This is a genomic window from Pseudomonas fluorescens (assembly GCF_902497785.1).
Classification (GTDB): domain Bacteria; phylum Pseudomonadota; class Gammaproteobacteria; order Pseudomonadales; family Pseudomonadaceae; genus Aquipseudomonas; species Aquipseudomonas fluorescens_BO.
This window is the reverse complement of record NZ_CABVHK010000007.1, coordinates 1-115,343: the sequence shown is the minus strand read 5'-3', so window position 1 is coordinate 115,343 and position 115,343 is coordinate 1. Positions and strand designations below refer to the sequence as shown.

The 115,343-nt window shown below is 59.3% G+C and carries 101 protein-coding genes, 1 tRNA gene and 1 pseudogene (1 of these 103 running past the window's edge); 48 read left to right on the top strand and 55 right to left on the bottom strand.

Going from position 1 to position 115,343, the window contains the following annotated elements; all coding sequences use genetic code 11:
* Positions 1-52 carry the final stretch of a DUF2780 domain-containing protein gene (locus F8N62_RS12390; protein WP_150711188.1) on the top strand. 503 nt of this gene lie to the left of the window's left edge, so only the last 52 of its 555 coding nucleotides appear in the window; the start codon falls outside the window, past its left edge; the stop codon is at positions 50-52.
* Here F8N62_RS12390 and F8N62_RS12385 read toward each other — a convergent pair whose 3' ends face one another.
* The gene (locus F8N62_RS12385; protein WP_150711187.1) at positions 53-931 is read right to left on the bottom strand and encodes an acyltransferase; all 879 of its coding nucleotides are present in this window, start codon (positions 929-931) and stop codon (positions 53-55) included.
* Positions 932-1,152: 221 nt separating this feature from the next.
* On the opposite strand from F8N62_RS12385, the gene F8N62_RS12380 reads away from it, so the two are divergent.
* Positions 1,153-1,656 (top strand): ATP-dependent zinc protease, encoded by a 504-nt coding sequence (locus F8N62_RS12380; protein WP_150711186.1) that lies wholly within the window; start codon positions 1,153-1,155, stop codon positions 1,654-1,656.
* A 155-nt stretch (positions 1,657-1,811) separates the two neighbouring features.
* Here the strand turns inward: F8N62_RS12380 and F8N62_RS32150 are convergent, their stop codons facing one another.
* Positions 1,812-2,591 carry an RHS repeat-associated core domain-containing protein gene (locus F8N62_RS32150; RefSeq protein ID WP_318181498.1) on the bottom strand — a complete coding sequence of 260 codons (780 nt, stop codon included), beginning with the start codon at positions 2,589-2,591 and terminating at the stop codon, positions 1,812-1,814.
* A gap of 178 nt (positions 2,592-2,769) precedes the next feature.
* Between F8N62_RS32150 and creB the strand changes: the two genes are divergently transcribed.
* From creB to creD, 3 genes are all read left to right on the top strand, one after another.
* Positions 2,770-3,450, top strand: a complete 681-nt coding sequence (gene creB / locus F8N62_RS12370) for a two-component system response regulator CreB (protein WP_150711184.1) — start codon at positions 2,770-2,772, stop codon at positions 3,448-3,450.
* Entirely contained in the window at positions 3,450-4,877 is a 1,428-nt protein-coding gene (gene creC, locus F8N62_RS12365; RefSeq protein ID WP_150711183.1) for a two-component system sensor histidine kinase CreC, read from the top strand. The genes creB and creC overlap by 1 nt, the downstream gene beginning before the upstream one ends.
* A gap of 173 nt (positions 4,878-5,050) precedes the next feature.
* Positions 5,051-6,421: a cell envelope integrity protein CreD gene (gene creD / locus F8N62_RS12360; RefSeq protein WP_150711182.1), complete on the top strand. Its 1,371-nt coding sequence runs from the start codon at positions 5,051-5,053 to the stop codon at positions 6,419-6,421.
* A 210-nt stretch (positions 6,422-6,631) separates the two neighbouring features.
* Here the strand turns inward: creD and F8N62_RS12350 are convergent, their stop codons facing one another.
* The 8 genes from F8N62_RS12350 to F8N62_RS12310 all read right to left on the bottom strand — a co-directional run bounded on the left by F8N62_RS12350 (position 6,632) and on the right by F8N62_RS12310 (position 15,882).
* Positions 6,632-7,261, bottom strand: a complete 630-nt coding sequence (locus F8N62_RS12350) for a glutathione S-transferase (protein WP_150711181.1) — start codon at positions 7,259-7,261, stop codon at positions 6,632-6,634.
* A gap of 177 nt (positions 7,262-7,438) precedes the next feature.
* Positions 7,439-7,618, bottom strand: coding sequence for a hypothetical protein (locus tag F8N62_RS12345; RefSeq protein WP_150711180.1), 180 nt, complete (start codon positions 7,616-7,618; stop codon positions 7,439-7,441).
* The gene (locus F8N62_RS12340; protein WP_150711179.1) at positions 7,615-8,745 is read right to left on the bottom strand and encodes a PepSY-associated TM helix domain-containing protein; all 1,131 of its coding nucleotides are present in this window, start codon (positions 8,743-8,745) and stop codon (positions 7,615-7,617) included. Before F8N62_RS12340 ends, F8N62_RS12345 begins: the two co-directional genes overlap by 4 nt.
* 72 nt (positions 8,746-8,817) lie before the next feature.
* The gene (locus tag F8N62_RS12335) at positions 8,818-11,262 is read right to left on the bottom strand and encodes a TonB-dependent siderophore receptor (RefSeq protein ID WP_150711178.1); all 2,445 of its coding nucleotides are present in this window, start codon (positions 11,260-11,262) and stop codon (positions 8,818-8,820) included.
* Positions 11,263-11,531: 269 nt separating this feature from the next.
* Positions 11,532-12,503, bottom strand: a complete 972-nt coding sequence (locus F8N62_RS12325; RefSeq protein WP_150711177.1) for a FecR domain-containing protein — start codon at positions 12,501-12,503, stop codon at positions 11,532-11,534.
* The gene (locus F8N62_RS12320; protein ID WP_150711176.1) at positions 12,500-13,018 is read right to left on the bottom strand and encodes an RNA polymerase sigma factor; all 519 of its coding nucleotides are present in this window, start codon (positions 13,016-13,018) and stop codon (positions 12,500-12,502) included. Before F8N62_RS12320 ends, F8N62_RS12325 begins: the two co-directional genes overlap by 4 nt.
* Before the next feature lie 219 nt (positions 13,019-13,237).
* Positions 13,238-13,945: a PolC-type DNA polymerase III gene (locus F8N62_RS12315; protein WP_150711175.1), complete on the bottom strand. Its 708-nt coding sequence runs from the start codon at positions 13,943-13,945 to the stop codon at positions 13,238-13,240.
* Positions 13,942-15,882 (bottom strand): putative nucleotidyltransferase substrate binding domain-containing protein, encoded by a 1,941-nt coding sequence (locus F8N62_RS12310; protein ID WP_150711174.1) that lies wholly within the window; start codon positions 15,880-15,882, stop codon positions 13,942-13,944. Before F8N62_RS12310 ends, F8N62_RS12315 begins: the two co-directional genes overlap by 4 nt.
* 254 nt (positions 15,883-16,136) lie before the next feature.
* Here F8N62_RS12310 and F8N62_RS12305 point away from each other — a divergent pair, with 254 nt between their 5' ends.
* On the top strand, positions 16,137-16,583 hold the full coding sequence (locus tag F8N62_RS12305) for a response regulator (protein ID WP_150711173.1): 447 nt from the start codon (positions 16,137-16,139) through the stop codon (positions 16,581-16,583).
* A gap of 147 nt (positions 16,584-16,730) precedes the next feature.
* Here the strand turns inward: F8N62_RS12305 and F8N62_RS12300 are convergent, their stop codons facing one another.
* Positions 16,731-18,908 (bottom strand): malate synthase G, encoded by a 2,178-nt coding sequence (locus F8N62_RS12300; RefSeq protein ID WP_150711172.1) that lies wholly within the window; start codon positions 18,906-18,908, stop codon positions 16,731-16,733.
* 539 nt (positions 18,909-19,447) lie between these two features.
* Between F8N62_RS12300 and F8N62_RS12295 the strand changes: the two genes are divergently transcribed.
* On the top strand, positions 19,448-19,966 hold the full coding sequence (locus tag F8N62_RS12295) for a glycine cleavage system protein R (RefSeq protein WP_150711171.1): 519 nt from the start codon (positions 19,448-19,450) through the stop codon (positions 19,964-19,966).
* 230 nt (positions 19,967-20,196) lie between these two features.
* On the opposite strand, the gene rarD is transcribed toward F8N62_RS12295, so the two are convergent.
* From rarD to F8N62_RS12270, 5 genes are all read right to left on the bottom strand, one after another.
* Positions 20,197-21,084 (bottom strand): EamA family transporter RarD, encoded by an 888-nt coding sequence (rarD, locus tag F8N62_RS12290; protein WP_150711170.1) that lies wholly within the window; start codon positions 21,082-21,084, stop codon positions 20,197-20,199.
* A gap of 146 nt (positions 21,085-21,230) precedes the next feature.
* Complete coding sequence (locus tag F8N62_RS12285) at positions 21,231-22,205, bottom strand: serine/threonine protein kinase (RefSeq protein WP_150711169.1); 975 nt, start codon at positions 22,203-22,205, stop codon at positions 21,231-21,233.
* A 198-nt stretch (positions 22,206-22,403) separates the two neighbouring features.
* On the bottom strand, positions 22,404-24,305 hold the full coding sequence (locus F8N62_RS12280) for a PhoX family protein (RefSeq protein WP_150711168.1): 1,902 nt from the start codon (positions 24,303-24,305) through the stop codon (positions 22,404-22,406).
* Positions 24,306-24,363: 58 nt separating this feature from the next.
* Positions 24,364-25,128 (bottom strand): TOBE domain-containing protein, encoded by a 765-nt coding sequence (locus F8N62_RS12275; RefSeq protein ID WP_150711167.1) that lies wholly within the window; start codon positions 25,126-25,128, stop codon positions 24,364-24,366.
* 182 nt (positions 25,129-25,310) lie between these two features.
* Entirely contained in the window at positions 25,311-26,051 is a 741-nt protein-coding gene (locus tag F8N62_RS12270; RefSeq protein WP_150711349.1) for a ComF family protein, read from the bottom strand.
* A gap of 91 nt (positions 26,052-26,142) precedes the next feature.
* On the opposite strand from F8N62_RS12270, the gene bioB reads away from it, so the two are divergent.
* The 12 genes and pseudogenes from bioB to F8N62_RS12205 all read left to right on the top strand — a co-directional run bounded on the left by bioB (position 26,143) and on the right by F8N62_RS12205 (position 39,315).
* Entirely contained in the window at positions 26,143-27,198 is a 1,056-nt protein-coding gene (gene bioB / locus F8N62_RS12265) for a biotin synthase BioB (RefSeq protein ID WP_150711166.1), read from the top strand.
* A gap of 171 nt (positions 27,199-27,369) precedes the next feature.
* Positions 27,370-28,548 (top strand): 8-amino-7-oxononanoate synthase, encoded by a 1,179-nt coding sequence (gene bioF, locus F8N62_RS12255; protein ID WP_150711165.1) that lies wholly within the window; start codon positions 27,370-27,372, stop codon positions 28,546-28,548.
* Positions 28,541-29,272 (top strand): alpha/beta fold hydrolase, encoded by a 732-nt coding sequence (locus F8N62_RS12250; protein WP_150711164.1) that lies wholly within the window; start codon positions 28,541-28,543, stop codon positions 29,270-29,272. The genes bioF and F8N62_RS12250 overlap by 8 nt, the downstream gene beginning before the upstream one ends.
* Positions 29,265-30,077 carry a malonyl-ACP O-methyltransferase BioC gene (gene bioC, locus F8N62_RS12245; protein ID WP_150711163.1) on the top strand — a complete coding sequence of 271 codons (813 nt, stop codon included), beginning with the start codon at positions 29,265-29,267 and terminating at the stop codon, positions 30,075-30,077. The genes F8N62_RS12250 and bioC overlap by 8 nt, the downstream gene beginning before the upstream one ends.
* Positions 30,074-30,754, top strand: a complete 681-nt coding sequence (bioD, locus tag F8N62_RS12240) for a dethiobiotin synthase (protein ID WP_150711162.1) — start codon at positions 30,074-30,076, stop codon at positions 30,752-30,754. The genes bioC and bioD overlap by 4 nt, the downstream gene beginning before the upstream one ends.
* A gap of 122 nt (positions 30,755-30,876) precedes the next feature.
* The gene (locus F8N62_RS12235; protein ID WP_150711161.1) at positions 30,877-31,173 is read left to right on the top strand and encodes a pyrroloquinoline quinone biosynthesis protein PqqE; all 297 of its coding nucleotides are present in this window, start codon (positions 30,877-30,879) and stop codon (positions 31,171-31,173) included.
* A gap of 278 nt (positions 31,174-31,451) precedes the next feature.
* Positions 31,452-33,257, top strand: a complete 1,806-nt coding sequence (locus tag F8N62_RS12230; RefSeq protein ID WP_150711160.1) for a phenylacyl-CoA dehydrogenase — start codon at positions 31,452-31,454, stop codon at positions 33,255-33,257.
* Positions 33,258-33,477: 220 nt separating this feature from the next.
* Complete coding sequence (locus tag F8N62_RS12225) at positions 33,478-34,767, top strand: GGDEF domain-containing protein (RefSeq protein ID WP_150711159.1); 1,290 nt, start codon at positions 33,478-33,480, stop codon at positions 34,765-34,767.
* A gap of 90 nt (positions 34,768-34,857) precedes the next feature.
* On the top strand, positions 34,858-36,654 hold the full coding sequence (locus F8N62_RS12220) for an acyl-CoA dehydrogenase C-terminal domain-containing protein (protein ID WP_150711158.1): 1,797 nt from the start codon (positions 34,858-34,860) through the stop codon (positions 36,652-36,654).
* A gap of 209 nt (positions 36,655-36,863) precedes the next feature.
* Entirely contained in the window at positions 36,864-38,642 is a 1,779-nt protein-coding gene (locus F8N62_RS12215) for an acyl-CoA dehydrogenase C-terminal domain-containing protein (RefSeq protein ID WP_150711157.1), read from the top strand.
* A 319-nt stretch (positions 38,643-38,961) separates the two neighbouring features.
* A pseudogene (locus F8N62_RS31855) lies at positions 38,962-39,072 on the top strand (helix-turn-helix domain-containing protein); the annotation flags it as partial.
* A gap of 84 nt (positions 39,073-39,156) precedes the next feature.
* Entirely contained in the window at positions 39,157-39,315 is a 159-nt protein-coding gene (locus F8N62_RS12205; protein WP_129440621.1) for a YqaE/Pmp3 family membrane protein, read from the top strand.
* Positions 39,316-39,464: 149 nt separating this feature from the next.
* On the opposite strand, the gene F8N62_RS12200 is transcribed toward F8N62_RS12205, so the two are convergent.
* From F8N62_RS12200 to F8N62_RS12155, 10 genes are all read right to left on the bottom strand, one after another.
* Positions 39,465-41,282, bottom strand: coding sequence for an alpha/beta hydrolase family protein (locus F8N62_RS12200; RefSeq protein ID WP_150711156.1), 1,818 nt, complete (start codon positions 41,280-41,282; stop codon positions 39,465-39,467).
* The gene (pqqE, locus tag F8N62_RS12195) at positions 41,248-42,390 is read right to left on the bottom strand and encodes a pyrroloquinoline quinone biosynthesis protein PqqE (RefSeq protein ID WP_191632381.1); all 1,143 of its coding nucleotides are present in this window, start codon (positions 42,388-42,390) and stop codon (positions 41,248-41,250) included. The genes F8N62_RS12200 and pqqE overlap by 35 nt, the downstream gene beginning before the upstream one ends.
* 4 nt (positions 42,391-42,394) lie before the next feature.
* Complete coding sequence (pqqD, locus tag F8N62_RS12190; protein ID WP_008024193.1) at positions 42,395-42,670, bottom strand: pyrroloquinoline quinone biosynthesis peptide chaperone PqqD; 276 nt, start codon at positions 42,668-42,670, stop codon at positions 42,395-42,397.
* Positions 42,667-43,419 (bottom strand): pyrroloquinoline-quinone synthase PqqC, encoded by a 753-nt coding sequence (gene pqqC, locus F8N62_RS12185; protein ID WP_150711154.1) that lies wholly within the window; start codon positions 43,417-43,419, stop codon positions 42,667-42,669. Before pqqC ends, pqqD begins: the two co-directional genes overlap by 4 nt.
* A 136-nt stretch (positions 43,420-43,555) precedes the next feature.
* Positions 43,556-44,467: a pyrroloquinoline quinone biosynthesis protein PqqB gene (gene pqqB, locus F8N62_RS12180; protein WP_150711153.1), complete on the bottom strand. Its 912-nt coding sequence runs from the start codon at positions 44,465-44,467 to the stop codon at positions 43,556-43,558.
* A gap of 72 nt (positions 44,468-44,539) precedes the next feature.
* Positions 44,540-44,614, bottom strand: coding sequence for a pyrroloquinoline quinone precursor peptide PqqA (gene pqqA / locus F8N62_RS12175; RefSeq protein ID WP_080932521.1), 75 nt, complete (start codon positions 44,612-44,614; stop codon positions 44,540-44,542).
* A gap of 155 nt (positions 44,615-44,769) precedes the next feature.
* Positions 44,770-47,196, bottom strand: coding sequence for a pyrroloquinoline quinone biosynthesis protein PqqF (gene pqqF / locus F8N62_RS12170; RefSeq protein ID WP_150711152.1), 2,427 nt, complete (start codon positions 47,194-47,196; stop codon positions 44,770-44,772).
* Positions 47,197-47,238: 42 nt separating this feature from the next.
* On the bottom strand, positions 47,239-48,033 hold the full coding sequence (locus tag F8N62_RS12165; protein ID WP_150711151.1) for a carbon-nitrogen hydrolase family protein: 795 nt from the start codon (positions 48,031-48,033) through the stop codon (positions 47,239-47,241).
* A gap of 12 nt (positions 48,034-48,045) precedes the next feature.
* Positions 48,046-49,728 (bottom strand): flavin monoamine oxidase family protein, encoded by a 1,683-nt coding sequence (locus F8N62_RS12160; protein ID WP_150711150.1) that lies wholly within the window; start codon positions 49,726-49,728, stop codon positions 48,046-48,048.
* Between the two features lie 259 nt (positions 49,729-49,987).
* Positions 49,988-50,449 carry an Lrp/AsnC family transcriptional regulator gene (locus tag F8N62_RS12155; protein WP_150711149.1) on the bottom strand — a complete coding sequence of 154 codons (462 nt, stop codon included), beginning with the start codon at positions 50,447-50,449 and terminating at the stop codon, positions 49,988-49,990.
* Between the two features lie 175 nt (positions 50,450-50,624).
* Between F8N62_RS12155 and F8N62_RS12150 the strand changes: the two genes are divergently transcribed.
* The 4 genes from F8N62_RS12150 to F8N62_RS12135 all read left to right on the top strand — a co-directional run bounded on the left by F8N62_RS12150 (position 50,625) and on the right by F8N62_RS12135 (position 54,583).
* Positions 50,625-52,979, top strand: coding sequence for a glucose/quinate/shikimate family membrane-bound PQQ-dependent dehydrogenase (locus tag F8N62_RS12150; protein WP_150711148.1), 2,355 nt, complete (start codon positions 50,625-50,627; stop codon positions 52,977-52,979).
* Between the two features lie 107 nt (positions 52,980-53,086).
* Positions 53,087-53,740 (top strand): peptidase M41, encoded by a 654-nt coding sequence (locus tag F8N62_RS12145; protein ID WP_150711147.1) that lies wholly within the window; start codon positions 53,087-53,089, stop codon positions 53,738-53,740.
* Positions 53,741-53,919: 179 nt separating this feature from the next.
* A complete protein-coding gene (locus tag F8N62_RS12140) occupies positions 53,920-54,285 on the top strand; it encodes a type II toxin-antitoxin system RelE/ParE family toxin (RefSeq protein WP_150711146.1) in 366 nt (121 codons plus the stop codon).
* A complete protein-coding gene (locus F8N62_RS12135) occupies positions 54,278-54,583 on the top strand; it encodes a helix-turn-helix domain-containing protein (RefSeq protein WP_150711145.1) in 306 nt (101 codons plus the stop codon). Before F8N62_RS12140 ends, F8N62_RS12135 begins: the two co-directional genes overlap by 8 nt.
* Positions 54,584-54,666: 83 nt before the next feature.
* Here F8N62_RS12135 and F8N62_RS12130 read toward each other — a convergent pair.
* The 5 genes from F8N62_RS12130 to rpsU all read right to left on the bottom strand — a co-directional run bounded on the left by F8N62_RS12130 (position 54,667) and on the right by rpsU (position 63,217).
* Positions 54,667-54,743, bottom strand: a tRNA-Ile gene (locus F8N62_RS12130).
* A gap of 15 nt (positions 54,744-54,758) precedes the next feature.
* Positions 54,759-58,505, bottom strand: coding sequence for a bifunctional diguanylate cyclase/phosphodiesterase (locus tag F8N62_RS12125; RefSeq protein WP_150711144.1), 3,747 nt, complete (start codon positions 58,503-58,505; stop codon positions 54,759-54,761).
* 121 nt (positions 58,506-58,626) lie between these two features.
* Positions 58,627-60,474: an RNA polymerase sigma factor RpoD gene (gene rpoD / locus F8N62_RS12120; protein WP_150711143.1), complete on the bottom strand. Its 1,848-nt coding sequence runs from the start codon at positions 60,472-60,474 to the stop codon at positions 58,627-58,629.
* A 67-nt stretch (positions 60,475-60,541) separates the two neighbouring features.
* A complete protein-coding gene (gene dnaG, locus F8N62_RS12115) occupies positions 60,542-62,521 on the bottom strand; it encodes a DNA primase (RefSeq protein WP_150711142.1) in 1,980 nt (659 codons plus the stop codon).
* A gap of 480 nt (positions 62,522-63,001) precedes the next feature.
* Entirely contained in the window at positions 63,002-63,217 is a 216-nt protein-coding gene (gene rpsU, locus F8N62_RS12110) for a 30S ribosomal protein S21 (RefSeq protein ID WP_002551877.1), read from the bottom strand.
* Positions 63,218-63,416: 199 nt separating this feature from the next.
* On the opposite strand from rpsU, the gene tsaD reads away from it, so the two are divergent.
* Positions 63,417-64,442, top strand: a complete 1,026-nt coding sequence (gene tsaD, locus F8N62_RS12105; RefSeq protein ID WP_150711141.1) for a tRNA (adenosine(37)-N6)-threonylcarbamoyltransferase complex transferase subunit TsaD — start codon at positions 63,417-63,419, stop codon at positions 64,440-64,442.
* A gap of 23 nt (positions 64,443-64,465) precedes the next feature.
* On the opposite strand, the gene plsY is transcribed toward tsaD, so the two are convergent.
* The gene (gene plsY, locus F8N62_RS12100) at positions 64,466-65,035 is read right to left on the bottom strand and encodes a glycerol-3-phosphate 1-O-acyltransferase PlsY (RefSeq protein WP_150711140.1); all 570 of its coding nucleotides are present in this window, start codon (positions 65,033-65,035) and stop codon (positions 64,466-64,468) included.
* Between the two features lie 74 nt (positions 65,036-65,109).
* On the opposite strand from plsY, the gene folB reads away from it, so the two are divergent.
* Both folB and folK read left to right on the top strand, forming a co-directional pair.
* On the top strand, positions 65,110-65,466 hold the full coding sequence (gene folB / locus F8N62_RS12095) for a dihydroneopterin aldolase (protein ID WP_150711139.1): 357 nt from the start codon (positions 65,110-65,112) through the stop codon (positions 65,464-65,466).
* A complete protein-coding gene (gene folK / locus F8N62_RS12090; protein WP_150711138.1) occupies positions 65,457-65,975 on the top strand; it encodes a 2-amino-4-hydroxy-6-hydroxymethyldihydropteridine diphosphokinase in 519 nt (172 codons plus the stop codon). Before folB ends, folK begins: the two co-directional genes overlap by 10 nt.
* An 88-nt stretch (positions 65,976-66,063) precedes the next feature.
* Here the strand turns inward: folK and F8N62_RS12085 are convergent, their stop codons facing one another.
* The 11 genes from F8N62_RS12085 to F8N62_RS12035 form a co-directional block, all read right to left on the bottom strand.
* Complete coding sequence (locus tag F8N62_RS12085) at positions 66,064-67,287, bottom strand: multifunctional CCA addition/repair protein (protein WP_150711137.1); 1,224 nt, start codon at positions 67,285-67,287, stop codon at positions 66,064-66,066.
* Between the two features lie 63 nt (positions 67,288-67,350).
* A complete protein-coding gene (locus F8N62_RS12080; RefSeq protein WP_150711136.1) occupies positions 67,351-68,913 on the bottom strand; it encodes a SpoVR family protein in 1,563 nt (520 codons plus the stop codon).
* The gene (locus F8N62_RS12075) at positions 68,910-70,181 is read right to left on the bottom strand and encodes a YeaH/YhbH family protein (RefSeq protein WP_150711135.1); all 1,272 of its coding nucleotides are present in this window, start codon (positions 70,179-70,181) and stop codon (positions 68,910-68,912) included. The genes F8N62_RS12080 and F8N62_RS12075 overlap by 4 nt, the downstream gene beginning before the upstream one ends.
* A gap of 204 nt (positions 70,182-70,385) precedes the next feature.
* Entirely contained in the window at positions 70,386-72,308 is a 1,923-nt protein-coding gene (locus tag F8N62_RS12070; protein WP_008027052.1) for a PrkA family serine protein kinase, read from the bottom strand.
* A 296-nt stretch (positions 72,309-72,604) separates the two neighbouring features.
* Positions 72,605-72,934, bottom strand: a complete 330-nt coding sequence (gene glpE / locus F8N62_RS12065; protein WP_008027054.1) for a thiosulfate sulfurtransferase GlpE — start codon at positions 72,932-72,934, stop codon at positions 72,605-72,607.
* A gap of 33 nt (positions 72,935-72,967) precedes the next feature.
* The gene (locus F8N62_RS12060; protein ID WP_150711134.1) at positions 72,968-73,849 is read right to left on the bottom strand and encodes a symmetrical bis(5'-nucleosyl)-tetraphosphatase; all 882 of its coding nucleotides are present in this window, start codon (positions 73,847-73,849) and stop codon (positions 72,968-72,970) included.
* Positions 73,849-74,229: a Co2+/Mg2+ efflux protein ApaG gene (gene apaG, locus F8N62_RS12055; RefSeq protein WP_150711133.1), complete on the bottom strand. Its 381-nt coding sequence runs from the start codon at positions 74,227-74,229 to the stop codon at positions 73,849-73,851. The genes F8N62_RS12060 and apaG overlap by 1 nt, the downstream gene beginning before the upstream one ends.
* Before the next feature lie 122 nt (positions 74,230-74,351).
* Positions 74,352-75,170: a 16S rRNA (adenine(1518)-N(6)/adenine(1519)-N(6))-dimethyltransferase RsmA gene (gene rsmA / locus F8N62_RS12050; RefSeq protein ID WP_150711132.1), complete on the bottom strand. Its 819-nt coding sequence runs from the start codon at positions 75,168-75,170 to the stop codon at positions 74,352-74,354.
* Positions 75,167-76,156: a 4-hydroxythreonine-4-phosphate dehydrogenase PdxA gene (gene pdxA / locus F8N62_RS12045; RefSeq protein ID WP_150711131.1), complete on the bottom strand. Its 990-nt coding sequence runs from the start codon at positions 76,154-76,156 to the stop codon at positions 75,167-75,169. Before pdxA ends, rsmA begins: the two co-directional genes overlap by 4 nt.
* Positions 76,153-77,469, bottom strand: a complete 1,317-nt coding sequence (surA, locus tag F8N62_RS12040) for a peptidylprolyl isomerase SurA (protein WP_150711130.1) — start codon at positions 77,467-77,469, stop codon at positions 76,153-76,155. The genes pdxA and surA overlap by 4 nt, the downstream gene beginning before the upstream one ends.
* Entirely contained in the window at positions 77,450-80,248 is a 2,799-nt protein-coding gene (locus F8N62_RS12035; RefSeq protein WP_150711129.1) for an LPS-assembly protein LptD, read from the bottom strand. Before F8N62_RS12035 ends, surA begins: the two co-directional genes overlap by 20 nt.
* A gap of 130 nt (positions 80,249-80,378) precedes the next feature.
* Here F8N62_RS12035 and F8N62_RS12030 point away from each other — a divergent pair, with 130 nt between their 5' ends.
* The 3 genes from F8N62_RS12030 to F8N62_RS12020 are packed head-to-tail and all read left to right on the top strand — an operon-like array spanning position 80,379 to position 82,835.
* On the top strand, positions 80,379-81,398 hold the full coding sequence (locus F8N62_RS12030) for an aminoglycoside phosphotransferase family protein (protein ID WP_150711128.1): 1,020 nt from the start codon (positions 80,379-80,381) through the stop codon (positions 81,396-81,398).
* Positions 81,395-82,066 carry an N-acetylmuramate alpha-1-phosphate uridylyltransferase MurU gene (murU, locus tag F8N62_RS12025; RefSeq protein ID WP_150711127.1) on the top strand — a complete coding sequence of 224 codons (672 nt, stop codon included), beginning with the start codon at positions 81,395-81,397 and terminating at the stop codon, positions 82,064-82,066. Before F8N62_RS12030 ends, murU begins: the two co-directional genes overlap by 4 nt.
* Before the next feature lies 1 nt (position 82,067).
* Positions 82,068-82,835, top strand: coding sequence for a DnaJ domain-containing protein (locus F8N62_RS12020; protein ID WP_150711126.1), 768 nt, complete (start codon positions 82,068-82,070; stop codon positions 82,833-82,835).
* Positions 82,836-82,976: 141 nt separating this feature from the next.
* Here the strand turns inward: F8N62_RS12020 and F8N62_RS12015 are convergent, their stop codons facing one another.
* Positions 82,977-83,969, bottom strand: a complete 993-nt coding sequence (locus F8N62_RS12015) for an alpha/beta hydrolase family protein (protein ID WP_150711125.1) — start codon at positions 83,967-83,969, stop codon at positions 82,977-82,979.
* A gap of 73 nt (positions 83,970-84,042) precedes the next feature.
* Here F8N62_RS12015 and F8N62_RS12010 point away from each other — a divergent pair, with 73 nt between their 5' ends.
* The 10 genes from F8N62_RS12010 to trpE all read left to right on the top strand — a co-directional run bounded on the left by F8N62_RS12010 (position 84,043) and on the right by trpE (position 96,475).
* Positions 84,043-86,436, top strand: a complete 2,394-nt coding sequence (locus F8N62_RS12010) for a PAS domain S-box protein (protein WP_150711124.1) — start codon at positions 84,043-84,045, stop codon at positions 86,434-86,436.
* 104 nt (positions 86,437-86,540) lie between these two features.
* Positions 86,541-87,170 (top strand): response regulator transcription factor, encoded by a 630-nt coding sequence (locus F8N62_RS12005; RefSeq protein ID WP_003210977.1) that lies wholly within the window; start codon positions 86,541-86,543, stop codon positions 87,168-87,170.
* 342 nt (positions 87,171-87,512) lie between these two features.
* Positions 87,513-88,637 (top strand): ABC transporter ATP-binding protein, encoded by a 1,125-nt coding sequence (locus tag F8N62_RS12000; protein WP_150711123.1) that lies wholly within the window; start codon positions 87,513-87,515, stop codon positions 88,635-88,637.
* A 44-nt stretch (positions 88,638-88,681) separates the two neighbouring features.
* On the top strand, positions 88,682-89,725 hold the full coding sequence (locus F8N62_RS11995) for an ABC transporter substrate-binding protein (RefSeq protein WP_150711122.1): 1,044 nt from the start codon (positions 88,682-88,684) through the stop codon (positions 89,723-89,725).
* A 193-nt stretch (positions 89,726-89,918) separates the two neighbouring features.
* On the top strand, positions 89,919-91,166 hold the full coding sequence (locus F8N62_RS11990; RefSeq protein WP_150711121.1) for an ABC transporter permease: 1,248 nt from the start codon (positions 89,919-89,921) through the stop codon (positions 91,164-91,166).
* A 13-nt stretch (positions 91,167-91,179) separates the two neighbouring features.
* On the top strand, positions 91,180-92,004 hold the full coding sequence (locus F8N62_RS11985) for an ABC transporter permease (RefSeq protein ID WP_150711120.1): 825 nt from the start codon (positions 91,180-91,182) through the stop codon (positions 92,002-92,004).
* 199 nt (positions 92,005-92,203) lie between these two features.
* Positions 92,204-93,352, top strand: coding sequence for an iron-containing alcohol dehydrogenase (locus tag F8N62_RS11975; protein ID WP_150711119.1), 1,149 nt, complete (start codon positions 92,204-92,206; stop codon positions 93,350-93,352).
* An 80-nt stretch (positions 93,353-93,432) separates the two neighbouring features.
* Entirely contained in the window at positions 93,433-94,107 is a 675-nt protein-coding gene (gene rpe / locus F8N62_RS11970; protein WP_150711118.1) for a ribulose-phosphate 3-epimerase, read from the top strand.
* A complete protein-coding gene (locus F8N62_RS11965) occupies positions 94,104-94,922 on the top strand; it encodes a phosphoglycolate phosphatase (RefSeq protein ID WP_150711117.1) in 819 nt (272 codons plus the stop codon). Before rpe ends, F8N62_RS11965 begins: the two co-directional genes overlap by 4 nt.
* Before the next feature lie 71 nt (positions 94,923-94,993).
* On the top strand, positions 94,994-96,475 hold the full coding sequence (trpE, locus tag F8N62_RS11960; protein ID WP_150711116.1) for an anthranilate synthase component I: 1,482 nt from the start codon (positions 94,994-94,996) through the stop codon (positions 96,473-96,475).
* Positions 96,476-96,556: 81 nt separating this feature from the next.
* Here trpE and estP read toward each other — a convergent pair whose 3' ends face one another.
* Together estP and F8N62_RS31505 are read right to left on the bottom strand one after the other, a co-directional pair.
* Complete coding sequence (estP, locus tag F8N62_RS11955) at positions 96,557-98,464, bottom strand: esterase EstP (RefSeq protein WP_150711115.1); 1,908 nt, start codon at positions 98,462-98,464, stop codon at positions 96,557-96,559.
* Positions 98,465-98,487: 23 nt separating this feature from the next.
* Positions 98,488-98,823 (bottom strand): hypothetical protein, encoded by a 336-nt coding sequence (locus F8N62_RS31505; protein ID WP_191632378.1) that lies wholly within the window; start codon positions 98,821-98,823, stop codon positions 98,488-98,490.
* A gap of 47 nt (positions 98,824-98,870) precedes the next feature.
* Here F8N62_RS31505 and F8N62_RS11950 point away from each other — a divergent pair, with 47 nt between their 5' ends.
* From F8N62_RS11950 to F8N62_RS11935, 4 genes are all read left to right on the top strand, one after another.
* Positions 98,871-99,464 carry an aminodeoxychorismate/anthranilate synthase component II gene (locus F8N62_RS11950; RefSeq protein WP_150711114.1) on the top strand — a complete coding sequence of 198 codons (594 nt, stop codon included), beginning with the start codon at positions 98,871-98,873 and terminating at the stop codon, positions 99,462-99,464.
* 9 nt (positions 99,465-99,473) lie between these two features.
* Positions 99,474-100,523, top strand: coding sequence for an anthranilate phosphoribosyltransferase (gene trpD, locus F8N62_RS11945; protein WP_150711113.1), 1,050 nt, complete (start codon positions 99,474-99,476; stop codon positions 100,521-100,523).
* On the top strand, positions 100,520-101,356 hold the full coding sequence (gene trpC, locus F8N62_RS11940) for an indole-3-glycerol phosphate synthase TrpC (protein ID WP_150711112.1): 837 nt from the start codon (positions 100,520-100,522) through the stop codon (positions 101,354-101,356). Before trpD ends, trpC begins: the two co-directional genes overlap by 4 nt.
* A 139-nt stretch (positions 101,357-101,495) precedes the next feature.
* Positions 101,496-102,197 (top strand): biotin/lipoate A/B protein ligase family protein, encoded by a 702-nt coding sequence (locus tag F8N62_RS11935; RefSeq protein ID WP_150711111.1) that lies wholly within the window; start codon positions 101,496-101,498, stop codon positions 102,195-102,197.
* Positions 102,198-102,207: 10 nt separating this feature from the next.
* Here F8N62_RS11935 and crp read toward each other — a convergent pair whose 3' ends face one another.
* Positions 102,208-102,852 carry a cAMP-activated global transcriptional regulator CRP gene (gene crp / locus F8N62_RS11930; protein ID WP_150711110.1) on the bottom strand — a complete coding sequence of 215 codons (645 nt, stop codon included), beginning with the start codon at positions 102,850-102,852 and terminating at the stop codon, positions 102,208-102,210.
* Positions 102,853-103,102: 250 nt separating this feature from the next.
* Between crp and F8N62_RS11925 the strand changes: the two genes are divergently transcribed.
* Positions 103,103-103,525: an OsmC family protein gene (locus F8N62_RS11925; RefSeq protein ID WP_007941657.1), complete on the top strand. Its 423-nt coding sequence runs from the start codon at positions 103,103-103,105 to the stop codon at positions 103,523-103,525.
* Between the two features lie 239 nt (positions 103,526-103,764).
* On the top strand, positions 103,765-104,559 hold the full coding sequence (gene speD, locus F8N62_RS11920; protein WP_150711109.1) for an adenosylmethionine decarboxylase: 795 nt from the start codon (positions 103,765-103,767) through the stop codon (positions 104,557-104,559).
* 119 nt (positions 104,560-104,678) lie between these two features.
* On the opposite strand, the gene coq7 is transcribed toward speD, so the two are convergent.
* From coq7 to hemJ, 6 genes are all read right to left on the bottom strand, one after another.
* Positions 104,679-105,326 (bottom strand): 2-polyprenyl-3-methyl-6-methoxy-1,4-benzoquinone monooxygenase, encoded by a 648-nt coding sequence (gene coq7, locus F8N62_RS11915; RefSeq protein WP_150711108.1) that lies wholly within the window; start codon positions 105,324-105,326, stop codon positions 104,679-104,681.
* A gap of 185 nt (positions 105,327-105,511) precedes the next feature.
* Positions 105,512-105,850: a histidine triad nucleotide-binding protein gene (locus F8N62_RS11910; RefSeq protein WP_008027110.1), complete on the bottom strand. Its 339-nt coding sequence runs from the start codon at positions 105,848-105,850 to the stop codon at positions 105,512-105,514.
* A gap of 81 nt (positions 105,851-105,931) precedes the next feature.
* On the bottom strand, positions 105,932-106,720 hold the full coding sequence (locus F8N62_RS11905) for an SDR family NAD(P)-dependent oxidoreductase (RefSeq protein ID WP_150711107.1): 789 nt from the start codon (positions 106,718-106,720) through the stop codon (positions 105,932-105,934).
* Between the two features lie 61 nt (positions 106,721-106,781).
* Positions 106,782-107,759 carry a DUF805 domain-containing protein gene (locus F8N62_RS11900; RefSeq protein WP_150711106.1) on the bottom strand — a complete coding sequence of 326 codons (978 nt, stop codon included), beginning with the start codon at positions 107,757-107,759 and terminating at the stop codon, positions 106,782-106,784.
* A gap of 91 nt (positions 107,760-107,850) precedes the next feature.
* Positions 107,851-108,819 carry an NAD(P)H-dependent flavin oxidoreductase gene (locus tag F8N62_RS11895; protein ID WP_150711105.1) on the bottom strand — a complete coding sequence of 323 codons (969 nt, stop codon included), beginning with the start codon at positions 108,817-108,819 and terminating at the stop codon, positions 107,851-107,853.
* Between the two features lie 33 nt (positions 108,820-108,852).
* A complete protein-coding gene (gene hemJ / locus F8N62_RS11890) occupies positions 108,853-109,281 on the bottom strand; it encodes a protoporphyrinogen oxidase HemJ (RefSeq protein WP_150711104.1) in 429 nt (142 codons plus the stop codon).
* 135 nt (positions 109,282-109,416) lie between these two features.
* Here hemJ and argC point away from each other — a divergent pair, with 135 nt between their 5' ends.
* Positions 109,417-110,451 (top strand): N-acetyl-gamma-glutamyl-phosphate reductase, encoded by a 1,035-nt coding sequence (argC, locus tag F8N62_RS11885; RefSeq protein WP_150711103.1) that lies wholly within the window; start codon positions 109,417-109,419, stop codon positions 110,449-110,451.
* Positions 110,452-110,618: 167 nt separating this feature from the next.
* Entirely contained in the window at positions 110,619-110,969 is a 351-nt protein-coding gene (erpA, locus tag F8N62_RS11880; RefSeq protein WP_007947969.1) for an iron-sulfur cluster insertion protein ErpA, read from the top strand.
* A 73-nt stretch (positions 110,970-111,042) separates the two neighbouring features.
* Here the strand turns inward: erpA and F8N62_RS11875 are convergent, their stop codons facing one another.
* Positions 111,043-112,134 (bottom strand): anhydro-N-acetylmuramic acid kinase, encoded by a 1,092-nt coding sequence (locus F8N62_RS11875; RefSeq protein WP_150711102.1) that lies wholly within the window; start codon positions 112,132-112,134, stop codon positions 111,043-111,045.
* A gap of 3 nt (positions 112,135-112,137) precedes the next feature.
* Positions 112,138-113,565 (bottom strand): peptidoglycan DD-metalloendopeptidase family protein, encoded by a 1,428-nt coding sequence (locus F8N62_RS11870; RefSeq protein WP_150711101.1) that lies wholly within the window; start codon positions 113,563-113,565, stop codon positions 112,138-112,140.
* A gap of 211 nt (positions 113,566-113,776) precedes the next feature.
* Here F8N62_RS11870 and tyrS point away from each other — a divergent pair, with 211 nt between their 5' ends.
* Entirely contained in the window at positions 113,777-114,976 is a 1,200-nt protein-coding gene (tyrS, locus tag F8N62_RS11865; protein WP_150711348.1) for a tyrosine--tRNA ligase, read from the top strand.
* Positions 114,977-115,343: the final 367 nt, after the last annotated feature.

Sequence of the window (115,343 nt, the reverse complement as noted above, 5' to 3'; positions counted from 1 at the left end):
TTCGCTGCTGCAAAGCCTGGGCGGGATCTGGGGCGCCGGCACCGGCAGCTGATTAGTGGCGCAATGCCTCAATACGCTGGTCTTTCTCGATCCAGAGCTGGTTGACCCAGTTCTGGACGCTCTCACGAAACAGCGGATCGTTCTCGTAATCGCCCTGCCACAGCGCCGGGTCGAGTTCCCGGGTGTGGATGTCGATGATGATTCGCGGCACGTTGCCGCTGAGCAAGTCCCAAAACCCCGGAATTGTCTGCTGTGGATACACCACCGTTACATCGAGAATCGCGTCGAGCTGTTCGCCCATCGCCGCCAGCACAAACGCCACGCCGCCGGCTTTCGGTTTGAGCAGGTGGGTGAAGGGTGATTGCTGCTGAGTGCTTTTCGCTGAGGTGTAGCGAGTGCCTTCGAGGTAATTGACCACCGTCACCGGCTGGCGCTTGTACAACTCGCACGCCGCTTTGGTGATCTCCAGGTCCTTCCCCGCCAATTCCGGGTTCCTGGCCAGAAAAGCTTTGGTGTAGCGCTTCATGAACGGGTAATCCAGTGCCCACCACGCCAACCCCAGGAACGGCACCCAGATCAGCTCTTTCTTGAGGAAGAATTTGAAAAACGGCGTGCGCCGGTTCAGCGTCTGGATCAGCGCCGGAATATCCACCCAGGACTGGTGGTTGCTGATCACCAGATAGGACGTATCGACCCGCAGGTCGGCGTTGCCGCGAATATCCCATTGCGTGGGGATGCACAGGCGGAAAATCAGTTTGTCGATCTCGGCCCAGGTCTCGGCGATCCACATCACCGCCTTTGATGCGCAGTCGCGATAACGGCCGGGCAGGGCGAGTTTGAGCAGGGCGAACACCATCAGTGGCCCGAACAGGACCAGGGTGTTGAGCAGCAGCAGAAGGGTGACCAAACAGCCGGTGAGCAGGCGGCGCATAAGTAACTCTTGAAAGCATCTGGGCGCGCCATGATAAGCAGCTTCGGGCGGCAGGCCAAATCGGCGGTGACAGACTGAAAGATCGCAGCCTTCGGCAGCTCCTACACTGATCCCCGTAGGAGCTGCCGAAGGCTGCGATCTTTTGATCGTCTACTGCGCTGAACGAATTCAAAGGCAACGGTCTAAAATCCCGCTGCCCACTTTCCAAGGATGCCCACTACGTGAAATCCCTCCTCGCATTGCTATCCCTCGCGGCCCTGCCGGTCCTGGCCGCCGAGCCGACCCTCTACGGGCGCTACGAATACATCGCGCTGCCAGAGATCGGCGGCGAAGTCCTCAAGGCCAAAATGGACACCGGCGCCCTGACCGCGTCACTGTCGGCCAAGGACATCGAAACCTTCACCCGCGACGGCGATGAGTGGGTACGTTTCCGCCTCGCCACCAAAGACGCGAGCAACAAGGTCTACGAACACAAGATCGCGCGGATCAGCAAGATCAAGACCCGCTCCGAAGAGGACGAGGATGAGGACTCAGCCGCACCTTCCAAACGACCGGTGGTTGATCTGGAGTTGTGCCTGGGTAACGTCAAGCGCACGGTCGAGGTCAACCTGACTGACCGCAGCAGCTTTAACTATCCGTTGTTGATTGGAGCCAAGGCGTTGCGTGAGTTTGGGGCAGCGGTGAATCCGGCGCGGCGGTATACGGCGGATAAGCCGGATTGCTGATTGATACAACGGCTCTAAATGCGCACCAAGCGACCACACAGCGTTGGAACTGCAAATTTATTTTTTTGCGGGCTGATGAGGTCGACATCTAATGACGAATACGCATTAGATCGACACCAGCAAATTTTCTTATGTAGGCGGCTCTTAAGATTTGATTAATGTAAATCGGTCTGGTGTCTCTTGATGTGCTCGGATTTTTGCTGCGAATAGACATGTTTTTGAAATGAGATATTGTAATGTCGAAATGAGTAGTGTCCAGGATTGCAGTTCTGGGGGGGGGATTCTAGCCAGGTATGCTCTACATCGGGGTCAGGATATCTCGAAAATTTGTATTCGTATTTGGCTGTTTCGTATCCAAGTTTACTGTCGGCGATGTCGCTAATATGATTATTCCGGGTCCATGTGGTTTTTCCAGCTAGCGCTATTTCGTTTTCTTCAACTACATTTGCAAGTTCCCGTAGGTCAGCTCTATGCTTACGCATTTGCTCATATTTATTTAATATTTTGGCTGGCTTTTTTGAAATGACTTTTGAAGGTTTTGCCAGTGCCAGTTTCGAGCTTCTGAACTCACTTAAAAGCCTCATAATGTAACGAGGAGCATGCCCCGTAGAGTCTGTAAGGTTTCTCGGGTCACCTTTGCAATATGCATACGAATTGACCCCGCCCTTTCCGAATGGACTCCAGCTATCCGGACTGTTAAACCGCATCAGCACCGGATTGAACTGTCGATATCCCTTCCCTAAGTGATAATGACCTGTCAGTGGATCAGGCAGTTCACCGTTGAACCCGAGCGAACTGAGCAAGCCGTTTACCTTGGGTCGGTGCCCATAAGGTGTGTAGGCGAAGTGATGAAGCGGATTCAAATCAAGGACACTCAACACGGAGCGCTGTTGATCGGTCGCTACCAAAATTGTTCTGCTTAAATTCGTAGGCACTGGCCAGCTCCGTATCAGATCGCATGAGAAGAAATACCAGCATCGGAGTTTTTCCTCTGTTTGCCTACTATCAGAACTGCTAGTTCCTACAGACCACACCGCTAATTGCCGCTCCCGGATTGACGCCGATTCCCCCTTGGTTCACCGTTCGCTTCACCCAACGACCAGACCCGGACGCATGCCCCATATCCTGATTGTCGAAGACGAAGCCGCGATTGCCGACACGCTGATTTTTGCCTTGCAGGGCGAAGGCTTTACCACCACGTGGCTGAGTCTCGGTGCCGCCGCGCTGGAGCATCAGCGCCAGACGCCGGCTGACTTGATCATTCTCGACATCGGTTTGCCCGACATCAGCGGCTTTGAAACCTGCAAGCAACTGCGGCGTTTCAGCGAAGTGCCAGTGATGTTTCTCAGCGCTCGCGACGGGGAAATCGATCGCGTGGTGGGCCTGGAAATCGGCGCCGATGATTACGTGGTCAAACCGTTCAGCCCGCGTGAAGTGGCGGCGCGGGTCCGGGCGATTCTAAAACGCATGGCGCCTCGCGCTGTGATCGAAAAGGAATCGGCGCTGTTTCGCATCGACAGCGACCGAGTACAGATCAGCTATCGCGGCCAAATGCTGACCCTCACCCGCCACGAGTTCCGTCTGCTGCAATGCCTGCTCGAACAACCCGAACGCGTCTTCAGCCGCGAGCAGTTGCTTGATGCGCTGGGCGTCGCCGCCGATGCCGGTTACGAGCGCAGTATCGACAGCCACATCAAGAGCGTGCGCGCCAAATTGCGTCTGGTGAACGCCGATGCCGAGCCGATCCAGACCCATCGCGGCCTCGGTTACAGCTACAGCCCGGGGCACAGCTGATGCGATTGGGTATCCGGATTTTCCTGGTTTATGTGCTGTTCATCGGCCTGACCGGTTATTTCGTGCTCAGCACCGTGATGGAAGAAATCCGCCCCGGCGTGCGGCAATCCACCGAAGAAACCCTGGTCGACACCGCCAACCTGATGGCGGAAATCCTGCGGGATGATTTCAAGGCCGGCACCCTCAACCAGAACCGCTGGCCGGAACTGCTCAGGGCCTACGGTGAACGACAACCGAAGGCGAGCATCTGGGGGCTGCCGAAGAATCAGGTCAATCACCGCATCTACGTGACCGACGCCAAGGGCATTGTGGTGCTCGATTCCAGTGGCGTGGCGGTGGGCCAGGATTACTCGCGCTGGAACGACGTTCTGCTGACCCTGCGTGGCGAGTACGGCGCGCGGTCCAGTCGCAGCGATCCGGACGATGCGAGTTCTTCGGTGATGCACGTCGGCGCGCCTATTCGCGACAACGGCCAGATCATTGGCGTGGTCACCGTGGCCAAACCCAACAGTTCGTTGCAGCCCTACGTGGATCGCACCGAGCGTCGATTGCTCGCTTATGGCGCCGGCCTGATCGGTCTCGGCCTGTTGTTCGGCGCGCTGCTGTCGTGGTGGCTGGGCGCGGCGCTACGGCGCTTGACCGCTTACGCACAGGCGGTCAGTGAAGGGCGGCGGGTCGAGGTGCCGCACTATCGCGGTGGCGAACTGGAACAACTGGCGACCGCCGTGGAGCAGATGCGCACCCAGCTCGAAGGCAAGGCCTACGTCGAGCGCTATGTGCACACCCTGACCCATGAATTGAAAAGCCCGCTGGCGGCGATTCGTGGTGCGGCGGAATTGCTGCAAAGTGAAATGCCGGTGGCGCAGCGGCAGCGATTTGTCAGCAACATCGACAGCGAAAGCGTGCGGATGCAACAGTTGATCGAGCGGTTGCTGAACCTGGCTCAGGTTGAGCAGCGCCAGGGGCTGGAGGAACGAGTAGCGGTGCCGTTGGCGAATCTGGTGGATGAATTGCTGACGGCTCAGGCTGGGCGAATCGAAGGCAAACGGCTGCGGGTGGAGCAAGTGATTTCGCAGGATCTGGTGCTCAATGGCGAGCCGTTTCTGTTGCGCCAGGCGCTGGGCAATCTGCTGGAAAACGCGCTGGATTTCACACCGGTGGATGGCGTGCTGCGATTGAGCGCGGTGAAGGTCCATGATCAGGTCGAATTCACATTGTTCAACGAGGCCGAGGCCATTCCCGACTATGCGCTGCCGCGCTTGAGTGAGCGCTTCTATTCCTTGCCGCGTCCCGACAGTGGGCGCAAAAGCACGGGGCTGGGGTTGAACTTTGTCGAGGAAGTGGTGAAGTTGCATGGCGGGTCCTTGCGCATCGGCAACGTCGAGGGCGGGGTTGAAGTGAGTTTGCATTTCCCTTCAGACCGGTAAAGATCGCAGCCTTCGGCAGCTCCTACGGGGGGACACCAACCCATGTAGGAGCTGCCGAAGGCTCGGGCCGCGTTCGGACGATCTTTTCCCAACTCCACACAGTCTCCATAATCCCCACATAAAACCCCCACACACCCATCCCAGACTCTCCCCATCCAAACAGGGAGAGTCCCATGAACCGAAATCTGACCATTAAACTCGGGGCCATTGCCCTGCTGATTCTGTTGTTGCTGATCCCGTTGCTGATGATCAACGGTGTGATCCAGGACCGCCAGCAATTGCGCGACGGCGTGCTCGAAGACATCGCCCGCAGCTCCAGTTACAGCCAGCGACTTAGCGGTCCGCTGATGGTGGTGCCGTATCGCAAAGTCGTGCGCACCTGGAAGCTCAACGAAAAAACCAACGAGCGTTACCAGGACGTCGGCGAAGAACGCGGCCGTCTGTATTTTCTGCCGGAGCGTTTCGAACTCGACGGCCAGGTCCAGACCGAACTGCGCTCCCGGGGCATTTACGAGGCGCGGCTGTTCCATGCCGACAACCGCATCAGTGGCCACTTCTCGGTCCCGGCGCAGTTGGGCATCAAGGAAGACTTTGCCGATTACCAATTCGATCAGCCGTTCCTCGCGGTCGGGATCAGCGACATTCGCGGTATCGAGAATGCGTTGAAATTGGAGCTCAATGACCTGCGTCTGGATTTCATTCCCGGCAGTCAGGTGGGCTGGTTGGGCGAGGGCGTGCATGTGACGCTGCCGGCGCTCAACCCCCATCAAGCCACGGAACTGGCCTTCGGTTTCGACCTGCGCTTGCAGGGCACCGGCCAATTGCAGATTCTCCCGGTGGGCAAAACCAGCAAGGTTTCACTGGGCGCCAACTGGCCGCACCCGAGCTTCATCGGCAACTATCTGCCGGCCCAGCGTGCAGTCAGCGATCAGGGTTTTACAGCCAGCTGGCAGACCTCGTTTTTCTCCACCAACCTGCAAGAAGCCTTGAGCAGCTGCGTGTCCGGCAACGACTGTGACGCGTTCAACAGCCGCAGCTTCGGCGTCAGCTTCATCGATCCCGTGGATCAGTATTTGAAAACCGACCGGGCGATCAAATACGCGCTGTTATTCATCGTCCTGACGTTCGCCGGTTTCTTCCTCTTCGAAGTGCTGAAAAGCCTCGCGGTGCACCCGGTGCAATATGCGCTGGTGGGCGTGGCCCTGGCGTTCTTCTACCTGTTGTTGCTGTCGCTGTCCGAGCACATCGGTTTCGCCCTTGCGTATCTGTTGTCGGCGAGCGGCTGTGTGTTGCTGATCGGTTTTTATGTCTGCCACGTGCTGCACAGCGTGCGTCATGGTTTGAGTTTTTCGGCGGGATTGGCGGCGTTATATGGTCTGCTTTATGGATTGTTGAGTGCCGAGGATTACGCACTGCTGATGGGCTCGTTGTTGCTGTTCGGGTTGCTCGGTGTGTTTATGGTGCTGACCCGCAAGCTGGATTGGTACGGGATTGGGCAGAAAACGGCCAAGCCTCTGGAGTTTGATATCGGGGTGGTGGAATGAGCGGGCACTGGGGTTGCGCGAGGATCAGCGGGAGGGGGAGGTGTTGGCGACGCTGATATGCGGTTGGTTTTCTTCAGATTCGGTGTGGTGCATTCGCGAGCAGGCTCGCTCCCACACTAGATCTGCGACATTGCCCATATTTCGTGAGCAACCAAAATCAAATGTGGGAGCGAGCCTGCTCGCGAAGGGGCCCAGACAGTCAGCGAAAATCTAAACCCTGGGCATCGTCGCCAGCATCGAGGGCCGCTGACTTACCTCAAAATACCAAGCCGCCAATAGCGGATTCACCTCGCGCCAATCCAGGTCCGGATGGCGCAAATCGATGTAACCCAACGCACACGCCACGCTGATCGCAGCCACGTCAAAATGGCTGGTCAGTTCGGCAATCGCGTCTTTTTCCAGCAACGCCAATGCACGGCGAATCTTGTCGCGCTGGCCATCGAGCCATGCGTACCAGTGTTTTTCCACTGGGCGCAGGGCGACTTCGTATCGAACCAGCACCGCGGCGTCCATGATCCCGTCGGCCATCGAGGCCAGGGTCAGTCGGCGCCACCGGGCCGAGCCTTCGCGGGGGATCAGCGGGTTGCCGACGTGTTGGTGGTCGAGGTAATCGAGGATCACCCGGCTGTCGTGGATGACGTTGCCGTCGGCCAGGCGCAGCGCCGGGATTTTGCTCAGGGGGTTGTCGTCGATCAGGGCCAGGTCCGGGTCGACCGGGGTCAGCACGCAGTTTTGCAGGGCGACGCGGTCTTGCTGGCCGGTTTCGTGCAGCAGCACCATGACTTTGCGGACGAAGGGTGAGAGCGGGTTGTGGTAGAGGGTCATGCTGGGGGCGGACATGGCGGGCGTCTCGATCGGTGGCAGTGTGCGCAGCATAGCGCGTCGGTGAATCCACTCAATCGCCAATCCGGGCACAGACCCAAATGTGGGAGCGAGCCTGCTCGCGAAAGCGGTGTGTCAGCAACATCTATGTCAGCTGAAATACCGCTTTCGCGAGCGGGCTCGTTCCCACAGGGGTTAGCGGAGTTGCAGGAGGCCGCGCAGGGCGAGGAGGGCGGGGACGCCCAGGCCCAGCCAGCTCAATGCATCCCAGACGCCATCCCCGAGCAATGCGGCAAACAACCCCGCGGCGCTGAACAGAGCGATGACTGCCGGGGTGGCGAAGACTTTCCAGAAATTCGATTGCCGGGGTCTCATGCCACGCTCTCCGCTTTCTCCAGTACGGGTTTTGCCGCTTTGCGCCGCACCACCCACAGGTAAACCCCGCTGCCGAGCACAATGATGGTCAGCACATCCAGGGTCGCCCAGAGGATTTGCATGGGCATGCCGCCGTAATCGCCGAAATGCAGCGGCTGCGACATGCCCATGGCGTCCATGTACCACGGCCTTTCAGCCACGGCGGTGACTTGCAATGTGCTGGCGTCGATCAGTACCGGGGTCAGCAGGTGCGAAGTCAGATGCGTGCTGCCCTTCATGAACACCGCGTAATGGTGCTCGCTGGAAAAGCGCGTGCCGGGGAAGGCGATGAAGTCCGGCTGCATGCCGGGGGCGACCTCTTTGGCGATGTCGAGCAAACGGGTGGCCGGCGCCAGTTGCGTCAGCGGTGGCGCGTCGCGGTATGGCGCGACCATCGCGCTCAGGCTGTCGTTGCGCCACGCCGCGATCAACAGATCGGCGCAGGCACTGATCACGCCGGTGACTCCGACCACCAGCGCCCAGGTCAACGTCACCACGCCGATCAGGTTGTGCAAATCGAGCCAGCGCAGGCGGGTGGATTTGTCCTGGCGCACCGTGGCGAATTTCAATCGACGCATGAACGGCAGGTACAGCACCGTCCCGGAGACAATCGCCGCCACGAACAGGATTCCCATGAACGCCAGCAGCAGTTTGCCCGGCAGGCCGGCGAACATGTCCACGTGCAGGCGCAGCATGATCATCATGAAACCGCCATTGGCCGACGGCATCTCCAGCGCTTCGCCGGTACGGGCGTCGAGCATGAAGGTGTGCGAAGAATTCGGTTCGGTGCCGGCGGTGGCCGCCATGATCGCGATAGCGGCGTTGGGCTCGTCTTTTTCGAAGCCGAAATACTGCATGACTTCGCCGGGGCGATGTTTTTCTGCCGCCTGCACCAACTGCTGGAGATTCAGCTGCGGAGTGTCGGCGGGCATCTCCTTCAATTCAGCAGCATCGCCCAGCAATTGGTCGATCTCGTGATGGAAGATCAATGGCAAACCGGTCAGCGCCAGCATCAGCAGGAACACGGTGCAGATCAGGCTGGCCCAGGTGTGGACGAAGGACCAGCGGCGAATTGTTTTGCTTTTCATTTCAAGACCTTCAGAAATGCCAAAGCCGTCCAAGGAGGACGGCCTGGGTACAGCGTGTATCAAATCAAGCGTTTACCACTTGTAAGTGGCACTGGCGACGACACTGCGCAGGTCGCCGTAGTAGCAGTAAAAGCCGTCGCAGGTGGAAATGTAATCCTTGTTCAGCAGGTTGGTTGCATTCACCGCCAGCGAGGCACCTTTCAAGCTGTTGTCCAGACGCCCCAAGTCGTAATGAACCGCCGCATCGAAAACGGTATACGCGTCAGCCTTGCCCAGTGTCGTGTTGCCTTGATCGCCGTAAGTATTACCGGTGTAACGCGCACCTGCGCCGATGCCGAAGCCATCCAGCACGCCGTTGTGCCAGGTGTAGTCGGTCCACAAGGAAGCCTGCTGGTTGGGCATCAGTTGCAAGCGGTTGCCTTTGAAGTCGCCTTTCTGCACTTCGGATTTCGCCAAGGTGTAAGCCGCGATGATTTTCAGGTTGTCGGTGACGTCGGAAACCGCTTCCAGCTCCAGGCCTTTGACTTTCACTTCGCCGGTCTGGCTGGTGATTGGCACGTTACCCACGGTAGTGGTGACGGAGACGTTTTTCTGGGTCAGGTCGTAAACCGCTGCGCTCAGCAATGTATTGCTGCCCGGTGGTTGGTACTTGATGCCCAGTTCCCATTGCTGACCTTCCGTCGGCTTGAACGATTGGGTGGCCGAGGCGACGGCATTGCTGGTTGGCTGGAACGACTCGGCGTAAGACAGGTAAGGCACGATGCCGTTGTCGAACACGTAGCTGATTGCTGCGTTGCCGCTGAATTTTTTGTCGCGCTCGGTGTTGGTGGCATCGTCATCATTGAAAAACTTCGTGCCGGTGTGGACCCAATCCTCGCGGCCGCCCAAGGTCAGCCGCCACTGGTCGAGAGCCATTTGTTCCTGAACATACACGCCGGTCTGGTAGGTCTTCTGGTCGTAGTCATAGAAAGCATCGGCGCGCGGCGGGCGAGTGATCGGCAAGCCGTATTGCGGGGTGTTGACGTTGATGCCCGGCGCGAAACCGAAGATCGAGAGGTAGTTGGTGTTGTTGCGCTGATGGTCCAGTCCGATCAGCAGGGTATGGCTGATGTCACCGGTGGAAAAGTCGCCCTGGAAGTTGTTGTCCACCGCGAACTGGCTGATGTCTTCTTCCACATTGGTAGTGCCGCGTCCGGTATTGCCCTGATCATCGACAACAAATCCGAACGCGGCAAATGCCGGGTTGTAGGCATTGACGGTGATGGCCTGGAACGACAGGTCGGACTTGGTGTAGCGCAGGTTCTGCCGGAACTGCCATACGTCGTTAAAGCGATGTTCAAAGGCGTAGCCCAGCGCGTAGTAGGTGCGGTCGTAGTACTCGTAGTTCGGATCGCCCAGATTTTTGTGGTGGGAAATATCGCCAAACGGCATGTCGATCCTGGTGCCTTGAATCGAGTGAAACTGGCTGGTGATCCCGGTATCGTCACGGGTGAACTGCGTCAGCAGGGTGAATCTGGTGTCGTCGTCGATGTTCCAGGTCAGGCTCGGCGCGATGTTGTAGCGTTTGTTGTCGATGTGGTCGATCTGCGTCCCGCTGTCACGTACCACACCGCTCACGCCGTAGAGAAACTGGCCTTCGTCATCAATCTTGCCGGTGCTGGCGAAGTTGATCTGGCGGTGATTGTCACTGCCGTATTGCACCTGGATTTCGTTGCTCGACTCGGCGCTGGGGCGACGGCTGACCATGTCCAGCAAACCACCCGGCGGGGTTTGGCCGTAAACAGACGACGCCGGACCGCGCAGCAGAGCGACACGATCCAGGTTCCAGGTTTCCGGTTTCGGGTTGGCATACACGCCTTTTGGCAGCGGCAATCCGTCAAGGAACTGGGTCGGTTCAAAACCGCGGACCCGTAGCCAGTCGGTTCGGGTGTCGCTGCCGAAGCTGCTGGCGGTGATGCCCGGCATGTAGCGCACGGCGTCATCAAGGCTGTGTACACCACGATCTTCCATTTGCTGGCGAGTGGCGATGGAGATCGAACGCGGCGCTTCGACCAAAGCGGTATCGGTTTTGGTGCCGGCGGCGGTCCGGGTCGCCAGATAACCTTCCACCGGCCCCCAGGCGCTTTCGGTATTTTCCACGCCGATCACCGCAGTTTCCGGCAATGCCATCACGCCTTCCGGCACGGCCACCAGGCTGTAGGTGCCGGTGCTGCTTTGTTCCAGTTGCAGACCGGTGCCGCGCAAGGCTGCACGCAGGGCGCCGGCCCCATCGAACTGGCCATTGACCGGGGCGGAGGTCTTGCCCGCTGCCAGCGACGGGTTCAGTGACAGTGCCAAGCCGGACTGGCTGGCGATCTGGTTCAGTATGCTGGCGAGCGGCGCGGCCGGCAGGTTGTAGGCGCGAACGCTGGACGCCTGTTCAGCGGCGATCAGTTGGCTGCTGGCGAGCGGGGTGCTAAGCGCAATGGTGAGTGCCAGCAAACCGGGGCGCAACAAGGTGTCTAGCGAACGGGACATACGGCGGCTCCTGAAAGGGAATACTTCTCAATTGCCTAAGTGCCGGACGAAAATCCAAAAGTGATAGGGCTGGATGAAAATAATTTCGATTCAGTTAGTGAATCGGTACGCATCAGCCTTGAGGCACACGCTAAACCTGTGGCGAGGGAGCTTGCTCCCGCTGGCCTGCGGAGCAGGCCCAAAACCAACGAATGCGTTATCTTGAAAAAGCTGGGGCCGCTTCGCAGCCCAACGGGAGCAAGCTCCCTCGCCACAGGTTTGACGCGTGCTCAAGGCTTGGCTTCAGCCTTCGCCACCGTCACCCACCATTGCGTGTGCTGCTCGATCTGCACTGGCAGCGTTGGCAACAAGGCGCTCAACGCCAGATCAGTGTCGTGCAATGGAAAGCTGCCGGTAATCCGCAAATCAGCGATTTCTGGTGCAACGCCCAAATGCCCGCGCCGATAGCGCCCGAGTTCGCGGACCAAATCTTCCAGCCGCGCGTTATCCACCACCAGCATCCCGCGGGTCCAGGCATCGGCGCCGAGGTCGAGCGCGACGATCGGCCCCAGGCCGTTGTTGCGCATCAGCACCTGCTGGCCTTCGCGCAGAATCTGCTCTTCGGGGCTCGACTCGGGATGGGCGGCCACGGCGGATTTCAACACGCTCAGGCGCGTGCCTTGTTCCTCGCGTTTGACCAGGAATCGCGTGCCCAGCGCCCGCATGCTGCCTTCGCGGGTTTCGACGATAAATGGCCGGGCATCGCCATGGCCGGTTTCGACGAGGATTTCCCCGTCCTGGAGAATCACCCGTCTTTGCTTCTCGTCAAAACGCACGTCAACGGCACTGTGGGTGTTGAGGTTGATCACGGTGCCATCGCTCAAATGCAGGACGCGTTGCTCGCCGGTGGCGGTACGCTGATCCGCCAGCCAGTAATCAACCGGCAGATAACGCTCGCTGGCAAACAGCGCCAAGCCAATCACGGCGACGATGCTCGCCACTCCGCTGCCGAGTTTGCGCACGCGACGGCGAATGCTCTCACGCGATTGCAGCAACGCGGCGCGGGCCGGGCCGCTGGCCACGCTGAAACGCTGGTCAAGCATGCCCAGCTGGCGCCAGGCGCGGGCGTGTTCTTCGTGGGCGGCGTGCCATTTGGCGAACTCTTCGCGCTCCACCGGGTTGCCGGAATCCAGCGACAATTGCCAGGCAATCGCCGCGTCCAGCACCTGGGCCGAGACCGGTTTCGAACTGACCGGGTTCATACCGGCTCACCGTACAAGGCGATGTAGCACTGCCGAATGCCTTGGGCCAGGTATTGACGAACCCGCGGCACCGACACGCCGAGACGCTGGGCGATTTCGGCGTGGCCGAGGCCGTCGAGGCGGTTATACAGAAACGCCGCACGGGCCTTGCTCGATAGCTTGCCGAGTAGGCGGTCAATGTTTTTCAGGTCTTCGAGGATCAGTTGCTGTTCTTCCACCGACGGTTGTTCGCCTACGGGGATCAGCATCAGTTCGGTGAGATAGGCCTGTTCCAGCGCGGCGCGCCGGAAATAGTCGAACAGCAGGCCTTTGGCAATCGCCACCAGAAACGCGCGCGGTTCGCGAGGTTCGTTGAGTTCATCCCGGCCCAGCAGGCGCACGAAGGTGTCCTGACTCAGGTCTTCGGCGCGTTGCGGGCAGGCGACATTACGTCGAAGCCAGGCCAATAGCCAACTGCGATGGTCGCGATATAGCGCACCGACGAGCTCACTGTGGGGGCTTTGGACTGACGACACGCCGCATCACCGATTGGGAAATGTTAACTAACGAGAATTGTTCGCGATTGTGTCAGAGGTGGGGGAGGTAAGCAATTGGCCGCTGGTCAGGTGGATGCTAATCAGCGAAATGAACGCTCTAACCCCGTAGGAGCTGCCGAAGGCTGCGATCTTTTGATGTTGATTTTCAAGATCAAAAGATCGCAGCCTTCGGCAGCTCCTACGGGGGAAGCGTGTCTGTTAGAACGAAGGTGCTCGCTGCCGGCGCTTCCACTGACTCAAACGCTGTTGCAAATTCAACGGGCTGTGAATCTGCTGTTGCCGCGCGCGGCTGAACAGGATCAGCGCCAGCTCCGCCGTCGCCAGCGCATCGGCACTGGCATTGTGGCGCTCGAACACTTCGAGCTTGAACCAGTCGATCCACTCATCCAGCCCCGCTTCGCGAATCTGCGCCTGAGGGCACAGCAGCGGCGCGATGTCCGCCACGTCCAGAAACACATGCTGCAGCTTGTAGCCCAGATGATCCTTCAGCGCGCGACCGAGCATGTGCTGATCGAAGGGCGCATGAAACGCCAGCACCGGGCTGTCACCGACGAACTCCATGAACTCGACCAACGCCTGCGCCGGATCACTGCCGGCCGCGATCGCGCTTGGCCCCAAGCCGTGAATCAGCACGCTGGGCGCCACCTTCATATCGGCGCATTGCAGGGTGCGTTCGAATTGCTGACTGAAGTCGATCGCGCCGTCCTCGATCACCACCGCACCGATGGACAGCACCCGATCCTTGTTCAGGTTCAGCCCGGTGGTTTCCAGGTCCAGCACCACCCAGCGCTGCTCGCGCAAGCTGCACTCGCTCAGCTCGACAACGGCCGGCAAGGTGTTCAGGCGTTGCAGCAAATCCCCCGAGAGCATCGGGCCCGACGGGCGCAACCAGGAAAACAGGCTCATAACTGATACCGCAACGTCAGGCTGCTTTGCAGGCGTTGCGCCTGGCGCAGGGATTCACGCAGGATCCGTCGGTCCAGATGATTGAGGCTGTCGGGATCGACCCGATTGGAGTAGGGCAAATTCTCTCGGGTCTGTAGCTGATGTTGCTGCATGCGGGTTTGCTGAATGAAGTGATACGCCTCTTCGTACGCCGCACCGTCCAGGCGTTCGATGACCTCTTTGTCGACCAGTTGGCGAAAGCGCTCCAGCGTATTGTTCGCCTCGATGCCGTGGGCCAGCGCCAGCAAGCGGGCGCCGTCGACAAACGGGGTCAAACCCTGGACTTTCAAATCAAGGGTGGCTTTCTCGCCGTTCTTGCGCGCCAGCACGAACTCGCGGAAACGTCCTACGGGCGGACGGTTGCGCAGGGCATTGTCGGCCATCATGCGCTGGAACAGTCGATTGTCGGCGACTTGATCGAGAATCCCCCGGCGCAACTGCTCGCAGCTCTGCTCGTCGCCCCAGACCACGCGCAGGTCGAAGTAGATGCTTGAGCCCAGCAGATTCTCCGGTGTCGCTTCACGAATAAACGCCGCAAAACGCCGCGCCCATTCAGCACGGGACAAACACAGCTCCGGGTTGCCGGCCATGATGTTCCCCTTGCACAGGGTGAAGCCGCACAACGCCAGGCTCTGGTTGATCTGTTGCGCGATGGGCAGCAACTTGCCGCGGATCTCGGCGGCGTGCGCGGCGTCTCGGGCCTCGAACAGAATGCCGTTGTCCTGGTCGGTGTGCAGCGTCTGTTCGCGACGGCCTTCGCTGCCGAAGCACAGCCAACTGAACGGCACGCCGGGGTCGCCTTTTTCCGCCAGGGTCAGTTCGATCACCCGGCACACGGTATGGTCGTTAAGCAGGGTGATGATGTGGGTGATTTGCGTCGAAGAGGCGCCGTGGGCCAGCATGCGCTCCACCAATTGGCCAATTTCACCGCGCAGCACCACCAGGTTTTCCACGCGCTGGGCGCTGCGGATGGTGCGCGCCAGGTGCACCAGATCGACCCGTTGCAAGGAAAACAGATCTCGCTCGGAGACCACGCCGCACAGGCGCTGATCCTTGACCAGACACACGTGGGCGATGTGCCGCTCGGTCATCGCAATCGCCGCATCGAACGCGCTGTGATCCGGCGTCAGGAAAAACGGCGCCTGAGTCATGTGGCGTTCGATAACTTCATTAAAATCGTTGGTGCCTTCGGCCACCACGTGGCGCAGGTCGCGCAGGGTGAAAATGCCCAGCGGCGCCTTGTGTTCGTCCACCACCACAATGCTGCCGACCTGCTGTTCGTGCATCAGCGTCACCGCTTCACGCAGCGGCGTGCTCGGGCTGCACGTCACCGGGTGGCGCATGGCCAACTCGCCCAATCGGGTGTTGAGGGAGTACTGGGTGCCAAGGGTTTCCACGGCTTTTTGCTGGACTTGCTGATTGACCTGATCCAGCAGGCTGCTGACGCCGCGTAGGGCAAAGTCGCGAAACGCGTTGGAAAGTGCGAACAGTTTGATGAACGCCAGCTTGTTCAGCTGTAGGCAAAAGGTGTCTTCGGCCGCCAGATGTTCGGTGCGCGTCGCGCGTTCGCCCAGCAGTGCGGCGAGGGGAAAGCACTCGCCGGTGGTGATTTCAAAAGTGGTTTCGGTGCCGCCCTTGGCCGTGTGGGGGCGCTCACCCACCACCCGGCCCTGTTTGACGATGTAGAAATGCTCAACCGGGCCATCGGCAGGCTTGATGATGCTCTCGCCGGGCGCGTAAAAACGCAGCTGACATTGTTCGACCAGGTACGCCAGGTGGGCGTGTTCCATCTGATTGAAGGGCGGGAAGCGCTGAAGGAATTGCAAAGTGCCCTGGATGTTCTGCAACACCGCGGTTTTCCCTGCCTGTGTGAAGGCGTCCGCTTTACTCATAACCATTACCGCAGTCTTTTTTTGGAATTGTGGTGGTCGGATGACTCAGCCATGGTCGGCCCCTGAACGCGGGGTGCCCATTGGACGTAAGTCTAGGTCGGACTACGGATGATGAATTTTCGGAAATACCCTACGTAATCTTGGGAAGAACCTATCCTTTCCCCTATAGGAAATAAATCCGACGAAGTGCACATTGTTGCGCCACTTAGCGATGTCTGACGGATGTGCTAGGGAATTGAAATGAAAACATAGAGAAAGCCATGTCCGACCACGATATTTTGAGTGACGCCGAGCGCGAGGCGCTGAGTGCCGTCATGCTGGAACCCGACCTGCCGCCGCAACGCGTGCTGATCGTCGATGACGACAAAGATGCCCGCGAGCTGCTGTCGGAGATTCTCGCGCTGGATGGCATTCGCTGCATGACCGCGGCCAGTGGTGAAACCGCACTCAAAATGCTGAATGAGAAGCCCTCGATCGGGCTGGTGATCACCGATCTGCGGATGGGCCACATCGATGGACTGGACCTGATCCGCCAGGTGCGGGAATCGGTACGGGCGGCGATGCCGTTCATCATTGTGTCCGGCGACGCCGATGTGCAGGACGCGATTGCCGCAATGCACCTGAGCGTGGTGGATTTTCTGCTCAAGCCCATTGATACCGGCAAATTGCTGGGACTGGTCAAGCATGAGTTGGGGATGGATGTGTGAATTGTTGAAAGATCGCAGCCTTCGGCAGCTCCTACCCGATCCCACGTAGGAGCTGCCGAAGGCTGCGATCTTTTGACCTTGTTCCAAACAAAGAAGCCCTGATCTTTCGATCAGGGCTTCTTCATTTCCGGGCATCAACCCTCAGCTTTACAAGCCATTCGCAGCCTTGAACTCGCGACGACGACGGTGCAAAACCGGCTCGGTGTAACCGTTCGGTTGCTTGGTACCTTCAACCACCAGTTCGACTGCCGCCTGGAAGGCGATGTTGCTGTCGAAGTCCGGAGCCAGCGGACGGTACAGCGTGTCGTTGGCGTTTTGACGGTCAACCACCGGCGCCATGCGCTTGAGGCTTTCCATCACTTGCGCCTCGGTAACCACGCCATGGCGCAGCCAGTTGGCGATGTGCTGGCTGGAAATGCGCAACGTTGCACGGTCTTCCATCAGGCCGACGTCGTTGATGTCCGGCACTTTCGAGCAACCCACGCCCTGGTCGATCCAGCGCACCACGTAACCGAGAATGCCCTGGGAATTGTTGTCCAGTTCGTTCTTGATCTGCTCTGGCGTCCAGGCCGGATTGACGGCCAGCGGGATGGTCAGGATGTCGTCCACGGATGCGCGCGCACGTTTGGCCAGTTCGGCCTGACGCGCGAACACGTCAACCTTGTGATAGTGCAGCGCGTGCAGGGCAGCGGCAGTCGGCGACGGCACCCAGGCAGTGTTGGCGCCGGCCAGTGGGTGGGCGATTTTCTGTTCGAGCATCGCGGCCATCAGGTCGGGCATCGCCCACATGCCTTTACCAATCTGCGCGCGACCTTGCAGGCCGGTGCTCAAACCGATATCGACGTTCCAGTTCTCGTAGGCGCCGATCCACTTTTCAGCCTTCATGTCGGCCTTGCGCACCACCGGGCCGGCTTCCATGGAGGTGTGGATTTCATCACCGGTGCGGTCGAGGAAACCGGTGTTGATGAACACCACGCGCTCGCTGGCTGCCTGGATACAGGCCTTGAGGTTGACCGTGGTGCGGCGCTCCTCGTCCATGATCCCGACTTTCAACGTGTTGCGCGGCAGACCGAGGACTTCTTCGATGCGACCGAACAGCTCGTTGGTGAACGCGGCTTCTTCCGGACCGTGCATCTTCGGCTTGACGATGTAGACCGAACCGGTGCGGCTGTTCTTGCGCGAACTGTTGCCGTTGAGGCTGTGGATTGCCGCGAGGCTGGTCACCAGCCCATCGAGAATGCCTTCGGGCACTTCGTTGCCGTCTTTATCGAGGATCGCGTCGATGGTCATCAGGTGACCGACGTTACGCACGAACAACAGCGAACGACCGTGCAGGCTCAGTTCTTTACCGTCGACGCCGGTGTAGGTACGGTCGGCGTTCATGGTGCGGGTAAAGGTCTGACCGCCCTTGGAGACTTCTTCCGACAGGTCGCCCTTCATCAGGCCGAGCCAGTTGCGGTAGATCACCACTTTGTCATCGGCATCGACGGCGGCGACGGAGTCTTCGCAATCCATGATGGTGGTCAGCGCAGCTTCCATCAGGATGTCTTTGACGCCGGCGGCATCGGTCTGGCCGACGGGGGTGCTGGCGTCGATCTGGATTTCAAAGTGCAGGCCGTTGTTCTTCAGCAGGATCGCGGTCGGTGCAGCGGCATCGCCGTGGAAGCCGATCAACTGAGCGTCGTTGCGCAGGCCACTGTTGCTGCCGCCTTTAAGGGCGACCACCAGTTTGCCGTCGACGATTTTGTAAGCGGTGGAATCGACGTGAGAGCCAGCGGCCAAGGGCGCCGCTTCGTCGAGGAAGGCGCGGGCGAAGGCAATCACCTTGTCGCCGCGAACCTTGTTGTAGCCTTTGCCTTTTTCCGCGCCGTCAGCTTCGCTGATCGCGTCGGTGCCGTAGAGCGCGTCATACAGCGAACCCCAGCGGGCGTTCGAGGCGTTGAGCGCGAAGCGCGCATTCATCACCGGCACCACGAGCTGCGGGCCGGCCATGCGGGCGATTTCGTCATCGACGTTTTGCGTCGTGATCTGGAAATCGGCCGCTTCTGGCAGCAGATAACCGATGTCTTGCAAGAAGGCTTTATAAGCCACGGCATCGTGCGCCTGACCGGCACGGGATTGGTGCCAGCCATCGACACGAGCCTGGATATCATCGCGTTTGGCGAGTAGGGCTTTGTTCTTCGGCGCCAGGTCGTGAATGACCTTGTCGGCACCGGCCCAGAATTTATCGGCGGTGAGGCCGGTTCCGGGAATGGCTTCGTTGTTCACGAAGTCGAACAGGACTTTGGCGACCTGCAGGCCACCGACTTGAACGTGTTCAGTCATTGCTTGCCTCACTCTGCTCAGCTATTTCGCTTTTCAGCTCTTCAAATTAACAATGAAGCCTCGGGCTATTTAAACCACAAACCCCCTCCACCAGTACATGCCATTTCGGGCGGCTGGGATGGAACCGATCAACGGCGTTGAGGCCTTGCTGACTGGGCTTTCAGGGCTGCGACCGCGCCTGTAGGCAGACATCGATCCAACGTTATGTAGTGCGCGCTGCGGCATACTACATGATGAATTGCGCTTGTGAAAATCAGACTAATTACGTCGTTCTGCGACCCCATGACGCATTGAAGTCACGTCGGGGATTGGGATGTTCTCAAAAAAGCATGAGATTGTTCCAGTTAAATATATGAAGTTGTACACGATTTGTTTTTCGCAGGTTCATCGACGGTGCTTCATTCGCGAGCAGGCTCGCTCCCACAGGGGCTGCGCAAATCCTGTGGGAGCGAGCCTGCTCGCGAATGAAGCACCGCCGATTCAACGCCGAAACAACCCTTGCCTATACTTCCCATTCCATAACAAGAGAGGGCTGCGCCATGGACCACCTCGTACTCACTGTATTCGCACCGGACAAGCCCGGGCAGGTCGAGCGCATCGCCCAGTGCATTGCCGAGCACGGCGGCAATTGGCTGGAAAGCCGCATGTCGCGCATGGCCGGGCAGTTTGCCGGGATTCTTCGGGTGGGCGTGCCGGCCGAGGGTTACGGGGAATTGGTTAGCGCCTTACAAGCGCTGTCGGCCCATGGCATTCGCGTGCTCATCGCAGAAAGCGGCATCGAGCAATCCTGCACCTGGAAACCCATCGCGATGGAACTGGTGGGCAATGATCGCCCGGGAATCGTGCGCGACATCACGCGTTTGCTGAGCGAGCAGGGGGTGAATCTGGAGCGACTGGTGACTGAAGTGCGCCCGGCACCGATGAGTAGCGAGCCGTTGTTCCACGCCGAAGCGATTCTCGCTGTGCCGCTCACGCTGTCGCTGGATGTGTTGCAATCGCGCCTGGAAACTCTGGCAGACGATTTGATGGTGGAATTGGTTCTGCGCAGCGAACCCTGACAGGGTAATCCCAACGTCAGTTATCCAAGTTATACGTGCACCTGCCTGTGGATAACCTGTAGAGACAGCCCGCCAGCCCACGCCGGCCGGGCGTCTTCAACAACTGATCAAAAAACCAGCAGTTTCAATAAGTTGCGCACAATCGGCGGGGATCACGCTGTGGATAACCTTGGGAAGGATGCTTGCAAGCCACGAGGGACGTGGCCTGCAAAGGTTTGTACAATTTTTGATCAGCTGCGACGGCGCAGACTTATCCACGCATCGACGCTGTAAACCGCCAGGCCCGCCCAGATAAAGATGAACGCCACCAAAGTGCTGGACGACAGATGTTCGTCAAACAGCAAGACCGCTTGTAACAGCACCAGTGTGGGCGCCAGGTACTGGAGGAAGCCCAGCGTCGTGTAGGGCAGATGCCTTGCAGCGGCGTTGAAACATACCAACGGGATCAGCGTCACCGGTCCGGCAGCGACCAGCCACCAGGCTTCGGAAGTCGTCCAGAATTCGGCTTGAGCACTGGCTGCCGTCGGATTGAACAACAACCAGGCCACGGCAATCGGCACCAGCATCCAGGTTTCCACCACCAGGCCGGGCAACGCTTTGACCGGCGCTTGCTTGCGGATCAGCCCGTAGAACCCGAACGTCAGCGCCAGCACCAGCGACACCCACGGCAGACTGCCCACTTGCCACACCTGTTGCGCCACGCCGAGCGCGGCCAGCCCCACCGCGACCCACTGCATGCGCCGCAGCCGTTCGCCGAGGATCAACATGCCCAACAACACGTTTACCAAGGGGTTGATGTAGTAACCGAGGCTGGCTTCGAGCATGCGCCCGTTGTTCACCGACCATACGTACGTCAGCCAGTTGGCGGCGATCAACGTGCCGCTCAGCGCGAGGATCGCCAGTCGTTTCGGATTGTCACGCAGCTCGCGCCACCAGCCCGGATGCTTCCACACCATCAGCAGCAAGGCGCCAAACAGTGCCGACCAGAGCACGCGGTGGATGATGATCTCCACCGCGGGCACGCTGGCAATGGCCTTGAAGTAGAGCGGGAAAAGTCCCCAGATGATGTAGGCACTCAGGCCCAGAATGTACCCGCGACGGGGGTTGGCAGCTTGCATGCAGAGTCCTTGCTTAGGCAGCTAACAAAGAGGGGATTGTAAGGAGGTTGTATAGATGTGTCGTGTCAGAAAAGAAAAAGATCGCAGCCTTCGGCAGCTCCTACATGGCATTAGTAGGAGCTGCCGAAGGCTGCGATCTCTTGATCTTAAAAAAGCTTCAGAGGTTCTTCGTTAAGCGCAGACAACTGTTCACGCAACGCCAACACCTGGTCCCCCCAATACCGCTCGGTCCCAAACCACGGAAAACTGTGCGGGAACGCCGGGTCGTCCCAGCGGCGGGCGAGCCAGGCGCTGTAGTGCATCAGGCGCAGCGCGCGCAGCGGTTCGATCAGCGCGAGTTCACGTGGGTCGAAGTCGTGAAACTCGTTATAGCCGTCCATCAACTCCGACAACTGACCGAGACATTCCTGACGATCACCGGCGAGCATCATCCAGATGTCCTGCACTGCCGGACCCATGCGGCAGTCGTCGAGGTCGACGATGTGGAACATTTCGTCACGGCACATCATGTTGCCGGGGTGGCAGTCGCCGTGCATGCGGATGTTCTGGTGCGGCGTGACGCTGTACACGTCTTCCACTCGCTTGAGCAGGTCGCGGGCAACGGACTCGTAGGCCGGCAGCAGGCTTTTGGGGATGAAGTTGCCTTCCAGCAGCGTGGTTAGCGAATCATGACCGAAGTTCTTCACGCCCAACGCTTCGCGGTGTTCGAACGGCTTTGTCGAGCCCATGGCATGAAAGCGCCCCAGCAACTGGCCGAGGCGATACAACTGATCGAGATTGCCCGGCTCCGGCGCGCGGCCGCCACGGCGCGGGAACAGGGTGAAACGGAAACCGTTGTGTTCGTGCAGGCTGGCGCCGTTGTGAATCATCGGCGCCACCACCGGCACGTCGCACTCGGCGAGTTCGAAGGTGAACTGGTGCTCTTCGAGAATCGCTTCGTTGGTCCAGCGTTGCGGGCGGTAGAACTTGGCGATCAGTGGCTCGGAGTCTTCGATGCCGACCTGATAGACGCGGTTTTCGTAGCTGTTGAGCGCCAGAATGCGCGCGTCGCTGAGAAAGCCGATGCTTTCGACGGCATCGAGCACGAGGTCTGGGGTGAGGGTTGCAAACGGGTGGGCCATGCTGACTCCTGCGCGCAGCAGGCTGCCGCGTCCGGCCAAGCATGGTAGCGCAGACGGGGAGGCTTTAGGGGTTGGGGTTGAGATGTAGGGTGTTTGGGCTGACGCCATCGCGAGCAAGCTCGCTCCCACAATGATTTGCGCCGATTTGAACATGGCGCATAAACCTGTGGGAGCGGGCTTGCCCGCGATGGCGGTCTATCAGGCGCCGACGATACCGCCGTCTTCACGCGTAATGACAATTACCGAAGACCGCGGCTTGCCATTTGGCAAATGCTCGGGGAACGTCGAACTGCCGGTATCTCCCGGATGCTGAATCCCGACAAACAAAGACTTCTGATCCGGCGAGAAGCTGATCCCGGTGACTTCGCAGCCAACCGGCCCGACCATGAACCGGCGGATCTCCCCGGTCACCGGGTCGGCACAGAGCATCTGGTTATTGCCCATGCCGGCAAAATCACCGGCGTTGCTCGAGTCGCCATCGGTCTGAATCCACAACCGGCCGGCGTCGTCGAATGCCAGGCCATCCGGGCTGTTGAACATGTTCTGCGGCGTGATGTTCGACGAACCGCCCTTCGGCGTACCCGCGTGGAGGCCCGGATTGCCGGCGACCACGAACAGATCCCAGGCGAAGTGCTTCGAGCCGTGATCGTCGCGGTCGGTGCGCCAGCGCAGAATCTGCCCGTACACGTTCTTCTCGCGCGGGTTCGGCCCGCCCACCGGTTGACCGTCTTCGCCGCGCTTGGCGTTGTTGGTCAAGGTGCAATAGACCTGGCCGTCCTTGGGGCTGACGACGATCCACTCGGGACGGTCCATGCGCGTGGCTTTCACCACGCTCGCCGCGAGGCGCGCATGAATCAGCACTTCAGCCTGACTGGCAAAACCGCTGCTGGCGTCGATGCCGTTTTTGCCGTGGGTCAGCTCGATCCACTCGCCCTGGCCTTTCGGGTGATCGGCATTGCCGTCGCCGGCGTCGAAGCGCGCCACATACAAGGTGCCGTGGTCCAGCAGATCGCGGTTGGCTTTCGGGTTTTTGTGGTTGATCTTGTCGCGGCTGACGAATTTGTAGATGAATTCGCCGCGTTCGTCGTCGCCCATGTACACCACGGCGTGACCGTCTTTGGTCTCGGCCAGTGCGGCGTTTTCATGTTTGAAGCGGCCCAGTGCGGTGCGCTTCACCGGTGTCGACTGCGGATCGAACGGGTCGATTTCCACCACCCAGCCGTGACGGTTGAGCTCGTTCGGATTCTTCGCCAGATCAAAGCGTTCGTCATGCGGGTGCCAGTTGTTCTCTTTACTGGCGACCACTACACCGTAGCGTTTCTGCGCTGCATCGAATTTCTGCTCGGCGTTGCTGCTGCCGAAGCAGTCAGTGAAGTTCTCTTCGCAGGTCAGGTAAGTGCCCCACGGCGTCTTGCCGTTGGCGCAGTTCTGGAAGGTGCCGAGGACGTTCTTGCCCTGCGGGTCGGCGCTGGTTTTCAGCAGGTCATGGCCCGCAGCAGGGCCGCTCAGGCTGATCGGTGAATTGCCGTGAATGCGACGGTTGTAGCGCGAACCCTGGACGAATTGCCACTGGCCGTCCTTGCGCTGCACTTCGATGACCGATACGCCTTCGCAAGCCAGCGCCTTGTGTACCTCTGCTTTCGATTGCGGCATGCCGCCGTGCGGGTAGAGGTAGCGGTAATTGGTGTATTCGTTGTTGATCGCCATCAGCGCCCGGTCCTTCTCACCGGGAAATTCGAACAGGCTCATGCCGTCGTTGTTGTCGCCGAACTGGACTTCCTGCTGTTCCGCGGTGCCGTTGCCGCTGGGGTCGAACGCCGGGCCGTTGTTTTGCAGCGGTTGGCCCCAACTGATCAACACCGAGGATTTGTAGCCAGCGGGCAGGGTAATGGCGTCGCTGGTGGCGGCGGGGATGCTGTCGAAACCCAGCAGCGTGCTGGTGCCGGCGCTGACGCTGGCCGCGAGCACGCTGCGGCTCAGCAGGTTGCCGCCGAGGAACATCGCGGCACCGCACAGGGCGCCGGCGCTGATGAAGCCGCGACGGCTGAGGCCGACCATGTTCTCGAGGTCGGTGGGTTGGTGGTCTTTCAATAGGCTCACATCAGGCTCCCTGCGGGTTTTTGCAGTCACCTTAAAGCCCGTTAATGACGCTTGTGTTTCAGAGCGGTGTACCGAGCAGGACGTTGGACGGCGCGAATTGCACGCGCACGGCTTTATCGACGGCGAGGCCGCGGGTTCGCAAGTCCAGCGGTTCGGCCAGCGCGCATAGCGTCTGGCCATTGGGCAGGCCGATGCGCACTTCACTCGGGCCGTCTTCGGCATCAAGAACTTCTTCGATGATGCCCGTGAGGTTGTTGTATCCCAAGGTTGCAACGTCTTCGATGCGCAGAAGGTCGAGCCAACCGGCCTTGATCAGCGCGACGACTTCGGTGCCGGTTTGCAGCTCCAGGCGCAGGGTGCTGTCATGGGTGATCTGCCCATCGAGGGTCAGGCCGGCGGCCAGTTCAAGACGGATCAGGTCGTTGCGACCTTGGGTTTCGATCTTCACGACCTTGCCGTGCAACTGATTGCGTGCGCTGGTTCGGAGCATCAGGCGGCCGAGCAGGTCGAGGTCGCTGGCGTCTTCGGCGGCCTCCAGCACCTGGGCCTGGAGTGTTTGCAGCTTTTGATACAGCCGTAATACGCGCTCGCCTTCGCTGGACAGTTTGGCACCGCCGCCGCCCTTGCCGCCGACACTGCGCTCCACCAACGGTTTCTGTGCGAGGTTGTTTAACTCGTCGATGGCGTCCCACGCCCCTTTGTAACTCAGCCCCGCACTTTTCGCCGCGCGGGTGATCGAGCCCTGTTCGGCGATGTGTTGCAGCAACGCGATGCGTTGCGGGCGACGAACGATGTGCTGGGAGAGCAATGGGGGCAGGGTCATGGCGGACGCTTCGGGCTGTGGCGATGGGAGGACGTTGGCGGCTTGAGCAGCGGGAGTCAAGCCAGGGTCACGTTCTTGTGGGAGCGAGCTTGCTCGCGATGGCGAAGCATCAGTCACATCAATGTTGACAGTAATGACCTCATCGCGAGCAAGCTCGCTCCCACAGGTTTTGTGTCATTTGATCAAACCGCGTCGCCAGGTTTGGGGGTGCGGGCCAGGCAATAGACATCAACCCGGGCGGCGCCGGCTTCGATTAACAGACGAGCCAGGGCTTGGGCGGTGGCGCCGGTGGTCAGTACGTCGTCCACTAGCGCCAGATGCCGCCCCTTGATGGATGCATCGGGCATCAGCGCGAAAGCGTTGCGCAGGTTCTTTTTGCGCGCGTCGGCGTTGAGGTCCTGTTGAGCACTGGTGTCGTGTATGCGCTTCACCAGCTGTTCTTCGCAGGGAATCACCAGGCTGTTACCGAGCCAGCGGCTAAGCATCGCGGCCTGGTTGAACCCCCGCTGGCGCTGGCGTTTGATAGCGAGTGGTACCGGGACCAACGCATCGGGCCGCTCCTGTGCTTCATCGAAGTGATGTTGCAGCGACTGAGCGAGCAGCTCGGCAAGCAGACGGCCAAGCGGCCATTTCGCGTGGTGTTTGAAGCGGGTAATCAGACTGTCGATCGGAAAGCTGTAGCTCCAGGGCGCGATCACATGTTCAAAGGCCGGCGGCGCCTTCAAACATTGGCCGCACGTCAAGCCTGCGGCGGGCAATGGCAGGGCGCATGTCTGGCAATGGTCGCCGAGCCAGGGCAGGTCCGTTTCGCACCCCAGGCAGATGGGCGTGGCTCCGTCCGCTCTCTCGCCGCAAAGCAAACATGATTGATTGTTTTTTAACCAGATGTAAACCGGTCCTGTGTAACGTGGTTGACAGCGCATCACTCTTCCTTAAATATGCCGAACATCCGTGTCGCGTCTGTGGGTATTCCGTCCCCCGACCGCTTGCCAGCATAAAACAAAGGAAACGCCCATGAGCGCCAGCACCTCTGCAACCCTGCGTCATGACTGGTCTTTGGCCGAAGTCAAAGCACTCTTCGTTCAGCCATTCAACGACCTGCTATTCCAGGCGCAGACGGTGCACCGCGCGCATTTCGACGCCAACCGCGTTCAGGTTTCCACGCTGCTCTCGATCAAAACCGGCGCCTGCCCGGAAGATTGCAAATATTGTCCGCAGTCCGGTCACTACAACACCGGGCTGGAAAAAGAAAAGCTGATGGAAGTGCAGAAGGTGCTCGAAGAAGCCGCTCGCGCCAAGGCCATCGGTTCGACGCGTTTCTGCATGGGTGCGGCGTGGAAGCATCCGTCAGCCAAGGACATGCCGTACGTGCTGGAAATGGTCAAAGGCGTGAAAGCCATGGGCCTGGAAACCTGCATGACCCTCGGTCGTCTCGATCAGGACCAGACCGCAGCGCTGGCCCAGGCCGGCCTCGACTACTACAACCACAACCTCGACACCTCGCCGGATTTCTACACCAGCATCATCACTACCCGCACCTACAGCGAGCGCCTGCAAACCCTGGCCTACGTGCGTGATTCCGGGATGAAGATCTGCTCCGGCGGCATCCTCGGCATGGGCGAATCGCTCGATGATCGCGCCAACCTGCTGATCCAGCTGGCCAACCTGCCGGAGCATCCGGAGTCGGTGCCGATCAACATGTTGGTGAAGGTGGCCGGCACACCGCTGGAAAACGCCGAGGACATCGACCCGTTCGACTTCATCCGCATGCTCGCCGTCGCGCGCATCCTGATGCCGCAGTCCCACGTGCGCCTGTCTGCCGGCCGCGAAGCCATGAATGAGCAAATGCAGGCGCTGGCGTTTTTTGCCGGGGCGAACTCGATTTTCTACGGCGACAAACTGCTGACCACTGCCAACCCGCAGGCCGACAAGGACATGCAACTGTTCTCGCGGCTGGGCATCCTGCCGGAAGCGCGCGAAGAGCATGCCGACGAGGTGCATCAAGCGGCGATCGAGCAGGCGTTGGTCGAGCAGAAAAGCAGCGAGCAGTTCTATAACGCGGCTGTTTGATCACCCGCTGTTGACCTGATTGGAATGCAAAACACTGTGGGAGCGGGCTTGCCCGCGATAGCGATGAAGCAGCCGACATCTCTGCTGGATGTTACTCCGCCATCGCGGGCAAGCCCGCTCCCACAGGGATCGCGTTCACGTTAAGTATTTGCGCTGACCTACGAGGCCTGCATGTCTTTCGATCTCGCCGCACGCCTTGCTGCCCGTCGTGCCGAAAATCTTTACCGCCAGCGCCCACTGCTCGAAAGCCCCCAAGGCCCGGAAGTGGTGGTCGATGGCCAGCCGTTACTGGCGTTCTGCAGCAACGACTACCTGGGCCTGGCCAATCACCCGCAAGTGATCGAAGCCTGGCGTGCCGGGGCGTCACGATGGGGCGTCGGTGGCGGGGCATCGCACTTGGTGATCGGCCACAGCACGCCGCATCACGAGCTCGAAGAAGCGCTGGCTGACTTGACCGGCCGCCCGCGCGCCCTGCTGTTCACCACCGGTTACATGGCGAACCTCGGTGCGGTGACCGCGCTGGTCGGGCAGGGTGATACGGTGCTGGAAGACCGGCTCAATCACGCCTCGTTGCTCGATGCGGGGCTGTTGTCCGGCGCGCGTTTCAATCGTTATCTGCACAACGATGCGCAGAGCCTGGCCAATCGTCTCGAGAAAGCCATCGGCAACACGCTGGTGGTCACCGACGGCGTGTTCAGCATGGACGGCGACATCGCCGACCTGCCGGCGCTGGCCCGGCAAGCCAAGGCCAGAGGCGCGTGGCTGATGGTCGATGACGCTCATGGTTTCGGTCCGTTGGGCGCCAACGGCGGCGGCGTCGTCGAGCATTTCGGCCTGAGCCAGGATGACGTGCCGGTGCTGGTCGGCACCCTCGGCAAGGCGTTCGGCACCGCCGGTGCGTTTGTGGCCGGCAGCGAAGCGTTGATCGAGACCCTTATCCAGTTCGCCCGCCCGTACATCTACACCACCAGCCAGCCGCCGGCCCTGGCCTGCGCAACGCTTAAAAGTCTGGAATTGCTGCGCACCGAGCATTGGCGGCGCGAGCATCTGCAGACGCTGATCCGTCAGTTCCGCGAAGGCGCCGGGCAGATTGGTCTGCAGTTGATGGACAGCTTCACCCCAATCCAGCCGATCATGATCGGCGACGCCGGGCGCGCGGTTCGACTGTCGCAGATGCTGCGCGAACGCGGGTTGATGGTGACGGCGATTCGTCCCCCGACCGTGCCGGCCGGCAGCGCGCGATTGCGCGTGACCCTGACGGCGGCTCACAGCGAGGCACAGGTGCAGCTATTGTTGAATGGACTGGCCGATTGTTTTCAGGAACTGGGACCGGAGCCAAGCCATGCGTAATCGCTTGATTCTGCTACCGGGCTGGGGCCTCGGCATTTCACCGCTGGAACCTTTGGCTGCCGCGTTGCAGGGGCTGGATGAACACCTGCACGTCGAGATCGAACCGTTGCCGGAACTGGAATCGAGCGATCTTGAAGACTGGCTCGATGAACTGGATGCGACAGTGCCGCAGGATGTGTGGCTTGGCGGCTGGTCCCTCGGTGGCATGTTGGCCTCGGAGTTGGCGGCGCGGCGCGGTGATCGCTGCTGTGGCTTGCTGACGTTGGCGAGCAATCCGTGCTTCGTGGCTTGGGCTGACTGGTCCAACGCGATGCACGAAGACGATTTCAATGCCTTCCTCAACGGCTTTCGTCTTGATCCCGGCGCGACGTTGAAACGCTTTAGTCTGCTCTGCGCACAGGGCTCCGCCGATCCGCGATCGCTGGCTCGGCTGTTGCTGGCGGCCGCTCCGAAAACCCCTGCCGCTGCGCTGTTGAGCGGGTTGGAGTTACTCGGCGGCTTGAGCACCCGTCAGGCCTTGCTGGATTTTCAGGGGCCGCAATTGCATCTGTTCGCCGGCCTCGACGGGCTGGTCCCGGCCGAGGCTGCCGCAGCGCTGGTGACGTTGCTGCCAGATGTCGAAATCGGTCTGATCGAACAGGCCAGCCACGCGTTTCTTCTGGAAGACCCTCACGGTGTGGCGGGGGCGATCCAGGCCTTTTTGCATGAGTCCGGCGATGACTGATTTATCCCTTCCCAACCTGCCCGGCGGCCTGCCGGACAAGCGCCAGGTGGCGGCATCCTTTTCCCGCGCGGCGGCCAGCTATGACAGCGTGGCTGAATTGCAGCGCGATGTCGGCAGCCAGCTGTTAAGCCGTTTGCCGGATGATTTTGTGCCGGGCCGTTGGCTCGATCTGGGTTGCGGCACCGGGCATTTCAGTCGGGTACTGGGGGCGCGTTTTCCTGCGGGGCAGGGCGTGGCGCTGGACATCGCCGAGGGCATGCTCAATCACGCCCGGCCACTGGGCGGCGCCACGCATTTCGTTGCCGGCGATGCGGAGCGGCTGCCGTTGCAGGAGTCGACCTGTGATCTGGTCTTCTCCAGCCTGGCGGTGCAGTGGTGCGCGGACTTCGCTTCGGTGCTCAGTGAAGCCCGTCGTGTGCTGAAACCGGGCGGGATTTTCGCGTTTGCTAGTCTGTGCGTGGGCACACTGTCAGAGCTGCGAGACAGTTGGCGGCAGGTGGACGGCATGGTGCACGTCAACCGCTTCCGCGAGTTCGGGGTTTATCAGCAGCTGTGCGCGGCCAGCGGCTTGCAGGTCGCCAGCCTGCAAACCCGACCACATGTGTTGCACTACCCCGATGTGCGTAGCCTGACCCATGAACTCAAGGCACTTGGTGCGCACAACCTGAACCCCGGTCGGCCGGGCGGTTTGACCGGCAGGGCGCGGATCCTTGGCCTGGTAGAGGCTTATGAGCATTTTCGTCAGGCCGAAGGCCTGCCAGCGACTTATCAAGTGGTGTACGCCGTTTTGGAGAAACCCTTATGAGTGCAGCCTATTTCATTACCGGCACTGACACCGATGTCGGCAAAACCACGGTGGCCGCCGGTTTGCTGTATGCCGCGCGGTTGGCGGGGCTGAGCACGGCGGCAGGCAAACCGGTCGCTTCCGGGTGCGATGTAACGCCCAAGGGGCTGCGCAACGCCGATGCGTTGGCGCTGCTGGCGGAGTGCTCGTTGCCACTGACGTATGCACAGGTCAATCCGGTCGCCTTTGAGCCTGCCATTGCTCCGCATCTGGCGGCGCGCGAGGCCGGGGTGGCGTTGACCGTGCAATCGCTGCTGACGCCGATGCGGCAGATTCTGGACATGCAGGCGGATTTCACCTTGATCGAAGGCGCTGGGGGCTGGCGCGTGCCCTTGGCGGATCAGGACAATCTGTCGGACCTGGCAATGGCGCTCGATCTGCCGGTGATTCTGGTGGTCGGTGTGCGCTTGGGTTGCATCAACCATGCGCTGCTGACCGCCGAGGCGATTGCTCACGACGGTTTGCAGCTGGCGGGTTGGGTAGCCAATATCATCGACGCGAAGACCTCGCGTCTTGAAGAAAACCTGGCCACGCTGGCTGAACGGATCCCGGCACCGTGTCTGGGCCGGGTGCCGAAACTCAAGGTGTTGACGGCAGAGGCGGTGGCGGAGCACCTTCAACTGGATTTGCTGGACTGAAGTGCCCGGGCAATTGTTTTACCTATGACAAGGCACTGTGCCATTAGTGTTTTTGTCGGGCCTTTTGTCGGCGTGTCTGATTCAATGGCCGCTGTTGATCCTCTGCAAGGACGAGTTCTCCCATGGAAATCTCAGGAAACACCGCTTTCTATGCCGGTCTGAGCACTATTCAGACTGGGCAGAACCGCGTCGATCAAGCGGCCGGTCAAATCGCTAACAGTACGATTGAGCGTTCGGTGACCAGCCAGTCCTCCGAGGCTCAGGTTGATCGGCTGCGTTCGGTTGATCGCAGCCAACAGTCAGACGTGGTCAGCAACAGGGTCGAGATGGCGCAGGGCAAGTTTCAAGTCGAGGCGGGCGTGGCAGTGGCCAAGGCTTCCGATGAAATGCTCGGCACGCTGATCGACACTTTCGCCTGATCATCCGCTGTATCCGCACCTGCAACGCCGCGAACCCTCGCGGCGTTTTTGTGCGTAAGTCCTTCTCCCTTAACTAAACTTTCATACACCGCGTGTTGCCTTGGCACTCAGCGTTGCGTTGCTGCGTGTCCGGCATTTGTGCGGCGTGATGACGAACGGCAAAAGATCGGCGCTTGACAAGATTTGGGCGTAAACGTATGTTTCAAACAACTGTTTGACCGCCACAACAAATCAATGCGGTCGTTCATTCCCGGTTACATCAGCAGAGGTTTATCGCTATGCCTGACTACAAGGCCCCCTTGCGTGATATTCGCTTCGTTCGTGACGAGCTGCTCGGCTACGAAGCGCACTATCAGAGCCTTCCGGCTTGTGCGGACGCGACTCCAGACATGGTTGACGCCATTCTCGAAGAAGGCGCCAAGTTTTGTGAGCAGGTACTGGCTCCGCTGAACCGCGTGGGTGACACCGAAGGTTGCACCTGGAGCGAGTCCGGCGTTACAACGCCGACCGGCTTCAAAGAAGCCTACAAGCAATTCGTCGAAGGCGGCTGGCCAAGCCTGGCCCACGACGTGGAGCACGGCGGCCAAGGCTTGCCAGAGTCTCTGGGTCTGGCCGTCAGCGAAATGGTCGGCGAAGCCAACTGGTCGTGGGGCATGTACCCGGGCCTGTCCCATGGCGCGATGAACACCATCTCCGAGCACGGCACGCCTGAACAGCAACACGCTTACCTGACCAAGCTGGTTTCCGGCGAATGGACCGGCACCATGTGCCTGACCGAACCGCACTGCGGCACCGACCTGGGTATGCTGCGCACCAAGGCCGAACCTCAGGCCGACGGTTCCTACAAAGTCTCCGGCACCAAGATTTTCATCTCGGCCGGCGAACACGACATGGCCGACAACATCGTCCACATCGTGCTGGCCCGCCTGCCGGATGCACCGGCTGGCACCAAAGGCATTTCGCTGTTCATCGTCCCGAAATTCATGCCGAACGAAGATGGTTCGATCGGTGCGCGCAACGCTGTGACCTGTGGTTCCCTGGAACACAAGATGGGCATCCACGGTAACGCGACGTGCGTGATGAACTTCGACGCGGCCACCGGTTTCCTGATCGGCCCGGCGAACAAAGGCCTGAACTGCATGTTCACCTTTATGAACACCGCACGTCTGGGCACTGCGCTGCAAGGTCTGGCTCACGCCGAGATCGGCTTTCAGGGCGGCCTGAAGTACGCTCGTGATCGGCTGCAAATGCGCTCGCTGACTGGCCCGAAAGCGCCGGAAAAAGCCGCTGACCCGATCATCGTTCACCCTGACGTACGTCGCATGCTGTTGACCATGAAAGCGTTCGCTGAAGGCAACCGCGCGATGGTTTACTTCACTGCCAAGCAAGTCGACATCGTCAAGTACGGCGTGGACGAAGAAGAGAAAAAGAAAGCCGACGCACTGCTGGCGTTCATGACGCCGATTGCCAAGGCCTTCATGACCGAAGTCGGTTTTGAATCCGCTAACCATGGCGTGCAAATCTACGGCGGCCACGGCTTCATCGCCGAGTGGGGCATGGAGCAGAACGTCCGCGACAGCCGCATTTCGATGCTGTACGAAGGCACCACCGGTATCCAGGCACTCGACCTGCTGGGCCGTAAAGTGCTGATGACTCAAGGCGAGGCCCTGAAAGGCTTCACCAAGATCGTCCACAAGTTCTGCCAGACCAACGAAGGCAACGAAGCGGTTCAAGAGTTCGTCGCACCGCTGGCTGCACTGAACAAAGAGTGGGGCGAGCTGACCATGAAGGTCGGTATGGCCGCCATGAAAGATCGCGAAGAAGTCGGCGCGGCGTCGGTGGACTACCTGATGTACTCCGGTTACGCCTGCCTGGCTTACTTCTGGGCGGACATGGCACGTCTGGCGGCCGAGAAACTGGCCTCCGGCACCAGCGAGACGGCGTTCTACACCGCCAAGCTGCAGACTGCGCGCTTCTACTTCCAGCGCATCCTGCCGCGTACCCGCACTCACGTTGCAACCATGCTGTCGGGCGCCGGCAACCTGATGGACATGAAAGAAGAAGACTTCGCACTGGGCTACTAAGCCTTAACCGCAGTCGTTCAAAAGAGCCGCTGCTCCTTCGGGAGTGGCGGTTTTTTTTTGCTTTTGAACAGCCATTGACCGGCCCCAGATTGCGCAGGGTTGCATCCCGTTACACAGCCGCAAAAAAAACCTCGGTATATGACTCAGAAAGTCGAGGTCTCTGCCGTTAACATTGGTGGGCACAATGCCATCAATTGTCGTGACGGTCGGAGCTTTACCCTTGCCGCGTTCTTCCGCTGTACGTTTCAGTCATTTCCTACCATCACTCCTGCTTTTGCTCGCGGGGCTGGCAGCGGCCTACGTCAAGGATCTGAACGTCTTTTTCACGTCGCTGTTCAACGTGCTGCCTACCTTGGTGCTGTTACTCGGCGGTGCCTATTGCGCGGTTTACCGACGCCAGCGTGAGCTGTTTCTGATGGTCACGGTGTACATCGCCTACTACCTGCTCGACACCCAGACCGACTATTACCGCGACAACGGCAAGGTGCGTGAAGACGCCGCAGTAGTCTTTCACCTGTGCTGCCTGCTGCTGCCGCTGCTGTTCGGCGTATTCGCCGCCTGGCAGGAACGCACTCACCTGTTCCAGGACATGGTGGCGCGCTTCGCTGTGTTACTGGCCGTCGGCAGTGTGGCGTTGGGGCTGGAGCAAAGTTACCCACAGGCGTTGTTGATGTGGCTGTCGGAAATTCGCTGGCCAGCCTTGCATGGCACGTGGATGAGCCTTATCCAGCTGTCGTATCCGGTGTTCATCGCCTCGTTCCTGCTGTTGAGCTGGCAATACTGGCGAAACCCGAGACCGCTACACGCCGCCCAGCTTGTGGGGTTGATCGGGTTGTTCTGGGCGTTGCCGAAGACCTTCATCCTGCCATTTACCCTGAACATCTTGTGCAGCCAGGTCATGTTGATGATTGCCACAGCGGTGGCGCACGAAGCCTACCAAATGGCCTTTCGCGATGAGCTCACCGGTTTGCCGGGGCGTCGTGCGTTGAACGAGCGCATGCAACGCCTGGGGCGCAATTACGTGCTGGCCATGAGCGACGTCGACCATTTCAAGAAATTCAACGACACCCACGGTCACGACGTCGGCGACCAGGTATTACGACTGGTAGCGAGCAAGCTGTCGAAAATCGGCGGTGGCGGTAGGGCGTATCGCTATGGCGGTGAGGAATTTGCTCTGGTGTTCGCGGGCAAGACGCTTGAAGAGTGTATGCCGCACCTGGAAGTCATCCGCGAATCCATTGCGACCTACAATATTCATCTGCGCAATCAGGACAATCGACCGCAGGACGACCAGCAAGGACGCCAGCGTCGTGCCGGGTCCGCGGCGTCGAGTGTGTCGGTCACTGTCAGCATTGGCGTCGCGGAGCGCGTGGAGCAGAAGAATCCGGAAAAAGTCCTCAAGTCCGCCGATGAAGCGCTCTACGCCGCCAAGGGTGCCGGACGCAACTGTGTGGTGGCATTCGGTCAGAACCGTCGCGGTGCCGTACGCATGGACGCTGTAGCGGGTTGAGTGATGATGGCGCATTCAGCGTCTGGACTGTGATTGTGAGGTGTGGCTGGCGGCAGTAGGTTTGAGCAAACTGCTGCCGGAGAAATGACCATGCCCGAATACAAAGCCCCGCTGCGCGACATGCGCTTTCTGATCGACCATGTCTTCGATTTTCACAGCAACTACGCCGCGCTGGGCGCCACCGACGCCAGCCCGGACATGGTCAATGCGATCCTCGAAGAGGGCGCGAAATTCTGTGAGAACGTTCTTGCACCGCTCAATCGTAGCGGCGATGAAGAAGGCTGCCATTTCGACAACGGCGTGGTAACAACGCCTACAGGCTTCAAGCAAGCCTTCGCACAATACGTCGAGGGTGGCTGGCATGGTCTGGCGGCCGATCCGGCTTACGGCGGTCAAGGGTTGCCCAGTTCGCTGGGATTGGTAATCAGCGAGATGGTCGGCTCCAGCAACACCTCCTGGGGCATGTACCCGGGCCTGACCCACGGCGCGATGTCGGCGATCCACGCCCATGGCACCGAGGACCAGAAAAACACCTACCTGAGCAAACTGACCGCCGGCCAGTGGACGGGCACCATGTGCCTGACCGAAGCCCACTGCGGCACCGACCTTGGCATCATCAAAACTCGCGCCGTGCCTGCGGCTGATGGCAGTTACGCGATCTCCGGCAGCAAGATCTTCATTTCCGCCGGCGAGCACGACATGAGCGACAACATCATTCACCTGGTGTTGGCGAAACTGCCGGATGCGCCTGCGGGCACCAAGGGCATTTCTCTGTTCATCGTTCCCAAATTCCTGCCGGATGGCGCCGGTGAAGCGGGCGAGCGCAACGGCGTTTCCTGCGGCTCGATCGAACACAAAATGGGCATCAAGGCGTCGGCCACCTGTGTGTTGAACTTCGACGAGGCCAAAGGCTTCCTCATCGGTGAGCCGAACAAGGGCCTGAACTGCATGTTCACCATGATGAACCATGCACGTCTAGGCACCGGTATGCAGGGTTTGTGTCTGGGTGAAGCCAGTTTTCAGGGGGCGATCAAGTACGCCAACGACCGCCTGCAGATGCGCTCATTGACTGGCCCGAAAGCGCCGGAAAAAGCTGCCGACCCGATCATTGTTCATCCCGACGTGCGCCGCATGTTGCTGACCATGAAGGCCTTCAACGAGGGCAATCGCGCGTTGACCTACTTCACTGCGCAGTTGCTCGATGTGGCCCACTTGAGTCTGGATGAAACCGCACGGCAAGACGCCGAAGATTTATTGGCGTTCCTGACACCGATCTGCAAAGCCTTCATGACCGACACCGGGCTGGAAGTCACCAACCACGGCATGCAGGTGTTTGGCGGGCACGGTTTCATTCGTGAATGGGGCATGGAGCAGTTGGTTCGCGATTGCCGGATTGCGCCCATCTACGAAGGTACCAACGGCATACAGGCGCTGGATTTGCTCGGGCGAAAAGTACTTGGCAGCCAAGGCAAACTGCTGCGTGGCTTCACCAAAATCGTCCATAAGTTCTGTGCGGCGAACGCCGGGCATCCGCAACTGGCCAGTTATGTGGCTCAGCTCAATGGGTTGAATCAGCAGTGGGGTGAGTTGACGACTCAGGTTGGCATGGCCGCGATGAAAAATCCGGACGAAGTCGGTGCTGCGTCAGTGGATTACCTGATGTACAGCGGTTACATCATCCTCGGCTACCTGTGGCTGCGCATGGCATTGGTGGCTCAGGCACAACTCGACGCAGGCAGCGGCGATGCTGATTATTGCCGGGGCAAACTGGCGACCAGTGAGTTTTACTTCAAGCGCTTGCTGCCGCGAACGGCTGCTCACCGTGCGGCTATCGAAGCGGGGAGTGATTGCCTGATGCAGCTGCCGGCGGACATGTTTGCGTTGTAACGCTTAAAAGGTCGCAGCCTTCGGCAGCTCCTACCGGTACGTGTGCCAATTGTTGGAGCTGCCGAAGGCTGCGATGTGTTTCTCGATGACCAAAAATTACAAATCGGTCATGGCCTGACCCTATGTGTCGCAAAAGTTGTTGGGTTACACTCGGACCCAAAGAAAACACCTTCCTACGAATTACCAGTAAAGATCCTGCGAGGTTTGCCATGGCTGACTACAAAGCGCCCCTGCGCGATATGCGCTTCGTCCTCAATGAAGTATTTGAGGTCGCCAAACTCTGGGCCGAGTTGCCGGCGCTGGCCGATACCGTCGATGCGGAAACCGTTGAAGCCATTCTCGAGGAAGCCGGCAAGGTCACCAGTAAAAGCATCGCGCCCCTGAGCCGCGCGGCTGACGAAGAAGGTTGCCATTGGGCGGACGGTGCCGTCACCACGCCGGCAGGTTTCCCACAGGCTTATCAGACTTACGCTGAAGGCGGTTGGGTGGGCGTGGGTGGCGATCCAGCCTACGGCGGCATGGGCATGCCCAAGGCGGTCTCGGCTCAGGTCGAGGAAATGGTCAACTCCGCCAGCCTGTCGTTCGGTCTGTACCCGATGCTCACCGCTGGTGCTTGCCTGTCGATCAACGCGCACGCCAGCGAAGAGCTGAAAGCGGCTTACCTGCCGAACATGTACGCCGGTGTCTGGGCCGGGTCCATGTGCCTGACCGAGCCTCATGCCGGTACAGACTTGGGAATTATTCGTACAAAAGCCGAACCTCAAGCTGATGGTTCCTACAAGGTCAGCGGCACCAAGATCTTCATCACCGGCGGCGAACACGACCTCACCGAAAACATCATCCACTTGGTGCTGGCGAAACTGCCGGACGCGCCGGCGGGTCCGAAAGGCATTTCGTTGTTCCTCGTTCCCAAGTTCATGGTCAATGCCGATGGCAGCCTGGGCGCTCGGAACCCGGCAAACTGTGGCTCGATTGAACACAAGATGGGCATCCAGGCATCCGCGACCTGCGTGATGAACTTCGACGAAGCCGTGGGCTATCTGGTCGGCGAGCCGAATAAAGGCCTGGCGGCGATGTTCACGATGATGAACTACGAACGTCTGGGCGTCGGCATCCAGGGCCTTGCCTCGGGCGAGCGCTCTTACCAGAACGCCATCGAATACGCCCGCGACCGTCTGCAAAGCCGTTCGCCAACTGGCGCGCAGAACAAGGACAAAGTAGCCGACCCGATCATCGTCCATCCAGACGTGCGTCGCATGCTGCTCACCATGAAAGCCTCGAACGAAGGCGGCCGTGCGTTCTCCACTTACGTGGCCATGCAACTGGACACCGCCAAGTTCAGCGAAGACGCGACCACCCGCAAACGCGCGGAAGACCTGGTGGCCCTGCTGACGCCGGTGGCCAAGGCGTTCCTGACTGACCTCGGTCTGGAAACCACCATTCACGGCCAACAGGTGTTCGGCGGCCACGGTTACATCCGTGAGTGGGGCCAGGAGCAACTGGTTCGCGACGTGCGCATTACTCAGATCTACGAAGGTACCAACGGCATTCAGGCGCTGGACCTGGTAGGACGCAAGGTGGTTGGCAGTGGCGGGGCGTTCTACAACCTGTTCGCCGACGAGATTCGTCACTTCACCGCGACGGCCAGCGCTGACCTGACCGAGTTCACCAAACCGCTCAACGATGCGGTCACCACCCTCGACGAATTGACCGCATGGTTGCTGGACCGGGCGAAAAACAACCCGAACGAGATCGGCGCTGCTTCGGTCGAGTACTTGCAAGCCTTCGGTTACGTGGCATACGCCTACATGTGGGCACTGATGGCCAAGGCCGCCTTGGGCAAAGAAGCGCAGGAGGATTTCTACGCGAGCAAACTGGGTACCGCGCGCTTTTACTTCGCACGCCTGTTGCCGCGTATTCATTCGTTGAGCGCATCGGTCAAGGCCGGCAGTGAGTCGCTGTTCCTGCTGGATGCCGCGCAGTTCTGACTAAGTCATGTCGTGTAAGCATTCGCTTACATGACGTGCTGCTCTTCTCCCATAGCTGCAAATTGGATCCACGGCTAATCTACTTCACATGGACGTCGCGCAGGAAGCGCAAAGCTACAACACGGACACGTAGGATTCTGCCAGGACGGCGGAGTGAAATGGATGTCAGGGAAACAGTCTGCAAAGCCCCGCTTCGGCGGGGTTTTCTTTTGCCCGCAGAAAAGTCAGCGCAACCCGTCCATCTACCCAGCGAGGTCCGTTGTCTCTGCGTCTTCTGTGATCGGCCGGCAGGTAAGGCCGGTGTCGGCGGAACAATTACACCAGTGCGTCGACGGTCAAACAGTGTGAAGCAGGGGACAAACATCCCAGTGGCATGGCGCTGAAGCTGTTGAGCATCGTACAGAAACACGGTCTCGAGATACTGGCCTGAAGATTTGCACTGAACCCTGACCAACGGTTTTGGTCGATTAGCAGTAAGGCTCACACGAGCCCATTTCAAATCAGGAGCTGACCCATGGACTTTGTTCGCATCATCATTGCCATTCTGTTGCCGCCATTGGGTGTGTTTCTGCAAGTCGGTTTCGCCGGGGCGTTCTGGCTGAATATCCTGCTGACGTTGTGCGGTTATATTCCGGGGATCGTGCATGCGGTGTACATCATTGCCAAGCGCTGAGGTTCGCGTAGGCCGATAAATCGCCTTCGCGAGCAGGCTCGCTCCCACGTTCGACCGAGTTCTTGTCAGGAATACGATTAAATGTGGGAGCGAGCCTGCTCGCGAATGAGGCGCCGCATGGCTAAAGGCTCATGCCGATTTCTGGGCTACTACTCCATCACCCGCCGATAAAACAACCACTCCTGCTCCAGCGCATGGGCCTGATTATCGGCCTTGCGGAAGCCGTGGCGTTCGTCCGCGTAGTAATGCGCTTCCACCAGAATCCCGTTTTCGTGCAGCGCCTCGACCATGTCGCGGGTCTGCTGCGGCACTACCACTGCGTCGAGTTCACCCTGGAAGAAAATCACCGGGACGCTGATTTGGCTGGCATGCAGCAACGGCGTGCGGGCGGCGTAACGCTCGGCGTCCTGCTGAGGATCGCCGATCAGCCAATCCAGATAATCACCCTCGAACTTGTGGGTTGCCTTACCCAGTGCGACGGGATCACTGACCCCATAAAGGCTGGCGCCCGCACGGAAAATCTTGTGGAACGCCAACGCGCAAAGCGTGGTGTAGCCGCCAGCGCTGCCGCCGCGAATAAACGCCTTGTCACCGTCGATGAGGCCGCGCCCGGCGAGATGAGCGACCACCGCGCAGGCATCCTCCACGTCCACTTCACCCCAACTCAAATGCAGCGCCTGACGATACGCCCGGCCATAGCCGCTGCTGCCTCGGTAGTTGAGGTCAGCCACGGCAAAACCGCGTTGCGCCCAGTATTGAATGCGCGGATCAAGCATTGGATAACACGCCGAAGTCGGGCCGCCGTGGATAAACACCACCAGCGGCGGTTTCGCTTCGCCGGTCATTGCCGGGTAGAAGAAACCGTGTGCCTCGCCCGAGCCACTCGGGTAGCGCAACGTTTGCGGCAGGCTGATCCGGTCGGCCGGCAATGGTGCCATCCCCCCGGCCAACACCTTGACCTGACGCGTATTGCGGTCGATGGCAATCACGGCGGACGAACTGACTGGCGAAGCGGCGACGCAGTAGATGAATTGTTCATCCAGTGCGAGTGATCGGAAACGGCTGTAGTCCCCTGTGAAATCTTCTGTAGTGCTACCGCAAATGCCCAGTCGGCCAAATCCGTCGACGGTCCAGCTCCCCAGCCAGGTCTCATCGCTGAGGGGCAGCCAGGTGCATCCACCCAACTGCCAGGGTGCTGGCCCATGGTCCGTCGTAGCACTCGGCAGCGGGCTCAAACCGTTTGAGGATTCCACCCAGGGTTGCCAATACCCTTCGCGATCTGTCAGACAAAACAGACGATTACGGTTATCGAAACGCGGTTGTTGCAGCGACTCCTCATCCCCCTCGCCGGCCACACATCGGGCTTGAGCAAAACGCCCGTCGCCCTGACGTTCGGCAACCATCAGGCGAGTCGCGGTCCATGGCTGGTGCGGGCGACTCCATTCGATCCAGGCTAACCGTCGAGCATCGGGGCTCAATGTCGGTGCGGCATAAAAGTCTGCACCTTCGGCGAGCAGGTGACACGTTCCGTCCAGCAGATCGATTGCCACCAGTCGGTGCCGGTCCCGATGTTCCTCAACGGCCAGCACCTGCCCCTGGGCGAATTGCAGATCGCCATAGCGACATTCGCCGGAGGTCAGCACTTCAGGTGTGTCGCCTTTCAGCGATTGTCGATACAGCTGCTGATCCGCCTCGTTGACGAAAACCACTCCGTCATCTGTCAGACAAAACGCTCCGCCGCCATATTCGTACACCCGGCTACGCACACTGAAACCCGCCGGCGTCAGGCAATGCGCCTGACCTCCGCCCCAGTGCCAGATTCGGCAAGCGCCATCCTCGGGACGGTATTCGTTCCAGAACAGGCCGTGCGGGCCGACCTGCACTTCGGCGAAGTCGACACCGGCAGCAACCGCTTTGGCGGCGCTGAAGGGGTCAGCTTTTGGCGATGAGTCGTGAGTTTCGTTCATTGCGAAAGGCCAGTTGTTCGATGGTCTGGGTCGCGTGCTCGGCTTCTTCGCGGGCCTTGAGAATCACGCCGTGATGTTCCGACTTGCTGCACACCGGGTCGGCATTGCTCGCGTCACCCGTGAGCATGAATGCCTGGCAGCGGCAGCCGCCGAAGTCCTTTTCTTTCTCGTCGCAAGAGCGGCACGGCTCGGGCATCCAGTCGTAGCCGCGAAAGCGGTTGAAGCCGAACGAGTCGTACCAGATGTGCTGCATGCTGTGGTCGCGCACGTTAGGAAACTGCACTGGCATCTGTCGGGCACCATGACAGGGCAGTGCGGTTCCATCCGGTGTGACGGTAAGAAAAATACTGCCCCAACCATTCATGCAGGCTTTAGGGCGTTCTTCGTAGTAGTCCGGCGTGACGAAAATCAACTTGCATGGGTGCCCTTCGGCTTCCAGTTTGGCGCGGTATTCATTGGTAATGCGTTCGGCGCGGACCAGTTGTTCCCTGGTCGGCAACAGGCCGACCCGGTTGAGCTGCGCCCAACCGTAAAACTGGCAGGTGGCGAGCTCGACGAAGTCCGCCTCAAGGGCGATGCACAGCTCGATGATCCGGTCGATCTTGTCGATGTTGTGCCGATGGGTCACGAAATTCAGCACCATCGGATAGCCATGGGCCTTCACTGCGCGAGCCATTTCCAGCTTCTGCGCGAAGGCTTTTTTCGAGCCGGCCAGCAGGTTATTTACCTGCTCGTCACTGGCTTGGAAGCTGATCTGGATATGGTCCAGACCAGCCTTCTTGAAATCGCTGATTTTTTGTTCGGTGAGGCCGATACCGGACGTGATCAGGTTGGTGTAGAAACCCAGTTTGCGCGCCTCGGCGATCAGCTCGGCGAGGTCCTGGCGCACCAGTGGTTCACCGCCGGAAAAGCCCAACTGCGCGGCGCCCATCTCCCGCGCTTCGCGAAACACCTTGATCCACTGTTCGGTGCTCAGCTCTTTGCCTTGCTCGGCGAAATCCAGCGGATTGGAGCAATAAGGGCATTGCAGCGGGCATCGGTAGGTCAGCTCGGCCAGCAACCAGAGTGGCAGGCCGATTTGCGGTTTGGGCGGTAACGTGTCTGACACGGAATCAGGCAAGTTCGATCCAGTGCTGAGCACGGGCGACCTCCATGAATTGCTCGATGTCGTCACCGAGCTCGGGCACGCCGGGGAACTGGGCGTCCAGCTCGGCGATGATTGCTGCGACGTCGCGTTCCCCGTCGATCAAACCACCGATCAGCGCGGCGCTTTCGTTGAGTTTGATCATGCCTTCCGGGTAGAGCAGCACGTGGCCTTTCTGCGCCGGTTCGTATTGAAAGCGGTAGCCGGGACGCCAGGTCGGGGTTTTGCTGCGATCGAAACTCATAAGGTGATTCCTTTGTGCCAGACCCGTTGTTCGGTGACGCTGTGATACGGCGGGCGTTTCAGTTCGTAGGCCATGCTCATGGCATCGAGCATGCTCCAAAGAATGTCCAGTTTGAACTGGAGAATTTCCAGCATGCGCTCCTGGCCTTCCCGCGTCGTGTAGTGCTGCAAAGTGATCGCCAGACCGTGTTCGACATCGCGGCGCGCCTGGCCCAGGCGCGTGCGGAAATACTCGTAACCGGTCGGGTCGATCCACGGGTAATGCTGCGGCCAGCTGTCGAGGCGCGACTGGTGAATCTGCGGCGCGAACAGTTCGGTCAGCGAGCTGCTGGCGGCTTCCTGCCAGTTGGCCCGGCGGGCGAAGTTGACGTAAGCGTCCACGGCGAAACGCACGCCAGGCAGCACCAATTCCTGGGAGCGCAGTTGGTCCGGGTCGAGGCCGACGGCCTGCCCCAGACGCAGCCAGGCTTCGATGCCGCCGTCTTCGCCAGGCGCGCCGTCGTGGTCGAGCAGGCGCTGGATCCACTCGCGACGGATCTCGCGATCCGGGCAATTGGCGAGGATGGCCGCGTCCTTCAGGGGAATGTTCACCTGATAGTAGAAGCGATTGGCGACCCAGCCCTGTATCTGCTCGCGGGTCGCCCGGCCTTCATACATCGCCACGTGGTACGGGTGATGGATGTGGTAATAGGCGCCTTTGGCGCGCAGGGCTGCTTCGAATTCGGCGGGGGACATTGGGGTGTCAGTCATTTCGAGTCTCCGGGGAATCTTCGGTATCTGGTCTGGCCCCATCGCGGGCAAGCCCGCTCCCACAGGTTTTGTATACACCGCAGATCCCTGTGGGAGCGAGCTTGCTCGCGATAGGCCGCGCAGCGGTCTCGGCTTCTTACAACACAATACTCATGCCGTCATACGCTACTTCAACGTCACGCCGAACCAACTCCGCACGCTCCGGTGAATCCTCATCGAGAATCGGGTTGGTGTTGTTGATGTGGATAAGCACCTTGCGTTGATTGGGCAGTTGTTCCAGGACTTCCAGCATACCGCCGGGTCCGTTCTGCGCCAGGTGGCCCATTTCACGACCGGTGCGAGTGCCGACGCCACGGCGCTGCATCTCATCGTCGTCCCACATCGTGCCGTCCACTAGCAGGCAGTCGCTGCCGGCCATGATTTTCAGCAGCGGTGCGTCGACTTTGCCCAGGCCCGGCGCATAGAACAGCTTGCCGCCGGTGTTCACGTCTTCAACGATAAGACCGATGTTGTCGCCCGGATGCGGGTCGAAACGGTGCGGCGAATAAGGTGGCGCGGCGCTGCGCAGCGGCAGTGGGGTAAAGCGCAGGTTCGGGCATGCCGGGACGATGAAGCTGCAATCGAGCTCGATGCGGTTCCAGTTCAACCCGCCATTCCAGTGGGTCAGCATGGTGAACAGCGGGAAACCGGTGCTCAAATCTTCATGGACCATGTCGGTGCACCAGACGTTGTGCGGGCATCCTTCGCGCAGGCTGAGCAGGCCGGTGGTGTGATCGATCTGGCTGTCCATCAGGATGATTGCGCTGATGCCGGTGTCGCGCAGGGCGCGTCCCGGTTGCATCGGGGCGAAACTCTGGAGCTGGGCCCGGATGTCCGGCGAGGCGTTGCACAGCACCCAGTTCACACCGTCATCGGAAATCGCGATCGACGACTGGGTCCGGGCCTTGGCATTCAGGCTGCCGTCGCGCAAACCCGCGCAGTTCACGCAGTTGCAGTTCCATTGGGGGAAACCGCCGCCGGCGGCGGAACCTAGAATCTGGACAAACATGGATGCTCCATCATTTCTGCGCTGAAAATAAAAACGCCTCGGCAAACCGAGGCGCTGAACTGCTAGACAAACTTAGCGGCTTGCGAAGTACATGGTGACTTCAAAGCCGATACGCAGGTCGGTGAAAGCTGGTTTGGACCAGGACATGGGAGTGCTCCTTCAGGTGATGAGACAGATCAGATCTATACATATAGTCCACCTCCAGCCGGAGATGTTCAGATAGTTAGGTGGCTATGTTACTCAAAATTACAGGGCGACAGGCCTGCATTCTCGGAAAAAGCTAATTGCACCAGCGGTAATGATCATTCTGTCACTTGCCAAAGCGCATCGGGCCCCGAACCGCTGACCAGGCAGCGCCAGCCGCCTTCGGCGTTGTTCAGTCGATGGGCGGCGGCGAGCAGGGCGGGGCGATCGATGGCCAGAATTGACAAGGGCAGCTGCGTCAGATAATCCGACGAGCGGCCAGCGAACTTGCCTTGCCAGAGCAGTTCGGCAGCCTGCGTGGCGGGCAGAGAGGCCCTGTCGAATTGGTCGGCCAAGGCTTGGCGCTGGGCAATAAAAGTTGCCTCGTCAATAACCTCGATCATTCCGGGCAGTTCGCTCAGGAAGCGTTCGACGTGTTCCAGCAAACCCAAAGGGGCGGTGCCCGGCGATTGCACGCCGAACAACATCCCGGTCTGCCCATGGAACTGGCGCAGTGAGCTGAACACGGCATAGCCCAGTTGCAGCTCAACCCGCAGCCGCTGGTAGAACGGCGTCTGACAGACATGGGCCAGCAAGCGCCAAGAGGCTTCGTCGCAGATGTCCTGGGTAGCTGTCGGACAGAACAGCAACAACGCGTGTTCGCTGGATTCGGTGTCGAGCGTTGTCCACAGGCGCTGTGAGTTGATCGAGGACGGCAGGGACGGTTGTGTGTCCGCTGCACCGGGCACTCGGCTCAGGGCCAAACCCATCGCCGCTTGAGTCTGTGTCGACAGGCCGGTGGCCAAACCTTCCCAGCGCGCACTCGACCATAGCTGCTGCAAGTCATCAGAGACGGCGGCGTGCCCAAGGCAATGATCGGGCAGCGCCTTGAGCAGTTGTCTAATCGGGATCAGCGCAGTGCTTTTCGGTTCTTCCTGTGAGAAACCGTTGGCAGGTTTTGTCAGCTCATTCAGCGCATGTTCGAGAACGGCCGGCATAGGTTCCTGCAACCCGGTCATCTTCAGTAGCCATTCATTTCCAGATGCGCTGAAGGAAAAGTCGACGCCCGCCTGACGGGCATCTTCACGCAATGGCTGCAGATGGTTTTCCAGGTTTTGCTGAAGTCGAGGGTGAGGTCTTGCCTCGAGTCGCCAGCGCAGGTAAATCGCGCCTTCAGCGGTGTTATCCGGCAAGGCCTGGCTGAATTGCATCGGGGAATTTTCGCGACGGTTGCGCGAACGATCCTGGGCAAATGTTCGCAGGCCGCGGTGCTTGCTGGTTTGCCCGCGAATCAGTCCGGCGTTCTGGGGTGGTGCTTCGGCGCGCAAGAACGGGTTCGGTGCTGGCAGTTGCCATTCACTGCTGAAGTTATCCACAGCGCCAATTTTCTTCAGGATGTCCGTGAGCGCTACAACGCCTTGCTCGGATAGGCCGGTTTCAAGCTGTTCGCTGTCGAGTCGGGCCAGTTGTAGCGCACCGCTGACTTGTTGTTGGCGCTGAAGCAGGGCCGTGTATTCGTCACGCAGATTGGCCCAATCTTGCTGGGCGGCAAAAAAGCCCAGCCAATCCCGGAGCTTCTCGCGCAGGACGCTCGCCGGTGCGGTCGTTGTACATTCAATGTGCAGCACGGCTTGTTCGGAATATTGATACAGCGGCTCGGCGTTCAAGCGCTCAGCCAAACCGCGCGCGCGCAGTTCAGCCAACAACCCACCGGGTTTCGCGGCGTTCATCCAGTGGCATAGAAACGCCAATGCTTCGGACGATGACCGGGGCAGCGATTCGAATGTGAACAGCAGATCAAGCCGACGCTCGCTCACCTGTTGATAACTTGCGTCCGAAGATTCCATCAGCGGAATAGGAGCCTGTTGCGGGACGTTTTCTCCCGTGGGAATCGCCGCGCCGAAACTCAGCGCCATCTGCTTCAGTTCTTCGATACTTTGCGGCCCGGTCAGGCTCAGCGTCATCTGCCCGGTTTGATAGAACCGCTGATGAAAATCCCTCAGCGCCTGCTGAAATTCGGCTTGCGAAATGGGCAGGCTGTCGCGATTACCAGCGTGAAACCCGCGCAACGGATGAGTCGGCGATAGCCCATCAAACAACGCCAATTGCTGCTGCGCCGTCGCATCTTGCGACCATGCGACAAATTCTGCGTGCAACACTTCCCGTTCCCGCTGCTGATCGTCCGGATTCATCCGCGGATGGGCGAGCATGTCTGACAAACGCTCCAGCCCACCGCTGAACGACTGCGGCGTTAATTCGAAAAAGAAGTCGGTGGTGCGTTCGCTGGTCCGTGCATTCACTTGCCCGCCATGACCCTGTACGTAGGCCATCAATCCCTGGCCTGCGGGGAAACGCTCTGTGCCGAGAAACAGCAGGTGCTCCAGAAAGTGTGCCAGCCCCGGCCAGGCCAAAGGCACATCGTGACTGCCCGCAGCGACCCGCAACGCCGCCGCACAGCGCTTCAGATTCGGGGCATGACGCAACGTCACCCGCAGGCCGTTGGCCAGGGTTTCAGTGTGGGGGCGGGGGTGATTCAGCGCAGGCATGAGCACTTCCAGAACAGAGAAGCGCTCATGCTAGCGGATTACTCAGCGCTTGTTCAGTTCGCCGTAAAGCTCGGGGCGACGATCCTGGAAGTAGCGGTTGGCGGCGCGGGAGTCGACCATCAACTGGCGATCCAGCTCACCGACGATCAGTGCTTCATCGAGGCCGGCCTGGGCGATGCGGCTGCCATCCGGTGCGGCAATGCTGCTCTGTCCGCAGTAGTGGATCTCGCCTTCGTTGCCACAGTAATTGGCGTAAGCCACGTAGCACTGGTTTTCGAAAGCGCGAGCGCGGACGGTGACATCCGCGATGAAGTCGTAAGGAATCATGTTCGCCGTTGGCACCAGGATCAACTCGGCGCCGGCCAGGGCCAGACGCCGTGCGTTCTCAGGGAATTCCAGGTCATAGCAGATCAGGAAACCGAGTTTCCAGCCATTGAGTTCCACCAGCGGAAAATCATCCTGGCCGGCGCTGAACATTGAGTGATCAAGGTCGCCAAACAGGTGAGTCTTGCGGTAGTTGCACAGGCGTTCGCCCTGGGCGTCGATCAGTTGCACGGCGTTGTAGATCTGCCCGTCCTCGGTGCGCTCGGGGTAGCCATACAAAATGGCGATCCCCGTCGTCTTGGCAATGCGCGCGATCTGCTGCGCCGACTCACCGTTGTGCACCTCCGCCAGTACGCTGACGGCATCGACGCCGATGTTGTAGCCGGTCAGGAACATCTCTGGCAGCACCAGCAAGTCGGCACCTTTGGCCTCCAGCGCCAGTTGATGCAGGCGTTGCAGATTGCCGGCGACATCCAGTGGCAGCGGCGGGCATTGGTAAAGAGCTACGCGCATTTCGGATTCCTCTTACTCGGGCAGGGCGATCGGACCGATCTCGTTGAACACATCTCCTGGACCCGGGTTCTCGGCGTGAGTTTCACCGCCGAAGTGTTTCATGATGCCCCACACCGCATTCAGCGAAGTCTGCACCGCGCCTTCAACCCATGCCGGCGTCCACGAAACGTCGTCGCCGGCGATGAAAATCCCGCGTTGTTCGGCCGGCATGTCGGCTTGCATGAAGTGCGCGTACATACGCTGGTTGTAGCGATAGTGGCCGGGCAACGCGCCTTTGAAAGCGCCGAGGAAATGCGGATCGGACTCCCACGACACAGTGATCGGGTCGCCGATGATTCGCGCGGCGATGTCGACTTTCGGGTAGATTTTTTTCAAGGCATCCAGTGCCAGCTTCACGCGCTTTTCCACCGGGTGCGGGAGCATTTTCAGCGCATCGCTCATCCACGAATACGACAGGCAAATCACGCCCGGTTTGTCGTCGCCATTGTCGAACAGATAGGTGCCACGGGTCAGGCGATCGGTGAGGGTCATGCTCATCAAGTCGCGGCCGGTTTCCGGATCCTTGTCTTTCCAGAATGGCCGGTCGACCATCACGAAGGTTTTCGACGATTGCATGTAGCGCGTGCGGTCCAGAGCCATCCACATCTTTTGCGAAAACAGGCTTTCGTCGCATTCGATCTGCGTGGTCAGCAGCCAGCTCTGACAGGTGGTCAGCACTGCCGCGTATTCGCGGGAGTCGCCGTAGTTGTCGGTGACCGTGAAACGACCGTCCGGGGCGTGGGCAATTTTCTTCACCCCGGAACGCGGCGCCCCGCTGTGCAGCGAGCTCAGGCTGGTGCCTTCAGGCCAATGCACGCAACGCTCCGGCACATGGCGCCAGATGCCCAGTGGCACTTGTTCGACGCCGCCGACCACCAGGTGTTGATGGTCGTCGCAGTTGGTCATCACCACGCGGAAGATTTCCAGCATCGAGTTGGGGAAGTCCGAGTCCCAGCCGCCCGTGCCGAAACCTACCTGGCCGAAGACTTCGCGATGATGGAACGAGAGCTTGGCAAAGGCTTTGGACGTGGCGACAAAATCATAGAACGTGCGGTCGTCCCATAGCGGCACCAGGGTGTTCCACAATTCCTTGAGGCGCGGAACGTCGCGGTCGCGGATCGCTTGCTGGATATCCGAGAACTGCGAACCGGCTTCCAGTGCATCCGCCCACGCGTCAGCCACTTCCTGGAACAATGCAGGAAGATCCGCCAGTTTCTGTGCGTAATGGGTTTTGCCTTCCAGGTCGATCACGGTGCTGCCGGAAGCAGGCGTCAGCGGATTCGGGAAAGGTTTGGTTTGCAGGCCGAGCTTGTCGACATAGTGATAAAACGCGGTGGACGACACCGGGAAGCGCATCCCGCCGAGCTCGGCGACGATGCCCTCCGCGCCATTGAACGCCTGGGAGCGCAAGCGGCCACCCATTTTCGAGGCTTCGTAGACGACGGGTTTGAGGCCCAGTTTCATCAATTCATAAGCGGCGACCAAACCGGCAATACCGGCGCCGACGATCGCTACTTCAGCACCGTGGTGATGCGCCGGAATACTGCCGAGGCCGGCCGGGTGCTCGATCCAGTCGTCGAAGCCAAACGGAAAGTCCGGGCCGAAAATGGTGACTGGTTTCTTACCGTCTGCAGGATGGCGATTGTTCTTGTTCATGGCTGACCTTGCTGGCGACCGGACGCGGGATACGCGTCTGAGTATAGGAAAAGATGGCTGCCATTCTAGAGAGCGTAGGACACGTTAATAAGACGCAATGTGTCGTCGTTTTGCGTTCTGGTTGATCATTATGACGATACATCGCTGCACATCGCCCAATGTGGGAGTGAGCCTGCTCGCGAAGAGGGAGTGTCAGCCGACATGGATATTGGCGGGTGGATCGCTTTCGCGAGCAGGCTCGCTCCCACCGGGGCAGGGTTTAAACCGGTTGGCCGCGATCGATCTTGCTGCTCAGGATGATCGACGTCGTGGTTTTCTCAACCCCATCCACGCTACCTATCTGGTCCAGCAACTGATCCAGCTGTTCCGGCGAATCAGTGCGCAACCACGCCACATAATCAAATTCGCCACTCACCGCGCACAATTGCTGCACCTGGGCCATGGCACTCAGCCGCCGCAAGACTTCCTTGCCGGAGCGCGGTTGAACGGTAATCCCGACATACGCCTGCAAGCCCCCATCCACCAACCGCTGACCCAAGCGCACGCCATACCCCGTGATGACCTTGGCCTTTTCCAGCCGCGCGAGCCGCGAAGTCACGGTGGTCCGGGCGATTCCCAATTGTCGGGCGAGCATGGCCACGCTTTCGCGCGCGTTGGTCTGCAGGGCCGCAATCAATTGACGGTCGATTTCGTCAAGAACAGGTGGGCGAGTGTCAGGCAAGGGTCGTCTCCGGCAACACAAAATCAATGGATCCGCATGTTACAGCACCGCTCGCACAGCGCAGGGTTGATCTAGGCTCAATACCGTTCATGCCATTTTCACCTGCGACAATTTGCCATAAGTAACTGGGTAGTACATTATTCCGCGCTTGTCACAAATGGGGAAAATGACCGAAATGAATACTTCTGGGGCTGCCAGCGGCAGCAAATGGTTGCTGCTGGGGCTGGGTGTTCTGATTGCACTGATCGGGCTCGGGCTGGTCGGGGGCGGTGGTTATCTGGTTTCGCTGGGCGGCAGCTGGTACTTCCTGCTGATGGGCCTGGCCATGCTGGTTTCCGGGCTGATGATCGCCCGTTCCAAACGAAAGGGCGCGTGGCTGTATGGCGTAGCGCTGGTCCTGACCGCGATCTGGGCTGTTTGGGACACCGGTTTTGAATACTGGCCGCTGGTCTCTCGGGTGCTGACCTTCGCCGTGATCGGTCTGGTCGTGGCGCTGGCCTACCCAGCGCTGGTACGCGCTTCGGGCGCGACGGCAGGCCGTGGCGCTTACGGCCTTGCCGGCGTTTTGGGCGTCGGCGTTGTCGCTACGATGGCGTACATGTTCGTGCCGACTCATGTGGTCAAGGCCAGCAGTGAGCCGGCAGTTACATCCGTCGCACCCGGCACCGAGCAGAAAGACTGGGCTCATTGGGGCAACACCACCGCCGGCAACCGCTTTGCCGCGCTGGACCAAATCAACAAGGGCAATATCGACCAGTTGCAGGTCGCGTGGACCTTCCGCACCGGCGACATTCCGCAGAGTACGGGGGCTGGCGCCGAAGACCAGAACACGCCGCTGCAAATCGGCGACACGGTTTACACCTGCACCGCCTACAGCAAAGTCTTCGCTCTCGACGCTGACACTGGCGCCCAGCGCTGGAAGTTCGATCCGCAAGGCACCGCGCCGAACTGGCAGCGATGCCGGGGTCTGGGTTATTCCGAGGCTCCAGTCTCTTCGGATAATCAGCCAACAGCCTGTACGAAACGTCTGTTTCTACCGACCGGCGATGCGCGACTGATCGCGATCAATGCTGAAACCGGCAAGCCGTGTGAAGAGTTCGGCAACAATGGCACGGTCGACCTGACCACCGACATGGGCGAAGTGAAACCGGGTTACTACCAGCAGACTTCGACCCCATTGGTCGCAGGTGACGTGGTAATTGTGGGTGGCCGCGTGGCCGACAACTATTCCACCGGCGAGCCCCCAGGCGTCGTCCGCGCCTACGATGTGCGCAGTGGTGAGCTGGTGTGGGCGTGGGATCCGGGCAACCCGGACACCACCAAACGCCCGCCGGCGGGTGAGACGTATACCCGTGGCACACCGAACGTCTGGTCGGCCATGTCCTACGACGCCAGACTTGGTCTGGTGTACCTGCCCACCGGCAACGCCACACCGGACTTCTTCGGCGGCCAGCGCACGGCCTTCGATGACAAGTGGAACTCGTCCATTGTGGCCATCGACGTGAAAACCGGTCAGGTGCGCTGGCACTTCCAGACCACGCACCACGACCTGTGGGACTTCGACCTGCCGGCGCAACCGCTGCTGTACGACGTGCCGGACGAAAAGGGTGGCACCCAGCCAGCCCTGGCGCAAGTCACCAAGCAGGGTGAGATCTTCCTGCTCAACCGCGAAACCGGCGTGCCGATCGCCCGTGTTGAAGAGCGCGCGGTACCGCAAGGCAATGTGCCTGGCGAACGCTACTCACCGACCCAGCCGTTTTCGGTGGATATGCCGTCCATCGGCAACAAAACCCTGACCGAAGCCGACATGTGGGGTGCCACGCCGTTTGACCAGTTGATGTGTCGCATCCAGTTCAAAGGCATGCGCCACGAAGGCGTTTACACCCCGCCGGGCATGGACCGTGCGCTGCAATTCCCGGGTTCGCTGGGCGGCATGAACTGGGGCAGCGTCTCCGTTGATCCGAACACCCACTATATGTTCGTCAACGACATGCGCCTGGGCCTGGCCAATTACATGATCCCGCGCGACAAGATCGGCGCCGGGGCCAGTGGTATCGAAATGGGCGTGGTGCCGCAGGAAGGCACGCCGTTCGGCGCCATGCGCGAACGCTTCCTCTCGGCGGCCGGTATCCCGTGCCAGAAACCGCCGTTTGGCACCCTGTCCGCTATCGACCTCAAGACCCACAAACTGATGTGGCAAGTCCCGGTCGGCACCGTCCAGGACACCGGCCCGCTGGGCATCCGCATGCACCTGCCGATCCCGATCGGCATGCCAACCCTGGGCGCGTCCCTGGCCACCCAGTCCGGTCTGTTGTTCTTTGCGGGTACGCAGGATTTCTACCTGCGTGCTTTCGATACGGGCAATGGCAATGAAATCTGGAAATCGCGTTTGCCAGTCGGCAGTCAGTCGGGACCGATGACCTATGTTTCGCCGAAAACCGGTAAGCAATACATCCTCCTGACAGTGGGTGGCGCGCGCCAATCTCCGGATCGTGGAGATTATGTGATTGCGTATGCCTTGCCTGAGTAAAGTCTGATTCGCAGGTACGAAAAAGCCGCGCTTATGCGCGGCTTTTTTGCCTGCGGGATTGCTACAGTCAGTCGTAGTCGAATGCAAAAATGGAAGGATGCGAGGTGATGGACATGGCAATGCCAACCGCAGTGCGCGACCGCGCCATGCAGATCGCACATCACGAAATGGGCCACTACGTCATAGCCCGGGCCCTGGGGTTTGCGACGGGGGGCGTGACGCTGTCCGTGACCATGGACTTGAGGCATCAAGGGGGAGCGTCCATCACTCTTGCACGGCCGATTACTTCGATGGATGCACTGAACGCGCATCTCGAGGCCCGGATGATGGTGCTCATGGCCGGCGCAATGGGGCAGACGTTATCTTCAACAAAATCGACGGGTAAACGTGTCGACAAGTCGAAGGCAGTTGCAATTCTGAAGGGAGCGTTCGGGGCGGAACAGGATTACGCAAAGGTAAAAGAGTTACAGAATCTGCTGCGCAACATCACCTTCCCCGACACGGATCCCGCATCGTTCGAGTGCATCACGGCGGAGCTTAAAGTGATCACTGATCGCGTGTGGTCGCGGACTCAAGCAGTCGTTGAGGACCTCGCCGGTACGATTTCCGAGCTGGCCATCGCGCTGGTTGGCGGCATGACGCTCGTGGAGCAGTGGGGTAGGGCGGCGGATACGTATGAGGTTGTGCTGACGCGAGAAGTGCTTGAGCGATGGCCGGCGGTGCGGGCTATTCCTGCTATCGAACATGCTCAGCGTCTTTAGCTTCGCACGCGTCATCCGATATTCCGACACCGCAAGTAAACACAACAATCGCAATGCCGAACATTCCGGTCCAACCAGAAACCACCATTAACAATTTCATGGTCAACCAAGGTGGTCGCATGGCCGCTACCGCCTAGAGTTATTCCCTTGAGATCATATTCCTTGGGTGGCATATTGTTATGGGTTGGGAGATTGAATACACCGATGAGTTTGAAGGGTGGTGGGAAGGGCTGGATGCAAAGGAGCAAGCCTCGGTGTCAGCCAGCGTAGATTTGCTGGGGGTCTTCGGTCCGGCCCTGAGTTATCCCCATAGCAGCGATATCAAGGGCTCACGACTAGGCAATCTTCGAGAGTTGCGGGTCCAGCATGCGGGGCAACCCTACCGCGTGCTCTATGCGTTTGATCCACGGCGATGCGCGTTACTGTTAATCGGAGGCAACAAAACCGGTCGCAACCGTTGGTACGAAAAGCATGTCCCGCAGGCCGAAAGTTTGTATGACGAACATTTGGAAATATTGAGTAAAGAGGGCCGCAACGATGGCTAAAAAATTCGCTGAACTTCAAGCCCGCATGACGCCGGAGTCTCGCGCTGACGCTGAGCAGTTGTTCCAGCAGCACCTGAAAGAAATGCCCCTGCACGAGCTTCGTAAGGCTCAAGACCTCAGCCAGGAAGCGTTGGCCAAGACGTTACATGTCAACCAAGCGGCAATTTCCAGAATGGAGCGGCGCACAGACATGTACATCAGCACCTTGCGAAACTACATCCGGGCCATGGGCGGCGAGCTGGAAATTATCGCGACCTTTCCCGAGGGCCAGATCAGGATCGAGAATTTCGCTAGCTGAGAAGATTGAGTCACGCAGTAGACGAAATCGCGTGATTCCGTTTCACACGAAAAAGCCGCGCATTCAGCGCGGCTTTTTTTGTTTGGTGGGCCCACACGGACTTGAACCGTGGACCAAAGGATTATGAGTCCTCTGCTCTAACCAACTGAGCTATAGGCCCTCAGTAGGTCGCGGATTATAGCGACGGTTTCTCGGCTGTGCTATCCGAAAAATCCAATACGGTTGTACGAAGAAACGTCGCGGCAAATTCATCCGCCGGCAGAGGAGGGCTGACGATGTAGCCCTGGATCTGTTCGCACCCTTCCTCGGCGAGGAATTGCTGCTGCGCCGGGGTCTCGACGCCTTCGGCAATCACCGTGAATTGCATGCTGCGTCCCAGCGCAATAATGGCGCGCACGATTGCCGCATCGTGCGGATCATCCGGCAGGCCGCGGACGAAAGACTGGTCGATCTTGAGGATGTCCAGCGGCAAGCGCTTGAGGTAACTCAGGGATGAGTAGCCCGTGCCGAAGTCATCGATCGCTAGCTGCACGCCCAAGTGTTTGAGCTGATGCAGCACCGCCAGCGCTTCCTCAGCCTGGCTCATGATGAAGTTTTCAGTAATTTCCAGTTGCAACAATCCGGGGTGAAGGCCGTTCTCCTTGAGCAGTTGTTCGATCCGGCCAAGCAGGTTGGGCTGGCGCAGCTGGGCGCCCGCGAGGTTGACCGACAGTGGGCCGAGGGATTCGTAGGCTTGACCCCATTCGTACATCTGGCGACAGGCAGTTTCGAGCACCCAGTCGCCGATTTGCAGGATCATTCCGTTCTCTTCGGCCAGGGAAATAAAGTGCTCCGGCGGCACGGCGCCAAAGGTCGGGTGATGCCAGCGTATCAGCGCCTCCGCACCGACCAGGCGATTGTCGTGGAGGCTGATTTTCGGCTGGTAGTGCAGCAACAATTCATTTCGCTCGATGGCACGGCGCAGTTCGTGCTCCAGCGCGACACGCTCGCTGGCTTGTGCGGTCAGGTCGCGGGTGTAGCTTTCCACCCGGTTGCGGCCTTTGGCCTTGGAGCGGTACATCGCCGCGTCGGCGTTCTTGATCAGCGTCGCGACGTCGCAGCCATCTTTCGGATACAAACTGGTGCCAATGCTGGCGCTGATGAAAAACTCATGCTCGCCAGCCTGGAACGGTGCGCCGAAGCAGTTAAGCAGTTTGGTGGCAATGTTGTCGGCATCGCTGGACTGTTGCAGGCCGGGGAGCAGGATGATGAATTCGTCGCCGCCGAGACGCGCGACGGTGTCGATGTCGCGCAATTGGTCCTTGAGGCGCACCGCGATGCCCTTCAGAAGCAGGTCGCCAACCGGGTGGCCGAGGCTGTCGTTGATGTGTTTGAAGCGGTCCAGATCGAGGAACAGCACCGCGCCCTGGCCACCGTTTTCCTGTTGATTGTTGAGTGCGGTCAGCAGTCGACTCTCGAACAGTGTGCGATTGGGCAAGCCGGTCAGTGGGTCGTGGTGCGCCTGATAGTCGAGTTTGGCTTGCGCGTGCTTGAGGCTGGAAATGTCCGCAAACACGGCGACAAAATGGGTGATGAATTTCTCGCGGTTGCGTACGGCGCTGATCGTCAGCCAACTCGGGTATAACTCGCCGTTTTTACGCCGATTGGAAATCTCGCCCTGCCAATGGCCTTCGGCGGTCAGTTGATGCCACATGGCGGCGTAGAAAGCGCTGTCGTGCAGGCCGGAGGCAAGCAGGCGCGGGGTGTGGCCCAGTGCCTCGCTTTCGCTGTAGCCGGTAATTTCGGTAAACGCGCGGTTAACCGCGCTGATGTGCTGCTGGGTGTCGGTGATCAACACGCCTTCGGCGGTGCTTTCGAAAACAGTCGCCGCCTGCTGCAGTTTTTCCTGCATCAGATGCCGCTCGGTGATGTCTCGGGCGATGGTCAGCATGCAGTCTTCATCGCCGATCGGCAGGGGACGACTCGACACCTCACAGAGGCGGATCTGGCCGTCGCTGCGGCGGATATGGCAACTGAAGTCGCGGACGAAACCGTCACGATGCAGCAGGTCGAGCATCTGTTTGCGTTCGTTGAGGTTGACCCAGATGCCCAGTTCGAGCGCCGAGCGATCCACCGACATCGCGCTGTTGAAACCGGTAATGCGGCTGAAGCCCTCGTTGACCTCCAATAGCAAGCCGTCGCTCTGCCGGGACAACAGCAAGCCGTCGGGCGAGGCATGGAAGGCCTTGGCAAATTTTTCTTCGGAGGTTTGCAGTTGTTGCTGGGTTTCCTTGAGCTGGCTGATATCGCGTACGACCACGACCAGCGCGGGGGTCGTTTCGAGGTCGAACGGTTCTGCGGAGATCAGGCCGGTAAACACTTGGCCATTGTTGCGGCGAAAGGGCATCTCCAGGTTGCGAATACTGCCGGCCTGCAATCGCTGCAACAAACCCGGCCCCACGCCGGGTATGCCCCAGATGTTCAGGTCAGTGGCGGTTTGACCGATGACTTCTTCGGCCCTGAGACCAATCTGTTCTTCAAACGCCTCGTTGACCTCCAGCAGGCAGCCGTCGCACAGGCGTGCAATGACCAGGATGTCCGGGCATTGCTGGAACACCGAGGCGAACTTCTGTTCCGACAGGCGTAGCGCCTCTTCAGTCCGTTTGGCCTCGCTGATGTCGATCATCAACCCGCGCATCACCGGTTCATGGCCGTGCTCGATCAGGCTGACGATGTCACGCACCCAAATGCAGCGACCATCGGCCGTGATGACCCGGTAATCAAGGCTGTGGTCGCGCCCGGCCAGCACTTCGTGATCGCAGAAGGTCTGGGCACGGGTCAAGTCGGCGGGGTGGATGATGTTGCGCCAGAAACCGGGAATCAGCCAATGGGACAGGGGGTAGCCGAGCAATTCTTCGGCATGGGGTGACACATAGCTGTAGGTGAAGTCGGAGATGCGCGCTTCCCAGGCAATCGCCGAAAGGCTCTCCACCAGCCCGCGGTAATGGTATTCGCTGCTGCGCAGTTCCTGTTCCAGGTCGACGCGACGCGCAATTTCCGAACTCAGTCGGCGGTTGATCCGGATCACCACCGCCAGCACCGTGATCAGCACCAGCAACCCCGGCAGGCCGTACACCAGCAAGTCTGACCAGAAAGTTCGATGATCAAGGACGTTGCCGACCCACTGCTCCTGAATGGCGCTGATTTCGGCCGGGGTCATGTCTGCCAGGACTTTGTCGAGGATGCCGACCAGAATCTTGTTGTCCTTGGGCACGCCCATGGCCAGTTGATAGCGATAAGGTGTTTCACCGCTGACATACAGTCCGTCGAGCTTGAGCTGACGCAGGCTCCAGACGCTGGAAGCTAGGTCGCCAACCACCGCGTCCACTTCATCGGTCGCCAACGCCTGCAAGGCAGAGCTGACGTTGGGCATGCCTACCAGGTTCAAATCAGGGTGACGGGTGCGCAGCAATTCATGCGGGGCGTAGTTTTCCACTACGGCGATTTTCAGTCCGTACAGGTCTTCGAGCTTGCGCGGCTGAGCGCCTCCGACGTGGGCCAGGATGACGATCGGAAAATCCAGGTAGGGGCGCGTAAACGCTAGATATCCCTGGCGCTCCGGGGTCGACATGATGCCCGGCAACAGGTCCAGCCGGGCTTGTTTGGCCTGCTCGAGAACAACTGTCCAGCTCACCGGTTCAATGGGCGTGAGCTTGATCTTCAGGCGCTGGCGTATCAGGTCGATGTAATCCGCTGCAAGGCCCTGATAGCGGCCCTGATCGTCGCGAAATTCGAAGGGTGGCCAAGACGCATCGACACCCAGGCGCAGGTCCGGGTGGGCCGTCAGCCAGCTACGTTCTTCGTCGGTCAGAGTCAGCGCGCCAGCCGTTGCGGTCCAGGTCATCAGCGACAGCAAATAAAGCACGGTCGGCATTCTGGGCATAACGGTCTCGTTATGGCTCGGGGGAATGATTCGAGTGTAGACGGGCAATTCGGCGGGGGGGAGGTGCGAGGGATTTAATCTGCAGAAAGCAAAACCCCCGGCTGGGCCGGGGGTTTTGTTATTACTCGTCGAGGAAAGAGCGCAAATGCTCGCTTCTCGTCGGGTGGCGCAGCTTGCGCAGTGCCTTGGCTTCGATCTGACGAATCCGTTCACGGGTCACGTCGAACTGCTTACCAACCTCCTCGAGGGTGTGGTCGGTATTCATGTCGATACCGAAGCGCATGCGCAGAACCTTGGCTTCACGGGCTGTGAGGCCGGACAGGACTTCGCGAGTCGCTTCTTTAAGGCTCTCAACAGTGGCGACATCGATTGGCGACTGCATGGTCGAGTCTTCGATGAAGTCACCCAGATGGGAGTCTTCGTCATCACCGATCGGGGTTTCCATGGAGATCGGCTCTTTTGCGATCTTCAATACCTTGCGGATTTTGTCCTCAGGCATTTCCATGCGTTCGCCCAGCTCTTCCGGGGTCGGTTCGCGACCCATTTCCTGCAACATCTGCCGGGAAATACGGTTGAGCTTGTTGATCGTCTCGATCATGTGCACCGGAATACGGATGGTGCGGGCCTGGTCGGCGATCGAGCGAGTGATCGCCTGACGGATCCACCAGGTGGCATAAGTCGAGAATTTGTAGCCACGGCGGTATTCGAACTTGTCGACCGCTTTCATCAAGCCGATGTTGCCTTCCTGGATCAGATCGAGGAATTGCAGGCCACGGTTGGTGTACTTCTTGGCGATGGAGATCACCAGACGCAAGTTCGCTTCAACCATCTCTTTCTTCGCGCGGCGGGCCTTGGCCTCACCGATCGACATGCGACGGTTGATGTCCTTGATCTCGGCGATCGTCAAACCGGTTTCGGTTTCCAGTGCGGTCAGCTTTTGCTGGCAACGAATGATGTCCGGCTGCAGGCGACCAATGGCTTCAGCATATTTGCTTTTGCCTTTGGCCAGTGCGTCGGTCCAGCTTTCGTCGACTTCATTGCCCGGAAACTGGCGCAGGAAATCGGCACGTGGCATGCGGGCATCACGAACGCACAGCTGCATGATCGCGCGCTCTTGCTGACGCAGACGATCCAGGGCACTGCGAACACGCTCGACCAGGCCTTCGAATTGCTTCGGCACCAGTTTGATCGGCATGAACAGCTCAGCCAGAAGCACCAGCTCGGCAATTGCCAGCTTGTTGCCACGACCGTGCTTTTTCAGCGCCTTGCGAGTGACTTCCATCTGATCGGAGACAGCGCCAAAACGCTGTGCGGCGATGACCGGATCCGGACCGCTTTCGGCTTCTTCTTCGTCATCCGTCGCTTCGGCGTCATCGTCGTCGGTTTCGTCGTCCGCTTTCACGGCTTTCGGGTCGACAGGCGGCGGCACTTCTGCAGCAGGCGGCGCAATGCCATCGTCCGGGTCGATATAACCGCTCAGGACGTCGGACAGGCGGCCACCTTCGGTGGTGACGCGAGTGTACTCGGAGAGAATATGGTCAACCGTGCCAGGGAAGTGCGCAATTGCGCCCATCACTTCGCGGATGCCCTCTTCAATACGTTTGGCGATTTCAATTTCGCCTTCACGTGTGAGGAGCTCTACCGTACCCATTTCACGCATGTACATGCGCACCGGGTCGGTGGTGCGACCAATGTCGGTCTCGACCGCTGCCAACGCTGCTGCTGCCTCTTCGGCCGCGGCTTCGTCGGTATCGGCGTCGGCCAGCATAAGGGAATCCTTATCTGGCGCAACCTCGAATACGTTGATCCCCATGTCGTTGATCATGCGGATGATGTCTTCCACCTGTTCCGGATCTGAAATATCCTCCGGCAGGTGGTCGTTGACCTCCGCGTAAGTCAGGTAGCCCTGCTCACGACCCAGTGTGATCAACTCTTTGATACGAGACTGCTGTTGCGCTTTTCCGGACATAACACCCTATCCACTGAAGGTCTTGGCGGGCAAAAAACAAGCCGAGGATTATACCTGAGCTATGACCTCACGCGCCAGTTGAGGTCGGGTTTGGTACAGCCTTATTGCGATTTAATAGGTCGCGCATCTGATTTGCGATCTGATTTGCTTCCTCTGCGGTCAATCCCGGCTGCCGTGCTTTTCTGATAAGTGCTTCCAGGTTATCCGTCTGTTGGCCGGCTGATAGCCTAGTAATGGTGTCTAAAAACTGTTGTTCAAGGTTGTCGCCTGCAATCAGCCATTCCTTTTCTGCCAATGCCTTGAGCAGACGACCCTGCTCCGTCCCGTGCCAGCGGGCCATTAACTGAATTGAGTTTAGCCTAGGATTTTTTTGTACGGCCTCGACCAAAGCGACCAGCAACTGAGCGTAGGTGTTGCTCTCATTGGCGAAGTGGTCGGCGGTTTCCACCTTGCCGGCCAGTTCCGGATGATGGATGAGCGTGCGAAGCGCGATAAGCGTCGGGGCCTCTACGGCAATCGGTGTGCGTGGTGCGCTCTGTTGATCGCGGTCACCGCCTCGCTTGCCATTCTTGTCCCAGGGCTTCTTGTCCCATTTCTTGCCGCCGGCGCCGGGTTTCTTCGGCGTCCACTCCTGTTGTGGCACGTACATCTCTTGTGCCTGCGGCTGATGGTAGTCGGCGAAATCCGGCATGGCGTCGTAATCGATGCCCGGATCGTAAGCCGGTGGCGCGTCTTGAGGTGCGGTTTGCACCAGTTGGCTGACGGCTTCGCCACTCAGGCCGGTAATTTCGGTCAGGCGCTTGCGCATGAGGATGCGCAGGTTGGCCCCTGGGACTTTGTCGATCAGCGGCGCGGCGAGGGTGGCCATGTGGGCCTTGCCTTCAAGCGAGCGCGGGTCCGATTCCTCGGTCAACTGCTGAAAAAAATAGTCCGCCAGCGGCTGCGCGTGTTGGTTGATTCGAGCACGGAAGGCGTCCGTCCCTTCGGAACGGACCAGCGTATCCGGGTCTTCGCCTTCCGGCAGAAACAGGAAGCGTGCCCGGCGCCCGTCTTGCAGGCAGGGCAGGGTGGCTTCGAGCGCTCGCCATGCTGCATTTCGACCCGCCTGGTCGCCGTCGAAGCAGAACAGCACGTTAGGCACGACGCGAAACAGTCGCTTCAAGTGTTCTTCGCTGGTGGCAGTGCCCAGTGTAGCAACGGCATTGCGCAAACCCTGTTGGGCGAGGGCGATCACGTCCATGTAGCCTTCGACGACGATGATTTCGTCGAGGTTCCGGTTATTTTTGCGCGCTTCATAAAGGCCGTAGAGTTCCTGACCCTTATGGAATACCGGGGTTTCCGGTGAGTTCAGGTACTTGGGCTTGTCATCGCCCAACACCCGGCCACCGAAAGCAATGATGCGCCCACGGCTGTCGCGGATCGGAAACATCACGCGATCGCGGAAGCGGTCATAGCGTTTGCCGGTTTCGGCGTTTTCGATCAGCAGGCCGGCATCGACCATGGCTTTCTGCTGCAGCGTGTCGCTGCTCAAGTGTTTGAACAGGTTGTCCCAGCCCGGCGGGGCGAACCCGAGGCCGAAATCCCGGGCGATTTCCCCGGTCAATCCACGACCCTTCAAGTAATCCACAGCGGCTTTGCGAGACGGATGGCTTTTCAGCGCCTGACGGTAGAAGTCGGCGGCGGCGGTGAGGAGCGGGTACAGCGGCGAATCGGTCGGCTGCCGCGGTTTGTGCGGGCGACCGCTTTCTTCGCGAGGAATCTCCATGCCGGCGGCTTTGGCCAGCTCTTCGACTGCCTGGATGAAGTCCAGGTTGTCGTGGTCCATCATGAAGCCGAGAGCGTTGCCGCCAGCGCCGCAGCCGAAGCAATAGTAAAACTGTTTGTCGGGGCTGACGCTGAAGGAGGGGGTTTTCTCTTTGTGGAACGGGCAGCAGGCTGTGTAGTTCTTGCCGGCTTTTTTCAGTTGCAGGCGCGAGCTGACCACGTCGACGATGTCGGTGCGGTTCAGAAGGTCGTCAATGAAGCTCTGGGGAATTAGCCCGGCCATGGCGTTCTCGTCATCTGCGCTGAAATGGACCCGAAACGAAGGCTGGCGAGCGCGGGCCGTTATTTGAGGCGCGCAAAATGTGCGGCTCGACCGGTGTCGTCTGCGTAATCGCTATCGGGAAGTGTATCTGCCGAAAATCCACTGACGTTAGTACCCATCAGTATTCGACTATTTGAAAGTGTTTCGCTGAATCCGCTGCGGCCAGTTGACGGCCCCGGATAGCTCATAAGCGGGCACGCAAGAAGGTGCCTTGGGCTGATCGTCGTGAGAGGAATCAGTGGGTGTGCTCGTCAGTAGCCTTGGAAGGCTCGTCAGAAAAGACGTGCACCGCTGGCAAAAGAGCCAGGTCTGACGCTGCAAAGCAGGTTTGTCTCGGTCGCGTCTGCGGCTTTGACGGTGAAGCATCAAGCGTTGTCCGCAAATGCCATTAGCCCGGCTGAGGGCCGGGCTTGGCAGAAGCTTGCTACGATCGTCTGTGTATTAGTACAGACGAACGGCGCGGCGCTGTTCGCGCTGAACTTTCTTGGCGTGACGCTTAACAGCGGCTGCTGCTTTACGCTTACGCTCAGAAGTTGGCTTCTCGTAAAATTCGCGGCTACGAACTTCAGCCAGTACACCGGCTTTTTCGCAGGAGCGCTTGAAACGACGCAGAGCTACGTCGAAGGGTTCGTTCTCTTTTACTTTGACGGCTGGCATCCAGAGCTACCTTCATTCATTACCGGGGTCAACATCCTCGCGGCAAAAGAGCACTTGAAGACGTCGGTTTTTAAGGGTTGCGGATGTTAACCCCTCATCGCCCGGAATGCAAAGCCTCTGATCGAAAACCGCTAGTCGGGGCATCACATGGCGACTATTATGCGCGCCTTCGAATTCAGCCTAAACAAGGCGCAAACCCATGCTAGTACTGGGATTAGAAACCTCCTGCGACGAAACCGGTGTCGCATTATATGACAGTGAGCGCGGACTGCTGGCCGACGCGCTGTTCAGCCAGATCGACCTGCATCGCGCCTATGGTGGCGTAGTGCCGGAGCTGGCCTCGCGCGACCACGTGAAACGCATGTTGCCCTTGATTCGTCAGGTGTTGGCCGAGGCCGACTGCGTGCCGACCGAGATCGATGCGATCGCTTATACCGCGGGTCCCGGGCTCGTCGGGGCGCTGTTGGTGGGTGCCTCTTGCGCTCAGGCGCTGGCTTTTGCCTGGGGCATTCCGGCGCTTGGCGTGCATCACATGGAAGGCCACTTGCTGGCGCCGATGCTGGAGTCGAAACCGCCCGAATTCCCGTTCGTCGCTTTGTTGGTGTCAGGCGGTCATACGCAGCTGGTTCAGGTCGACGGGATCGGTCAATACACGCTCCTGGGCGAGACCCTCGACGATGCGGCCGGTGAGGCCTTCGACAAGACGGCGAAGATGATGGGGCTCAACTATCCGGGTGGGCCGGAAATCGCCAAACTGGCAGAACAAGGCGTTGCCGGACGTTTCACCTTTCCGCGCCCGATGTGCGACCGCCCGGGCCTGGCATTCAGTTTCAGCGGCCTGAAAACCTTCGCGCTGAACACTTGGCAGCAGAGCGTCAGCGCCGGGGACGACAGCGAACAAACCCGTTGCGACATCTCGCTGGCGTTCCAGCAGGCCGTGGTAGAGACTTTGACCATCAAGTGCAAGCGTGCCCTGAAGCAGGCGGGTATGAAGCGTCTGGTAATCGCTGGAGGCGTCAGCGCCAATAAGGCGTTGCGGACTTCTCTGGAAAAGATGCTCGGCGACATGAAGGGCGATGTGTTTTACGCCCGTCCCGAGTTTTGCACCGACAATGGCGCGATGATCGCGTTTGCCGGCTGCCAGCGATTACAAGCTGGTCAGCACGAAAGTCTGGCAATCAGCGTGCAGGCCCGCTGGCCGATGGAGCAATTGTCGGGGCTGTGATGAGCGGCGTGCGCGTGCGGTATTTAAAAATGCCGTTCGCGCCCGGCAAACAGGTCGCGTAGATTGCCGCGATGACGCCATACGATGAGCCCTGTGAGCGCGCTCATGGGCAGCAACGCTGCCGGTTCTTGCCAGGCCAGCAACGGCAGGGTCAGCGGTGTGGCGATCAGTGCGGCGAGTGAGCTGGTGCGGGTCAGGTAGAACGTCAGCAGCCAGGCACAGACCGCCAGCAGGGCCGCTGGCGGGTAAAGTCCCAGCAACATGCCAGCAGCGGTGGCGACACCCTTGCCGCCGCGAAAGCGAAAGTACACAGGGAACAGGTGACCGATCACGGCGCACACACCGATCCAGGCCTGTTCTTGCAGCGAAAGGTCTGCAAGGCCTGCGATCACCACCGGCAGCAGGCCTTTGCAGAGGTCGCCGATCAAGGTAAGGATGGCGAGTTTCTTGCCGGCCAGGCGCAACATGTTGGTGGCGCCAGCATTGCCCGAGCCACTCATTCGCGGATCGGGGTTACCGGTCAGGCGGCTGAGCAAAATGGCGAAGGACAGAGAGCCGAGCAGGTAGGCGAGGGTCGCCAGTAACCAAAACATGCTAACTATTCCGGGCGAGGACGCCCTGATTCTAACGGCGCATTGCGCCCTTGTCGTGCAGCGGAGAGAAGTGCTTGGACAGAGTGTTTATCGAGGGCCTGGAAGTCGACACCGTAATCGGTGCCTACGACTGGGAGCGAGGCATCCGACAGTGTCTGCGTCTTGATCTGAGCTTCGCCTGGGATAATCGCCCGGCGGCCGCAGGTGATGACCTGACCCTCGCTCTTGACTATGCGAGCGTGTCGTCGCGCATCCAGGCCTTTGCCGAGCAGGCGCAGTTCCAGCTGGTGGAGACGTTCGCCGAGCGTCTGGTTGAAGTGCTGATGAGCGAGTTCAATGTCACCTGGATGCGTCTCAAATTGACCAAGCCGGGCGCCGTGCCGGCTGCCACCGGTGGCGTGGGCGTGGAGATCGAGCGCGGATGTCGCTGACTCAGGTGTACCTCGGGCTCGGTAGCAATATCGAGCGCGAACGCCATTTGCAGGCGGGCCTGGAAGCACTGGCTGGCTTTCTGGTGGACATGCGCTGCTCGGCGGTGTTTGAAAGCCAGCCGGTAGGAATCAAGAGCGGGCCGTTCTTCAATTTTGTGGTCTCGGCTTATACCGATCTGCCGCTGATAGAACTGGACCGCCGATTGAAGTTTATCGAGGCCGACAACGGTCGTTATGCACCAGACCGCAAGGGCTTGCCACTGGATATCGACGTTTTGTTGTACGGTGATCTGGTGGGAAACTTCGATGGATTGATCCTGCCGCGTGCCGAGATTCTGAAAAATGCGTTTGTATTGTGGCCGTTGTCGCTGATTGCGCCGGACCGCGTGCATCCCGGCGTAGGCAAAAGCTTTTCGACATTGTGGGACGAGGCGCAAATTGATCAGGTGTTAGCGCCGGTGGCGTTTGAGTGGCGTGGCAAACCGCTGACTCCCTTGAATTTGTTGTAAGACGAAAGATCGCAGCCTTCGGCAGCTCCTACATGGTATTGCGATGCCTTTGTAGGAGCTGCCGAAGGCTGCGATCTTTTAATTTTATTCAAGCCTGTTCTTTGTAAGCCTTCAGCGCTTTGAGCCGCTCACGCTTGATCGCCTCCCCCAATTCCGGGCCTTTAAATCCCTTCTCCAATAACGGCTGAACCGCAACGGATCGAGCCGCGGTCGCCGCCCCGCGCAAATAATCCGCCTGTGGATAACTTCTCTGCTCCAGGCCTTTTCGGCCCCGGGCATCCATTTCACACGCCGCAATAAACTCCTCGAATCGCTGCGGCCGACGATACACATCAAAACTCTGCAACAGCTCCACCAACGTCGAAGGCTTCAGCTCCAGGGCGCGATGGCCATGGGTGTGGTACTGGCCCACCAGAAGTGCCAATTCCTGACAATCCTTGGGCGCCTTGAAGCGTTCGTTGACCACTTTTATCAGCTTCAGGCCTTTATGTTCGTGGGCGATGTGTCGGGGCCATTCTTCTTGCGGAGTCAGCCCTTTGCCCAGGTCATGCAGCAGACAAGCCCAGCGCACGGTCAGCGGTTGCTTGTGCAGCGCCGATTGCTCCAGCACGCTCAGGGTATGCACGCCCGTGTCGATTTCCGGGTGATGGACTTCGGGTTGCGGCACGCCAAACAGCGCGTCGACTTCCGGCATCAGCGCCTTGAGTGCGCCGCAATCACGCAATACTTCAATAAACACCTGCGGTTGTTCTTCCATTAGTGCGCGGGATATTTCCTTCCAGCTGCGTTCCGCGGTCAATGCCTCCAATTCACCCGACTCGCTGAGTTGGCGCATGAGTTCCAGTGTTTCGGGCGCAACGGTAAAACCCAACTCCGCGTAACGAGCGGCAAAGCGCGCAACACGCAGAACACGTAGCGGATCTTCGGCGAATGCCGGTGAAACGTGGCGAAGCAAGCGGGCTTCGAGATCCCGTTGGCCATGGTAGGGGTCGGTCAAATGTTGCTGATCGTCTTCGGCCATGGCGTTGATCGTCAGATCACGACGAATCAGGTCTTCTTCGAGGGTGACATCGGGACTGGCGTGAAAGGTGAAGCCGCCATAGCCTCGGCCGCTCTTGCGTTCAGTGCGGGCCAGAGCATATTCCTCACCGCTTTTAGGATGAAGAAACACCGGGAAGTCCGCGCCCACCGGACGAAAGCCCTTGGCGAGCATTTCTTCGGCCGTGGCGCCGACCACGACCCAGTCGATATCGGTGACGGGTTTGCCCAGCAGGCGATCACGAACCGCACCACCGACTTTATAAATCTGCATAAAAAACCTCCGTTAGCTCGACAGAATAACCGTTGCGTCGAACTTCCGGAGGCACAAGCAGGCTCAAAGATGAATGACGGCCAGGTCCAGCCGACCGTATTCGCCCTCGCTATGCTCGGATCGTGGCGGAACATGATGGGTTTTCATCAATTGATCGCCTTGCAGCGTTTCCAGATGAATGTCGAAGCCCCAGAGACGGTGCAGGTGTTTGAGCACTTCCTCGGTGGATTCACCCAGCGGTTTGCGGTCGTGCTGCTGGTGACGCAAGGTCAGGGAGCGGTCGCCGCGCCGATCGATGCTGTAGATCTGGATATTAGGCTCGCGATTGCCCAGGTTGTACTGCGCCGCCAGCGTTTCCCGGATAGTGCGGTAGCCATCCTCGTCGTGAATGGCCGGCACCAGCAGATCGTCCTTCTGGTCGTCATCAAGAATGCTGAAGAGTTTGAGGTCGCGAATCACCTGGGGTGAGAGGTACTGGAGAATGAAGCTCTCATCCTTGAAGCTGCTCATGGCGAACTTGATCGATGAGAGCCAGTCAGTGCCGGCAATCTCCGGAAACCAGCGGTAATCCTCCTCGGTGGGTGATTCACACATGCGCCGAATGTCCCGGTACATGGCAAAACCCAAGGTGTAGGGGTTGATTCCGTTGTAGTAGGGGCTGTCAAATCCAGGCTGAAAGACAACGCTGGTATGAGACGTCAGGAATTCCATCATGAAACCGTCAGTGACCAGTCCTTCGTCGTACAGGTCATTCATCAGGGTGTAGTGCCAGAACGTGGCCCAGCCTTCGTTCATCACTTGAGTCTGACGTTGCGGATAAAAGTACTGCGCGATTTTGCGCACGATACGCACGATCTCGCGCTGCCACGGTTCCAGTAGTGGCGCATGTTTTTCGATGAAGTACAGGATATTTTCCTGAGGTTCGGCGGGGAAGCGTGCGTTGTCCTTGTCGCTGTATTTGTCCGCGCCTTTGGGAATGGTGCGCCACAGATCGTTGATCTGCTTCTGCAAATGCTCTTCCCGGTCCTTTTGCCGACGACGTTCTTCCTCGGCGGAAATCGGATAAGGGCGTTTGTAGCGGTCGACACCGTAGTTCATCAGCGCGTGGCACGAGTCCAGCAGATCTTCGACGGCGTCGATGCCGTGGCGCTCTTCGCACTGCATGATGTACTGCTTGGCAAACACCAGGTAATCAATGATCGAACTGGCGTCGGTCCAGGTGCGGAACAGGTAATTACCTTTGAAGAAGCTGTTGTGCCCATAGCAGGCGTGCGCGACCACCAGTGCCTGCATGCAGATGGTGTTTTCTTCCATCAGGTAGGCAATGCAGGGATCTGAATTGATCACGATCTCGTAGGCCAGGCCCATCTGGCCTCGAGAGTAGGATTTTTCGGTGCTGAGGAAGTGCTTGCCGTAGGACCAGTGGTGGTAACCCAGCGGCATGCCGACGGAGGCGTAGGCGTCCATCATCTGCTCGGCGGTGATCACTTCGATCTGATTGGGGTAAGTATCGAGCGCGTAGCGAGCCGCGATACGACTGATTTCGCGGTCGTAGGCCTGGATCAGCTCGAACGTCCATTCAGAGCCGGTGGAAATGGGTTGGCGCTTCTGCTCTTTGGCGGTCATGTCACTAACCTGCGCTGGAAGAGTTCACGGAAGACCGGGTAGATATCCCCGGCCGAGACCAGTTGTTGCTGGGCAAAAGTGTCAGAAAAGGCTTCGGCGATTCGTTCGTATTCGAACCACAGGGCCTGATGCTCGCGCGGGGTAATCTCAACGTAAGTGTAGTACTGCACGAACGGCATGATCTGGTTGATCAGAATGTCGCGGCAGATCGGCGAATCGTCATTCCAGTTATCTCCGTCGGAAGCCTGCGCTGCGTAGATATTCCATTCATTGCTTGGATAACGTTCGGCCATGATCTCCTGCATCAGCTTCAATGCGCTGGACACGATGGTGCCACCTGTTTCGCGGGAGTAGAAAAACTCTTCCTCATCCACTTCCCGGGCGCTGGTGTGGTGGCGAATGAACACGACGTCGATCTTGTCGTAGTTACGCTTGAGGAACAGGTAAAGCAGGATGAAGAAGCGCTTGGCGATGTCCTTGGTCGCCTGAGTCATGGAGCCGGACACGTCCATCAGGCAGAACATCACTGCCTTGGAGCTGGGGTTGGGCTGTTTGATCAGCAGGTTGTACTTGAGGTCGAAGGTGTCGAGAAACGGCACGCGATGAATACGCGCGCTGAGTTTTTCGATTTCAGCTTCGATGTCCTGGATATCGCCGAAGTTGTCTGGTTCTTCAAGCTTGAGTCGCAGCAATTCCTCTTTGGCTTCGCGCAATTTCGCCCGGCTGCTGCCGGACAGCGCAATTCGCCGTGCATGGGCCGAGCGCAAGGTGCGGATGATGTTGATCCGCGACGGATTGCCCTCGTTACTGATGCCTGCGCGAACGGTCTTGAACGTGTCGGTACCGGTGAGGTTGCGCTTGACCAGGTTTGGTAGCTCAAGGTCCTCGAACATGAACTCGAGGAACTCTTCCTGGGTGATCTGGAAGACGAACTCGTCCATCCCTTCGCCCGAGTTGCCGGCCTTGCCCGGGCCTCTGCCACCGCCTCCGCCGGGAGGACGGGCAATGTGCTCGCCGCTGGTGAATTCCTTGTTGCCGGGGTGCACGACGGTCTGTTTACCCCCGCGACCGTGGTGAAGCACCGGCTCGTCAATGTCGCGGCCGGGAATACTGATCTGTTCGCCGTGCTCCATGTCGGTAATGGAACGCCGGCTGACCGCCTCTTCGACAGCCTTTTTGATGTGATCACGGTAACGCCGCAGAAACCGCTGACGGTTCACCGTGCTCTTGTTCTTGCCATTGAGACGTCGGTCGATCACATAGCTCATGACTGCTCCTTAGAAGCTGTCCTGAAAGGGGCGAGCGGTGATGCAGCATCGGACCGAGAGCCAAGGGATACTGAACGCTCCCCCAAGCGCTGTGAATGCTGCCTGAACTCGCTACCGACTTTCGAACACCTTCCAGAGGCCTGTGTAACAGAAAATATGCCCACAGGTCTCTGGCTGACGACAACCGGTCTGACCGGCAGCGGGTTATTGTGATTTTCTGACCCGCAGGTACCACTCGGACAGCAGTCGTACCTGTTTGTCGGTGTAACCGCGCTCGACCATCCGTGTGACGAAGTCGTTGTGCTTTTGCTGATCCTCTTTGCTGGCCTTGGCGTTGAAGCTGATCACCGGTAGCAGGTCCTCGGTGTTGGAGAACATTTTCTTCTCGATGACCACCCGCAGTTTTTCGTAGCTGAGCCAGGTCGGGTTCTTGCCATTATTGTTGGCCCGGGCGCGCAGCACGAAGTTGACGATCTCATTGCGGAAATCCTTCGGATTGCTGATGCCGGCCGGTTTTTCGATTTTCTCCAGTTCTTCATTCAGCGCAACGCGGTTGAGGATTTCGCCGGTTTCCGGGTCGCGGTATTCCTGGTCCTGGATCCAGAAGTCGGCGTACAGCACGTAGCGGTCGAAAATGTTCTGGCCGTACTCGCTGTAAGACTCGAGGTAGGCGGTCTGGATCTCTTTGCCGATGAATTCGATATACCGCGGCGCCAGGTATTCCTTGAGGAAGCGCAGATAACGTTCGCGGGTTTCGGCCTGGAATTGTTCCTGTTCAATCTGCTGTTCCAGCACGTACAGCAAGTGCACCGGGTTAGCCGCGATTTCGTGCGGATCGAAGTTGAAGACCTTCGACAGAATCTTGAACGCGAAACGGGTCGAAAGCCCGTTCATGCCCTCGTCGACACCGGCGTTGTCGCGGTATTCCTGAATCGACTTGGCCTTCGGATCGGTGTCCTTGAGGTTCTCGCCGTCATACACGCGCATCTTGGAGTAGATGTTGGAGTTTTCCGGCTCTTTGAGACGCGAGAGCACAGTGAACTGGGCGAGCATCTTCAGTGTGTCAGGTGCGCAATGCGCCTTGGCCAGCGAGCTGTTGAACAACAGCTTGTCGTAGATCTTCACCTCGTCGCTGACCCGCAGGCAATACGGGACTTTGACGATATAAATCCGGTCGATGAAAGCTTCGTTGTTCTTGTTGTTGCGGAAGGTGTGCCATTCCGATTCGTTGGAGTGGGCCAGCAGGATCCCGGTAAACGGTATCGCCCCCAGACCTTCGGTACTGTTGTAGTTGCCTTCCTGAGTGGCGGTCAGCAGCGGGTGCAGCACCTTGATCGGCGCCTTGAACATTTCGACGAATTCCATCAGGCCCTGGTTGGCCCGGCACAGTGCGCCCGAGTAGCTGTAAGCGTCGGCGTCGTTCTGCGGGAATTCTTCCAGTTTGCGGATATCGACCTTACCCACCAGTGCCGAGATGTCCTGGTTGTTTTCATCCCCAGGTTCGGTTTTGGCCACGGCGATCTGATTAAGGATCGACGGGTAGAGTTTCACTACGCGGAACTGACTGATGTCGCCGCCGAATTCCGCCAGGCGTTTGGTTGCCCACGGCGACATGATGGTATTGAGGTAGCGCCGCGGAATGCCGAAGTCTTCCTCGAGGATCGCGCCATCTTCGGTGGCGTTGAACAGACCCAGAGGCGATTCGAAGACCGGCGAGCCTTTGATCGCGTAGAAAGGCACCTTCTCGATAAGCTGTTTCAGCTTCTCGGCGAGGGACGATTTACCGCCGCCGACGGGACCGAGCAGGTAGAGGATTTGTTTCTTCTCTTCCAGACCCTGAGCGGCATGGCGGAAGTACGACACGATCTGATCGATGCATTCTTCCATCCCGTGGAAGTCTTCAAAGGCCGGATAGCGGCGGATCACCTTGTTGGAGAAGATTCGCGAAAGCCTCGAGTTGGTCGAGGTGTCGAGCAGCTCCGGTTCTCCGATGGCCAGCAACAGACGCTCGGCGGCGGAAACGTAGGCGCTGCGGTCCTTTTTGCACAGCTCCAGGTACTCTTGCAGCGAGAGTTCTTCCTGGCGTGTGGACTCGAAGCGTTGTTGGAAGTGGCTAAAGATACTCATGACGTCACCTCGCTCGATACGTGGAGCCGACGCCGGATCACTCAGTCGATGCTGGCAGCAACCGAACAGGCAGTCGCTGTTTACCCCCCAGAACTCTTTCGAAGCTGACGACCTCGAAAGCTACTCCCGATGATCCGCGCGCCGGTGTACCGGCTCTCCCCTGTTTTGGATGGCCTGCGCTTAAGGATAGTTGGGAATTCGGGAGGTAAAGGCGAGATACGTAATTAGTTGTGGCAGACCGTTCGTCTGCCACCGCGCGAGCCCGCGGGGGCCGGGGCTTGCGCGTTACAAAAAAATTATTCGGAAGTGCCTTGCGCGGTTTCCGAAGGATAAGTCGTACGCCACAGCTCAAAACCGCCATCCATGCTGTAGACGTCGGAGAAGCCCTGGCTGATCAGGTAGGCCGCCGCACCCTGGCTGGAATTGCCGTGATAGCAGACGACGACGGTCGGTGCGTCCAGGTCCGCGCCCTGAATGAAAGCGTGCAGGGAATGGTTGTCCAGATGCTTCGAACCACTGATGTGCAAGGCGGCAAACGTGGCGGGGTCTCGAACATCGACCACCACTGCGCCTTGCTCGCGCAGGGCCTGGGCCTGTTCTGGGGGGATGCGTTTGAATTCGCTCATGGCGGGCTCCTGTGTCGCGGCTGAAAGCGCAGTCTAGCGCTGTGCGCCGGCTGACGTTTGTGCGGGAATCAAGGGGGCGACTGGCGGCAATGTGCGGCCGTGTTCGTCGCACTGACATTGCAGGCGGGCGCCCGTATCGACGTTCAGCAGGGTCATCGAGCCGCCCCAGACACAACCCGTGTCGAGAGCGAAAATGCCCGGCTCGCTGCACCGGCCTTCCAGCGCTGCCCAGTGGCCGAAGATGATCTTCACGCCCTTGGTCTTGCGTTCCTTATAGCTGAACCACGGCGCGTAACCCGGCGGCGCGCTATCGGCGCCTTCTTTGCCCTTGAGGTCGAGTTTGCCTTCGCTGGTGCAGAAGCGCATGCGGGTGAAATAGTTGGTGATCACTCGCAGGCGGGTTACGCCTTTGAGGTCGTTGTCCCATTTCAGCGGTTCGTTGCCGTACATGCCATCGAGGTAAGGCGCGAAGCGGTTGTCATCACGCAGGGCTTCTTCGACTTCGGTGGCGCATTTCAAGGCTTTGCGCAGCGACCACTGTGGCGGTATGCCGGCGTGGACCAGCGCAATGTTGCGCTGTTCGTCATAGTGCATGAGCTTTTGCTGGCGCACCCACTCAAGCAGCTCCGCACGATCCGGAGCTTCGAGAATTTCACGCAAGGTGTCGGCTTTCTTCAGGCGCTCGATGTTATGCCCGGCGGCCAGCAAGTGCAGGTCATGGTTGCCAAGTACGCACACCAGCGAATCGCGCAGGCTATAGAGGTAGCGCAAGGTTTCCAGCGATTGCGGGCCACGGTTGACCAGATCGCCCACCAGCCAAAGTTTGTCCCGGGCAGGGTCGAAGGCGACTTGCTTGAGCAGGCATTTCAGCGGTTCGAGGCACCCTTGCAGGTCACCGACGGCATACGTCGCCATCAGTGCAGGGCTCCGGGCACCGCCAGGCGGAAAGGAGCGATGATGGCGTCGAAGTGTTTACCGTCGTCGGCAATCATTTGATAGGTGCCTTGCATGGTGCCGACCTTGGTCGTCATCACTGTGCCGCTGCTGTAGGTGTGGTTGTCGCCGGCCTGAATCAACGGCTGCAGACCCACGACCCCGGCACCGCGAACTTCTTCGACATGCCCGTCACCGTCGGTGATCACCCAGTGCCGTGACAACAGCTTGGCCGGAATCTCGCCGTTGTTGTGCACAGTGATGGTGTAAGCGAAGGCAAAGCGATTTTGCTCGGGTTGCGATTGTTCTGCCAGATAGCGGGTGACGACGCTGACGTCGACCTGATAACGAGGATCGGACATGCAAGAGGCCTTAAAAACGAAGCGGGACGCGGGCGTAGCTGATAGAGATCAGTCTAGGCCAAGTATCGGGTAGTAAACCAGACATGGGCGCTGGTGTCCTACCCGATAACGCTTGTCGTCTGTCAGTCGGCCGCCGGAGTCTGTAGGACTTGTTCGCTGAGCTTGTCGGCCAGGCGCACGAAGGCGGCCAGATCGAGTTGCTCCGGGCGCAGGCTGCCGTCGACACCGGCGGCCGTGATTTCGTCATTGCTCAGCAGCAACTTGAGGGTGTTGCGCAGGGTCTTGCGGCGCTGGTTGAAGGCTTCGCGCACGACGCGTTCCAGCAACTTGTGATCCTTGGCCGGGTGCGGCAGCACGTCATGCGGCACCAGACGCACGATGGCTGAATCAACCTTCGGCGGCGGATTGAACGCGCCCGGGCCCACATTGAACAGGTGTTCGACGCGGCAGTGATACTGAACCATGATCGACAAGCGACCCCAGTCGCCGCCGCCAGGACCCGCCGCGAGACGCTGGACGACTTCTTTTTGCAGCATGAAGTGCATGTCGCGGATGATGCCGGCGTTGTTCAACAGATGAAAAATCAGCGGCGTCGAGATGTTGTACGGCAGGTTACCGACTACTCGCAGGCTGTTCGGCGCAGCGTTGAGGCTGTTGAAGTCGAACTTCAGCGCGTCGCCTTGATGCAGGTTGAAGTTGCTCTTGCTGGCGAATTGCTGGTTGAGGATCGGGATCAGGTCTTTATCGAGCTCAACCACATCCAGCTGGGCGCCGCTATTAAGCAGGCCTTGAGTCAGCGCACCCTGGCCCGGGCCGATTTCCAGCAGGCGGTCTTCGGGTTTGGCGCGGATGGCGCGCAGGATGCGGTCGATAACGCCGGCATCGTGCAGGAAGTTCTGGCCAAAGCGTTTGCGCGCCTTGTGTTGGTAATGCTCGGTCATAAACGGGTCTCGGCCATCTGATAGGCGGTTTCCAGGGCGACTTGCAGGCTGCCGGTATCGATGTTGCCGCTACCGGCCAGGTCCAGGGCAGTGCCGTGGTCGACCGATGTGCGGATGATCGGCAAGCCGAGGGTCACGTTGACTGCCGCGCCGAAACCTTTGTATTTCAGCACAGGCAGACCCTGGTCGTGGTACATCGCCAGCACCGCGTCGCAGTGCTCCAGATATTTGGGGGTAAACAGAGTGTCGGCGGGTAGGGGGCCGCGAAGGTCCATGCCCTCGCCGCGCAGGCGCTCTAATGTGGGTTCGATAATGTCGATTTCTTCATGGCCCAGGTGACCGCCTTCACCGGCGTGCGGGTTGAGACCGCAGACCAGGATGCGTGGCCGGGCGATGCCGAATTTTTGTTGCAGGTCGGCATGCAGGATTCGCGTAACCCGCTCCAGACGCTCCGGCGTGATCGCATCGGCAATCTCGCGAAGGGGCAGGTGAGTGGTGACCAGCGCCACGCGTAATCCGCGGGTCGCGAGCATCATCACCACTTGTGCGGTATGCGTCAGGTCAGCGAGAAATTCCGTGTGGCCGGAAAAAGCGATGCCCGATTCGTTGATCACACCCTTGTGCACGGGAGCGGTGATCATCCCGGCAAAATGCCCGTCCAGGCAGCCTTGGCCAGCGCGGGTCAGGGTTTGCAGAACGAACGCCGCGTTTGCCTTGTCAAGTTGGCCGGCAGTCACCGGAGCGCTGAGCGGCGTATCCCAGACATACAGGCTGTTGGCGGGTGCGGGTGTATCCGGCCAGTTGTCCGGTGTCACCGCCAGCACATCGACAACCACGCCCAACTGCGCGGCCCGCTCAAGGAGCAGGTCGCGGCTGGTAATGGCAATCAGGGGGTGTGGCTGGGCTTGCGAGGCGAGCAGCAGGCACAGGTCTGGACCTATGCCGGCCGGTTCGCCGGGTGTCAGCGCGAAACGCTGGGGTTTCACTGCGCTGCCTGGTCTGCACCAGGGAGTTTGATCTCTACATACGCTTCGTCACGGATCTGACGCAGCCAGGTTTGCAACTCTTCGTCGTATTTGCGGTTACGCAGTACGGTCATCGCTTGCTGCTCACGCGCCTGATTGGTGCCGTCAGTGGCGCGACGGCCAAGGACTTCGAGAACGTGCCAGCCATATTGGGTCTGAAACGGCTTGGACAGCTGACCCTGGGGGGTCTTGGCCATCACTTCGCGGAACTCGGGCACCAGGGCGTTCGGGTCGATCCAGTTCAGATCGCCACCGTTGAGCGCAGAACCCGGATCTTCCGAAAAGCTTTTCGCCAGTTCGCCGAAATCTTCGCCCGCTTCGATACGAGTGTAGAGCGACTCAGCCAGCGCCTTGGTTTTAGCTTCATCGCGGATCGGGCTTGGCTTGACCAGGATATGACGCACGTGCACTTCGTCACGTACCTGAGTTTCACCGCCACGCTTGTCGAGGATCTTCAGGATGATGAAGCCGCCCGGCGTACGCATTGGCTGGGTCACGTCGCCCACTGTCATGGTGCTCAGCATGCGATCGAACGGAGGTGGCAATTGAGCGGCTTTACGCCAGCCCATGTCGCCGCCTTCCAGTGCGGTTTCGCTGGCGGACTTGGCGATTGCCAACTGAGCGAAGTCTGCGCCTTGCTTGAGTTGCTGGTACACCGCGTCGGCCTGTTTGGCAGCATTCTGAATCGCATCGGAATTAGCACTTTCCGGTGTAGGGATCAGAATGTTGGCCAAGCGAAACTCTTCGGACAGTTGCATTTTTCCCAGGTCGGAAGCGAGGAAGTTCTTCACTTCCTGCTCGGACACCTGAATGCGTTCGGCCACTCGGCGTTGACGCACACGGCTGATGATCATTTCGCGACGAATCTGTTCACGAGCGTCTTCATAAGACAGACCATCGCGAGTCAGGGCGGAGCGGAATTGATCGATCGACATGTTATTGCGCTGGGCAATGGTGCCGACGGCCTGATTCAGTTCTTCATCGGTGATGCGAATGCCGGAACGTTCGCCGATCTGCAATTGCAGGTTTTCGACGATCAGACGTTCAAGCACCTGCTGATCCAGCACGCCGGCCGGCGGCGCAGCAGAACCGCGCTTGGCGATGGTTTGCTGAACTTCATGAACACGCTGGTCCAGTTGGCTCTGCATGACCACGTCGTTGTCGACAATGGCCACTACTTTATCGATGGACTGTACCGCGGCATTCGCCGCAGTACCCAGGAACAGCGCGCCCAGCACTAGCGGGCGCAGACAATCAGAAAGCTTGGTCTTCACGTTCACGATAACCTTGGATGCCTTTGTCGAGGAAGCTCTCTACTTTGGCGCCGGTGAGGCCGCCGAGACCTTTCAGAACGATCTGTAGGAAGATGCCATGGTCGCCTTTTTCGTTTTCCGGGGCGTTCTGACTGAACTCGTCATACGACACCCAGTAACGGTTGATCAGGCGCAGTTTCCAGCAGCAGTTGTCGTACTCGAAACCACCGAAGGCTTCCAGGGTACGGTTGCGGTTGTAGTCATACTGCCAGCGGCTGATAGCGTTCCATTGCGGCACGATCGGCCAGATCACCGAGAAGTCGTGCTGCTGGATCTTGTAGTAGTCCTTCACGTAGCCCGGAGTACCCGGGGTGCCGTAGTCACCGCCACCCACCGACCAACGACCGGTGTTCTGGTCGTAACGGACCTGGTCATTGCGATAGCGATAGCCGGCGTTGATGACCTTGTTCGGGTTGTCTTCAGGCTGGTAGTGGAACATCGCACTGCCGGAGCGTGGGCTGCGGGTGTCCGGGTCCCAGTTGTACTCGGCCGTCGTGCGCCAATCGCGGTTCCAGCGATACATGTATTCCAGCGCGTACGGCGAAACGTCGGACTGAGAGTCTTCGCGCGTTCGGGCATCGATACCTGGCAACTGGACTTTGCGGTCCTTGAAGTACAAGGCCTGGCCAACGCTGAGGGTTTGACGCTCGAAACCGTTGTCTTCAATCCACCGATTGGTCACGCCCAGCGACAGTTTGTTCTCGTCGCCAACGCGGTCGGAACCGGAGAAGCGGTTATCGCGAAACAGCGATGAGTAATTGAAGGTGTACTCGCCGGTGTCGAAAACGGGAATGTCGGCCTGGTCTTCCTCGGGTACATAGAGATAGAACAGTCGCGGTTCCAGGGTCTGACGATACTTCTTGCCGAACCAGGTGGTGTCGCGATCGAAATACAGGCCGCTGTCGATGCTTGCAATCGGCACGCCCCGGCTCTGATTACTGCTGAATGTGCCGTTGAGTCGGTCGCCTTCAGCGCCTTGACCAGCGATTTGTGCTTTGCCCTGGGCATCAAGATCCAGCTGATACTGGGTGTACTGATACTTGAGCGATGGCTTCAGGAAACCATACGACCAGTTCAGCGGCAGGCTGACAGCTGGCTTGAGGTTCAAGCGGTCGCCGTTGGCGCGCGCAAGGCCGAACACGTTAGTGTCCAGGCGAGGCGACAGGACACCGTCTTCATCGGAAAACTGACCGGTTTTCAGGTCACGGTCAAAGCGCGTGAGTTCGGTCTCGTAATCGAAGTTCAGACCGTTCGGGTGCGTAGGCAGCTGACCATTGAAGGTGATCTGCGGCAGGCGATCGTACGGCGTGATGTTCGAAACGGTCGCGAGCTCATAGGCCTGTGCGTTGATGCGAGCCGTGTAGCTGTCACCGCGATAGGAAACGGAACCCTGCTGATTGACGTAGTCGCCGCTTTTTATACCTATCTGATCGGTTTCCAGATCCTGGAAGTAATACGGATCGCTGATCTTGGTGTAGTCAACCTGGGTGAACACACGGGAGTCTAGACCACCCTTGTGCTGCCAGTTGTACATATAGCGGGTCTTTTCGTAGTCGGTTTGCTGGCTACGATCGGTGTTGTCGTCGTTGAGGTACGCGGCGCCGAACTGACCTTCGCTGGACTTGGTCAGGTAACGGAACTCGCCTTCCACCAACATGCCGCGCTTGCTCATGTAGCGCGGGTACAACGTGGCATCGTAGTTCGGTGCCAGGTTGAAGTAGTACGGGGTGACCAGCAGGAAGCCGGTATCGGTGCCAGTGCCGATGGTCGGCGGCAGGAAGCCGGACTGGCGACGGTCGTCGATCGGGAAATAGATGTAAGGCGTGTACAGGACCGGAATGTCCTTGACCCGCAGCGTCACGTTGGTCGCGGTACCGAAACCGGTGGCCGGGTTCAAGGTGATGTTGTTGCCCTTGAGCTGCCAGGCATTGCTGTTCGGTTCGCACGTGGTGTACGTACCATCCTTCAGACGGATGATCGCGTTCTCGGCACGTTTGGCGTACAGCGCGCTACCGCGGATACGGGATTTGTGCATCACGTATTCGGCGTTGTCGACCTTGGCTTCACCGGTGTCGAGCTGCACTTCGGCGTGGTCGCCGACGATCAGCGCGCCGTTGTCGCGGATGCGCACGTTGCCGTCCAACTCACCACGGCTTTCGGCCTGGTACAGGTTCGCTTCATCGGCTTCAGCCTGCATGCTGCCCTGACGCAAGACCACGTCACCGGCCAGCGTAGCGACCTGCTCGTCCTGCTTATAGCGGGAGGCCTTGGCCCCGACAAAAGTCGGCGCGTCACTTTTATTCGTCTTGTCATTCATGCCAGGACGAATCGGTTCGATATAGGAACCAGAGCAGTAAGGACCGGTTTCTGCCAATTGCGCTGCCGTGAGCTTCTCGCGCGGAACCCAGTCGAGGTGACTGTAGTCTTCGCTACGTGACTTCAGGCCGCGGCCCTTGGACTCGGTGACCAGCACAGGCTTGGCGCCGGTGTCCTGGCTGGAACTGCTGCCAGCCGGAGTCTCAGCGCCCGAGCTCACTGCGCTGCCGTCATGGACGGGACGCGGTGGCAGCGCAGCGGCTGGAGATTTAGGCGCACAATCCCAGGCACCCGAAGCAGAGACTGAGCAGTCATACTGTTCCGCGGCGACCACGAATGAAGTGGCTAAAGGTTGCAGGGCCAGCAGACTGCCGGTAACCAACAACGGAAATTTTTTACGAAACGCGGGGGATTTCAATGCCATCTTATTAGTCCGGGCTTCCTGCGTGCCATCTGCCCGCGGTGTGGGCCGCACGCCTCTCGATGGTCTGAAAAAGATGCTGGATAATAAAGCATGACCCGCTTGACGGCTAGCGCCGTCGGAGACCCTTGCAATGCCTGACCAAGATGTACGTTTGCAACACCTGAAAGTTTGGCTCGATGAGCAGTTGGCGACCCTATTTGCCGAGCAAGGCTGGGGCGCCGTACCCCCGGCCACGTTGACCGCGGCCAGTAGTGACGCGAGTTTTCGACGCTACTTCCGCTGGGAAGGCGCCGGCAGAAGTTTCGTCGTCATGGACGCGCCTCCGCCCCAGGAAAACTGCAAACCCTTCGTGGATATCGCTTTTTTGCTGGCGAAATCCGGAATAAATGTGCCGAAAATTTACGCCGAAGACCTCGAGCGCGGTTTTCTTTTGCTCAATGACCTGGGCAACAAGACCTATCTGGATGTTATCGACGCCGAGAATGCCGACGATTTATTCGAAGATGCCTTGCAGGCGCTGCTGGCTTTTCAGCAATTGCCGATGGTTGCTCCACTGCCGAGTTATGACGTTGCACTGCTGCGTCGCGAGCTGGAATTGTTCCCCGAGTGGTACGTGAAGCATGAGCTGGGCATCGAGTTCGATTCGGCGCAACAAACGCTCTGGCAGAACGTTTCAGAGCTGTTGATCGACAGTGCCCTGGCGCAGCCAAAAGTGCTGGTGCATCGCGACTACATGCCGCGCAACTTGATGCTCAGCGAGCCTAATCCTGGCGTGCTGGATTTCCAGGATGCGGTCTACGGCCCGGTGACGTACGACGTGACTTGCCTGTTCAAGGACGCTTTCCTGAGTTGGCCCGAGGAGCGCGTGCGCGGCTGGCTGGAAAATTATTGGCAGCAAGCGGGCGCACTGGACATTCCGGTCCAGCCTGACTTTGAAGACTTCCTGCGCGCCAGCGACCTGATGGGTGTGCAGCGGCACCTTAAAGTCATTGGCATCTTTGCGCGCATCTGCCACCGCGATGGCAAACCACGCTACCTCGCCGATGTGCCGCGCTTCTTCGCTTATATAGAAGCGGTGATCGCCCGCCGTCCGGAACTGGCCGAGCTGGATGTGTTGCTGCTGAGCCTGCGCGCTGGAGCGAATGCATGAAGGCAATGATCCTGGCTGCGGGCAAAGGCGAGCGCATGCGCCCGCTGACCCTGACGACGCCCAAACCGCTGGTCCGTGCTGGCGGCGTGCCGTTGATCGAGTATCACCTGCGCGCGCTGGCTGGCGCCGGATTCACCGAGATTGTGATCAACCATGCCTGGTTGGGTCAGCAGATCGAGGATTTCCTGGGCGATGGATCGCGCTACGGGGTAAGCATCCAGTACTCGCCGGAAGGTGAACCGCTGGAAACCGGTGGCGGGATATTCCGTGCGCTAGCGTTGCTGGGCGACGAAGCGTTTGTGGTGGTCAACGGTGATATCTGGACCGATTACGACTTCAGCGTTTTGCATCAGCCCATCTCTGGCCTGGCACATCTGGTGCTGACGGATAACCCGCCGCATCATCCGGGCGGTGATTTCAACCTGATCGAAGGGCAAGTGCTCGACGGCCAACCTGATGCCCCGACCCTGACTTACAGCGGTATCGCGGTGCTGCATCCGCAGCTGTTCGACGGTTGCCCGGCCGGCGCTTTCAAACTGGCGCCGCTGTTGCGCAAAGCCATGGCCGACGGGCAGGTGACGGGTGAGCGAATGCACGGTCACTGGGTGGATGTCGGCACTCTTGAGCGTTTGGCGGAAGTTGAAACACTGTTAGAAGCGAGTCGCTGAGATGCTGTGGCTAGGGACTCTGATTGGAGCCGGAGCGGGCTTTGCCATTGCCAGCATTCCGGGGGCCATGCTCGGCGCATTGTTGGGGCAGGCGCTGGATCGGCGCTTGCAGTTGCAGAGCTGGGGGCATTTGCGTGAAATGCTGGGCGGTCGCCCGATGCTGCGCAACGATGAGTTGCTGTTCGTGTTGCTGGGGCGACTGGCCAAGAGCGATGGGCGCGTGGTGGACGGTCATATCCATCAGGCGCGTCAGGAAATGCAGGCGCTGGAAATGACCGGGCCGGCAAAGCTTCGGGCGATTGCCGCGTTTAATCGGGGCAAGACGGGCCGGGACCGCTTGCGCGTCTACCTGAGACGGTTGAGTGCGCAACCCCATGCCGCCGAAGGCGTGTTGCGCGCCTGCTGGCGCATGGTCTGGGCCGACGGTCGTGCTGGCCATGCCGAGCGCGAACTGATTGCTCAGTGGGGCAAATGGCTGGGCTGGAGGTCGTATCAGGTGCAGGCGCTGGCGGCTGATTACGAGCCAAAAAAACCTTCGCTAGTCAGCCATGTCCTGAATTATCAGGAAGCCATGCTGGTGCTGGGCGTCTCTGCCGCCACCGATCCGGCGCAGATCAAACGGGCTTATCGGCGCCTGCTCAGTCGCCATCATCCGGACAAGATAGCCGGCAGCGGTGCGACGGCGTTGCAAGTTCGCGAAGCGACAGACAAAACGCGCGAGTTGCATAGCGCCTATACGTTGATTCGGCAGCGTCGGGGGTTTCGGTAATGCAGCAAATGTGTGGGGGTTGTCGGGCCCCATCGCGAACAGGCTCGCTCCCACATTAGATATGCAGTGAACACAAAGTCTGTGTTCAACCGAGATCATATGTGGGAGCGAGCCTGCTCGCGATGGGCACGCCTCGGTCTATCAGTCCGCCGCAGGCTGAGGATTCAACCAGCCCCGCACCCGGCGCACCAACTGTTCCTGCTGCGCCTTGCTGTCTCCCGGCAATGCCTTCAGTGATACCTGACTGAATACCGAAGCCTTCAACCGTTTACTCGCCTGCAAACGCTCCAGCGCCGCGTGGCGATCCATCGCCCTGTCCGTGTAGAAGATATCGGCCGTTGGCAATTGCAATGTCGGCGTCAGTTCCGCCAGTCCAGGTTTCACCGCGACGGGCGTCTGGGCGGCGACCATCGCGAATTTCTCGACCTGCGAGGGTTCTTTCTCGCTCAGATAGCGCGCAGCCCAGTAGGCACCGGTGCCATGACCGAGAACGACGATGCTGCGAGCGCTTTGTTGTTCGGCGTAGGCAATGGCCGCATCGATGCGTGCGAAGATTCGCTCGGCATCGGCCTTGGTGCGCTCGTCAACGGTTTCAGCGACAGCCTTGTCAGCCACATCGGCTTCACCGCTCGCTGCCTGTTCGATGGGCGCCGAAGTGGTCGAGTCTTTGCTGCCGACCTCAGGGGCTTTGATCGTTGGCGGGACTTCGATAACACGTGGCGCAATCGCATCGCTTTGCGGGTCGGGCAAGGTGATACTCAGGCTGCTCCACTTGGCGTCCGGCAGTTTGCGACGCAGCGGGCCGATTGCTTGCGGCCAGTCAGCTGTTTCGCCAGCGCCCGGGATGATAATCACCGCGCCCTTGGGCTCTGCGGTATTGGCCGGTTTCCACAAGGCCAGGAACGTATCGCTGCCCGCTTGCAGTTGTTGCTGTTCCTGCGCGGGAATTTTTCGCTCAAGTGCTGTCGCTTCTTCCTGACTACGCTCAAGCAGGGGCTGACGTTCGAGCGGTTGTTCGCCTTCGGTTTTTTCCGCGGCCGCGGGGGACGGTTCAGCGGCCTGGATCGAAAAGGCGCAAGGCAGGATCAGCGACAGGCACAATGCGGGCAGTGTCAGGTGGTAGACAGGGGGCATCGGATATTCCAGGCCAGAAGTTATTCCGGCAGCCTAATGGGTTGGTCAGTATTTGTCAGTGTGTGAGATTTCGATGATGCGTTTTCGCTGCCTGTGGGTTATCGGCTGGTTGTGGCTTCCCTTGACGGGCTGGGCGGCGTCTGCGCCACCGGCGCACGTCGCGCAATTATCCGCGAGCCAGCAACAATGGCTGGCGCAACATGATGAACTGCGCGTCGGGCTGGTGTTGCAAGTGCCCTACGCACAATACGATCGCCGCTTGCAGCGGCTGTCCGGGGTTAACGTCGAGCTGATGAAATGGCTGGCGAAGGCGCTCAAGGTCGAGCTGAGCTGGCGAAACTATCCCGATCTGGAGCAACTGGAAACCGCCGCTCGCGAAGGTGAAATCGACATTGCCCCGGGACTGGCGCAAACCCCCGGCGGCCTGCGCCTGTGGCAATTTTCCGATCCCTACATGCGTGTGCCGCAACTGGTGGTCAGCGACCAGAAGGCGGCGGGCGTGGTGGAGCTGGAAAAGCTCGACAGCCAGACCCGCGTCGCCGTGCGCATGCCCAGCGCCACCGCCGATTACTTGCGCAGTAATTACCCGCACCTGAATCTTCAAGGCGTGCCGATCGAGCGCCAGGCGCTGCAACTGTTGCTCAGTCAGCAGGCCAGCTACGCCGTGGTCGATGAAGCGCAATTGGGACGTCTGTCCGCCGAGCCGGAATTCGCCGGGTTGGTGGTGGTCGGCGACATCGGACTGCCGCAACTGCTTCGGGTGGCCACGCGTCGCGACTGGCCGGAGCTCGCCGGCATCATCGAAAGTGCCTTGCGCGCGATCCCGGCCAAAGACCTGGAACAACTGCACAACCAATGGCTACAGCCGAAGTACCCGCGCCTGACCGAGTCGCCTGGTTTCTGGCAAAACCTGTGCCTGCTGCTGGCGGTATTAATGCTGAGCAGCATGGCGATTGTGTTCTGGCAGCGTCGTCAGCAGCGCAGCCTTGAGCATCGGCTATTCGCGGCGCGGGAAGACATTGCCCTGCGAGCGGCCAGCGAAGAAGCGTTGCGCCTCACGCAATTTTCCATCGATCAGAGCACCGTCGGCATCCTCTGGGTTAACTGGGACAGTCGTGTGCGCTATGCCAATCGGGCCGCCGAAACCATGCTTGGCTACCCGGCGGGCGGCCTCAGCGACCGGCCGTTGATCGACTTCGAACCCGGTTTGCACATGGACCGTTGGCTGAATCTGTGGAAGCGTGCGCGGGCCAGCGACGAAGGGCCGCAGAGTTTCGAGACAAATTGCGTCCGGGCAGATGGCAGCGTTTTACCGACCGATGTGTCGTTGAGTTTTCTGCGTTTTCGCGATGGCGAATACCTGGTGGTGTACCTCAACGACGTCACCGAACGCCGGCGCGCGCTGGCCGCGTTGCAGGAAAGCGAGGCGCGGCTGCAAGGGATTGCCGCCAACGTGCCAGGATTGGTCTTTCGACTGGAGCGGGCGCCGGTGACAGGGCAGATCGACTTTGCCTACATCAGTGAGGGTAGCGAGAGTCTGGTCGGTTACGCCCCGGCCACCCTGGCGCATCGCGACAAAGGCTTGCGCAGCCTGGTGCATCCGGACGACAAGGCCAGCTATCACCAGACGCAGGACCACGCGCTGGATACCGACAGCGACTGGTCATGGCAGGGGAGGATCCTCACCCGTCAGGGCGAGCAGCGCTGGGCCGAGATCAAGGCGGTCACCCGTCGTCTTGAAGATGGCGCCTATGTCTGGGACGGCATTGTCTGGGACATCAGCGAGAGCAAACGCATCGAACTGGAACTGGCCAGTTCCCGTGAACACTTGCGTGAACTGTCCGCGCACCTGGAGAGCGTGCGGGAAGAGGAAAAAGCCCGCATCGCCCGGGAAGTTCATGACGAACTGGGCCAGATGCTGACGGTGTTGAAGCTGGAAACGTCCATGTGCGAATTGGCCTACGCGCAACTTGACCCAGGCCTGAACGAGCGTTTGAACAGCATGAAACGCTTGATCGCTCAGCTGTTTCAGCTGGTTCGCGATGTCGCAACAGCCTTGCGCCCGCCGATTCTCGATGCCGGGATTGCTTCCGCCATTGAATGGCAGGCGCGCCGATTTGAGGCCAGGACACAAATCCCCTGTCTGGTGCAGGTGCCGGACAACTTGCCGGTGCTCAGTGATGCGAAAGCGATTGGGCTGTTCCGGATTCTTCAGGAAGCCCTGACCAATGTCATGCGCCATGCCCAGGCGCATACTGTTGAGCTGACGCTGGCCCTTGAGGGTGACGAGTTGTGCCTGACCGTCAGTGATGACGGCGTAGGATTTGTCGCCGCAACCGGTCGGCCAACGTCCTTCGGGGTGGTGGGCATGCGCGAGCGGGTGTTGATCATGGGTGGGCAGTTGTCGCTTGAGAGTGAGCCGGGGGAGGGCACTACCCTGAGTGTGAGAGTGCCGCTGGATCGTTAAACGATCGCAGCCTTCGGCAGCTCCTACGCCGAACGCGGACCCCGTAGGAGCTGCCGAAGGCTGCGATCCTTTTCGGCATTCAACTTATCAAAGAGGAGAGGCAAGTGATCCGTGTACTGGTAGCCGAAGACCACACCATCGTTCGCGAAGGTATCAAGCAACTGATCGGCCTGGCCAAGGACTTGCTGGTGGTGGGGGAGGCGAGCAATGGCGAGCAACTGCTGGAGACCTTGCGCCATGTGCCTTGCGAAGTGGTGCTGCTCGACATTTCGATGCCGGGCGTCAATGGCCTGGAAGCGATTCCGCGGATCCGCGCGTTGAACAATCCACCGGCGATCCTCGTGTTGTCGATGCACGACGAAGCGCAAATGGCCGCCCGGGCGTTGAAGGTGGGTGCGGCGGGTTATGCGACCAAGGACAGTGATCCGGCGTTGCTGCTGACCGCGATCCGTAAAGTCGCTGCGGGTGGGCGTTACATCGACCCGGACCTGGCCGACCGCATGGTCTTCGAAGTCGGCCTGACCGATTCGCGCCCACTGCATTCGTTGCTGTCAGAACGTGAATTCTCGGTGTTCGAGCGTCTGGCCCAGGGCGCCAACGTCAACGACATCGCCCAGCAGCTGGCTTTAAGCAGCAAAACCATCAGCACCCACAAGGCGCGGTTGATGCAGAAGCTCAACATCACCTCCCTGGCGGAACTGGTGAAGTACGCGATGGAGCACAAACTGCTCTAAAGAACAGCGCTGTCCCCTGTGGGAGCGAGCTTGCTCGCGATGGCGGCGTTACATCCAATACATAGGTCGACTGGCAGACCGCTTTCGCGAGCAAGCTCGCTCCCACAGAACCGTGGTGGCATATCCATTTGCGACATGCCGCCAAATCGCTTTTGCCCTTGCTTGCGGCTTGCAGCGGACAATTGGCCGTTGCGTTAGCCAAAACGCGCCATCCTTGTAGGGCAATCCCTACCCCCAATCTTCCATCCGGCTGAGGCGATTCTCTCTCTCGCCCCGATTTGCGTGCTCCCCAGCGTCCACTAGGCTTAGTCCACAGCAGTCATCAATAACAAAGGTGTGGGTATGAGCCAGGTCGATTCAAACGCAGGGGCCAGCGATATTCTGGTCAGCTTTCGTGGAGTGCAGAAAAGCTACGACGGCGAGAACCTGATCGTCAAAGACCTCAACCTGGACATTCGCAAAGGCGAATTTCTCACCTTGCTCGGGCCGTCCGGCTCCGGCAAAACCACCAGCCTGATGATGCTCGCCGGTTTTGAAACGCCGACCGCGGGTGAAATCCTGCTGGCCGGGCGTTCCATCAACAACGTGCCGCCGCACAAGCGCGACATCGGCATGGTGTTCCAGAACTACGCACTGTTTCCGCACATGACGGTGGCGGAAAACCTTGGATTCCCGTTGACCGTGCGCGGCTTGAACAAAAGCGATGTCAGTGACCGGGTCAAGCGCGTGTTGAGCATGGTGCAGCTCGATGCGTTCGCCCAACGCTATCCGGCGCAACTGTCCGGCGGTCAGCAACAGCGTGTGGCCCTGGCCCGTGCGTTGGTGTTCGAACCGCAATTGGTACTGATGGACGAGCCACTCGGCGCACTCGACAAACAACTGCGCGAACACATGCAGATGGAAATCAAGCACCTGCACCAGCGTCTCGGCGTGACGGTGGTCTACGTGACCCACGACCAGGGCGAAGCCCTGACCATGTCCGACCGGGTGGCGGTGTTCCATCAGGGCGAAATCCAGCAAATCGCGCCGCCGCGCACCCTCTACGAAGAACCGAAAAACACCTTCGTCGCCAACTTTATCGGTGAAAACAACCGGCTCAACGGCCGTTTGCACAGCCACACCGGCGACCGCTGCATCGTCGAACTAGGTCGCGGTGAAAAGGTTGAAGCCCTGGCGGTCAACGTCGGCAAGACCGGCGAGCCTGTCACGTTGTCGATTCGTCCGGAACGCGTGAGCCTCAATGGTTCGAGCGAATCCTGTGTCAACCGCTTCTCAGGGAGGGTGGCGGAATTCATCTATCTGGGCGATCACGTCCGGGTTCGCCTGGAAGTCTGCGGCAAGACCGACTTCTTCGTGAAACAACCGATTGCCGAGCTCGATCCCGGGCTCGCCGTCGGCGACGTGGTACCGCTTGGCTGGCAGGTCGAACACGTTCGTGCGCTCGACCCACTTCTAGAGGCGAACTGATCGCCCCCTGCTTCAACCAACCCTGCACGTGGAGAGAACAATAAATGTTGAGATCCCTGAAATTCACCGCCCTGGTCATGGGCATGATCGGTGCGGCACACGCGATGGCGGCGGGCCCGGACCTGACCGTGGTGTCCTTTGGCGGGGCGAACAAGGCCGCGCAAGTCAAAGCCTTCTACGCACCGTGGGAAGCGGCGGGCAATGGCAAGATCGTCGCCGGCGAGTACAACGGCGAGATGGCCAAGGTCAAAGCCATGGTCGACACCAAGAGCGTGTCCTGGGACCTGGTTGAAGTTGAATCGCCGGAACTGTCCCGCGGTTGCGACGAGGACATGTTCGAGCAACTCGACCCGGCACTGTTCGGCAAATCCGAAGATTACGTCAAAGGCGCGATCCAGCCGTGCGGCGTGGGCTTCTTCGTGTGGTCGACCGTGTTGGCCTACAACGCCGACAAACTGAAAACCGCACCGACCAGTTGGGTGGATTTCTGGGACACCAAGAAATTCCCGGGCAAGCGTGGCCTGCGTAAAGGCGCCAAATACACCCTGGAATTCGCACTGATGGCCGACGGCGTTGCGCCGAAAGACGTCTACAAAGTGCTGGCCGGCAAAGACGGCCAGGACCGCGCGTTCAAGAAACTCGATGAACTCAAGCCAAGCATTCAGTGGTGGGAAGCCGGCGCTCAACCGCCGCAGTATCTCGCTTCCGGTGACGTGGTCATGAGCTCGGCCTACAACGGCCGGATCGCTGCCGTGCAGAAGGAAAGCAACCTCAAAGTCGTGTGGAACGGCGGCATCTACGACTTCGATGCCTGGGCGATTCCAAAAGGTCTGGACAAGGCACGGGCTGAAGCGGCGAAGAAATTCATCGCGTTCTCGGTCGCGCCGCAGCAGCAGAAGACCTACTCGGAAAACATCGCTTACGGCCCGGCCAACACCCAAGCGGTACCGCTGTTGTCCAAGGATGTCCTGAAAGACATGCCGACCACCCCGGAAAACATCGCCAACCAGGTGCAGATCGACGTCAGCTTCTGGGCTGACAACGGCGAGCAACTGGAACAGCGCTTCAATTCCTGGGCAGCGAAGTAATGCTTCGTCCGTAGGAGCTGCCGAAGGCTGCGATCTTTTGATCTTGCTTTTAATGCGGTTTCGCGAAGCCAGAGGCAAAAGATCGCAGGCTGCGCCAGCTCCTACAGGGGCTGGTGCAGGTTCAAAAAGCATATTGTTGCAATGCGGCATCACCCAGTTGATGCCGCCCATCCAAAGATTTCCGGAGTACGCCATGGCTATCGCCGTTCCCCAGAACGCGGGCACTGACCCCACCTTGAAGCAGCGGCTCAAACACGCCGAGCGGATCAATCGCTGGAAGGCCCAGGCCTTGATTGCGCCGCTGGTGCTGTTTCTGCTGCTGGTGTTCCTGGTGCCGATCGTGGCGCTGCTCTATAAAAGCGTCGGCAACCCTGAAGTGGTTGGCGGCATGCCGCGCACCGTGACAGCCATCGCCAGTTGGGACGGCCGCGGCCTGCCCGCTGAACCGGTGTATAAAGCGGCCAGCGAAGACCTCGCCGAAGCGCGCAAGAATCAGACCCTGGGCGACCTGTCCAAGCGCTTGAACATGGAGTTGGCGGGCTACCGCAGCCTGCTGACCAAAACCGCCCGCGCCTTGCCGTTCGCCACTGAGCCCGCTTCCTATAAAGAAGCACTGGAAGCGCTCGACGAGCGCTGGGGTGATCCAGCCTACTGGCAAGCGGTGCGCCGCAATACCAGCAGCATCACGCCGTACTACCTGTTGGCAGCGGTCGATCACCGTATAGATGACCTCGGCGAAGTCGCCCCGGCCACTCCGGACCAGGCGATCTACCTCGACATCTTCGCCCGCACGTTCTGGATGGGCCTGATCATCACCGCTATTTGCCTGGTGCTGGCGTATCCACTGGCTTACTTGCTGGCCAACCTGCCGTCGCGCCAAAGCAACTTGCTGATGATTCTGGTGCTGCTGCCGTTCTGGACTTCGATCCTGGTGCGCGTCGCGGCGTGGATCGTGCTCCTGCAATCGGGGGGCTTGATCAACAGCGGCCTGATGGCCATGGGCATCATCGATAAACCGCTGGAATTGGTGTTCAACCGCACCGGGGTTTACATCTCGATGGTGCACATCCTGCTGCCATTTATGATCCTGCCGATCTACAGCGTGATGAAAGGCATCTCGCCGACCTACATGCGTGCCGCGATTTCCCTCGGTTGCCACCCGTTCGCGAGCTTCTGGCGGGTGTACTTCCCGCAGACCTATGCCGGCGTGGGCGCCGGTTGCCTGTTGGTGTTCATCCTCGCCATCGGCTACTACATCACCCCGGCGTTGCTCGGCAGCCCGAACGATCAGATGGTCAGTTACTTCGTCGCCTTCTACACCAACACCAGCATCAACTGGGGCATGGCGACCGCACTCGGTGGGCTGTTGCTGTTGGCGACCGTCGTGCTTTATCTGATTTATAACTGGCTGGTGGGCGCCAGCCGCCTGGGCCTGAGCTAAGGGGAGAATTGAAATGCTGAATCCTTATATGTCTCCCATCGAGCGGGTGTGGTTTTACACTTTGCGGATTCTCTGCGGCTTGATCCTGTTGTTCCTGATTCTCCCGGTGCTGGTGATCATTCCGCTGTCGTTCAACTCGGGCAGTTTCCTGGTGTACCCACTGCAAGGCTTCTCGTTGCAGTGGTACCACGACTTTTTCGCCTCGGCGGAATGGATGCGCGCACTGAAGAACAGCATCATCGTCGCCCCGGCGGCGACGGTTCTGGCGATGATCTTCGGCACGCTGGCGGCGATTGGCCTGACGCGGGGTGACTTCCCGGGCAAGGCGCTGGTGATGGCGCTGGTGATTTCGCCGATGGTGGTGCCGGTGGTGATCATTGGTGTGGCGAGTTATCTGTTCTTCGCGCCATTGGGCCTGGGCAACAGCTTCTTCTCACTGATCGTGGTGCACGCAGTGTTGGGCGTGCCCTTTGTGATCATCACCGTATCGGCGACATTGCAGGGGTTTAACCACAACCTGGTACGCGCCGCGGCCAGTCTTGGGGCTTCGCCGCTGACCGCGTTCCGTCGCGTGACCTTGCCGCTGATTGCACCGGGTGTGATCTCGGGTGCGTTGTTTGCCTTCGCGACCTCGTTCGATGAAGTGGTGGTGACGTTGTTCCTCGCCGGTCCCGAGCAAGCCACGTTGCCCCGGCAGATGTTCAGCGGTATCCGCGAAAACCTCAGCCCGACGATTGCTGCTGCGGCAACGCTGTTGATCGCCTTCTCGGTGATTCTGTTGCTGACCCTGGAATGGCTGCGCGGCCGCAGCGAAAAACTGCGCACCGCCCAGGTCTGACCCAGCCCCCCGTAGGAGCTGCCGAAGGCTGCGATCTTTTGATCTTGTTTTTAAAAAGCAAAATCAACAGATCGCAGCCTTCGGCAGCTCCTACAGGTGTTTTATGGTGGTCCGGTCATTCACAAGCTGAATAGCAGACAACTCCCAATCCCCAGCTACTATTGTGCCCGGCTCCCCTATCTATAAGAGGCTGCGCACGATGAGTATTTCCTCTTTCAAAATTGCCCACAAACTGATCACCGGCGCAGGTGCCATCGAGCAGTTGTCCGCCGAATTAACCCGCCTGGACATCGACAACCCGCTGATCGTCACCGATGCCGCACTGGTCAAGTCCGGCACGGTAGCGCTGGCGCTCGCGCAGTTAGGCGAGCGGAGTTACGAAATTTTCGACCGCGTACTGCCGGATCCGGAAATCGCCATTGTCGAAGACTGCATGCGGGTTTACCGCGAAGGCGGCCATGACGGCCTGATCGGCCTCGGTGGCGGCAGCGCCATCGACATCGCCAAAAGTGTGGCGGCGTATGCCGGTTATCACGGTGCGCTGGAGGATTTGTTCGGTATCGACCAGGTCCCGCGCAAAGGCCCGCCGCTGATTGCGATCCCGACCACCGCCGGCACCGGTTCGGAAGTGACCAACGTCGCGATCCTCTCCGACAAGGTCGCGCAGCTGAAAAAAGGCATTGTCAGCGATTATCTGTTGCCGGACGTGGCGCTGGTCAGCCCGCAAATGACCCTGACCTGCCCGCGCAGTGTCACCGCCGCCAGCGGCGTCGATGCGCTGGTGCACGCCATCGAATCTTACCTGTCGGTCAACGCCTCGGCGATTACCGACGCGCTGGCCATCGGCGCAATCAAGTTGATCGCCAAGGCGCTGCCCAAGGCTTACGCCAACCCGTCCAACCTGCAAGCGCGTGAAGACATGGCCACCGCCAGCCTGATGGCCGGCATGGCGTTCGGCAACGCCGGCGTCGGCGCGGTGCATGCGCTGGCGTACCCGCTGGGGGGGCGCTTCAACATTGCCCACGGCGTCAGCAACGCCTTGTTGCTGCCGTATGTCATGACCTGGAACAAAATGGCCTGCGTCGAGCGCATGCAGGAGATTGCCGAAGCCATGGGCGTGAAGACCGCTCATCTGAGCGCCAACGAAGCGGCCGATAAAGCTGTGGAGGCGATGACTGAGCTGTGCGCCGCCGTGGAAATCCCCTCGGGCCTGCGCAGTTTCGGGGTTCCCGAGGATGCGATCCCGGCCATGGCCCTCGAAGCGGCAGGGATCGAGCGTCTGATGCGTAACAATCCGCGCAAGCTGAGCGCGGTTGATATCGAGAAAATCTATCGAGCGGCCTACTGATCATCGTCGTCACGGTGCGCGCGCCAAAGCAGGAGGTATACAATGCGCGCCATCTTGATTCTGCTCAGATAAGGTGCGTCATGCAGCCCTTCGTAATTGCTCCGTCGATTCTCTCCGCCGACTTCGCCCGCCTGGGTGAAGAAGTGGACAACGTTCTGGCCGCCGGCGCCGACTTCGTGCACTTCGATGTCATGGATAATCACTACGTGCCGAACCTGACCATCGGCCCGATGGTCTGCGCCGCGCTGCGTAAATACGGCGTGACCGCGCCGATCGACGCGCACCTGATGGTCAGCCCGGTGGACCGCATCGTCGGTGATTTCATCGAAGCCGGGGCGACCTACATCACTTTCCACCCGGAAGCCACGCAGCACGTTGATCGCTCTTTGCAACTGATCCGCGAAGGTGGCTGCAAGTCGGGCCTGGTGTTCAACCCGGCGACCCCGCTGGACGTACTCAAGTACGTGATGGACAAGGTCGACATGATCCTGCTGATGAGCGTCAACCCGGGCTTCGGCGGACAGAAGTTCATCCCCGGCACACTCGACAAGTTGCGTGAGGCACGTGCGCTGATCGAGGCGTCCGGGCGTGACATTCGCCTGGAAATCGACGGTGGCGTGAACGTGAACAACATCCGTGAAATCGCCGCCGCCGGGGCTGATACCTTCGTGGCGGGCTCGGCGATCTTCAATGCGCCGAACTACCAGGAAGTAATCGAGAAGATGCGTTCCGAACTGGCGCTGGCCCGCCCATGAGCGGCTTCGAGCAGCTGTTTCCGGGCCGCCTGCCGCGTCTGGTGATGTTCGATCTGGATGGCACGCTGGTCGATTCGGTCCCGGACCTCTCGGCCGCGGTGGATAACATGCTGCTCAAACTCGGGCGCCAGCCTGCCGGCATCGAATCGGTGCGTGAGTGGGTCGGTAACGGCGTGCACATGCTGATACGCCGGGCGCTGGCCAATCACATCGACGCTAAAGGCGTTGATGAGGTCGAGGCTGAACATGCTCTGGAATTGTTCAATGGCTTTTATGAGGACGGACATGCGCTCACGGTGGTGTACCCCGGCGTGCGCGACACCCTCAAGTGGCTGAACAAGCAAGGCGTGGAAATGGCCCTGATCACCAACAAGCCGGAGCGCTTCGTCGCGCCGCTGCTGGACCAGATGAAAATCGGCCGTTACTTCAAATGGATCATCGGCGGAGACACCCTGCCACAGAAAAAACCTGACCCGGCCGCGCTGTTTTTCGTGATGAAAATGGCCAACATTCCGGCGTCGCAATCGTTGTTCGTCGGCGACTCGCGCAGCGACGTGCTGGCGGCAAAGGCGGCCGGGGTCAAATGCGTGGCCCTCAGTTATGGCTATAACCATGGCCGGCCGATTGCCGAAGAAGCGCCCGCGCTGGTCATCGACGATCTTCGTAAACTAATTCCCGGTTGCCTGGATCCGGCCGCTGGGATAACGTTGGGCGACTCAGTTCAACCCCCTTCTGGAAACGCCATCGTGGTGGTCACTCGCAAACTCTGGATGAAAGTCATCAAGGCCCTGGCCCGCTGGCGTTGGCGCGCCTGACTTGTTCCTGGCCGGCCTACCGGCGCGTTTGCATACCTGACTGTTAGCACCTCAAGCCACGAGGCTACTCAATGATCCGCGAAGAATTCCTGCGTTTGGCCGCTGCCGGCTATAACCGCATCCCGCTTGCCTGCGAAACCCTGGCCGACTTCGACACGCCGCTGTCGATCTACCTGAAACTGGCTGACCAGCCCAATTCCTACCTGCTCGAATCCGTGCAGGGCGGGGAGAAGTGGGGCCGTTACTCGATCATCGGCCTGCCGTGCCGCACCGTGCTGCGGGTTCACGACCATCACATCAGCGTGACCCACGATGGCGTCGAGATCGAAAGCCATGAAGCGCAGGATCCGCTGGCGTTTGTCGAAGCGTTCAAAGCCCGCTACAACGTACCGACCATCCCCGGCCTGCCACGTTTCAACGGTGGCCTGGTGGGTTACTTCGGTTACGACTGCGTGCGCTATGTGGAAAAGCGTCTGGGCAAGTGCCCGAACCCGGATCCGCTGGGCGTGCCGGACATTCTGCTGATGGTGTCCGACGCGGTAGTGGTGTTCGACAACCTCGCCGGCAAGATGCACGCCATCGTCCTGGCCGATCCGGCGCAAGAAGATGCCTTCGAACAAGGTCAGGCGCGCCTGCAAGAGCTGCTGGAAAAACTTCGTCAGCCGATCACGCCACGCCGTGGCCTGGATTTCAGCAAGCAACAATCGGCTGATCCGGTGTTCCGGTCCAGTTTCACCCAGAACGATTACGAAAAAGCCGTCGACACTATCAAGGAATACATCCTCGCCGGTGACTGCATGCAAGTCGTGCCGTCCCAGCGCATGTCGATTGACTTCAAGGCCGCACCGATTGATCTGTACCGGGCGCTGCGCTGCTTCAACCCGACGCCTTATATGTACTTCTTCAACTTCGGCGACTTCCACGTCGTCGGCAGTTCACCGGAAGTGCTGGTGCGGGTCGAAGACAATCTGATCACCGTGCGCCCGATTGCCGGCACTCGCCCACGCGGAGCCAACGAAGAGGCTGACCTGGCGCTGGAAAAAGACCTGCTGTCCGACGACAAGGAAATCGCAGAGCACTTGATGCTGATCGACCTGGGTCGTAACGACACGGGTCGCGTCTCGGAAATCGGTTCGGTGAAGCTCACCGAGAAGATGGTCATCGAGCGCTATTCCAACGTAATGCACATCGTTTCCAACGTCACCGGGCAGTTGAAGGCCGGGCTGACGGCGATGGACGCACTGCGGGCGATTCTGCCGGCGGGCACCTTGTCCGGTGCGCCGAAGATTCGCGCGATGGAAATCATCGACGAACTGGAACCGGTCAAGCGTGGCGTCTACGGCGGCGCGGTCGGTTACTTTGCCTGGAACGGCAACATGGACACCGCGATTGCTATCCGCACCGCAGTGATCAAGAACGGCGAACTGCACGTGCAGGCCGGTGGCGGCATTGTTGCCGACTCGGTGCCGGCGCTGGAATGGGAAGAAACCCTGAACAAGCGTCGCGCCATGTTCCGTGCAGTGGCGTTGGCGGAGCAAACGCCCGACACCTGAGTTCCCCAGAGGCTCTCATCAGACTTAAAAAACGCGGCGCCTGTAAAGGTGTCGCGTTTTTTTATACGGGGCATTGATCGGTCAGAAGTCCAGCGCTACCCCAACGGTAAGTCCTTGCTGGGTAAAATCATCGTCCTTGCGAAACGTATACCCCCCACGCAACGCGAGGTCGGCCGTCAACTTGTGGCTGACTCCCAGGCTCACGCGATTCAGATGACTTTGCGGTGTATAACCGTCCAGCCTGAAATCGAGGGACGGCAGACTGTTGAGGGCAATGTTGACTTTCTGCGTGTCATCCTCGTATTCGCGCTCGTAAGCGTATTCGCCGAACACCTGAGTCTGCGGGGTGATCTGGAATTTGCCCTGAAGCCCGGCGCCCAGTCGTTTGGAGTCGCGTTGCTGGTCATCAAAGGTCAGCGCAGTGGAGCGGTTGCTGTTCTCGGTATAGCCGTCCACTTCCACTTTCGCGTAATCGGCACTGAGGAACGGCGACAAATGCCAAGCGCTGCCCGGTTGCGCAATGTCGTAACCGACGCGCGTGCTGAATGCCCAGAGGTAGCCTTCGGTATCACCTTTTTCCGCTCCCTCGCTGGCGCCGAGGTCGAATTTGCGTTTGAGGTTGTCGTAGTCGAGTTTGCCGCCGGTCAACGCAGCATCCGCCCACCAGCGATTCTGTTGGAATTGCGCGAAAGCAGTAGCCAGATAGCTGTTGAGTTTGTAGTCCGAGTCATTATTGCCGGCTTCCAGTTCCTGACGATAGAAACCCGCCGCGAGTCCCACGCGCCACGCGTCATTCAGGCGATAGCTGCCACCGATGTTCAGGTTGTAGCCGCTGCCGTCGGCACTGGCGCCACTGCTTTGGCTGTCGACATCCAGGTGCTGGCCACCACCGGCGACAATTGCGCGCCATTGACCGACTGCTTGCCAGTCTTCCCAGTCCGATTGCCATTGGCTGCGCAATTCATCCTGATGCGCACGTAGCGTGGCGTGAGCCATTTCCGGCAAGAGCGTCAGTTCCCACGGCGCTGCCAGCAGGGAATAGGCGTAATCGGAAATCAGCTTTTGTCCGGCCTCGGTTGGATGAACGCCATCGTTATAGATCAGTCTGCTCGGGTCCGGCGTGGCACTGTTGATGCCATACGCAGCGTTTTCAATGCAGCCGTTGCCACTGAAACAGGTGCCGATCAGATTCTGGTCGGCGGCGAGACCGAACCGCGCCGGATCGGCAAAGGTTTCCTGCAACAGAAGCGGAACGTTCAACGGAATGATTTCGGCATCTATGCCTTCCAGTCGAGTGACCAGTTGTCGGTTGAACGCCGTGCTCAGTTGTGAGGTAGCCGCCTGCTGCGGCGTGCCATTGATAGCCGGTGTCAAACCCAGGTCCGGCAGCAGCCAGACCATGACGTAGCGTGCGCCAGCGGTTTGCAGAACCTGGACGCTGTTGGCCAATCGGTCCGCAGCGGCGCCTGCCTGAGCGCCACTTTGCACGCGCCCCTGAAGAAAGTCGTTACCGCCGCCGGAAAGGTAATAAAGCGCATTTGGATCGGCGCGGAAGTTGTTGGCAGGCAGATAACCGGGTCGGGTACGCTCACCCGTGGCGGACACGGTGGTGATCGACGTCAGGATTTGATCGGTGCGGTAACCACCAACCGCCCAGTTATTGCCGTCCGGCAGGCCTTGCCCGGCTCGCGCGGCCGAGGTCGAAGCGGCCGTCTGGTCCGCGGAAAACCCAAGTCTTGCGCCCAGCAGTTGAGTCGAATTCGCCGAATACACTTCACCGCTACCGGCCTGGTAGGTCGGCCCGGTCCGGTTGGTAAAGCGCAAGGTCGAGCCATTGGGCCCACCGGTATCAGTGAATTGTCCGGCATCGTTGAGGCTATCGCCGAACACGATGAAATTCGAGTAGGGATTGGGCGCTGCGATCGCCTGGGTGCAGGCCATGGCGAGCAAACAGGTGGCAAGCGGTACAGCCAATGTCTGTCTGATCATGAGCAAATCCGTTTGTTATTGTTTTAGTGAGTGAAACGAGCGTGCCAAAAACTATAGAGCGTGATGCCATTCGGCGCGAACTGTTCGATTGTTTCAAGCGCCTTGAGCGCGCCATATTGCACGCTCTGCCCAGCTAAGTTACTGTGCCAGGACGTATAAATGAGACCTTCCCCGTGTTGATCGTCAGCAAACTTCTGGATCAAGTCATCAAGGCACACGCCCGTTGGCGTTGGCGCGCCTGAATCTTTCTGCCGGCCCGGCCGGATCTTTATCGCTTTGCCTTCTTTACCCGCTATACAAACCGCTTTGAGGCGCGATTCCAGCGAACGACAAAGCGCAGGATGCTGCGGGTAACTCATGGGAAGGCTGAATTGAAGTCAGTGAATTCAAAGAGGTTCTCAACGCCATGTTGCTGATGATCGATAACTACGACTCTTTTACTTACAACGTTGTGCAATACCTCGGCGAGCTAGGCGCCCAGGTCAAAGTCGTGCGCAACGATGAACTCACCATCGCCGAAATCGAAGCCCTCAACCCTGAGCGAATCGTGGTTTCCCCAGGTCCGTGCACGCCGACCGAAGCCGGCGTCTCGATTGAAGTGATCAAGCATTTCGGCGGTAAATTGCCGATTCTGGGCGTGTGCCTGGGCCATCAGTCCATCGGCCAGGCCTTTGGCGGCGATGTGGTTCGCGCACGCCAGGTCATGCACGGCAAGACCAGCCCGGTGTTCCACCAGGACAAAGGTGTGTTCGAAGGCCTGAATCATCCGCTGACGGTTACGCGCTATCACTCGTTGATCGTAAAACGTGAAACGCTGCCCGACTGTCTGGAACTGACCGCCTGGACCCAGCTCGAAGACGGCTCGGTCGACGAGATCATGGGTCTGCGCCACAAGACACTGAACATCGAAGGTGTGCAGTTCCACCCTGAGTCTATCCTGACCGAACAGGGCCACGAGCTGTTTGCCAACTTCCTCAAACAAACCGGCGGCACGCGCTAAGGACTTTCCATGAATATCAAGACAGCCCTGGGCCGTATCGTCGAGCAGCTCGACCTCAGCACCGAAGAGATGCGCGATGTCATGCGCGAAATCATGACCGGCCAATGCACGGACGCGCAGATCGGCGCGTTCATGATGGCCATGCGCATGAAAAGCGAAAGCATCGACGAGATCGTCGGCGCCGTGTCGGTGATGCGTGAGCTGGCGGACAAGGTCGAACTCAAGACCCTCGACGGCGTCGTCGATGTGGTCGGCACCGGCGGCGACGGTGCGAACATTTTCAACGTCTCCACCGCGTCCTCCTTCGTGGTGGCAGCGGCGGGTTGCACCGTGGCCAAGCACGGCAACCGTGCGGTGTCGGGTAAGAGCGGCAGCGCGGACCTGCTGGAAGCCGCCGGAATCTATCTGAACCTGACACCGGTTCAGGTGGCGCGCTGCATCGACAACGTCGGCATCGGTTTCATGTTTGCCCAGTCACATCACAGTGCCATGAAGTACGCCGCCGGCCCGCGTCGCGAGTTGGGCCTGCGCACCCTGTTCAACATGCTTGGCCCGCTTACGAATCCGGCTGGCGTGAAACATCAGGTGGTGGGCGTGTTCAGCCAGGCGCTGTGCCGGCCGTTGGCCGAAGTCTTGCAGCGCTTGGGCAGCAAGCATGTGCTGGTGGTGCATTCGAAGGACGGCCTGGATGAGTTCAGTCTGGCCGCGCCGACCTTCGTCGCGGAATTGAAAAACGACCAGGTCACCGAGTATTGGGTCGAGCCGGAAGACTTGGGCATGAAGAGCCAGAGCCTGCACGGTCTATCGGTGGAAAGCCCGGCAGCTTCCCTTGAATTGATCCGTGATGCACTCGGCAAGCGCAAGACCGAAAACGGCCAGAAAGCCGCCGAGATGATCGTGCTCAATGCCGGTGCTGCGTTGTACGCCGCCGACCTGGCAAGCAGTTTGAAAGAGGGCGTTGCCCTGGCGCACGATGCGCTGCACACAGGCCTCGCTCGGGAAAAACTTGAGGAGTTGGGTGCATTTACCGCGGTATTCAGAGTGGAGAATGAGGGATGAGTGTACCGACGGTTCTGGAAAACATTCTGGCGCGCAAAGTCCAGGAAGTCGCCGAGCGTAGCGCTCGTGTGAGCCTGGCAGAGCTGGAAAGTCTGGCCAAGGCGGCCGATGCACCCCGTGGTTTTGCCAAGGCGTTGATCGATCAGGCCAAATCGAAGCATCCGGCGGTCATTGCTGAAATCAAGAAAGCGTCGCCGAGCAAAGGGGTGATCCGCGCGAACTTCATGCCTGCCGATATTGCCAAAAGCTACGAGAAGGGCGGGGCAACCTGTCTGTCGGTGCTGACCGACATCGATTACTTTCAGGGCGCTGATGCCTATCTGCAACAGGCGCGGGCGGCGTGCTCATTGCCGGTTATCCGCAAGGATTTCATGATTGATCCTTACCAGATCGTCGAAGCCCGGGCGTTGGGCGCCGACTGCGTGCTGTTGATCGTCTCCGCGCTGGATGACGTGAAAATGGCCGAACTGGCGGCGGTGGCCAAGAGCGTCGGCCTCGATGTGCTGGTGGAAGTGCACGATGGCGACGAGTTGGAGCGGGCCTTGAAAACCCTCGATACGCCGTTGGTGGGCGTGAACAACCGCAATCTGCACACTTTCGACGTCAGCCTCGAAACCACCCTCGACTTGTTGCCGCGGATCCCGCGTGACCGATTGGTGATTACCGAAAGCGGCATCCTCAATCGGGCCGATGTCGAGCTGATGGAAATCAGCGACGTGTATGCGTTTCTGGTCGGCGAAGCGTTCATGCGAGCGGAAAGCCCGGGCACGGAACTGCAGCGTTTGTTCTTCCCGGAGCGTGGTACAGCGGTGAGTGGTTCTACGCTCGACTGAACACCGCTTCGCGAGCAGGCTCGCTCCCACAAGGGATCGGTCACAAAGTTTGTGCCCACCATCGATCAAATGTGGGAGCGAGCCTGCTCGCGAAAGCGGCATAAGAAGCACCACAGACTTAAAGTCCTACGGAATCCTTATGACCTCACCTGTTTCATTGACCGTCGAAGCCGGCCTGCAAGCCGAACAGGATTTGTTGGCGTCGGTCTGTGCCGGAGACAGTGAATTCGGCCTGCTGTTCTGGCAACCCAGCGACCAGGCACTGGTCATGCCGCGCCGCTTGAACCGCCTGCCTGGCTTCGAAGCTGCCTGCGAGATATCGGCGGTAGCCGGATGGCCAGTCCTCCTGCGCGAAACCGGCGGCGAGCCAGTGCCTCAATCAGCTTCGACAATCAACATCGCCCTGGTGTATGCGCCACCGCGCAGCGAAGGTGATCTGAACCGCATCGAATCCGCTTACCAACGATTGTGCGATCCGATTTGTCAGTTGCTCGATGAACTGGGTGGCACTTCGTCACTGGGCGAGATCGACGGCGCCTTCTGCGATGGCCGTTTCAACGTCAACCTCGACGGTCGCAAAATGGTTGGCACTGCGCAGCGCTGGCGCCAGAGCCAGGGTGGTTCGCGTCCGGTTGGTTTGGTCCACGGTGCCTTGTTGCTGGACAACGAACGCGAGGCGATGGTCGCGGCGGTCAATCGATTCAATGAGGCATGCGGCCTGGAGCAGCGGGTTCGCGCCGAAAGCCATATTGCCCTGCATGAAAAGTTTGCTGCGCCGGATGCGCTGGACCGGCTCGATGCGCTCTATCGCCAGTCGCTGGCGGACCTGTTCAAAGCTTGAATTTTCGAGCCTAGCGCGTACCGAAGACCACCATGGTCTTGCCTTTGACGTCCACCAGGTTGCGTTCTTCCAGATCCTTGAGCACGCGCCCCACCATCTCCCGGGAACACCCGACAATCCGCCCGATTTCCTGACGGGTTACCTTGATCTGCATGCCGTCGGGGTGGGTCATGGCATCTGGCTGTTTGCACAGTTCCAGCAGGCAGCGGGCGACGCGGCCGGTGACATCGAAGAACGCCAGGTCACCGACCTTGCGCGTGGTGTTGCGTAGGCGTTGTGCGATTTGTCCGCTGAGGACGTAAAGAATGTCTGGATCTTGCTGGGACAACTCGCGGAACTTTGCGTAGCTGATTTCCGCGACTTCGCACTCGATCTTGGCACGTACCCAGGCGCTGCGTTGCTGTTCCAGGCCGGCCTGTTCAAACAGGCCCAACTCACCGAAAAAGTCCCCGGCGTTCAGGTAGGCAATGATCATTTCGCGGCCGTCGTCATCCTCGATCAGGATGGTGACTGAGCCCTTGATGATGAAAAACAGCGTCTCCGAGCGGTCGCCGGCACAAATGATGTTGCTCTTGGCCGCGTAACGCCGGCGCTGACAATGCATCAGCAGCTTGTCGAGGTTTTTGATTTTGGGAGTTGGGGCAATAGCAACCATGGTTGTATCCCGAAAAGACTGCACGGTATGTTTGGTTTTTTTTGTAGGAGCTGGCGCAGCCTGCGATCTTTTTGCTGGTTGCAAAGCTGGCTATGCGCCAGCGAAGTGGCGCCAGCTTAACAGACACTTCCCGCGATATTCGAGAATTTGCCTACAAAGGCCGACGGTTATGTCCTAGGAAGGCGAGCGCTGTCAATCAAGGGCCCTGTGCTAAGCTGGCGACCCTTTTTTAGACAGTGGAGTCTTGGTGATGAAGGCACGCATCCAATGGGCTGGCGAAGCCATGTTCCTCGGTGAATCCGGTAGCGGTCATGTCGTGGTCATGGATGGTCCGCCCGATGCCGGTGGTCGTAACCTGGGTGTCCGGCCGATGGAAATGCTCCTGCTGGGTGTCGGCGGATGCAGCAATTTCGACGTGGTCAGCATCCTCAAGAAGTCCCGGCAGGCCGTGGAAAGCTGCGAAGCCTTCCTCGAGGCCGAGCGTGCGACCGAGGACCCGAAGGTGTTCACCAAGATCCACATGCACTTTGTGGTCAAAGGCCGCGGGTTGAAAGAAGCCCAGGTCAAACGCGCCATCGAGCTGTCGGCCGAGAAGTATTGCTCTGCCTCGATCATGCTCGGCGCCGCCGGTGTGGCGATTACCCACGACTACGAAATCATCGAACTCGGTTGAATCGACATTCAACTATCATAAAAGCAGTGCAGACTCTGGCGATCCCAAGCTGACGTCTGCATAATGCGCCACTTTTTTCAGGGTCGTGGTCCGTCAACCGACTGGCCGCCTGCCCGAACAGACAACCAAAATCGCCATCGCGAAGAGGTGTTAACCGTCCTACGCAGGTGCGTCGTTCGCATCTGACGGGCATGCTTGATCACGCGGCTCGGGCCGCAATACATAGAGAGTTTTTAACGGTGAAAAGCAAACTCAAGCTCCACGGGTTCAATAACCTGACAAAGACCTTGAGCTTCAACATCTATGACATCTGCTACGCGGAAACCCCGCAAGACCAACAGGCTTACGTCGAGTACATCAATGAAGAGTACAACGCGAAGCGCCTGACGCAGATCCTCACAGAAGTTGTCGATATCATTGGTGCCAACATCCTGAACATTGCCAGTCAGGACTACGACCCACAAGGCGCCAGCGTCACGATTCTGATCTCGGAAGAGCCGGTGACCCCGACTGAAAGCCAGATCGAAGAGTCCCCGGGCCCGCTGCCTGAAATTATCCTGGCCCACCTCGACAAGAGCCACATCACGGTGCACACCTATCCGGAAATCCATCCGGACGCCGGTATTGCGACCTTCCGTGTGGACATTGACGTGTCGACCTGTGGCGTCATTTCACCGCTTAAAGCGCTCAACTTCCTCATTCACCAGTTCGATTCGGACATTGTGACCGTGGATTATCGTGTACGCGGTTTCACCCGTGATGTTGAAGGCAACAAGCACTTCATCGATCACGAGATCAACTCGATCCAGAACTACCTGTCCGAAGACACCCGCGACGCGTATCAGATGACCGACGTCAACGTGTACCAGGAAAACCTGTTCCACACCAAAATGCTGCTGAAGAACTTCGAACTGGATAACTACCTGTTCGGCGACGCGACCAACAGCCTGTCCACTGAGCAGCGTGCTCAGGTGACGGACCGTGTGAAACACGAAATGCTCGAAATCTTCTACGCGCGCAACATGCCGACCTGAGATTTTCCGAGCACAAAAAAGGCGACTACCTCACGGCAGTCGCCTTTTTTATGTCTGTCGCAAAACCCCTTGTGGGAGCGAGCCTGCTCGCGAAAGCGTTTTGCGTACCGGCGCCGGAATCAGATCCGATAAGTACTTTTAGTCATCACCTTCGCCAACAAACTCATCCCGAACTTCACCGGCGCCGGAAACCTGAAACCGCCGGCGTCCAGCGCACTTTCCGCGTGATGCTCTTCATCAATCCGCATCTGCTCAAGAATCGCCCGGGACTTTTCATCCTCAGCCGGCAACTGCTCCAAGTGTTCATTCAAGTGCTTGCACACCTGATGCTCGGTAGCGGCAACAAACCCCAGGCTAACCTTGTCGCTGATCAACCCGGCCACCGCACCGATCCCGAACGACATGCCATAGAACAACGGATTGAGGATGCTGGTGTGGCTGCCCAACTGTTTGATGCGTTGCTCGCACCAGACCAGGTGGTCGATTTCTTCTTCGGCGGCATGCTCCATGGCCGCGCGCACGTGCGGCAGCTTGGCGGTCAGGGCCTGGCCTTGATACAACGCCTGGGCACAGACCTCGCCGGTATGGTTGATGCGCATCAGACCGGCCACGTGCCGGGTGTCTTCGTCGCTCATTTGCGTTTCCGGTTGCACGATCGCCGGCGACGGACGGTACGGCTGGCCACTGAAGGGCAGCAGGGTACGCATCGCGGCATCGGCTTGCAGCAGAAGACGGTCAATCGGCGAGTAGTGACGTTGGGTAGTCATGCGACCTCCGGGAAAAATCTCGGCGGCCAGTTTAACCGAATCGGCCGGGGAAGGTTTGCGCTGGGTCATTGCGGTGCGGGGTGCATCTGTAGGAGCCGGCTTGCTGGCGAAAGCGGTCAACATATTGCGGTGATCTTGCGGACGCCTTCGCCAGCAAGCCGGCTCCTACAGGGATGCGTAGGACATCAACCCGGCGGCCAGTGCATCTGGCGCTGACCCAACACGTGCATATGGATGTGGTAGACCGTCTGTCCACCTTCTTCATTGCAGTTCATGACCACGCGGAAGCCTTTCTCGCAGCCCAATTCCAGCGCAAGGCGCTGGGCAGTGAACAGAATATGCCCGGCCAATGCCTTGTCGTCCTCGGTAAGGTCGTTCAGGGTGCGCACCGGTTTCTTCGGAATCACCAAAAAATGCACCGGCGCCTGTGGGGCGATGTCGTGGAAGGCCAGTACCTGGTCGTCCTCATAAATGATTTTCGCCGGGATTTCCCGGTTGATGATCTTGGTGAACAGAGTATCCACAGCTGTTTTCTCCGTTGTTTGGGCTCGCCTGAGTGTACTGATGGGTGATCCCCTAGCCCAGTCTTTTGCCTTGAAGGTTGCTCAGCGCGGGCAGTAAGCCTTGTTAACCATGCCGGCGATTGTACGGTTCAACCAGCGTGAACCGAGTCGCGGCATGAAGGCGAACCAGCGGTTGCGCCGGCCGGGAATAATAATCGCGCGATTTTTCTCGAGGGCGCGCACGGTGTAGAGCGCAACTTCCTCGGGACTCATCAGCCATGTGCTCGCGGCCAGTTTCTCGTTGTCCAGTTGTGCGGTGCGGTAAAACGCAGTCCGCGTCGGACCAGGGCAAAGCACCGACACCTTGACTGCGCATTTCTTCAGCTCGACGCGCAAGCCTTCGGAAAAGTGCAGCACATAGGCCTTGCTCGCGTAGTAAGTGCTCATCCACGGGCCGGGCTGGAAGGCGGCAACCGATGCGACATTCAGAATCTGCCCGCCCCCCTGTAAGGCCATGCTGTTGCCGATGGCGTGACACAGGCGAGTCAGGGCCAGGATGTTCACTTCGATGAGGTCTTGCTCGGTCATCCAGTCCTGGGCCAGAAACGGGCCGCAGGTACCGATGCCGGCGCAATTCACCAGCAAGTCGATCTGCCGGTCACCTTCTTCCAGCTCCAGCAGAAACCCGGACAGGCGCAGCGGTTCGCCGAGGTCGCAGGCGCGGAACAACACCTCCACACCAAATCGTTGGGTCATTTCAATCGCAATGCTTTCCAGCTGATCACGCTGTCGGGCCACCAGGATCAGGTTGCGGCCACGGCGAGCCAGCGCTTCGGCCATCGCCAGGCCGATACCGCTGGAAGCGCCAGTGATCAGAGCGTAACGGGTCATGCAGTTCTCCATCGCAACGGCTCCGCGCCGGCGACGCGGGTGTCACGGCGGGGAGTGCTGTTCATTCTTTCGCAGAGTCTACAGGGGGCGGAGCTTCTTCGGCTGCCTCGTCTGCGGAATCGGTTGCTGGCCCGGCCTCAGCGGCGGGCTCGACTTCGACTTCGTCGGTGATGACTGAGCCGCTGTCGTAGCTGCTTTCGGTGGTGCTTTCATATTCATTCTGCAGGGCGCCAATGCCGCCCGTGACTGCACCGATGAATACAACAGCGATGAAGACTACCCATAGCGCACAAAGCACTTTTACCGCCATGGTATTGGCCGGTGGTGGAGCGCCGTATTGGTTGGCAGCCGCATTGCCCGGCAGCACCGCCAGCAAAATCGGGAACAGGCCGCCTACAAATGGCACCAGCGTCAGCAGATACAGCCAGCCGGACCAGCCCAGATCATGCAGGCGTTGAACGATGATCTGAATGCTCACGACGAAAAACGCGATGCATAGCGCGGCGCCGACGAGTCCGCCAATCACCAGACCGACCGTTGACGTCAGGGCAATCAGCGACAGACCTATGGAGATGAACACGCCGGCGACACCCAGCAGTACCAGCATCAAGGCCATCGTCCAGGCCAGATAGCGCAGGCGTCCGATACGTCCGGTGAAAGTGAAGGCCTTGAGTGTGCCGAATGCGGGTAACGTTTCACCGACCGGTGCGCGGGGTGGCGCATAAGGTGATTCGGCGTCTGGAGACCCCCATTGGTTGCGCGCAGGAGAGGGCTCGTGTACCTCGGACAGATCCAGTTCGATAGAGGGTTCGTTTTCGATCCGCGCATCGATACCGGTCTTGCTCAGCGCCTGGAGATACGTCTGAGCATCCGTGTGGGAAAGATCACGTTTGAGCGCAACCGTTCGGCCACTGAACAACCGCTCGATGGCCGTCACATCGCTTTTGAACAGGCCGGCAAGATTGAGCTTGGCGGTTGTGATGTCTACGCCTGGCAGCAGAGCGCCGTCGAATACGATCTTGAAACGGTTTTCGCTCATTTGCGAGGCATCCTTGTCGCGGGTGTCTGGAAGAGGGGGGTGAACGTATCGAGTGTAAGGCCAGCCGGGATGGGCTGGCCAAGGATTCATTTCAGCGCGGCCAGCGTTTTGGTAGCGCAGCCGCCAGCTCCTGGGCTTTTCGGTATTCCGCATCGAGGCGCGCCACTAACTGGTCCACACTTGGCAAGTCATCAATCTCGCCGACACCCTGGCCGGCGGACCACACAGTTTTCCAAGCCTTGGCTTCGTCGCTCAATGGCTTGAGCTTGGAGCCAAAGTTAACTTCGCCTTTGTTTTGCAGCGCCGCCATGTCGAAACCGGCCGCTTCCAGACTCTGACGCATGAAGCTTGCCGGCACGCCCGACACCGCTGGAGTATGGACGATGTCGGCTGCTCTTGCCGCCAGCAGCATCTCTTTGTAGGCGTCAGGCGCATGACTTTCGGTGGTGCCGATAAATCGCGTGCCGAAGTAGGCCAGATCCGCGCCGAGCAATTGCGCCGCGAGAATCTCGTGACCATGGTTCAGGCATCCGGCCAGTAGTAGCGTCTTGTCGAAAAACTGGCGGATCTCGGCAATCAGCGAAAACGGGCTCCAGGTGCCGGCGTGTCCGCCAGCGCCCGCAGCCACCGCGATCAAGCCGTCGACGCCCGCCTCGGCAGCTTTCTCGGCATGGCGGCGAGTCGTTACGTCATGGAACACCAGCCCGCCATAGCTATGGACGGCATCGACCAGTTCTTTCACGGCGCCGAGGCTGGTGATGATGATCGGCACTTTATGCTCGATGCAAATCTCCAGGTCGGCCTGCAGCCGCGGGTTACTGTTGTGGACGATCAGATTCACCGCGTAAGGCGCGGGGTTTTCCAGCCTCGCCAGGCCTGCTTCGATTTCTTCCAGCCAGGCCTTGAAGCCACTGCTTTCACGCTGGTTCAGCGCGGGGAAGCTGCCCACCACGCCATTCCGGCAGCAGGCGAGTACCAATTGCGGATTGGAAATCAGGAACATCGGCGCCGCCACGACGGGCAGACGCAAACGTTGTTCGAGCAAAGCGGGCAGCGACATTGGAAGTACCCCGGGCAGTGGTGCTGATTGAAGTTAGAACGGACGAACGACGACCAGAATTACGATAGCCAGCAATATCAAAACCGGCACTTCATTGAACCAGCGATAAAAGACATGGCTGCGGGTGTTCTCGCCACGGGCAAAACGTTTTACCTGCGCGCCGCACATATGGTGGTAGCCGATCAGGAGGACCACCAGGGTCAATTTGGCGTGAATCCACCCACCCTGACTGAATATGCTCGGGTTCAGGCCGATCAGGGCGATGCCGAAAACCAGCGTGGCGATCATCGCCGGCCCCATGATGCCGCGGTACAACCTGCGCTCCATGAGGCTGAAGCGTTCCTTGCTGACGGTGTCTTCGCTTTGGGCGTGATAGACGAACAGGCGCGGCAGATAGAACAGGCCGGCAAACCAGCAGACCATGCTGATGATATGAAGCGCTTTGAGCCACAGATAAAGCATTTTTAGTTATTCCCAGGTTCACGGTAGCCAGGATAGTAGAGGGTAGAGCGGCCGCACGTCACCTTGCCGGTTGTCGCAGGACGATGCGGGCCCTATTATCGACGGCTTTCCAGTGGGTTCGTTGAGGGCAGGTTTATGGTCAAGGTCGGTATCGTCGGCGGCACGGGTTACACCGGTGTCGAACTGCTGCGTCTGTTGGCACAGCATCCGCAAGCAGAAGTGGTCGTGATCACTTCCCGATCCGAGGCCGGTCTGGCCGTGGCTGACATGTACCCGAATCTGCGCGGTCATTACGACGGCCTGGCGTTCAGTGTTCCGGACATCAAGACCCTGGGCGCCTGCGATGTAGTGTTTTTCGCCACGCCTCACGGTGTTGCCCATGCCCTGGCCGGCGAATTGCTTGCCGCCGGAACCAAGGTCATTGACCTGTCCGCGGACTTTCGTCTACAAGACGCGGAGGAGTGGGCCAAGTGGTACGGCCAGCCACACGGTGCGCCGGAGCTGCTCGATGAGGCGGTTTATGGCTTGCCGGAAGTCAATCGCGAACACATCAGGCAGGCTCGCCTGATCGCTGTGCCGGGTTGCTATCCGACCGCGACGCAACTGGGTTTCCTGCCATTGCTCGAAGCCGGTCTGGCCGACACAACCCGCCTGATCGCTGACTGCAAATCCGGCGTCAGCGGTGCCGGTCGCGGCGCGTCTGTAGGTTCGCTGTACTCCGAGACGTCGGAAAGCATGAAGGCCTATGCCGTCAAAGGTCACCGTCACTTGCCGGAAATTCGCCAGGGGTTGCGTCGTGCCGCAGGCAAGGACGTCGGGCTGACCTTTGTTCCGCACCTCACGCCGATGATCCGTGGCATTCACTCGACGCTCTATGCGACGGTCGTGGATCGCTCGGTGGATCTGCAGGCTCTGTTTGAAAAGCGTTATGCCAACGAACCGTTCGTCGATGTGATGCCGGCGGGTAGTCATCCGGAAACCCGCAGCGTGCGCGGTGCCAACGTTTGCCGGATTGCTGTGCACCGGCCGCAAGATGGCGATCTTGTGGTGGTGTTGTCGGTGATCGATAACCTGGTCAAGGGCGCGTCGGGTCAGGCGGTGCAGAACCTCAACATCCTGTTCGGGCTTGATGAGCGTCTGGGCTTGTCCCACGCAGGCATGCTGCCGTAAGGCTGAATCTGCCTAAGCAAAAAGGCCCTGTTTCGGGCCTTTTTGCATTTGCCGCCGGCAATCGGGTTTATTGATATACCGTAACAATAGTTGACCGCTTTTCTAGGAGAAGCGGATAATGCGCGTCATCACGCATTATGGCGGCGTAACGCCGGGAGATAGTCAGCATGAGCGTCGAATCCTTCACCCCCACGGCTTTGCAATTTACCCACGGTGCCGCGCACAAGGTGAAGAGTCTGGTCGATGAAGAGGGGAATGATCGCTTGAAGCTGCGCGTATTCGTTACGGGCGGCGGTTGTTCAGGTTTTCAGTACGGCTTCACCTTCGATGAAGAAGTGGCCGATGACGACACCATCGTCGAGCGCGAGGGTGTGAGTCTGGTCGTCGATCCGATGAGCTTCCAGTACCTGGCAGGTGCCGAGGTGGATTATCAGGAAGGTCTGGAAGGTTCGCGCTTCGTGATCAAGAATCCGAATGCCAGCACTACGTGTGGCTGCGGCTCTTCGTTCTCGATCTGATCGCGCTTCACCGCATTATCAAGCGCCGCACGGCTTCAGGGCCCTGCGGCGTTTTGCTGTCCGGGATTGCGGTTCAGGCGGGGTAGATGGCGCCGAGGATGCGCAGGCCGCGGGCGCCGGTGACACTTGGGCGGTTGGCGCAGATACCTTCCAGGCAGCAATGAGCGAGCCACGCGAAGGCCATGGCTTCAACCCAGTCCGGGTCGACACCGTGACTGGCGGTGCTGCCAACGTTCGCATTTGGCAGCAGGCTGGCCAGTCGGCTCATCAGCGTGGCGTTGTGCGCGCCGCCGCCGCAGACCAGCAACTCTCGGGTGTCCGTTTGAGCGCTTTTCAGCGATTCGACGATGGTCAGTGCTGTCAGCTCAAGCAGCGTTGCTTGCACGTCTTGCGCGGCGAACGTCGGCAATTGCGAAAGGTGCTGTGTCAGCCATGGCAGGTTGAACACTTCACGCCCCGTGCTTTTCGGACCTTTGGTGATGAAGAACGGATCGCTGAGCAGTGCTTTCAATAGCATGGGTTCGACTTTACCGCTGGCAGCCCATTGGCCGTCACGATCGTAGTTGTCACCGCGCTGGTGATGAATCCAGGCATCCAGCAGCACATTCCCCGGGCCGCAGTCGAAACCCGCTACGGGTTTTCCGGGCTCGATCAGGCTGAGGTTACTAAAGCCGCCGACGTTCAATACCGCGCGATTGCCCGCGCGCTCATCGAACAGCGCCTCGTGAAACGCAGGCACCAGCGGAGCGCCTTGCCCTCCCGCGGCGACGTCACGGTTGCGAAAGTCGCTGACCACGGTGATGCCGGTCAGTTCGGTCAGCAGGGCGGGGTTGCCGATCTGCACGGTGAATCCGCGCGCCGGCTCGTGGCGAATGGTCTGGCCATGGCTACCAATCGCGCGAATGTCTTCGGGTTTGAGGTTTTGTTGGTCGAGGAGGGTGTGAACGCCCTGTGCCGCCAGCTTCACCCAGTTTTGCTGGGCAATGGCTGAACGCGCAATCTCGTCCGGACCGCTGGCGCACAAACCAAGCAGCTCGGTGCGCAGGGAATCGGGCATGGGAATGTAATGCGTGGCGATCAGCTTGATCGCCGGTGCGAGCTCGACCAGTGCGATGTCCAGGCCATCAAGGCTGGTTCCGGACATCACGCCTATATAGAGGGTCATGACTTAGCGCTTCGAAGCCAGCATGGTGGCTTTCTCTTGATCCATGCGTGCCATCAGTGGTTGGCTTTGCGCCAGGAAGCGAGCGCGTTCGGCTTTAGAGATAGGATCAGCCATCGCCACTTTTTGACCCAGCGGATCGACGTGCACGCCATTGACCTGGAATTCGTAGTGCAAGTGCGGACCGGTGGAAAGCCCGGTAGTGCCGATATAGCCGATCACTTGGCCCTGCTTGACACTGCCGCCGGTTTTCACGCCTTTGGCGAAGCCCTGCATGTGGCCGTACAAGGTGCGGTAGGTATTGCCGTGCTGGATGATCACGGTGTTGCCGTAACCACCGCGGCGACCGGCCAACAATACCTTACCGTCGCCGGCAGCCTTGATCGGCGTGCCGCGCGGCGCTGCGTAGTCGACACCTTTGTGGGCGCGGATTTTGTTCAGGATCGGGTGCTTGCGGCCCATGGAGAATTTCGAGCTGATGCGGGCAAAGTCAACCGGGGTACGGATAAACGCCTTGCGCATGCTGTTGCCGTCAGCGGTGTAGTAGCTGCTGTTGCCTTGTTTGTTGGTGTAACGCACGGCGGTGTAGGTTTTGCCGCGGTTGGTGAAGCGTGCAGAGAGGATCGGCCCGTTGCCGACAGCCTTGCCGTTGACCACTTTTTGCTCGTAGATCACGTCGAACTCATCACCCTGGCGAATATCCTGGGCGAAGTCGACGTCATAGCCAAACACGCTGGCCATGTCCATGGTCAGGCTGTGAGACAGGCCGGCGCGCGCTGCAGACTGCGACAGGGAGCTGTTGATCACCCCGTGAACGTAAGCGGAGCGCACGGTCGGCTTGGCGGTGATGCGGTTGAACACATAACCCTTGTTGTTCTTGGTCAGGGTAATGCTTTCGAGGTCACTCACCTTGCTGTGCAGGTTGGTCAGCTGACCTTCCGGGTTCAGCTCGAATTCCAGCTTCTGGCCGCGCTTGAGTTGGCTGAATTGCTTGGCTTGTTTGTCGCTGGCCAGTATTTCGTGCACGGAAGTGGCCGGAAGACCGACTTTCTCGAACAGGGTGGACAGCGTGTCACCTTTGGCGACGATCACCTCCCTGTGATTGGGAGCCTTCTTTTCTTCGGCCTTGTCTTCGACGACTGGCTCGGGAGCGGCCTGCGCCGTTTCCTGAGGCTCTTCAACGCTGTTTTCAATCTGCGCGAAAGGGGAGTTTACCGGCTCATTTGTGGCTTGGACTGCATCGGCGGCGTCTTGATCTTGTGTCAGTTGTTCAGCAGGACTTTCCAGTTCCAGACTCAGGGTTGTCTTTTTGGCTTCAACATCACTGGAAGGGAATACCAGAAGCGCCAGGCTCAGAAGAGCGGCGATGCCACTTGCAGCGAGCAGGTGGGTCTTCGGGTAAAGCGGTGGCGCTTTAGACGATTCTTTGGTCATAGGTAATTTTGACTTTGAAAAAGATGAATTGGAAAAGATGATTGACATGATGAAGATGAAATAACTGTATAAAATATAACCAAATCATCTCTGAAGCAAGTCCGGGGTCACTCTGTCAGCGGATTGGCGTCATTGCGCCGGCCGGATTTTGTATTTGGCGCGTGATCTTGTATGGTTGGTTCCCTTTGAATTCGAGCCTTACGGGTCTGTTATGAAGTCGGTTGAAGAGCAGCTAGCGCTGATCAAACGTGGTGCGGAAGAATTGTTGGTCGAGTCCGAGCTGATCGAAAAGCTCAAGCGTGGCCAGCCGCTGCGTATTAAGGCCGGCTTCGATCCGACTGCGCCGGATTTGCACCTGGGTCATACCGTGCTTATTAATAAGCTGCGCCAGTTCCAGGAGCTGGGGCATCAGGTGATCTTCCTTATAGGGGACTTCACCGGGATGATCGGTGATCCAAGCGGCAAGAGCGCAACACGTCCACCGCTGACCCGCGAGCAGGTTCTCGAGAATGCCGAGACGTACAAGACCCAGGTCTTCAAGATTCTCGATCCGGCTAAAACCGAGGTAGCGTTCAACTCGACCTGGATGGATCAGATGGGGCCGGCGGACTTCATTCGTCTGACGTCCCAATACACCGTTGCTCGCATGCTCGAGCGCGATGACTTCGACAAGCGTTACACAACCAATCAGCCAATCGCCATTCATGAGTTCCTCTATCCGCTGGTTCAGGGGTATGACTCGGTCGCTTTGCGCGCGGATATCGAGTTGGGTGGTACCGACCAGAAGTTCAACCTGCTGATGGGGCGTGAGCTGCAGCGTGGTTATGGTCAAGAGCCTCAGTGCATTCTGACCATGCCGCTGCTCGAAGGTCTGGATGGCGTCAAGAAGATGTCCAAGTCCTTGGGCAACTACGTCGGGATCCAGGAAGCGCCGGGCGTTATGTACAGCAAGCTGGTTTCCATTCCGGATGCGCTGATGTGGCGCTACTTTGAGCTGCTCAGCTTCTGCTCCATGGAAGAGATCAATGCATTCCGTGCCGATGTCGAGGCGGGTGCCAACCCTCGCGACATCAAGATCAAGCTGGCAGAAGAGATCGTTGCCCGCTTCCATGGTGAAGAGGCTGCAGCGAATGCTCATCGTGCGGCAGGCAACCGTATGAAGGATGGCGAGCTGCCGGATGATCTGCCGGAAATCGAATTGACCGCTACTGAGGATATGCCGATTGCTGCCGTCCTTAATAAGGCGGGCCTGGTGAAGAACTCGGCGGTGGCGCGGGATCTGCTGAATTCCGGTGGTGTGCGTATAGATGGCGAGGTTGTTGATCGCACCTTTATATACGTACTGGGCGCGACTCACGTTTGTCAGGCTGGAAAGAAGGCTTTTGCGCGTATTTCGCTCAAATCCGAATAAAGCTGGAAATAGGGGTTGACGGCAGATTCTGGAAGTCTATAATTCGCCCCACTTCCGGCGCAGTCGAAACGGAAAACTCCTTGGTAAACAAAGAGTTACGCGGTTTTCGACAGCGAGTTGCTTCAGATCATCGAAGCCCAGAAGGAGTTGGTAAGGCAGTGTGTTTTCGCCTTATTAACGATTCGATCTTCTCGGTCGAAAGCGGAGAAAAAGAGGTGTTGACAGCAGCGAACAACGCTGTAGAATTCGCCTCCCGCTAACGAGAGATCGGAAGCGCAAGTGGTTGAAGTTGCAGAGGAAACTTTGAAAACTTCTTAAAATAACCGCTTGACAGATACAGAGGACGCTGTAGAATGCGCGCCTCGGT

Bases quoted from the DNA above. Each gene is read 5' to 3' on its own strand.
- F8N62_RS12305 (WP_150711173.1), top strand. From the start codon at position 16,137: ATGTCCGACCACGATATTTTGAGTGACGCCGAGCGCGAGGCGCTGAGT.
- F8N62_RS12295 (WP_150711171.1), top strand. From the start codon at position 19,448: ATGGACCACCTCGTACTCACTGTATTCGCACCGGACAAGCCCGGGCAG.
- F8N62_RS11925 (WP_007941657.1), top strand. From the start codon at position 103,103: ATGAAGGCACGCATCCAATGGGCTGGCGAAGCCATGTTCCTCGGTGAA.
- pqqF (WP_150711152.1), bottom strand. From the start codon at position 47,196: ATGCCTGCGCTGAATCACCCCCGCCCCCACACTGAAACCCTGGCCAAC.
- F8N62_RS12165 (WP_150711151.1), bottom strand. From the start codon at position 48,033: ATGCGCGTAGCTCTTTACCAATGCCCGCCGCTGCCACTGGATGTCGCC.
- F8N62_RS12250 (WP_150711164.1), top strand. From the start codon at position 28,541: ATGCGTAATCGCTTGATTCTGCTACCGGGCTGGGGCCTCGGCATTTCA.
- trpC (WP_150711112.1), top strand. From the start codon at position 100,520: ATGAGTGTACCGACGGTTCTGGAAAACATTCTGGCGCGCAAAGTCCAG.
- F8N62_RS12335 (WP_150711178.1), bottom strand. From the start codon at position 11,262: ATGTCCCGTTCGCTAGACACCTTGTTGCGCCCCGGTTTGCTGGCACTC.
- F8N62_RS12070 (WP_008027052.1), bottom strand. From the start codon at position 72,308: ATGAGTATCTTTAGCCACTTCCAACAACGCTTCGAGTCCACACGCCAG.
- F8N62_RS12215 (WP_150711157.1), top strand. From the start codon at position 36,864: ATGGCTGACTACAAAGCGCCCCTGCGCGATATGCGCTTCGTCCTCAAT.
- F8N62_RS11935 (WP_150711111.1), top strand. From the start codon at position 101,496: ATGACCTCACCTGTTTCATTGACCGTCGAAGCCGGCCTGCAAGCCGAA.
- F8N62_RS12020 (WP_150711126.1), top strand. From the start codon at position 82,068: ATGCTGTGGCTAGGGACTCTGATTGGAGCCGGAGCGGGCTTTGCCATT.
- F8N62_RS12350 (WP_150711181.1), bottom strand. From the start codon at position 7,261: ATGTCCGCCCCCAGCATGACCCTCTACCACAACCCGCTCTCACCCTTC.
- F8N62_RS12345 (WP_150711180.1), bottom strand. From the start codon at position 7,618: ATGAGACCCCGGCAATCGAATTTCTGGAAAGTCTTCGCCACCCCGGCA.
- F8N62_RS12385 (WP_150711187.1), bottom strand. From the start codon at position 931: ATGCGCCGCCTGCTCACCGGCTGTTTGGTCACCCTTCTGCTGCTGCTC.
- F8N62_RS12145 (WP_150711147.1), top strand. From the start codon at position 53,087: ATGGACATGGCAATGCCAACCGCAGTGCGCGACCGCGCCATGCAGATC.
- tsaD (WP_150711141.1), top strand. From the start codon at position 63,417: ATGCTAGTACTGGGATTAGAAACCTCCTGCGACGAAACCGGTGTCGCA.
- bioC (WP_150711163.1), top strand. From the start codon at position 29,265: ATGACTGATTTATCCCTTCCCAACCTGCCCGGCGGCCTGCCGGACAAG.
- F8N62_RS12270 (WP_150711349.1), bottom strand. From the start codon at position 26,051: ATGCGCTGTCAACCACGTTACACAGGACCGGTTTACATCTGGTTAAAA.
- F8N62_RS12160 (WP_150711150.1), bottom strand. From the start codon at position 49,728: ATGAACAAGAACAATCGCCATCCTGCAGACGGTAAGAAACCAGTCACC.
- F8N62_RS12150 (WP_150711148.1), top strand. From the start codon at position 50,625: ATGAATACTTCTGGGGCTGCCAGCGGCAGCAAATGGTTGCTGCTGGGG.
- rsmA (WP_150711132.1), bottom strand. From the start codon at position 75,170: ATGACCGAGCATTACCAACACAAGGCGCGCAAACGCTTTGGCCAGAAC.
- pqqD (WP_008024193.1), bottom strand. From the start codon at position 42,670: ATGAGTTTCGATCGCAGCAAAACCCCGACCTGGCGTCCCGGCTACCGC.
- apaG (WP_150711133.1), bottom strand. From the start codon at position 74,229: ATGTCCGATCCTCGTTATCAGGTCGACGTCAGCGTCGTCACCCGCTAT.
- rpoD (WP_150711143.1), bottom strand. From the start codon at position 60,474: ATGTCCGGAAAAGCGCAACAGCAGTCTCGTATCAAAGAGTTGATCACA.
- rpe (WP_150711118.1), top strand. From the start codon at position 93,433: ATGCAGCCCTTCGTAATTGCTCCGTCGATTCTCTCCGCCGACTTCGCC.
- pqqC (WP_150711154.1), bottom strand. From the start codon at position 43,419: ATGACTGACACCCCAATGTCCCCCGCCGAATTCGAAGCAGCCCTGCGC.
- hemJ (WP_150711104.1), bottom strand. From the start codon at position 109,281: ATGCTTTATCTGTGGCTCAAAGCGCTTCATATCATCAGCATGGTCTGC.
- tyrS (WP_150711348.1), top strand. From the start codon at position 113,777: ATGAAGTCGGTTGAAGAGCAGCTAGCGCTGATCAAACGTGGTGCGGAA.
- coq7 (WP_150711108.1), bottom strand. From the start codon at position 105,326: ATGACTACCCAACGTCACTACTCGCCGATTGACCGTCTTCTGCTGCAA.
- F8N62_RS12000 (WP_150711123.1), top strand. From the start codon at position 87,513: ATGAGCCAGGTCGATTCAAACGCAGGGGCCAGCGATATTCTGGTCAGC.
- F8N62_RS12140 (WP_150711146.1), top strand. From the start codon at position 53,920: ATGGGTTGGGAGATTGAATACACCGATGAGTTTGAAGGGTGGTGGGAA.
- F8N62_RS12060 (WP_150711134.1), bottom strand. From the start codon at position 73,849: ATGGCGACGTATGCCGTCGGTGACCTGCAAGGGTGCCTCGAACCGCTG.
- murU (WP_150711127.1), top strand. From the start codon at position 81,395: ATGAAGGCAATGATCCTGGCTGCGGGCAAAGGCGAGCGCATGCGCCCG.
- trpD (WP_150711113.1), top strand. From the start codon at position 99,474: ATGAATATCAAGACAGCCCTGGGCCGTATCGTCGAGCAGCTCGACCTC.
- F8N62_RS11895 (WP_150711105.1), bottom strand. From the start codon at position 108,819: ATGTCGCTGCCCGCTTTGCTCGAACAACGTTTGCGTCTGCCCGTCGTG.
- pqqB (WP_150711153.1), bottom strand. From the start codon at position 44,467: ATGTTTGTCCAGATTCTAGGTTCCGCCGCCGGCGGCGGTTTCCCCCAA.
- creB (WP_150711184.1), top strand. From the start codon at position 2,770: ATGCCCCATATCCTGATTGTCGAAGACGAAGCCGCGATTGCCGACACG.
- F8N62_RS12035 (WP_150711129.1), bottom strand. From the start codon at position 80,248: ATGGCATTGAAATCCCCCGCGTTTCGTAAAAAATTTCCGTTGTTGGTT.
- F8N62_RS12325 (WP_150711177.1), bottom strand. From the start codon at position 12,503: ATGAACCCGGTCAGTTCGAAACCGGTCTCGGCCCAGGTGCTGGACGCG.
- F8N62_RS12310 (WP_150711174.1), bottom strand. From the start codon at position 15,882: ATGGTTATGAGTAAAGCGGACGCCTTCACACAGGCAGGGAAAACCGCG.
- folK (WP_150711138.1), top strand. From the start codon at position 65,457: ATGTCGCTGACTCAGGTGTACCTCGGGCTCGGTAGCAATATCGAGCGC.
- F8N62_RS12085 (WP_150711137.1), bottom strand. From the start codon at position 67,287: ATGCAGATTTATAAAGTCGGTGGTGCGGTTCGTGATCGCCTGCTGGGC.
- F8N62_RS11995 (WP_150711122.1), top strand. From the start codon at position 88,682: ATGTTGAGATCCCTGAAATTCACCGCCCTGGTCATGGGCATGATCGGT.
- F8N62_RS12135 (WP_150711145.1), top strand. From the start codon at position 54,278: ATGGCTAAAAAATTCGCTGAACTTCAAGCCCGCATGACGCCGGAGTCT.
- creD (WP_150711182.1), top strand. From the start codon at position 5,051: ATGAACCGAAATCTGACCATTAAACTCGGGGCCATTGCCCTGCTGATT.
- rpsU (WP_002551877.1), bottom strand. From the start codon at position 63,217: ATGCCAGCCGTCAAAGTAAAAGAGAACGAACCCTTCGACGTAGCTCTG.
- F8N62_RS11975 (WP_150711119.1), top strand. From the start codon at position 92,204: ATGAGTATTTCCTCTTTCAAAATTGCCCACAAACTGATCACCGGCGCA.
- F8N62_RS11870 (WP_150711101.1), bottom strand. From the start codon at position 113,565: ATGACCAAAGAATCGTCTAAAGCGCCACCGCTTTACCCGAAGACCCAC.
- F8N62_RS12015 (WP_150711125.1), bottom strand. From the start codon at position 83,969: ATGCCCCCTGTCTACCACCTGACACTGCCCGCATTGTGCCTGTCGCTG.
- F8N62_RS12275 (WP_150711167.1), bottom strand. From the start codon at position 25,128: ATGACCCTGCCCCCATTGCTCTCCCAGCACATCGTTCGTCGCCCGCAA.
- dnaG (WP_150711142.1), bottom strand. From the start codon at position 62,521: ATGGCCGGGCTAATTCCCCAGAGCTTCATTGACGACCTTCTGAACCGC.
- F8N62_RS11965 (WP_150711117.1), top strand. From the start codon at position 94,104: ATGAGCGGCTTCGAGCAGCTGTTTCCGGGCCGCCTGCCGCGTCTGGTG.
- F8N62_RS11900 (WP_150711106.1), bottom strand. From the start codon at position 107,759: ATGAGCGAAAACCGTTTCAAGATCGTATTCGACGGCGCTCTGCTGCCA.
- F8N62_RS11985 (WP_150711120.1), top strand. From the start codon at position 91,180: ATGCTGAATCCTTATATGTCTCCCATCGAGCGGGTGTGGTTTTACACT.
- F8N62_RS12075 (WP_150711135.1), bottom strand. From the start codon at position 70,181: ATGAGCTATGTGATCGACCGACGTCTCAATGGCAAGAACAAGAGCACG.
- plsY (WP_150711140.1), bottom strand. From the start codon at position 65,035: ATGTTTTGGTTACTGGCGACCCTCGCCTACCTGCTCGGCTCTCTGTCC.
- estP (WP_150711115.1), bottom strand. From the start codon at position 98,464: ATGATCAGACAGACATTGGCTGTACCGCTTGCCACCTGTTTGCTCGCC.
- F8N62_RS12010 (WP_150711124.1), top strand. From the start codon at position 84,043: ATGATGCGTTTTCGCTGCCTGTGGGTTATCGGCTGGTTGTGGCTTCCC.
- crp (WP_150711110.1), bottom strand. From the start codon at position 102,852: ATGGTTGCTATTGCCCCAACTCCCAAAATCAAAAACCTCGACAAGCTG.
- F8N62_RS11990 (WP_150711121.1), top strand. From the start codon at position 89,919: ATGGCTATCGCCGTTCCCCAGAACGCGGGCACTGACCCCACCTTGAAG.
- F8N62_RS12230 (WP_150711160.1), top strand. From the start codon at position 31,452: ATGCCTGACTACAAGGCCCCCTTGCGTGATATTCGCTTCGTTCGTGAC.
- trpE (WP_150711116.1), top strand. From the start codon at position 94,994: ATGATCCGCGAAGAATTCCTGCGTTTGGCCGCTGCCGGCTATAACCGC.
- bioD (WP_150711162.1), top strand. From the start codon at position 30,074: ATGAGTGCAGCCTATTTCATTACCGGCACTGACACCGATGTCGGCAAA.
- rarD (WP_150711170.1), bottom strand. From the start codon at position 21,084: ATGCAAGCTGCCAACCCCCGTCGCGGGTACATTCTGGGCCTGAGTGCC.
- argC (WP_150711103.1), top strand. From the start codon at position 109,417: ATGGTCAAGGTCGGTATCGTCGGCGGCACGGGTTACACCGGTGTCGAA.
- F8N62_RS12030 (WP_150711128.1), top strand. From the start codon at position 80,379: ATGCCTGACCAAGATGTACGTTTGCAACACCTGAAAGTTTGGCTCGAT.
- F8N62_RS12340 (WP_150711179.1), bottom strand. From the start codon at position 8,745: ATGAAAAGCAAAACAATTCGCCGCTGGTCCTTCGTCCACACCTGGGCC.
- F8N62_RS12080 (WP_150711136.1), bottom strand. From the start codon at position 68,913: ATGACCGCCAAAGAGCAGAAGCGCCAACCCATTTCCACCGGCTCTGAA.
- F8N62_RS12220 (WP_150711158.1), top strand. From the start codon at position 34,858: ATGCCCGAATACAAAGCCCCGCTGCGCGACATGCGCTTTCTGATCGAC.
- F8N62_RS11905 (WP_150711107.1), bottom strand. From the start codon at position 106,720: ATGACCCGTTACGCTCTGATCACTGGCGCTTCCAGCGGTATCGGCCTG.
- F8N62_RS12205 (WP_129440621.1), top strand. From the start codon at position 39,157: ATGGACTTTGTTCGCATCATCATTGCCATTCTGTTGCCGCCATTGGGT.
- erpA (WP_007947969.1), top strand. From the start codon at position 110,619: ATGAGCGTCGAATCCTTCACCCCCACGGCTTTGCAATTTACCCACGGT.
- F8N62_RS12200 (WP_150711156.1), bottom strand. From the start codon at position 41,282: ATGAACGAAACTCACGACTCATCGCCAAAAGCTGACCCCTTCAGCGCC.
- F8N62_RS11875 (WP_150711102.1), bottom strand. From the start codon at position 112,134: ATGACCCTCTATATAGGCGTGATGTCCGGAACCAGCCTTGATGGCCTG.
- F8N62_RS12315 (WP_150711175.1), bottom strand. From the start codon at position 13,945: ATGAGCCTGTTTTCCTGGTTGCGCCCGTCGGGCCCGATGCTCTCGGGG.
- bioB (WP_150711166.1), top strand. From the start codon at position 26,143: ATGAGCGCCAGCACCTCTGCAACCCTGCGTCATGACTGGTCTTTGGCC.
- F8N62_RS12235 (WP_150711161.1), top strand. From the start codon at position 30,877: ATGGAAATCTCAGGAAACACCGCTTTCTATGCCGGTCTGAGCACTATT.
- F8N62_RS12125 (WP_150711144.1), bottom strand. From the start codon at position 58,505: ATGCCCAGAATGCCGACCGTGCTTTATTTGCTGTCGCTGATGACCTGG.
- F8N62_RS31505 (WP_191632378.1), bottom strand. From the start codon at position 98,823: ATGAGTTACCCGCAGCATCCTGCGCTTTGTCGTTCGCTGGAATCGCGC.
- bioF (WP_150711165.1), top strand. From the start codon at position 27,370: ATGTCTTTCGATCTCGCCGCACGCCTTGCTGCCCGTCGTGCCGAAAAT.
- F8N62_RS12300 (WP_150711172.1), bottom strand. From the start codon at position 18,908: ATGACTGAACACGTTCAAGTCGGTGGCCTGCAGGTCGCCAAAGTCCTG.
- F8N62_RS11950 (WP_150711114.1), top strand. From the start codon at position 98,871: ATGTTGCTGATGATCGATAACTACGACTCTTTTACTTACAACGTTGTG.
- F8N62_RS12285 (WP_150711169.1), bottom strand. From the start codon at position 22,205: ATGGCCCACCCGTTTGCAACCCTCACCCCAGACCTCGTGCTCGATGCC.
- glpE (WP_008027054.1), bottom strand. From the start codon at position 72,934: ATGAGCGAATTCAAACGCATCCCCCCAGAACAGGCCCAGGCCCTGCGC.
- creC (WP_150711183.1), top strand. From the start codon at position 3,450: ATGCGATTGGGTATCCGGATTTTCCTGGTTTATGTGCTGTTCATCGGC.